106 protein-coding genes and 1 pseudogene are annotated in these 112,191 nt (G+C 66.9%); 49 read left to right on the forward strand and 58 right to left on the reverse strand.

The genetic code is table 11. The features are described from left to right. Window positions 1-199: 199 nt before the first annotated feature. The 11 genes from UYS_RS18375 to UYS_RS0204180 all read right to left on the reverse strand — a co-directional run bounded on the left by UYS_RS18375 (window position 200) and on the right by UYS_RS0204180 (window position 13,261). Window positions 200-532 (reverse strand): BCCT family transporter, encoded by a 333-nt coding sequence (locus UYS_RS18375; RefSeq protein ID WP_156821538.1) that lies wholly within the window; start codon window positions 530-532, stop codon window positions 200-202. Between the two features lie 87 nt (window positions 533-619). Continuing rightward, entirely contained in the window at window positions 620-1,729 is a 1,110-nt protein-coding gene (locus UYS_RS17895) for a mandelate racemase/muconate lactonizing enzyme family protein (protein WP_083868079.1), read from the reverse strand. Between the two features lie 74 nt (window positions 1,730-1,803). Continuing rightward, window positions 1,804-3,888, reverse strand: coding sequence for a BCCT family transporter (locus UYS_RS0204140; protein ID WP_156821539.1), 2,085 nt, complete (start codon window positions 3,886-3,888; stop codon window positions 1,804-1,806). Window positions 3,889-3,976: 88 nt separating this feature from the next. Next, complete coding sequence (locus UYS_RS0204145) at window positions 3,977-4,924, reverse strand: PDR/VanB family oxidoreductase (RefSeq protein ID WP_016854236.1); 948 nt, start codon at window positions 4,922-4,924, stop codon at window positions 3,977-3,979. 62 nt (window positions 4,925-4,986) lie between these two features. Next, window positions 4,987-5,859 (reverse strand): HpcH/HpaI aldolase/citrate lyase family protein, encoded by an 873-nt coding sequence (locus UYS_RS16865; protein ID WP_016854237.1) that lies wholly within the window; start codon window positions 5,857-5,859, stop codon window positions 4,987-4,989. 16 nt (window positions 5,860-5,875) lie between these two features. Continuing rightward, window positions 5,876-7,255: an MmgE/PrpD family protein gene (locus tag UYS_RS16870; protein WP_016854238.1), complete on the reverse strand. Its 1,380-nt coding sequence runs from the start codon at window positions 7,253-7,255 to the stop codon at window positions 5,876-5,878. 9 nt (window positions 7,256-7,264) lie between these two features. Next, the gene (locus UYS_RS0204160; RefSeq protein WP_016854239.1) at window positions 7,265-8,107 is read right to left on the reverse strand and encodes an HTD2 family dehydratase; all 843 of its coding nucleotides are present in this window, start codon (window positions 8,105-8,107) and stop codon (window positions 7,265-7,267) included. After that, window positions 8,100-9,257: a CaiB/BaiF CoA transferase family protein gene (locus UYS_RS0204165; RefSeq protein WP_026068336.1), complete on the reverse strand. Its 1,158-nt coding sequence runs from the start codon at window positions 9,255-9,257 to the stop codon at window positions 8,100-8,102. The genes UYS_RS0204160 and UYS_RS0204165 overlap by 8 nt, the downstream gene beginning before the upstream one ends. Before the next feature lie 362 nt (window positions 9,258-9,619). Next, window positions 9,620-10,510 (reverse strand): LysR substrate-binding domain-containing protein, encoded by an 891-nt coding sequence (locus UYS_RS17900; RefSeq protein WP_083868080.1) that lies wholly within the window; start codon window positions 10,508-10,510, stop codon window positions 9,620-9,622. A gap of 179 nt (window positions 10,511-10,689) precedes the next feature. Continuing rightward, window positions 10,690-12,180: an aldehyde dehydrogenase family protein gene (locus UYS_RS0204175; protein WP_016854242.1), complete on the reverse strand. Its 1,491-nt coding sequence runs from the start codon at window positions 12,178-12,180 to the stop codon at window positions 10,690-10,692. Then, a complete protein-coding gene (locus tag UYS_RS0204180) occupies window positions 12,173-13,261 on the reverse strand; it encodes an aromatic ring-hydroxylating oxygenase subunit alpha (RefSeq protein ID WP_016854243.1) in 1,089 nt (362 codons plus the stop codon). Before UYS_RS0204180 ends, UYS_RS0204175 begins: the two co-directional genes overlap by 8 nt. A gap of 479 nt (window positions 13,262-13,740) precedes the next feature. Here UYS_RS0204180 and UYS_RS0204185 point away from each other — a divergent pair, with 479 nt between their 5' ends. Further along, the gene (locus UYS_RS0204185; protein ID WP_016854244.1) at window positions 13,741-14,271 is read left to right on the forward strand and encodes a TetR/AcrR family transcriptional regulator; all 531 of its coding nucleotides are present in this window, start codon (window positions 13,741-13,743) and stop codon (window positions 14,269-14,271) included. Beyond that, on the forward strand, window positions 14,258-15,316 hold the full coding sequence (locus tag UYS_RS0204190; protein WP_016854245.1) for an alcohol dehydrogenase family protein: 1,059 nt from the start codon (window positions 14,258-14,260) through the stop codon (window positions 15,314-15,316). Before UYS_RS0204185 ends, UYS_RS0204190 begins: the two co-directional genes overlap by 14 nt. 150 nt (window positions 15,317-15,466) lie before the next feature. Here UYS_RS0204190 and UYS_RS0204195 read toward each other — a convergent pair whose 3' ends face one another. After that, entirely contained in the window at window positions 15,467-16,375 is a 909-nt protein-coding gene (locus tag UYS_RS0204195; protein WP_016854246.1) for a LysR family transcriptional regulator, read from the reverse strand. A gap of 392 nt (window positions 16,376-16,767) precedes the next feature. Between UYS_RS0204195 and UYS_RS0204200 the strand changes: the two genes are divergently transcribed. Then, window positions 16,768-17,784, forward strand: coding sequence for a zinc-binding alcohol dehydrogenase family protein (locus UYS_RS0204200; protein WP_016854247.1), 1,017 nt, complete (start codon window positions 16,768-16,770; stop codon window positions 17,782-17,784). Window positions 17,785-17,915: 131 nt separating this feature from the next. Here UYS_RS0204200 and UYS_RS0204205 read toward each other — a convergent pair whose 3' ends face one another. Then, a complete protein-coding gene (locus tag UYS_RS0204205; protein ID WP_016854248.1) occupies window positions 17,916-18,473 on the reverse strand; it encodes a carboxymuconolactone decarboxylase family protein in 558 nt (185 codons plus the stop codon). A 204-nt stretch (window positions 18,474-18,677) separates the two neighbouring features. Here UYS_RS0204205 and UYS_RS16875 point away from each other — a divergent pair, with 204 nt between their 5' ends. Continuing rightward, window positions 18,678-19,298 carry a TetR/AcrR family transcriptional regulator gene (locus UYS_RS16875; RefSeq protein WP_016854249.1) on the forward strand — a complete coding sequence of 207 codons (621 nt, stop codon included), beginning with the start codon at window positions 18,678-18,680 and terminating at the stop codon, window positions 19,296-19,298. A gap of 60 nt (window positions 19,299-19,358) precedes the next feature. Here the strand turns inward: UYS_RS16875 and UYS_RS0204215 are convergent, their stop codons facing one another. Together UYS_RS0204215 and UYS_RS0204220 are read right to left on the reverse strand one after the other, a co-directional pair. Beyond that, window positions 19,359-20,714: an MFS transporter gene (locus UYS_RS0204215; RefSeq protein ID WP_016854250.1), complete on the reverse strand. Its 1,356-nt coding sequence runs from the start codon at window positions 20,712-20,714 to the stop codon at window positions 19,359-19,361. 122 nt (window positions 20,715-20,836) lie between these two features. After that, complete coding sequence (locus tag UYS_RS0204220; RefSeq protein ID WP_026068338.1) at window positions 20,837-21,730, reverse strand: LysR family transcriptional regulator; 894 nt, start codon at window positions 21,728-21,730, stop codon at window positions 20,837-20,839. A 133-nt stretch (window positions 21,731-21,863) separates the two neighbouring features. Here UYS_RS0204220 and UYS_RS0204225 point away from each other — a divergent pair, with 133 nt between their 5' ends. Genes UYS_RS0204225 through UYS_RS0204240 form a run of 4 tightly spaced genes read left to right on the forward strand, consistent with a single transcriptional unit; the run spans window position 21,864 to window position 25,379 of the window. Then, window positions 21,864-23,045 (forward strand): MFS transporter, encoded by a 1,182-nt coding sequence (locus tag UYS_RS0204225; RefSeq protein ID WP_016854252.1) that lies wholly within the window; start codon window positions 21,864-21,866, stop codon window positions 23,043-23,045. A 58-nt stretch (window positions 23,046-23,103) separates the two neighbouring features. Further along, on the forward strand, window positions 23,104-24,066 hold the full coding sequence (locus tag UYS_RS16880; RefSeq protein ID WP_016854253.1) for a TIGR03571 family LLM class oxidoreductase: 963 nt from the start codon (window positions 23,104-23,106) through the stop codon (window positions 24,064-24,066). Next, on the forward strand, window positions 24,056-25,036 hold the full coding sequence (locus tag UYS_RS0204235) for an alcohol dehydrogenase catalytic domain-containing protein (RefSeq protein WP_016854254.1): 981 nt from the start codon (window positions 24,056-24,058) through the stop codon (window positions 25,034-25,036). The genes UYS_RS16880 and UYS_RS0204235 overlap by 11 nt, the downstream gene beginning before the upstream one ends. Before the next feature lie 28 nt (window positions 25,037-25,064). After that, the gene (locus tag UYS_RS0204240; protein WP_016854255.1) at window positions 25,065-25,379 is read left to right on the forward strand and encodes a putative quinol monooxygenase; all 315 of its coding nucleotides are present in this window, start codon (window positions 25,065-25,067) and stop codon (window positions 25,377-25,379) included. A gap of 94 nt (window positions 25,380-25,473) precedes the next feature. On the opposite strand, the gene UYS_RS0204245 is transcribed toward UYS_RS0204240, so the two are convergent. Then, window positions 25,474-25,962 (reverse strand): DUF2938 family protein, encoded by a 489-nt coding sequence (locus UYS_RS0204245; RefSeq protein ID WP_016854256.1) that lies wholly within the window; start codon window positions 25,960-25,962, stop codon window positions 25,474-25,476. A 267-nt stretch (window positions 25,963-26,229) separates the two neighbouring features. On the opposite strand from UYS_RS0204245, the gene gcvA reads away from it, so the two are divergent. From gcvA to UYS_RS0204270, 5 genes are all read left to right on the forward strand, one after another. Then, window positions 26,230-27,171 carry a transcriptional regulator GcvA gene (gcvA, locus tag UYS_RS0204250; protein WP_237738421.1) on the forward strand — a complete coding sequence of 314 codons (942 nt, stop codon included), beginning with the start codon at window positions 26,230-26,232 and terminating at the stop codon, window positions 27,169-27,171. A 153-nt stretch (window positions 27,172-27,324) separates the two neighbouring features. After that, complete coding sequence (locus tag UYS_RS0204255; RefSeq protein WP_016854258.1) at window positions 27,325-27,912, forward strand: TetR/AcrR family transcriptional regulator; 588 nt, start codon at window positions 27,325-27,327, stop codon at window positions 27,910-27,912. Beyond that, window positions 27,909-28,853 (forward strand): DMT family transporter, encoded by a 945-nt coding sequence (locus tag UYS_RS0204260; protein WP_016854259.1) that lies wholly within the window; start codon window positions 27,909-27,911, stop codon window positions 28,851-28,853. The genes UYS_RS0204255 and UYS_RS0204260 overlap by 4 nt, the downstream gene beginning before the upstream one ends. 299 nt (window positions 28,854-29,152) lie before the next feature. Next, complete coding sequence (gene dkgB / locus UYS_RS0204265; protein ID WP_016854260.1) at window positions 29,153-29,962, forward strand: 2,5-didehydrogluconate reductase DkgB; 810 nt, start codon at window positions 29,153-29,155, stop codon at window positions 29,960-29,962. Window positions 29,963-30,055: 93 nt separating this feature from the next. Then, window positions 30,056-30,322: a hypothetical protein gene (locus UYS_RS0204270; protein WP_016854261.1), complete on the forward strand. Its 267-nt coding sequence runs from the start codon at window positions 30,056-30,058 to the stop codon at window positions 30,320-30,322. A 102-nt stretch (window positions 30,323-30,424) separates the two neighbouring features. Here UYS_RS0204270 and UYS_RS0204275 read toward each other — a convergent pair whose 3' ends face one another. Beyond that, window positions 30,425-31,273 carry an alpha/beta fold hydrolase gene (locus UYS_RS0204275; protein ID WP_016854262.1) on the reverse strand — a complete coding sequence of 283 codons (849 nt, stop codon included), beginning with the start codon at window positions 31,271-31,273 and terminating at the stop codon, window positions 30,425-30,427. Window positions 31,274-31,381: 108 nt separating this feature from the next. Here UYS_RS0204275 and UYS_RS16885 point away from each other — a divergent pair, with 108 nt between their 5' ends. Then, on the forward strand, window positions 31,382-32,257 hold the full coding sequence (locus tag UYS_RS16885; protein WP_016854263.1) for a LysR family transcriptional regulator: 876 nt from the start codon (window positions 31,382-31,384) through the stop codon (window positions 32,255-32,257). Between the two features lie 39 nt (window positions 32,258-32,296). Here UYS_RS16885 and UYS_RS0204285 read toward each other — a convergent pair whose 3' ends face one another. Then, window positions 32,297-33,223, reverse strand: a complete 927-nt coding sequence (locus UYS_RS0204285) for a LysR family transcriptional regulator (RefSeq protein ID WP_016854264.1) — start codon at window positions 33,221-33,223, stop codon at window positions 32,297-32,299. A 123-nt stretch (window positions 33,224-33,346) separates the two neighbouring features. On the opposite strand from UYS_RS0204285, the gene UYS_RS0204290 reads away from it, so the two are divergent. The 3 genes from UYS_RS0204290 to UYS_RS0204300 all read left to right on the forward strand — a co-directional run bounded on the left by UYS_RS0204290 (window position 33,347) and on the right by UYS_RS0204300 (window position 36,408). Further along, on the forward strand, window positions 33,347-34,381 hold the full coding sequence (locus UYS_RS0204290) for a Gfo/Idh/MocA family protein (protein WP_016854265.1): 1,035 nt from the start codon (window positions 33,347-33,349) through the stop codon (window positions 34,379-34,381). Between the two features lie 84 nt (window positions 34,382-34,465). Beyond that, window positions 34,466-35,215, forward strand: a complete 750-nt coding sequence (locus UYS_RS0204295; protein WP_237738422.1) for a type 1 glutamine amidotransferase domain-containing protein — start codon at window positions 34,466-34,468, stop codon at window positions 35,213-35,215. Between the two features lie 110 nt (window positions 35,216-35,325). Then, window positions 35,326-36,408 carry an alkene reductase gene (locus tag UYS_RS0204300; RefSeq protein ID WP_026068341.1) on the forward strand — a complete coding sequence of 361 codons (1,083 nt, stop codon included), beginning with the start codon at window positions 35,326-35,328 and terminating at the stop codon, window positions 36,406-36,408. Window positions 36,409-36,545: 137 nt separating this feature from the next. On the opposite strand, the pseudogene UYS_RS19035 reads toward UYS_RS0204300, so the two are convergent. Beyond that, a pseudogene (locus UYS_RS19035) lies at window positions 36,546-36,731 on the reverse strand (IS5/IS1182 family transposase); the annotation flags it as partial. Between the two features lie 327 nt (window positions 36,732-37,058). After that, entirely contained in the window at window positions 37,059-38,012 is a 954-nt protein-coding gene (locus UYS_RS0204305) for a LysR family transcriptional regulator (RefSeq protein ID WP_016854268.1), read from the reverse strand. A gap of 129 nt (window positions 38,013-38,141) precedes the next feature. Between UYS_RS0204305 and UYS_RS16890 the strand changes: the two genes are divergently transcribed. The 8 genes from UYS_RS16890 (at window position 38,142) to UYS_RS0204345 (ending at window position 47,681) form a co-directional block, all read left to right on the forward strand. Then, on the forward strand, window positions 38,142-39,452 hold the full coding sequence (locus tag UYS_RS16890) for an efflux RND transporter periplasmic adaptor subunit (RefSeq protein WP_016854269.1): 1,311 nt from the start codon (window positions 38,142-38,144) through the stop codon (window positions 39,450-39,452). Then, window positions 39,449-42,622, forward strand: coding sequence for an efflux RND transporter permease subunit (locus tag UYS_RS0204315; RefSeq protein ID WP_016854270.1), 3,174 nt, complete (start codon window positions 39,449-39,451; stop codon window positions 42,620-42,622). The genes UYS_RS16890 and UYS_RS0204315 overlap by 4 nt, the downstream gene beginning before the upstream one ends. Before the next feature lie 57 nt (window positions 42,623-42,679). Further along, window positions 42,680-43,090 (forward strand): hypothetical protein, encoded by a 411-nt coding sequence (locus UYS_RS0204320; protein WP_016854271.1) that lies wholly within the window; start codon window positions 42,680-42,682, stop codon window positions 43,088-43,090. A 90-nt stretch (window positions 43,091-43,180) separates the two neighbouring features. Continuing rightward, window positions 43,181-44,587 (forward strand): TolC family outer membrane protein, encoded by a 1,407-nt coding sequence (locus UYS_RS0204325; RefSeq protein WP_016854272.1) that lies wholly within the window; start codon window positions 43,181-43,183, stop codon window positions 44,585-44,587. A 295-nt stretch (window positions 44,588-44,882) separates the two neighbouring features. Then, window positions 44,883-45,224, forward strand: a complete 342-nt coding sequence (locus UYS_RS0204330; protein WP_016854273.1) for an ArsR/SmtB family transcription factor — start codon at window positions 44,883-44,885, stop codon at window positions 45,222-45,224. Beyond that, on the forward strand, window positions 45,221-45,634 hold the full coding sequence (gene arsC / locus UYS_RS0204335) for an arsenate reductase (glutaredoxin) (RefSeq protein WP_016854274.1): 414 nt from the start codon (window positions 45,221-45,223) through the stop codon (window positions 45,632-45,634). Before UYS_RS0204330 ends, arsC begins: the two co-directional genes overlap by 4 nt. Next, entirely contained in the window at window positions 45,631-46,344 is a 714-nt protein-coding gene (gene arsH, locus UYS_RS0204340) for an arsenical resistance protein ArsH (RefSeq protein WP_016854275.1), read from the forward strand. Before arsC ends, arsH begins: the two co-directional genes overlap by 4 nt. Before the next feature lie 26 nt (window positions 46,345-46,370). After that, window positions 46,371-47,681, forward strand: a complete 1,311-nt coding sequence (locus UYS_RS0204345; RefSeq protein WP_016854276.1) for an arsenic transporter — start codon at window positions 46,371-46,373, stop codon at window positions 47,679-47,681. A gap of 131 nt (window positions 47,682-47,812) precedes the next feature. On the opposite strand, the gene UYS_RS0204350 is transcribed toward UYS_RS0204345, so the two are convergent. The 4 genes from UYS_RS0204350 to UYS_RS0204365 form a co-directional block, all read right to left on the reverse strand. Further along, the gene (locus tag UYS_RS0204350; RefSeq protein WP_016854277.1) at window positions 47,813-49,003 is read right to left on the reverse strand and encodes an MFS transporter; all 1,191 of its coding nucleotides are present in this window, start codon (window positions 49,001-49,003) and stop codon (window positions 47,813-47,815) included. Continuing rightward, on the reverse strand, window positions 49,000-49,407 hold the full coding sequence (locus UYS_RS0204355; protein WP_016854278.1) for a GlcG/HbpS family heme-binding protein: 408 nt from the start codon (window positions 49,405-49,407) through the stop codon (window positions 49,000-49,002). The genes UYS_RS0204350 and UYS_RS0204355 overlap by 4 nt, the downstream gene beginning before the upstream one ends. Window positions 49,408-49,555: 148 nt before the next feature. Further along, window positions 49,556-50,236 (reverse strand): IclR family transcriptional regulator, encoded by a 681-nt coding sequence (locus UYS_RS16895; protein ID WP_237738425.1) that lies wholly within the window; start codon window positions 50,234-50,236, stop codon window positions 49,556-49,558. Between the two features lie 96 nt (window positions 50,237-50,332). Next, window positions 50,333-50,647: a winged helix-turn-helix transcriptional regulator gene (locus UYS_RS0204365; protein WP_202802766.1), complete on the reverse strand. Its 315-nt coding sequence runs from the start codon at window positions 50,645-50,647 to the stop codon at window positions 50,333-50,335. 289 nt (window positions 50,648-50,936) lie between these two features. On the opposite strand from UYS_RS0204365, the gene UYS_RS0204370 reads away from it, so the two are divergent. The 5 genes from UYS_RS0204370 to UYS_RS0204390 all read left to right on the forward strand — a co-directional run bounded on the left by UYS_RS0204370 (window position 50,937) and on the right by UYS_RS0204390 (window position 54,703). After that, a complete protein-coding gene (locus UYS_RS0204370; RefSeq protein ID WP_016854281.1) occupies window positions 50,937-51,524 on the forward strand; it encodes an NAD(P)H-dependent oxidoreductase in 588 nt (195 codons plus the stop codon). 29 nt (window positions 51,525-51,553) lie between these two features. Continuing rightward, on the forward strand, window positions 51,554-51,901 hold the full coding sequence (locus UYS_RS16900) for a cupin domain-containing protein (RefSeq protein ID WP_016854282.1): 348 nt from the start codon (window positions 51,554-51,556) through the stop codon (window positions 51,899-51,901). 26 nt (window positions 51,902-51,927) lie between these two features. Further along, window positions 51,928-52,728: an SDR family oxidoreductase gene (locus UYS_RS0204380; protein ID WP_016854283.1), complete on the forward strand. Its 801-nt coding sequence runs from the start codon at window positions 51,928-51,930 to the stop codon at window positions 52,726-52,728. A gap of 102 nt (window positions 52,729-52,830) precedes the next feature. Then, window positions 52,831-53,547, forward strand: coding sequence for a glutathione S-transferase family protein (locus UYS_RS0204385; protein WP_016854284.1), 717 nt, complete (start codon window positions 52,831-52,833; stop codon window positions 53,545-53,547). Between the two features lie 244 nt (window positions 53,548-53,791). Next, window positions 53,792-54,703 (forward strand): LysR family transcriptional regulator, encoded by a 912-nt coding sequence (locus tag UYS_RS0204390; RefSeq protein ID WP_016854285.1) that lies wholly within the window; start codon window positions 53,792-53,794, stop codon window positions 54,701-54,703. A gap of 53 nt (window positions 54,704-54,756) precedes the next feature. Here the strand turns inward: UYS_RS0204390 and UYS_RS0204395 are convergent, their stop codons facing one another. Beyond that, window positions 54,757-55,506, reverse strand: a complete 750-nt coding sequence (locus tag UYS_RS0204395) for a 2OG-Fe(II) oxygenase family protein (protein ID WP_016854286.1) — start codon at window positions 55,504-55,506, stop codon at window positions 54,757-54,759. A gap of 97 nt (window positions 55,507-55,603) precedes the next feature. Continuing rightward, window positions 55,604-56,392, reverse strand: coding sequence for a CmcJ/NvfI family oxidoreductase (locus tag UYS_RS18380; protein WP_156821541.1), 789 nt, complete (start codon window positions 56,390-56,392; stop codon window positions 55,604-55,606). A 382-nt stretch (window positions 56,393-56,774) separates the two neighbouring features. Here UYS_RS18380 and UYS_RS0204405 point away from each other — a divergent pair, with 382 nt between their 5' ends. The 3 genes from UYS_RS0204405 to UYS_RS16910 are packed head-to-tail and all read left to right on the forward strand — an operon-like array spanning window position 56,775 to window position 59,089. After that, on the forward strand, window positions 56,775-57,422 hold the full coding sequence (locus tag UYS_RS0204405) for an RNA polymerase sigma factor (protein ID WP_016854289.1): 648 nt from the start codon (window positions 56,775-56,777) through the stop codon (window positions 57,420-57,422). After that, window positions 57,419-58,162: a DUF3307 domain-containing protein gene (locus UYS_RS0204410; protein ID WP_016854290.1), complete on the forward strand. Its 744-nt coding sequence runs from the start codon at window positions 57,419-57,421 to the stop codon at window positions 58,160-58,162. The genes UYS_RS0204405 and UYS_RS0204410 overlap by 4 nt, the downstream gene beginning before the upstream one ends. Before the next feature lie 30 nt (window positions 58,163-58,192). Continuing rightward, a complete protein-coding gene (locus UYS_RS16910) occupies window positions 58,193-59,089 on the forward strand; it encodes an N-acetylmuramoyl-L-alanine amidase (RefSeq protein ID WP_016854291.1) in 897 nt (298 codons plus the stop codon). Here UYS_RS16910 and UYS_RS0204420 read toward each other — a convergent pair. Further along, window positions 58,996-59,643, reverse strand: coding sequence for a helix-turn-helix domain-containing protein (locus tag UYS_RS0204420; protein ID WP_016854292.1), 648 nt, complete (start codon window positions 59,641-59,643; stop codon window positions 58,996-58,998). The genes UYS_RS16910 and UYS_RS0204420 overlap by 94 nt on opposite strands. A 169-nt stretch (window positions 59,644-59,812) precedes the next feature. Between UYS_RS0204420 and UYS_RS0204425 the strand changes: the two genes are divergently transcribed. From UYS_RS0204425 to UYS_RS0204435, 3 genes are all read left to right on the forward strand, one after another. Next, window positions 59,813-61,039, forward strand: a complete 1,227-nt coding sequence (locus tag UYS_RS0204425; protein WP_016854293.1) for a benzoate/H(+) symporter BenE family transporter — start codon at window positions 59,813-59,815, stop codon at window positions 61,037-61,039. A gap of 104 nt (window positions 61,040-61,143) precedes the next feature. Beyond that, window positions 61,144-61,740, forward strand: a complete 597-nt coding sequence (locus UYS_RS0204430) for a GNAT family N-acetyltransferase (RefSeq protein WP_016854294.1) — start codon at window positions 61,144-61,146, stop codon at window positions 61,738-61,740. After that, a complete protein-coding gene (locus UYS_RS0204435; protein WP_016854295.1) occupies window positions 61,737-62,648 on the forward strand; it encodes a carbon-nitrogen hydrolase family protein in 912 nt (303 codons plus the stop codon). The genes UYS_RS0204430 and UYS_RS0204435 overlap by 4 nt, the downstream gene beginning before the upstream one ends. Here UYS_RS0204435 and UYS_RS17910 read toward each other — a convergent pair. Beyond that, a complete protein-coding gene (locus UYS_RS17910; RefSeq protein WP_237738426.1) occupies window positions 62,645-63,256 on the reverse strand; it encodes a substrate binding domain-containing protein in 612 nt (203 codons plus the stop codon). The genes UYS_RS0204435 and UYS_RS17910 overlap by 4 nt on opposite strands. Before the next feature lie 94 nt (window positions 63,257-63,350). Here UYS_RS17910 and UYS_RS0204445 point away from each other — a divergent pair, with 94 nt between their 5' ends. Beyond that, window positions 63,351-65,063: a proline--tRNA ligase gene (locus UYS_RS0204445; protein WP_016854297.1), complete on the forward strand. Its 1,713-nt coding sequence runs from the start codon at window positions 63,351-63,353 to the stop codon at window positions 65,061-65,063. A 139-nt stretch (window positions 65,064-65,202) separates the two neighbouring features. Then, window positions 65,203-65,754, forward strand: coding sequence for a lytic transglycosylase domain-containing protein (locus tag UYS_RS16915; protein ID WP_016854298.1), 552 nt, complete (start codon window positions 65,203-65,205; stop codon window positions 65,752-65,754). Window positions 65,755-65,855: 101 nt separating this feature from the next. Here the strand turns inward: UYS_RS16915 and ccoM are convergent, their stop codons facing one another. The 3 genes from ccoM to rfaH form a co-directional block, all read right to left on the reverse strand. Continuing rightward, window positions 65,856-65,978, reverse strand: coding sequence for a cytochrome c oxidase subunit CcoM (gene ccoM, locus UYS_RS18965; RefSeq protein WP_016854299.1), 123 nt, complete (start codon window positions 65,976-65,978; stop codon window positions 65,856-65,858). A gap of 283 nt (window positions 65,979-66,261) precedes the next feature. Further along, a complete protein-coding gene (locus UYS_RS0204460) occupies window positions 66,262-66,768 on the reverse strand; it encodes an FKBP-type peptidyl-prolyl cis-trans isomerase (RefSeq protein ID WP_016854300.1) in 507 nt (168 codons plus the stop codon). Window positions 66,769-66,811: 43 nt separating this feature from the next. Then, entirely contained in the window at window positions 66,812-67,354 is a 543-nt protein-coding gene (gene rfaH / locus UYS_RS0204465; RefSeq protein WP_016854301.1) for a transcription/translation regulatory transformer protein RfaH, read from the reverse strand. A gap of 148 nt (window positions 67,355-67,502) precedes the next feature. Here rfaH and UYS_RS0204470 point away from each other — a divergent pair, with 148 nt between their 5' ends. Then, a complete protein-coding gene (locus UYS_RS0204470; protein ID WP_016854302.1) occupies window positions 67,503-68,864 on the forward strand; it encodes an AmpG family muropeptide MFS transporter in 1,362 nt (453 codons plus the stop codon). A 24-nt stretch (window positions 68,865-68,888) separates the two neighbouring features. Here the strand turns inward: UYS_RS0204470 and UYS_RS0204475 are convergent, their stop codons facing one another. Further along, the gene (locus UYS_RS0204475) at window positions 68,889-70,730 is read right to left on the reverse strand and encodes an SEC-C domain-containing protein (RefSeq protein WP_016854303.1); all 1,842 of its coding nucleotides are present in this window, start codon (window positions 70,728-70,730) and stop codon (window positions 68,889-68,891) included. A gap of 61 nt (window positions 70,731-70,791) precedes the next feature. Beyond that, window positions 70,792-72,036 carry an ABC1 kinase family protein gene (locus tag UYS_RS0204480; protein WP_016854304.1) on the reverse strand — a complete coding sequence of 415 codons (1,245 nt, stop codon included), beginning with the start codon at window positions 72,034-72,036 and terminating at the stop codon, window positions 70,792-70,794. Window positions 72,037-72,171: 135 nt separating this feature from the next. Here UYS_RS0204480 and UYS_RS16920 point away from each other — a divergent pair, with 135 nt between their 5' ends. The 3 genes from UYS_RS16920 to UYS_RS0204495 all read left to right on the forward strand — a co-directional run bounded on the left by UYS_RS16920 (window position 72,172) and on the right by UYS_RS0204495 (window position 75,765). Continuing rightward, the gene (locus UYS_RS16920; RefSeq protein ID WP_016854305.1) at window positions 72,172-74,178 is read left to right on the forward strand and encodes a DNA topoisomerase III; all 2,007 of its coding nucleotides are present in this window, start codon (window positions 72,172-72,174) and stop codon (window positions 74,176-74,178) included. After that, on the forward strand, window positions 74,175-75,095 hold the full coding sequence (locus tag UYS_RS0204490; protein ID WP_016854306.1) for a ketopantoate reductase family protein: 921 nt from the start codon (window positions 74,175-74,177) through the stop codon (window positions 75,093-75,095). Before UYS_RS16920 ends, UYS_RS0204490 begins: the two co-directional genes overlap by 4 nt. Before the next feature lie 85 nt (window positions 75,096-75,180). Then, window positions 75,181-75,765 carry a hypothetical protein gene (locus UYS_RS0204495; protein ID WP_016854307.1) on the forward strand — a complete coding sequence of 195 codons (585 nt, stop codon included), beginning with the start codon at window positions 75,181-75,183 and terminating at the stop codon, window positions 75,763-75,765. A gap of 115 nt (window positions 75,766-75,880) precedes the next feature. Here UYS_RS0204495 and ppc read toward each other — a convergent pair whose 3' ends face one another. Genes ppc through cysM form a run of 5 tightly spaced genes read right to left on the reverse strand, consistent with a single transcriptional unit; the run spans window position 75,881 to window position 84,003 of the window. After that, entirely contained in the window at window positions 75,881-78,529 is a 2,649-nt protein-coding gene (gene ppc / locus UYS_RS0204500; protein ID WP_016854308.1) for a phosphoenolpyruvate carboxylase, read from the reverse strand. Window positions 78,530-78,566: 37 nt separating this feature from the next. Continuing rightward, complete coding sequence (gene mazG, locus UYS_RS0204505) at window positions 78,567-79,406, reverse strand: nucleoside triphosphate pyrophosphohydrolase (RefSeq protein ID WP_016854309.1); 840 nt, start codon at window positions 79,404-79,406, stop codon at window positions 78,567-78,569. Further along, window positions 79,403-81,679 (reverse strand): GTP diphosphokinase, encoded by a 2,277-nt coding sequence (gene relA, locus UYS_RS0204510; RefSeq protein WP_026068344.1) that lies wholly within the window; start codon window positions 81,677-81,679, stop codon window positions 79,403-79,405. The genes mazG and relA overlap by 4 nt, the downstream gene beginning before the upstream one ends. Beyond that, window positions 81,672-83,105, reverse strand: a complete 1,434-nt coding sequence (locus UYS_RS0204515; RefSeq protein WP_016854311.1) for a 23S rRNA (uracil(1939)-C(5))-methyltransferase — start codon at window positions 83,103-83,105, stop codon at window positions 81,672-81,674. The genes relA and UYS_RS0204515 overlap by 8 nt, the downstream gene beginning before the upstream one ends. A gap of 1 nt (window position 83,106) precedes the next feature. Continuing rightward, entirely contained in the window at window positions 83,107-84,003 is an 897-nt protein-coding gene (gene cysM, locus UYS_RS0204520; RefSeq protein ID WP_016854312.1) for a cysteine synthase CysM, read from the reverse strand. Between the two features lie 119 nt (window positions 84,004-84,122). On the opposite strand from cysM, the gene UYS_RS0204525 reads away from it, so the two are divergent. Then, window positions 84,123-86,810, forward strand: a complete 2,688-nt coding sequence (locus tag UYS_RS0204525) for an ATP-binding protein (RefSeq protein ID WP_016854313.1) — start codon at window positions 84,123-84,125, stop codon at window positions 86,808-86,810. 35 nt (window positions 86,811-86,845) lie between these two features. Here the strand turns inward: UYS_RS0204525 and acpS are convergent, their stop codons facing one another. The 11 genes from acpS to rpoE form a co-directional block, all read right to left on the reverse strand. Next, a complete protein-coding gene (gene acpS / locus UYS_RS0204530; RefSeq protein WP_016854314.1) occupies window positions 86,846-87,223 on the reverse strand; it encodes a holo-ACP synthase in 378 nt (125 codons plus the stop codon). Beyond that, window positions 87,220-88,032, reverse strand: coding sequence for a pyridoxine 5'-phosphate synthase (pdxJ, locus tag UYS_RS0204535; protein ID WP_016854315.1), 813 nt, complete (start codon window positions 88,030-88,032; stop codon window positions 87,220-87,222). Before pdxJ ends, acpS begins: the two co-directional genes overlap by 4 nt. A gap of 114 nt (window positions 88,033-88,146) precedes the next feature. Next, on the reverse strand, window positions 88,147-88,860 hold the full coding sequence (gene recO, locus UYS_RS0204540) for a DNA repair protein RecO (protein ID WP_016854316.1): 714 nt from the start codon (window positions 88,858-88,860) through the stop codon (window positions 88,147-88,149). A gap of 196 nt (window positions 88,861-89,056) precedes the next feature. Next, window positions 89,057-89,956: a GTPase Era gene (gene era, locus UYS_RS0204545; RefSeq protein ID WP_016854317.1), complete on the reverse strand. Its 900-nt coding sequence runs from the start codon at window positions 89,954-89,956 to the stop codon at window positions 89,057-89,059. Next, window positions 89,953-90,642 carry a ribonuclease III gene (rnc, locus tag UYS_RS0204550; protein WP_016854318.1) on the reverse strand — a complete coding sequence of 230 codons (690 nt, stop codon included), beginning with the start codon at window positions 90,640-90,642 and terminating at the stop codon, window positions 89,953-89,955. The genes era and rnc overlap by 4 nt, the downstream gene beginning before the upstream one ends. A 42-nt stretch (window positions 90,643-90,684) precedes the next feature. Beyond that, entirely contained in the window at window positions 90,685-91,491 is an 807-nt protein-coding gene (lepB, locus tag UYS_RS0204555; RefSeq protein ID WP_016854319.1) for a signal peptidase I, read from the reverse strand. Between the two features lie 15 nt (window positions 91,492-91,506). Further along, on the reverse strand, window positions 91,507-93,327 hold the full coding sequence (lepA, locus tag UYS_RS0204560) for a translation elongation factor 4 (protein ID WP_016854320.1): 1,821 nt from the start codon (window positions 93,325-93,327) through the stop codon (window positions 91,507-91,509). Window positions 93,328-93,497: 170 nt separating this feature from the next. Further along, window positions 93,498-94,925 (reverse strand): DegQ family serine endoprotease, encoded by a 1,428-nt coding sequence (locus UYS_RS0204565; RefSeq protein ID WP_016854321.1) that lies wholly within the window; start codon window positions 94,923-94,925, stop codon window positions 93,498-93,500. A gap of 131 nt (window positions 94,926-95,056) precedes the next feature. Beyond that, window positions 95,057-96,082, reverse strand: a complete 1,026-nt coding sequence (locus tag UYS_RS0204570) for a MucB/RseB C-terminal domain-containing protein (RefSeq protein WP_016854322.1) — start codon at window positions 96,080-96,082, stop codon at window positions 95,057-95,059. Window positions 96,083-96,105: 23 nt separating this feature from the next. Next, complete coding sequence (locus UYS_RS0204575) at window positions 96,106-96,852, reverse strand: sigma-E factor negative regulatory protein (RefSeq protein WP_026068345.1); 747 nt, start codon at window positions 96,850-96,852, stop codon at window positions 96,106-96,108. Between the two features lie 193 nt (window positions 96,853-97,045). After that, on the reverse strand, window positions 97,046-97,651 hold the full coding sequence (gene rpoE / locus UYS_RS0204580; RefSeq protein ID WP_016854324.1) for an RNA polymerase sigma factor RpoE: 606 nt from the start codon (window positions 97,649-97,651) through the stop codon (window positions 97,046-97,048). Window positions 97,652-97,986: 335 nt separating this feature from the next. Here rpoE and UYS_RS0204585 point away from each other — a divergent pair, with 335 nt between their 5' ends. Further along, complete coding sequence (locus tag UYS_RS0204585) at window positions 97,987-99,066, forward strand: 3-deoxy-7-phosphoheptulonate synthase (protein ID WP_016854325.1); 1,080 nt, start codon at window positions 97,987-97,989, stop codon at window positions 99,064-99,066. A 73-nt stretch (window positions 99,067-99,139) separates the two neighbouring features. Here UYS_RS0204585 and UYS_RS0204590 read toward each other — a convergent pair whose 3' ends face one another. Further along, complete coding sequence (locus UYS_RS0204590; RefSeq protein WP_016854326.1) at window positions 99,140-100,006, reverse strand: Nmad3 family putative nucleotide modification protein; 867 nt, start codon at window positions 100,004-100,006, stop codon at window positions 99,140-99,142. Window positions 100,007-100,166: 160 nt separating this feature from the next. On the opposite strand from UYS_RS0204590, the gene UYS_RS0204595 reads away from it, so the two are divergent. Together UYS_RS0204595 and UYS_RS0204600 are read left to right on the forward strand one after the other, a co-directional pair. Next, window positions 100,167-101,021: a cytochrome c oxidase assembly protein gene (locus UYS_RS0204595; RefSeq protein ID WP_016854327.1), complete on the forward strand. Its 855-nt coding sequence runs from the start codon at window positions 100,167-100,169 to the stop codon at window positions 101,019-101,021. Window positions 101,022-101,039: 18 nt separating this feature from the next. Further along, window positions 101,040-101,630, forward strand: a complete 591-nt coding sequence (locus tag UYS_RS0204600; RefSeq protein ID WP_016854328.1) for an SCO family protein — start codon at window positions 101,040-101,042, stop codon at window positions 101,628-101,630. A 30-nt stretch (window positions 101,631-101,660) separates the two neighbouring features. Here the strand turns inward: UYS_RS0204600 and dinG are convergent, their stop codons facing one another. Both dinG and UYS_RS0204610 read right to left on the reverse strand, forming a co-directional pair. Continuing rightward, entirely contained in the window at window positions 101,661-103,796 is a 2,136-nt protein-coding gene (dinG, locus tag UYS_RS0204605; RefSeq protein WP_016854329.1) for an ATP-dependent DNA helicase DinG, read from the reverse strand. 218 nt (window positions 103,797-104,014) lie between these two features. Then, entirely contained in the window at window positions 104,015-105,295 is a 1,281-nt protein-coding gene (locus UYS_RS0204610; RefSeq protein WP_016854330.1) for a DEAD/DEAH box helicase, read from the reverse strand. Between the two features lie 161 nt (window positions 105,296-105,456). Between UYS_RS0204610 and UYS_RS0204615 the strand changes: the two genes are divergently transcribed. After that, window positions 105,457-105,693, forward strand: a complete 237-nt coding sequence (locus UYS_RS0204615) for a hypothetical protein (RefSeq protein WP_016854331.1) — start codon at window positions 105,457-105,459, stop codon at window positions 105,691-105,693. A gap of 3 nt (window positions 105,694-105,696) precedes the next feature. Beyond that, window positions 105,697-106,527, forward strand: coding sequence for an exodeoxyribonuclease III (xthA, locus tag UYS_RS0204620; protein ID WP_016854332.1), 831 nt, complete (start codon window positions 105,697-105,699; stop codon window positions 106,525-106,527). Window positions 106,528-106,534: 7 nt separating this feature from the next. Here xthA and UYS_RS0204625 read toward each other — a convergent pair whose 3' ends face one another. Genes UYS_RS0204625 through UYS_RS0204650 form a run of 6 tightly spaced genes read right to left on the reverse strand, consistent with a single transcriptional unit; the run spans window position 106,535 to window position 111,540 of the window. Further along, window positions 106,535-107,671, reverse strand: coding sequence for a tetratricopeptide repeat protein (locus UYS_RS0204625; protein ID WP_156821543.1), 1,137 nt, complete (start codon window positions 107,669-107,671; stop codon window positions 106,535-106,537). 5 nt (window positions 107,672-107,676) lie between these two features. Beyond that, window positions 107,677-108,435: a TonB family protein gene (locus UYS_RS0204630; RefSeq protein WP_016854334.1), complete on the reverse strand. Its 759-nt coding sequence runs from the start codon at window positions 108,433-108,435 to the stop codon at window positions 107,677-107,679. Continuing rightward, a complete protein-coding gene (locus tag UYS_RS0204635) occupies window positions 108,435-108,842 on the reverse strand; it encodes an ExbD/TolR family protein (RefSeq protein ID WP_016854335.1) in 408 nt (135 codons plus the stop codon). The genes UYS_RS0204630 and UYS_RS0204635 overlap by 1 nt, the downstream gene beginning before the upstream one ends. Then, window positions 108,835-109,371 (reverse strand): MotA/TolQ/ExbB proton channel family protein, encoded by a 537-nt coding sequence (locus UYS_RS0204640; protein ID WP_016854336.1) that lies wholly within the window; start codon window positions 109,369-109,371, stop codon window positions 108,835-108,837. Before UYS_RS0204640 ends, UYS_RS0204635 begins: the two co-directional genes overlap by 8 nt. After that, window positions 109,352-110,752 (reverse strand): MotA/TolQ/ExbB proton channel family protein, encoded by a 1,401-nt coding sequence (locus tag UYS_RS0204645; RefSeq protein WP_237738423.1) that lies wholly within the window; start codon window positions 110,750-110,752, stop codon window positions 109,352-109,354. The genes UYS_RS0204640 and UYS_RS0204645 overlap by 20 nt, the downstream gene beginning before the upstream one ends. Continuing rightward, complete coding sequence (locus UYS_RS0204650; RefSeq protein WP_016854338.1) at window positions 110,752-111,540, reverse strand: DUF3450 domain-containing protein; 789 nt, start codon at window positions 111,538-111,540, stop codon at window positions 110,752-110,754. The genes UYS_RS0204645 and UYS_RS0204650 overlap by 1 nt, the downstream gene beginning before the upstream one ends. Before the next feature lie 196 nt (window positions 111,541-111,736). On the opposite strand from UYS_RS0204650, the gene UYS_RS0204655 reads away from it, so the two are divergent. Beyond that, complete coding sequence (locus UYS_RS0204655) at window positions 111,737-112,144, forward strand: hypothetical protein (RefSeq protein WP_016854339.1); 408 nt, start codon at window positions 111,737-111,739, stop codon at window positions 112,142-112,144. The last annotated feature ends 47 nt before the right edge of the window (window positions 112,145-112,191 follow it).

Consider the following 112,191-nt stretch of genomic DNA (forward strand, 5'->3'; position numbering starts at 1 on the left):
GTTTTGGTTTTTTTTTGGCCCTGTTCCCTCAGCGGGGTGGGATGGGGCGCCCCCGGGGGGGGGGCGCTTCTCACCATGGTGATAGGCAGAGGTCAGTGTTTGCTTTTCAGATTCAGTGAGAGAGGCAACGAAGCGGCGCCTTGCCATGGGTTCATCCGTGTCAGTGATCCAAATATCTATACTACACGAAAACTTCAGATCAGGCACTTAGCCTGACTTTAGACAGCGGAGAGACCACGATAATCATACAAACCAAGAGAAAGATATTAGCGGCACCGATGAAAAAGCTATCCAGCTCATTCGTCAGCCACTTCCTCGCATTGACGAAGAGAGGCTCAACCTCGCCTTGAAAAACGATCGTGAAGAAAACAAACAACACGATCATGATGCTGGATATAACAAAAACCCGATTGTGTACATCGACATTGACGAAACCGACGCGCTTATTAACGTTATCTCGCCCTATCTTATAATCGGTTTCAATAACATTTGCCTCACCATCCGGAATCAAAAAGTCTTGTTTTTCTCTCACAGCATAGACCTCGCTTGTTTTTCGTCAACAATGTTTAAGCTGCCCACCACTAAGGCAGGCAGAACACAAATGCCTCCTATTTATTAATCAAAGGGTAAACTCTGCCAGCGGCCGACCAAGGGCTTCAGGTTCGGGGGACACACCAAGGCCAGGACGTGAACTGACTGATACTACGCCTTCCTTCACTGTATAGCTTCTTGGCTCCAAGCGGGGACTGACGTAATCTGCCAGATTGCAAACATTAAGTATATATTTCTCGTCTGTAGCCGTTGCCAGATGAAGCGCAGCGGTCGTTGCGATATCACTTCCCCAAGTATCTTCAATCACCATTTTGGTGCCCAGCGAAGCACATAGATCTCGGGCCCGACGTGCTGGGCTTAACCCACCAAACTTTGATAGTTTGATAGCGGCTGCATCCATGCAACCAAGCTGATAACCCTTTAACAAGCTATGAATGTCATGAACATTTTCATCAAGCTTCATAGTAAGTCCAGATGCCTGGCGCACAGCATCGCAGCTTTCCATGGTTTCACAGGGTTGTTCGATCATGATATCGAGGTGTGATACGGCTCGAGCTGCACGAGTGGCATCAAGCTGTGAGGCACCACAGTTCCAGTCACCATAAACCAGTGGACCTTCACCAACTGCATCACGTACAGCGATAAGACGCTCGACATCCTGACGCCAGTTATTATCTGCACCCAGCTTTACCTGGAACTGACGAATACCAGCTGAATAATATTCGCGAGCCATGTTCGCCATCGTTTCTGGAGCAGTACAGGTGATTGATAAATATAGCGGCAATTTCTCCGTTTGAAGCCCCCCAAGCAGTTGATATAACGGCATACCAGCAGATTTTGCCGTAATATCCCATAGGGCGATATCTAGTGCTGATTTAGCATAAGGATGGCCAATTAGCTGCTTATCAAGTTTGGCAAGAAGACGTTCCGGACCCACGGGATCATCACCCAGCAGTGAAGGAGCAAGTTCGGTTATGGCCGGTAGCACACCGTCGGCGTATGCCGGTAAATAATGGGGGATCGGGCATACCTCCCCCCAACCACTCAAGCCGTCATCCGTATCAATACGTATGATGATAGAGGGAACGCTATCACAAGTTTTCCCCCCAGCCATATAGTAGGGAACATGACTAGCAAGATTAACCTTCCATATAGTTATCGCTTTAATATAGCTCATACTCATCTCCTGCCCCGTATCCGAAAAAATCCTTCTCAAAAAACAAACCTTGTTATTATAAAAAGGGAAATCTGTTAACCAACCAACACATCCTTATCCGGATGATGATACCCCGTTGCCTTATTCATGCTTTTTGAATAGCCACGGGGAGCATTACTGGCATCGGTTTTTTCAGGGCCAACGAATGCCTCACCGATGTTACGAAGAAAACGGACATGCTTGTCATACTGATTCAAGATGTCGTTGATCAAACTTTCCTCTCCCAAGCCCATGACATCATAATCCTGGCCGCCTTCCATCAGATGGACCTCGTTGGAGAAATAGCTCGCCCTACCGGAATCTCCACTATTTACATTTACCGGAATCGCACGTTCAACAAGGTGGACCGAGTAAAGAAAATCATAATCGCCACCGTTCTGGATAATGAGCTCGGCATAATCCTCTTCGTGAACAACCTCTGTCCTGACAGAGTGACCTTTTAGGCTACTCTCGATCTCTTCCGCCACGGAAGAAAGAGCATCAACGACGTGTTCATTCAAATGGCAACGCGCTTCATGCTCGGTAGGAAAGTGACCGATGCTGCGTAGCCGGGTCCGCCAGTCACTCATTTGCACCAGTGGGCTGGGAGCAGGAAGCTGCTTGACCGCTTGCTTCAACTGATCCACAAAGAGCACCTTGAAAAGCCCATAAATGGCGAACATCAGAATAATACTAACCGGAAGTGCCGAAACGATCGTCATGGTCTGCAAGGCGTTAAGGCCACCGGCATAGAGCAAGACAAATGCCACCAAGCCCACTGTAAATGTCCAAAAAACACGCATCCAGGTCGGCGGATTATCGGTGCCATTGCAACTCAGGATATTCATGACCAAAGATCCAGAGTCTGCCGAGGTAACGAAGAAGACCACGATCAAGAACAAGGCAATAAAAGGTGTAATCTGACTGAACGGCAGTTGTTCAAGAAACACGAAGAGAGCGACTGGTACGTTGTTGCTGACTTGTTCACCGATTTCTGTCATTCCGCTGTTCAAGATGAGACTAATGGCATTGTTGCCAAAAATAGACATCCACAAGGCGACAAAGCCGGTCGGAATGAAAAGAACGCCAAAGACGAATTCACGTATGGTGCGTCCACGAGATATCCTGGCGATGAACATGCCGACGAAGGGGCACCAAGCGAACCACCAAGCCCAGTAGAATACGGTCCAACCACCTATCCAGTCAGTCTTCTCATAAGCATACAGATTGAAGGTCTTGGACATCAGACTGTTGAGATATTCACCAATATTCTGGACCAACATGCCCAGTACTGGAACGGTATTTCCAGCCATCAGCACGAAGAGCATCAACAACACTGCCAGGCTCATGTTGATATTGGAGAGAAGCTTGATTCCCTTATCGAGACCGGAAATGACCGACAAGGTAGCAAGCAACGTGAGCGACGCGATCAAAATCCCCTGTACCACCAATGAATCGGGGATGAACGAAAAGTTCTGATGCACGCCGGCATTGAGCTGCATGGCGCCAAACCCCATCGAGGTGGCGACACCGAACAGGGTTCCGCAGATAGCAAAAATATCGACGACATCGCCGATACGGCCGTAAATCCGGTCGCCGATGATCGGGTACAACACCGACCGTACCAGCAGCGGCAAGCCATGACGGTAGCAATAGATCGACAAGATCAGCGCGATGGCGACATAGATCGCCCAGGCATGCAGGCCCCAGTGGAAGATGGTGATATTCAGCGCTTCCTTTGCCGCCTCAGCGGTACCGCCAACCATACCTGGCGGATTGAGAAAATGCATGATCGGTTCAGCCACGCCATAGAACACCAAGGCGATGCCGAGGCCAGCAGAGAACAGCATGGAGAACCACGTCAGACGGCTATAGTCTGGTTCCGAATGATCGGGCCCCAACTTGATATCGCCGTAGCGAGAAAGCCCCAGATAGATACAGAGCAGGAAGATGAAGCCTCCCATCAGAATATAGTACCAGCTGCCATATTCGACTATAAAACTCTGTAAGCTCGTGAAGGTACTAGAGGCTTTTTCCGGAGAAAGCAGTGCAAACATAGTAATAAAGAATGCCACCACTACCGAGCCAAAAAATACATTCTTATTCATACCTTCGGAAAGCCTGTTTTGCCTTAGTCTCATCTACTTCATCCTATTGTAGTTATATTCTTATCGAAGAATTAAACCCAGCCTTCGTCAAAAATAATGAAAATGGATTAAAATAATCACATTATAGATCCAGTACTAACCGACCAGATATTGCTCGAGAAACGCAAATACACATGCAATCACCACTATCGCGTTCTTCATCATCGAGAACGCTGTCACGATGATCAATCTCTCCTTCCAACACATCGGTGATGCAGGAGCCACAGAGCCCGTTCGAGCAGCTAAAATCAACCGTATACCCTCTATCCCTGAGTGCAGAGAGAATACTTTGATCTTCCATCACACGAATAATCTCTTGTGATGAGTGAATAATCACCTCGAAGGCAGAGTTCGGGTTTGATCGCTCCTCGTTGACCGGGGAGAACCGCTCGAAGAACACGGTGCCCCGCTCATGATCCGCACTCGCCTTGCGAATTATCTCCAGCAGGGCCTCTGGTCCACAGACGTAGTAGTGCGTCTCTGCAGGATGCGCACCGATCAGATCGCCGAAATCCACGAAACCATCGGTATCATCACAATGCAGGTGGTAGCAATCACCGAGCTCAAGCTTCTTGAACATCGGATCGAAGGCGGCCATTTCATGGCTGCGGACCAGGTAATAGACCTCGAAATCACGGCCGGCCTGCTGCAGGGCACAAGCCATGGCATAGATCGGAGTAATGCCTATCCCCCCCCCTATCAGGACGATGGGCTGGCTGTCCGACACGATCGGAAAGTTGTTGCGCGGGCCCCCGAGCTTAACCTCGGCTCCCACGGCCAGTTCGTGCATGGCGATGGAGCCACCACGGCCGTCATCTTCCCGCTTCACGGCGACCGATAAGTAGTCGCCCCCCTCCCCCCATTCCCAGACCGAATAGTTCCTGATGAGCTCCGGTCCCAAGACGACATCGACATGGCTGCCCGCCTCTAGTCCGGTGAACCCACTACCGATGGATTCAAAGGTGAAGCTGCAGATGTCGCTGCTCAAGGGTTCTTTCTTGACCAGGCGACCACGAACCGTATCAATCATCACTACACACCTCGTTTGACAGGCTTATTCGGATAGACGCGACACTCAGCGTCGCATTGGGGTTAGGCGATCGGATCATGCTTGAGCTGTCGCTCGGTAATCAGCGCCTGGCGCTCAAGCATCCGCTGGGCCCGGCGAGCTACCGGTAAATCGATCATCTTGCCATCCACGGAGATGGCACCAACGGCTGCTCCCTTGGCGTCGAAGAACTCGGCTACCACGCGACGGGCATGGTCGATCTCGGCCGCGCTGGGGGAAAAGGCGCGATTCAAAACGGCTACCTGAGCCGGGTGAATGGCGAACCCGCCGGCAAACCCTAGCGGCACGGATCGCATCACATGGTTCTCGAACACGGTCAGGTCACGGAACTCGGCGATGCTGGCAACGTACCCCAGCAGATCGATACCGGCAGTCTTGCAGGCGATGTTGATCTGCATGCTGGGTACCAGCAGGCTGTCCCAGCAGGGCGTCATCTGCATCTCGAAGGCCAGGTCTTCCGATCCCAGGCTCAGAGCCCGAAGCCGCGGGTGCGCTGCCGCAATCGCGTCCACGTTGAGCAGCCCCGACGGGGTCTCGATCAGTCCGATCAGGAAGCTGCCCGTGCCTTCCAGGCGGTCGGCGACGCCTGCCACGTCGGCCCTCGACTCCACTTTCGGCAGGATGACGCAGTCGGCACAGGCCTCCTGCACTGCCGGCAGGTCCTGCGCCAGCAGTTCCTCGGGCGCATTGACCCGCACCGCGGCGAGCTTCCCGGCGGCCTGGACGGCCGCGCAATGTTCGGCCAGCACGCTACGAGCTGTTGGCTTGGTCTCCGGCGGCACTGCGTCTTCCAGGTCTAGGACGATCACATCGGCATCACCAGCGACGGCCTTGGCCACCAGCTTGGCGTTATGCCCCGGCACATATAACAGCGAACGCATCAGGGGTGTGGTCATGGCAAGCCTCCTTCGCTCAGGCCGCGTTATGCCCGGTGAACGGGGCTGTGGAGGTGAATAGCGCACAGCGGGTCAAGGCCTCGGCCGAGTCCGCTCGGAGCAGGGACTGCGCCTCATCGACGGACAGGCCACAGTCGCTGACCTTCTGCAGCAGCTGGGTTTCGGTCATCGGCAGGTCGGCGCCACCGGGTACTGCCCGCTCCTCGCGCTCTAGTACTCGACCACTGGAGAGGGTAACGATCAGGAATTCCGGGCTCGTCGGCCCGATGTCGCCACTATGCCCCGGGGGCAGCTCGTAGAGTTCCAGCTCGACCTTGGCGGCCAGAGCCTGGCGGGCCGGATCATTGAACGCCGCCGGCTCGAAATCGTCTGGAGTGACGTGACCACTCAGTAGCCCCGCTGCAAGACAGTAAGGCACCGAGAACCGAGCTTCCGCATCGTTGCCGGGAATATCGAACCGGGCCACTTGGTGGAAAGGACGCGGCATGTGGTAACGCACGCGGGTAATCTTCTCTTCATCCAGTAGCTGTGCGGCGACGGCCTCGGCACCGGCAATGGGACGCTGGGTATAGGCACAGCTCGGCCACAACTTGCGAATCACCGGGAAACGCTCGGTCCCCAGACCCAACTCGGCATCGGCGATGGCCGCGTCGAAGCCGGGCGAACTATCGGTGCCGTAGAGGGAGGCAAAGCCTGATGCAATGTCCCAGATCACCGTGTTGGCGGTCGCGCCGCGCTGCGCCATCAGCGCGGCCTGCAGCCCGGCTTGGGCGGCGAGTCCCTCATGGATTGCCTTGGCATGCGAGCCCGTCTGGCGCAGTGAGCCTGCCGCAGAGCTGGAAGCCAGCGCCATGGCGTTAGCCATCTGTGCCTGACTCAGCGATAGCGCCCGTCCTGCCGCCGCCGCGACGCCGATCGGGCCCAGCGTCAGCGTGGAATGCCAGCCCTTGTCGTAATGACCATAGCCCAGCGCGCGGCCCATCTGGACGACGGTCTCATGACCGACCAACCAGGCTTCGCAGACCTGGTGAATGGACAGCCCCCGCGCCGAGGCGAGGCTGAATAGCGCGCTGAAGATGGGTCCGCTGGCATGGCTGGAACCGGACAGCTCGTAGTCGTCGAAATCCAGCGCATGGGCACGAGCACCGTTGACCAGGGCGGCACCGGTGAGGGTGCGCCCCACACCGCCCCCCACCGGCACGGACGGCCCTGTATCGCCCGAGGCATCCAGCGCGGCCACCACGGCTCGGGGCTGGGGCATGGACGTTCCCAGGTACATGCAGGCCAGGGTGTCGATTAGGCTGGTTCGAGCGCTTTCATACGCCTGGGCGCCGACGTCAAGCACCTCGGCTGTCGCCCAGGCACTGAGCCGTTCGGAAAATGCAGACTGCGACATGTTCACTCCTCAGGCCTCGGAGAAATCGGCCTCGGCCTTCATGGCCAGGGCATCATCATGGCGGCGCGCCCATAGCTTCATGGTGGTGCCTTCACGCCGGGCTTCGAGCTTGATGTCATGGTTAGCGGTCAGCGGTGCCAGCCCCTTGAAACTGAAACGCCGAGGCTGACGTCCGAAGGTTCGAGTTGCCAGATCGACCAGCAGGGTGGCGGTCAGAGGACCATGGAACACCAGGCCTTCGTAGCCCTCGACGTCCCGGGCGTAATCGACGTCGTAGTGGATGCGGTGGCCGTTGAAGGTTAGGGCCGAATATCGAAACAGCATGACCTGGGTCGGAGACACACTTTCGACGATATCGGCGTCATTCGGGGCGACCAACGGCTGGGGCGTCGGGGCATCCGGTGATGGATCCTCGCGGTAGACGATGTCCTGCTCCTCGGTCCAGGCCAGAGTCTCACCGGCGTAGATCTCGTGCAGAACGGTGACGAAGCATAGCGGGCCGGAGCGCCCTTCCTTATGAACGATGTTGTGGATACTGGAGACCTTGCGCGCCTCTTTACCCAGCTGCAGGGGGGCGTGGAAGGTAAAGCGACCACCGGCCCACATGCGCCTCGGCAGGGCGACCGGCGGCAGGAAACCACCCTTGTGAGGATGACCATCGCGACCCAGTTCGCCGGCCGGTTTGGCTTCGAGAAAGTACAACCAGTGCCATAACGGCGGCAGGGGATCCCCGGCCCGGAGACTTTGTGGACGATCCAGCGTAGCTTGCATGAACCGAGCCGGGTTGGCCCGTAGCTGGTCCTCGAAGATCTCGCTGTGGCCCAGCCAATCGGCGACGTTCAGGTTAGACATGGCTAGCTTCCTTCTTGTGTGACGAGGCGAATTCCTGACGAACGCGTGAGGTATCGGCGCCAACGGCTGGTGCATGGCGCACCTGGCTCGGCCGTTCGTGATCCAGCCAACGGACTGGGGACTCCGGGATGCTAATGACTTCGCCGTTGTCGGTGCCGACAGTTCGACGGCGAAGCGCGGGATGGCTGGCCAGCTCGGCGACGCTATTGACGCCCCCGAAAGCGATGCCAGCCTTCGACAGGCGCGCCTTGAACTGTTCCTGCGTCAGCGGCGCGGTGACCGCTGCGATCATTGCCTCAAGGGCCTCGCGATGGCGCACTCTCTGATTATTGGAGGAAAATCGAGGATCTTCCGCGACAGTCGCGTCCTCGAGGACGTCGACGCAGAATCTGGCCCATTCACGATCGTTTTGAACTGAAATGATCGTCAGGCCACCATCCTGGGTTTGAAAAGCGCCATAGGGCGCCATACTCGGGTGCTGCAGCCCCACCCGCTTGGGGGCACCATTGCCATATTCCTCATGAATCAACGGCACGCTCATCCAGTCTGCCGCCACATCGAACAGGGACACTGCCAGGGCGGCGCCATGACCACTAACGGAGCGCTGAATCAATGCCTCGAGAACGGCTGCGTGTGCTGTCATTCCCGCCCCAATATCGCAGATAGAAACCCCGATACGGCCCATTTCGTTCACACCACCGCTGATGCCGGTCAGGCCGGATTCGGCCTGGATCAAAAAGTCATAAGCTTTGAGGTGCTTGACGGCATCGCTTTCGCCATACCCGGTAATATCCAAGGTGATCAGCTGAGGATATTTTCGACGCAAGTCTTTTGAATCGAATCCGGCTCTTGCCATGGCGCCTGGCGCAAGGTTCTGAATAAAAACATCCGCTTTTGCGATGAGGTTCTCGAGCAGTTCGGCGTCTTCTGGCTCGCGAAAGTTGAGCACAACCGAATCCTTTCCCTGGTTCGTCCAGGTAAAATACGAGCTGGCACCATCGGCCGCCTGGTCGTAACCACGAGCAAAATCTCCTTCAGCACGCTCAACCTTAATCACTCTGGCACCGGCTTCCGCCAGGCGTGAAGTACACAAAGGTGCCGCCAATGCCTGTTCAATCGACACGACCAGAATACCTTCCAAAGGTTGCATATAACCCCCTCATCATCGGCTACAAGAAATCAACAGACGCAGGACAATAACTGACTCGGTTCCTTCCGATTCTTGGGGGTGGCGACAGGAAAATAAATTGATTTTTTCTATGCAGTTTGAAAAGCAATTTTTTACAGCGAGATCGCAGACTCAAGGGACGAGCCATATGAATCGAAAACAGCTCATTATCATGCATACAGCATGGACACTCGGTGCCATAGGCTCTAGCAGGAGAGCGTCCCTTCAGCGGGCAGCCAAGTTCTACATCGCCTCATTCCTGGGTTTAGGAGGGAGTCAAGGCAAGCGAGAGGCGATCAGTCGAATCTAGGAGGGGCATTCAGATGGCAAGAAACGAAGGGCAATTAAAACAAATCGTTGACGGGGTCTCTGTCGAACCACTCGACAAAAGCCGCGACACGCGCCCAGCGCTCTTTCTGTGGAGGAATACTCAAGAAGTACTTGGGCAATGGAGGTAGATATCTTTCATCGATGGCAAACGGAACACATAACTGTCCACTTGCCAGCATACCCTCGGCGTTGATTCGATTACCCAAGGCAACCCCTAGCCCATATGCGGCGGCCTCAAAGGCATGGAGCGAGTAGCCAACGGCAAGGAAGCGTTGGTCAGGGAGCCAAGAAAAATCGGAAAGGATAGACCTCCATGAGTTCAAACGCCTCTCGGTTTCGATCAACGTCAGACCGCGCAAGGCATCCAAACTGGTCAGATCATACCGTCTCGCATAGTCAGGATTGGCTAAGGCAACGATGTCATCATCGAGTACTTGCCGGCTAATAAAGGCAGAGTCAGCATCGAAGCGATACTCAATGGCGACATCGATCTCACGCTCCTTGGCATCCAAAGTCATCCGATCAATCAGTCGTACATCATATTGCGGATAAGACTGAAAAAAATCCGATAGCCGCGGCATTAACCACTTGGCCGTCAAGGTCGGAGGCGCTGAAATGGTAAGGGTTTCCCGACTCTTCTTATGTGACGCCGTGGCCGTTGCCCGACTGATTGCTTGGAGACTGGGGCGGATCTCGGTCAAGTAGTCTCGAGCCACTTCCGTCAGCAGTAAGGATCGCCCCTTGCGTATGAACAAAGGCGAACCAAGATATTCCTCCAGTTTTGCCACTTGGTGACTCACCGCAGGTGGGGTAACGAAAAGTTCATCAGCAGCCTGACGCACGCTTCCCAAGCGTGCAACTGCCTCGAAGGCACGGATAGAAGATAGCGGGGGAAGCTTGTACATGTAGGGTGCCAGTAGGGATAGAGGGCCTCGACGAATGGTAATATATTCTACAATAATGGATAGTCCGACAGGAGCATTTCTTTCAAAGCCACGTCATCTTTCAGGCCACGGCACAAGATCGGCAGGCGTTCTCCTAAAACCCGAACACCTGCCGGCACTCGCCTACGCTGGAGATCCGGTCAACCCTTGATGGCTATGCCCACATTCTTAGTCTGCACATAGTTGAGTAGTGCTTCTCGGCCTTTTTCGCGACCATAGCCGGATTTTCCGAATCCACCGAAGGGCGTTTCCACACCACCCGCATACCACTCGTTGACAAATACCTGACCCGCTCGAATATCGCGGGAGACGCGCATGGCGCGGTTGATGTCGGCGGAATAGACTCCTCCGACCAAGCCGTAATCGGTGCCATTGGCCAGCGCAATGGCCTCATCTTCGGTGCGGAACTTGAGCACCGCCACCACCGGTCCGAACACCTCCTGCTGGGCGATTTCCATCTCCGCGGTGACATCGGCAATCACCGTCGGCGCCAGGAAATAGCCATCGCGATCGAGCCGCGTCCCGCCGGCCACCAGCCGGGCACCTTGATGTTGGGCTCCTTGGCACATGGCTTCCGCCTTGTCTCGCTGAGCTTCCGATATCATCGCGCCCATGTTCGGACCAAACTCCGGAAACTCCATGCCAGGGCCCACTTCGAGCGCCTTGGCCATCTCCGCCACACGATTGACCACCTCTTCGTAGATCGACTCGTGGACGATCAAACGCGACATCGCGGAGCAGACCTGGCCAGCATTGAAGTAGATACCCCAGCGCACGTCGCTCACCAGCGCTTCCAGGTCCGCGTCATCGAACACCACGGCAGCTGACTTGCCGCCGAGTTCAAGCACGCAGGGCACGACATTCTGTGCGGCGGCGGTGGCGATGGCGATGCCGGTCTGCACCGAGCCGGTGAAGACCAACTGATCGATGTCCGGATGCGCGGACAGCGCGGCACCGGCTTCGCTACCGTAGCCGCAGAGGATATTCAGGGCACCAGCCGGCAGCCCAACACGCTCGGCCGCACGGGCGATATACCCCGCCGCCAGCGGATCCAGTTCCGGCGTTTTCACCACACAGGTGTTGCCGGTGGCCAGCGCAGCCGACACTGACCTTGCAGTCATCTCCAGCGGATAGTTCCATGGAATAATATGGGCAGTCACGCCATAAGGCTCATGCACGGTAAAGTCGAAGTACTGCCCCCCCAGAGGGATTGAGCGCCCCTCCATGGTCTCGGCCTGATTGCCGTAGTATTCGAAATATCGTGCCGCAGTTTCGACCTCAAGGCGCGCCTCCCACAGTGGCTTGCCCGCGTCGAGGCACAGGACATTGGCGATCTCGTCGAGATGCTCGAGTAGGTGCTGCCCCATACGCTGCACCAGCCGACCACGCTCCACTGGCGCCAGATGGCGGAAATCCCCTTCCTGATGGCAACGCTGCGCCGCGCGTACCGCGCGATCTACATGGTGCGCTGAGGCGCAGGCCTGAGTGGCGATCTGTTGACCAGTACCCGGGTTGAAGACCGGCACGCTACTGCCACCGCTCTGCCAGTAACCGTCGATAAAGTTGGGCCAATGGTTATGCGGCAGCACCTGAGTGACTTCCTCCTGCGTAGTGGTGGTAAAGTCAAGCATCGACAGTCTCCCGTACCCAGTTATTAATGGCCACGATCGAGTGCTCCGACATGACGCCCTCTGCAGGGTCGACGACCAGAGGTCCTCCCTGGTAACCACGACTCTTAAGGCCTCGCTGGACCGACTCTACCAGGCGAACATCCTCCGCCACGGTGGTATCGCGGTCCTGTTCGGCCAGGCCGCGAATGACATCGGACTCTTCTCCGCCGATGGTGTACCAGCCCCGATACACCATGACCTTGTCCACCGCCATGGGCCGCCAGTGGTAGGTATTGAGCACATTGCCCGGATAGACCTGGAACGAGAAGCCAGGCCACAAGAACCAGGACTTGTACTGCGTGGCACGGGAATTCGACTCCGGATCGATCGGATAACTCATTCGATCCAGATTCTGGCACTGGGTGGTGTGCTGAAGGGTGTAGCCCACGTGACTGATCCGGTAAGTCTCAGGCTTGATGACGCCATCGACGAAGGTGTGATGGTTGGCGGAACAGTGGTAGCACTCCGAGTAGTTCTCCACAGAGATCTTCCAGTTGCAGTCTTCCTCGATGGCAACGTATTCGAGGGGTGCCAGCTCGTCGATATGCGGCACGAATTCCCGTAGCTCTTCACGCACGCCGGGGAACACCTCATCCATCGACTTGGCATCCGAGTCTAGGTTGACGAAGATGAAGCCGCAGAACTCCTCGGTCCGGACTCGAGGCAGGCAGATACTACCTTTGTCGAGGCCTTTCACCGCATCCAGGTTCGGGCCATTGCGGAGTCGTCCATCAAGGTCATAGGACCAGCTGTGATAAGGGCAGACCAGCATACGGGTATTGCCAGACTCGTGAGTCACGATTTCGTGGCCGCGATGTTGGCAGACGTTATAGAAGGTGCGGATTTCACCTTTCTTGCCGCGAGCGCAGAACAGGCTCTCTCCAGCGATCTCCAGCCGGAAGTAGTCGCCACTGTTAGGAATCTGCGAGACATGACCGGCATACTGCCATGTCGACGCCAGCAGGGTTTGCCGCTCTTTCTCGAAGTAGGCGGGATCGGTGTAGTACTTGGGCTCAAGGGCGCGAATGGGCTGGCTGCTCACTATGGATACCTCATTCCTATCTGACGTTTTAGCGTTGTAATTGGCTGTTAAACAAGGCGCTGATTATTGGCGCTCGCTCAAGGCACGTTTGGCTGTGACATACGCCACGATAGCAAGGCATAACAGTTTAGATAATTGAAATTTTCATTCCATATTGTAAAATTTTCCTAAACATCAGAGAATTCCTAAAATCGGCAGCAGCGCACGCGGCTCGCGGGACTATGGCATAATATCAAGGAGTTACGAACAGATTCTTCGTCACTCCAAGTAGATTCGCTTTATCCGGCTTACATCCTCCCTTACAGCCGACCCGGTAGATCACGAAAGATGATATTGGCCTCATTTCGATAGCCACGCGCGTGCCATTTTTCTCGTCTCTGACTCAATCGCTGGCCCTGTATACCATTCCCCCCTTGACGAATGTAGAAAGATCATTCTACCCTAGAAGTAGAAAGACCTTTCTACCGATGAGGCATGACATGGACAAGAACCGGATCGCGGCACGGCTGGAGGCGCTCTTCAGCCAGCAGGGCTTCGCCACGCCCAGCGTGCCCGAGATCAAAGAGGCCGCCGGGGTGAGCATGCGGACCCTGTATCGCCACTTTCCCTCCAAGGAGGCCATGGTGATCGGCGGCCTGGACCATCGCCATGCCCGCTATCTCGCCTTCCTGACGAGGGATATCTCGTGCCCGGGGGCCGAGGCCATCACCGAGCTGTTCCAGCGCCTGGCCCAGTGGATGGAGCACGAAGCGCCCCATGGCTGCCTGTCGATGAGCGCCTTCGCGGCCTTTCCCCACAACACGCGGGTCAATGATTCGGTGAAACGGCACAAGCACGAGATACGCCGGCTGCTGGCGACCCTGAGCGGACGCGAGGCACTGGCGGGCGAGCTCTTCCTGCTTCACGAAGGAGCCTCGGCCGCCTGGCCCACCCTAGGCGAGGAGGCCATCCGATCGGCCCAGACGGCTGCCTACCAACTGATGAGGAGAACCGACAATGACGCTGCCTGACACGATGTTCGGCATCCAGCTCACCGGCCATGGCGGCCCCGAGGTGCTGCACGCCCGTCACGATATTCCCGTGCCCAAGCCCGGGCCGGGCGAGGTGTTGATTCGCGTCGCCGCCGCCGGCGTCAACAACACCGACATCAACACCCGGCTCGCCTGGTACTCGAAAGGCGACGCCGACAGCGAGGATGCCAGCTGGTCGGGCAAGCCCCTCCAGTTCCCGCGCATTCAAGGGGCCGACGTCTGCGGCCGGATCGCCGCGGTCGGGGATGGCGTCAGCCCGGAGCGGATCGGCGAGCGGGTACTGATCGAGCCCAGCCTCCGGGAGCATCGCGGCGAGCCGCTGGACCCGCCCTGGTACTTCGGCTCCGAGTGCGACGGCGGGTTCGCACAATACACCACCGTGGCCGCACGGCACGCCTGCCGCATCGAGAGTGAGCTGAGCGACGTCGAGCTCGCCTCCTTCCCCTGCTCCTACTCCACCGCCGAGAACCTGCTGACTCGCGCCGAGGTGGGCGCGGGGGAACGCGTGCTGGTCACGGGCGCCTCCGGCGGGGTCGGCTCGGCCGCCGTCCAGCTGGCCAAGGCCCGCGGGGCGCATGTCATCGCCATCACCGGCGCCGACAAGGCCGAGATGCTGCGTGAACGGGGCGCCGACGAGATCGTGCGCCGCGAGGACGTCCTCAACGAGGTCATCGACGCCGACAGCATCGATGTGGTGGTGGACCTGGTCGCCGGCGAGCAGTGGCCGCAGTACCTGGAGGTGCTACGCCGCCACGGCCGCTACGCCGTCTCGGGCGCCATCGCCGGCCCGATCGTCGAGCTGGATGTCCGCACGCTCTACCTCAAGGACCTGCGCCTGCTGGGCTGCACGGTGCTGGAGCCCGAGGTCTTCACCAACCTGATCACCCATATCGAGCAGGGCCGCATTGCGCCCCTGGTGGCGGCGTCCCTGCCCCTCGAGAAGATCGGCGAGGCGCAGGCGCTGTTCCAGGAAAAGCGTCATGTCGGCAAGATCGTGCTCGAGGTCGACGTCGCCGACGCATAGTGCCTCCGTGGCGTGCCGAGATCACCAGGCTGGACGGGCGACGCGGCGCGCTGAACCCGGTGTGGGCAAGCGCCATGCCCCCTTCGGTCACGGCTGATCCTGCCCCACCGGGACCGACGCAGGGATCCGGCGAGCCCCGACCCGCCAGGTTCAGCCCTGGCGGGGCAAGGCCTGGCGCAGGGCAAAGGTCTCGATCAGATGATCGGCCAGCGCCGTGACCCGGTGCGGCCGGGTGCGCGACGGGGGGAACAGCAGCTGCACCGGGGCGGGGGCCGCCGCGTAGTCGGGCAGCAACTCGATCAGCCGGCCGCGGCGAATGTCGTCCGCCGCGTCCAGCTCCGACTTGAGCACGATCCCCCGGCCCTCCAGCCCCCATTGCCGAACCATCGCCCCGTCATTGGCGACGCGATCGCCCTGCACCGTCACGATCTGAGGCCCCGCCGGGGTCTCGAAGCGCCACTGGTTGTCGAGGTTCTGTCCGAAGCGCATCACCAGGCAGTTGCGCGACCGGAGATCGGCGGGCTCACGAGGCGCCCCGTGGGCCGCGACATAGGCCGGTGACGCACACACCAGCCGCCGGGCATCGCCCAGGGCGCGCACCCTCAGGCTACTGTCCATGATGGCCCCGAGACGCAGGGCCAGATCGACGCCCTCCCCCACGATGTCGACATAGCCGTCCGACAGCAGCAGCTCGATCCGGATGCCCGGATGCCGGTCCTGAAAGGTGCTCAGGGCATGGGAGAGCAGATGACGCCCCGTGTCGCTCGGCGCACTCAAGCGGATCGGCCCCGTCAGGGTCTCGGCACCGTGGCGAATGCGGGTATCCAGGTCGGCGACGCCGTTCAACAGCTCCCGGGCACCGTCGACCAGGGTGCGTCCCTCCTCGGTGAGGCTGAGGGCGCGGGTGGTCCGGTTGAGCAACACCACCCCGTAGTGCGCCTCCAGGGCGGCCAGACGCTCCGAGACGGAGGTTGGCGACAGGCCGACCTCGCGCCCCGCCGCCGTCAGGCTGCCCTTCTCCACGATAGTCAGGAACAGCGCAATGTTGTCGAGCAGCATTCTACGGGGTCACCGGAAGATGTTGGCGATCACAGGCCGTTTTCCGCCTGTGCGAGATGACGAGGATACCGCAAATGGCAGGAGGTCGCGGCATGGACGGGCCTCGTCCGCTCCCTGGGCACGACGCCATGTCAACGAAGCGTCCGGCGGACAGCCTGACATCCTGACGCTGGCGCCCTGATCCCGATGCCCTGGAGAGGCGGTGGAGTGCCGCCTCGTGATTATCCGGCCCAGCCGGATTATGTCTTCGCTTTCGGCCGGTTTTTACGGCATCTCGCCGACACTATGATGCCCCCACTCAAGGCGACGGGCCACGCGACGAGACGTGGAGGCCTTCTCCCGTCGCCCCTCATCCCACCATCACTGATCCCCCGATCACGGAGCGTGAAACCATGAAAGCCATTGGCTATTACGAGACAGGTTCCATCGACCGCGATGACGCCCTGGTCGATCTCGAACTCGCCACCCCGACCGCCGTCGGCCACGACCTGCTGGTCAAGGTCGAGGCCGTCTCGGTCAATCCGGTGGACTTCAAGATTCGCCAGAACCGAGCCCCGGCCGAGGGCCAGGCCGCCGTGCTGGGCTGGGACGCGGTCGGGGAAGTCGTCGCCGTGGGCGACAGCGCCTCACACTTCTCACCGGGCGACAAGGTCTGGTACGCCGGCGACATCAGCCGGGCCGGCACCAACAGCGAATACCACCTGGTCGATGAGCGCATCGTCGGTCACGCGCCGAAGTCCGTGCCGGCCGCCCAGGCCGCCGCCCTGCCGCTGACCACCCTGACCGCCTTCGAGATGCTGTTCGACCGCCTGCGGGTCACCGAGCCGGTGCCCGGCGCGGCACCGGCGGTGCTGATCATCGGCGGTGCCGGCGGCGTGGGCTCGATCGCCATCCAGCTGCTGCGCGCCCTGACCGACCTGACCGTGATTGCCACGGCGTCACGCCCGGAAACCCGGGCATGGGTCGAGGCGCTGGGCGCCCATCACGTCGTCGATCACCGCCGGCCGCTGCCGGCACAGATCGAGGCGCTGGGCATCGGCCAGCCCGGCTTCGTGTTCTCGACCACCCACTCCGGGCAGTACGCCGAGCAGGTGGCGGAGCTGCTGGCCCCCCAGGGGCGCTTCGGCCTGATCGATGATCCCGAGACGCTGAACGTGCTGCCGTTCAAGACCAAGGCGGCCTCCATCCACTGGGAGCTGATGTTCACCCGCGCCCTCTTCACCACCGCCGACCTCGACCGGCAGGGCAAGATACTGGACAGGGTGGCCGGCCTGCTGGAAACCGCCATGATCCAGTCCACCGCCACCGAGGCCTTCGGCACCATCAATGCGGCGAATCTCAAGCGCGCCCATGCGCTGCTGGAGAGCGGCAAGGCCAGGGGCAAGATCGTGCTCGAAGGATTCGCCTGACGCCTGGCGCGCCTGCCCGACACGCCACGAGGCGGCCGATCCCTCGGCCGCCTCGTGGCGATTAGGCGATACTGGCGAGCGGACCTCGTGGCGGCCCGCTCGGGCGGCGGGGCCGTGGCCTCGCTCCCCCGTTACCCCTTGGACTTTTCCCAGGCGAAGGGCTGGAAGGGCTCGTCGACCGGCGTCTCGGCCAGATGGTTGGTGTAGTTGCTCATCACCTTCTGAGAAATCCCCAGGACGATCTCCAGCACCTGCTGGCGGGTGAAGCCGGCGTCGAGGAAACGCTGCACGGTGGCCTTGTCCACCTCGCCGCGCTCCCGAACCATCGCCAGGGTAAAGGTCCGCAGCGCCTCGAGACGATCGCTGGGCAGCGGGGTCTCGTTGCGCAGGGCCTCGGTGATCGCGTCATCGACCTTCATCGACTTGGCGATGGCGGTATGGGCCGGCACGCAGTAATGGCAGGCATGCTCGACGTTGATCGTCTGCCACACCACCGTGATCTCGTCGGCATCGAAGCTGGTGCGCTGGAAGAGATCGTGGAGAACCTGATAACCCTCCAGCAGCGTCGGCGCCTCGGCCATCACGGCGTGCAGCCCGGGAATCATGCCGAAGCTCTTCTGGGAATTGTCCAGAAGCGGTTGGCTCTCGGCCGGGGCCGTCTCCGGGGTATGCAGGGTAAAGTCGCCCATGTCGTGCTCCTTCGGGAAGAGTGTTAGCAGGGAGAAGCCCTGCCCCCACCCCTTTTTGAGCGATCGCTCAAAAAGGGGTACAGGAAGGGATATCCCCATCACGATTCAAGAGGCTAGCTGTTTTTGAGTGATCACTCAAGCTACAATTTGAGCGATCACTCAATATTCATGCGCGAGCCACCCACTCGCGAATCGGAGAGCGCCATGTCTCGCCCCAGCCATTACGACCGTCACACCGCGCTGGACCAGGCCATGCAGCTGTTCTGGCGCCAGGGGTTCCATGCCACCTCGCTCAAGGACATCGAACGCGCCCTCGACATGCGCCCGGGCAGCATCTATAGCCACTTCGGCAGCAAGGAGAAGCTGTTTCGCGAATCGCTGGAACGCTATACGCGGTTGGGGCTTGCCGAGCTGGAGCGGGCCTTGGACGAGGGCCCCACGCCGCTGCGAGCCCTGGCCGACTACCTGCGTGGCCTCGGCACGCTTTACGACCAGGCCTTGCCCAGCCGCGCCTGCATGCTGGTGAAGAGCCTGCTGGAACTCGACGAGCGCGAGGCGGCGGCGCGCGAGCACGTCAATACCCTGCTGGCCGGCATGGAGGCGCGCTTCCACCAGGCCCTGGAAACGTCCCGCCGGCGCGGCGAGTTGCCCGATGACCTCGATACCCGACGCCTCGCCCGCCGCCTGCAGGCCGACGTGATGGGGCTGCGGGCCTTCGCCCAGCGCGATATCGACAGGCAGGCCGTCGAAGAGCTCGCCGAGGACATGGCCCGCACCCTCGAGTCCCTCGGCACCTCTGGCCATCGCGACGGCGTCCGGCACTGAACGGGAGAAGCCCCTACCGGGGAAGCCGGCTTGGGGCTCGGAGGATTGCGCCTGCAGCGGCTATTGCCGATCCCCGACATCCTCTCGCTCGCCAGTTGCTTCAGGGTGAGCCTCGGACGCCGGCTCCTGGTCTGACTCACCGTCCTGGGTGGCATAAACGTCCTCGATGGCCGCCACTACCACCGACGACGTCTGGGATGGAACGACGACATAGTGGGAGGGTTCCGCCGAAGCACGCTTGGCGAAATACCTTATGCAGCCCAGGCCGAAGAGGCCAAAGATCACCTGCACGGCGGCCAACCACCAGAAGAATCCGGCGGCGCCGACCTGGCTCATCACGGCGCCCACGGCCAGCGGGCCGATCACCGAGCCCACGCCGAGCAACAGCACCAGGGAGCTGCTGGCGCCGAGCATCTCCGAGGGTTCCAGGCAGTCGTTGGTATGCGCCAGGTTCAAGGAGTGCAGCGCAAAGGAGAGACCGCCGAAGAGTCCCACACTCGCCAGCATCCCCGGCGTTGCCCAGCCGGTGGCCCGGTACGCCAGCATCGAGGCGCCGGCCGCCGCAAAGGTCACTCCGAGAATGACCCAGCGCCGATCCATGCAGTCGGAAAGTCGTCCCAGTGGCCACTGCAGCAGGGCACCGCCACAGATCAAGACCCCCATGAACAGGGCGATGCGGGCGACGGACAGGCCGGCATCGTGGGCGTAGACAGCGCCCATCCCCATGATCGTACCGTTGATCAATCCCGCCACGAAGACGCCTCCGGCACCGAACGGCGAGATACGACACAGCCGGCTCACGGACATGCGCGACGTAAGGGTGACGTCCGGGGCAGGCGTGGCGCTGAGCAGTAGCGGTACCACCGCGACGGAAATCAGGATCGACGACAGGATGAAGAGGTCGGCCGTCGAGGGATCGGCCACGTTCAGCAGCAGCTGCCCACCGCCCTGCCCCAGGTACATGACGACCATGTAGACCGCCAGCAGGCGCCCGCGCGTGAGGTTGGTCGCCCGATTATTCAGCCAGCTCTCCGAGACGACATAGATGCCGGCGAAGCACAGGCCGGTGACGAAACGCATCAGCCCCCAGGCCACGGGCACCACGAACAGCTCCTGAACGAGAATGGCCACCGATGCCATGGCCGCCAGGGCAGCAAACACGCGAATATAGCCCACCCGTCGCAGGGCACGGGCGGACCATACCGAGCCGAGCAGAAAGCCCGCGAAGAAGGCCGCCATGATCAGGCCGATCACGCCGCTGCCGAACGCTTCCTGGGAGGCCCGCACCCCCAGCAGGCTGCCCTGCAGTCCATTGCCCAGCATCAGCAGGGCCAGGCCAACGAACAGGGGGGCGGACGCCATCACCGACGTGGAGAAGGATTCGGGGACGGTCGCACGGTCCGGGGTCGCGCTCATGGCAGTGCCTCCTGGCGGGTAACGGCGGGACGAACAATTCCATCGGCTACACCATCAGAGGTCAAGCCGGCAGCGAAATGCGCCAATCCCTCGCCGCCCCTGGCCCATCACGGCCGATGCCATCACAGCCTCAGGCGTGGCGCGATAAAATCGAGGAAGGCGCCGATGCGCCCCGACAGGGCCGTGTTGCGATAGTAGACGGCCTGGACCGATTCCCGGGGATTGGGGCTGATCATGCGATCCGCCATCAAGGTCACCAACCGCCCCTGCACGAGATCCTCCTGAATCATGAAGCGCGACAGGCAGGCGATCCCCTCGCCGGCCAGGCACAGCTGGCGCATGACCTCCCCGCTGGTGGTGCTCAGCTGCGAGCGGATGTTGGGGGCCTCTTGCGCCAGCCCCTCGACGGGCCAGCGATTGAGATTGTCGGCATTCAGGAATCCCAGCAACTGGTGGTCACGCAACGCCCCGGGGCTGACCGGCACGCCATGGCGCTCCAGGTACTGCGGGCTGGCGACCAGCTGCAGCGGCGAGCGCCCCAGCGGACGGGCATGCAGGGTGGAATCCGCGAGGCCGCCGATGCGAATCGCGACGTCCGTTCGCTGCTCGAGCAGGTTGATGATGTCATCCGAAGCGGAAAGCTCGAGCTCGATCCCCGGATAATGTTCGCGGAATGGCCCGATCAGGGGCACCAGCTGATGCAGCACGAAGGGCGTGGCGGCATCCACACGAAGACGCCCCCCGGGGCGCTCGCGACTCAGCCGCATCGCCTCCTCGGCCTCTTCCAGGGTGTTCAGCCCCTCCCTGACCCGGTCGATGAAGAGGCGGCCCTCGCTGGTCAGGGTCACGCTGCGCGTGGTGCGATTGAGCAGGGGCGTATCGAGCTGCTGTTCCAGGCGCTGCACGGCGCGCGATACCCGTGCCACCGGCACCTCCATCAGCCTCGCCGCCGCGCTGAAGCCGCCGCTGTCGACCACGGCTACCAAGAGCTGAAGATCCTCGGTCCGACTCTGCATACTCCCCCCATGGCCTCAGAACTGTTATCAAAAACGTAAAGGTGTTTTGATTTTACCCCGGTTTATCGCATAAGACAGCCGACGCAGACTCCGCAGCGTGAAACGTTCCCTCGCTTTCCCAAGGAGATCTGCCATGCCCATTGCATTGTTTGCACTGACGCTCAGTGCCTTTGCCATCGGCACCACCGAATTCGTGATTGTCGGCTTGGTGCCCACCATCGCCCAGGATCTGGGCGTATCGCTACCCTCGGCCGGCCTGCTGGTCAGCCTCTATGCCGCCGGCGTCGCCGTCGGCGCCCCCGTGCTGACCGCCCTGACCGGGCGCCTGAACCGCAAGCTGGTGCTGCTGGGGCTGATGGCCCTGTTCATCATCGGCAACCTGCTGGCCTGGCAGGCACCCGGCTACGGCTCATTGATCACGGCGCGTATCCTGACCGGCCTGGCCCACGGCGTGTTCTTCTCCATCGGCTCGACCATCGCCACCAGCCTGGTGAGCAAGGACAAGGAAGCCAGTGCCATCGCCATCATGTTCACCGGCCTGACCGTGGCCCTGGTCACCGGCGTGCCCCTGGGCACCTGGATCGGTCAGACCTTCGGCTGGCGCGCCACCTTCCTGGTGGTCTCGGGCCTTGGCGGCCTGGCGCTGATCGGCAGCGCCCTGCTGGTGCCCAGCAACCTGAAGCAGGCCGCCCCGGCCTCGATCGGCCAGCAGGTCAAGGTACTCACCCATCCGCGCCTGCTGCTGGTCTATCTGATCACCATCCTGGGCTACGGCGGCACCTTCACCGCCTTTACCTACCTGGCGCCGATCCTTCAGGACGTCAGCGGCTTCGGCAACAACGCCGTCAGCCTGATCATACTGGTCTACGGGGCCTCGGTGGCCGTCGGCAACATCTACGGCGGCAAGATGGCCGACCGCATGGGCCCCATCCGTGCCCTGACCCTGATCTTCACGGGCCTGATCGCCATCCTGCTGGTGCTGACGGTCTCCGCCACCCATCCCGTGGCCGCGGTGCTGACCGTGCTGATCTGGGGCGCCTTCGCCTTCGGTAACGTGCCGGGCCTGCAGGTCTACGTGGTGCAGCAGGCCGAGCGCTTCGTCCCCGAGGCCGTCGACGTGGCCTCCGGCCTCAACATCGCCGCCTTCAATATCGGCATCGCCCTGGGCTCGGTGGTCGGCGGCTACATCGTCGACGGCATGGCCCTGACCGATACCGCCTGGATCGGCGCCGGCATCGTGGTGCTGGCCCTGGTCCTGACCCGGCTCTCCGGCAGCCTCGACCGTCGTGGCCAGGCCGAGACCGTCGCGGCCTGATGTCCCTTCCTCTGCCCGGCCTTTGCGCCGGGCAGCTGCTTGCCGACAGGAGATCGACATGTCATTGACCCGCCTGACCCAAGGCCCGCTGACCCTCGGGGTCGAGCTGCCACTCGATAACGACTGGAGCCAGAGCGGCGAACGTGCCCGTCGCGACGAGGCCCGCCCCTTCGGCGTACCCGACATGGCGGCCCATGCCGAGCGCATCGCCCAGGTCGACCGCCTCGGTTTTCGCGCCGCCTGGCTGCGCGATGTGCCGCTCTACGACCCCAGCTTCGGCGATGCCGGCCAGGTCTTCGAGCTGTTCACCTATCTCGGCTACCTGGCCCGACACACCGACCACCTGCTGCTGGGCACCGCTGCCGCCGTGCTTCCCCTGCGCCAGCCCTGGCTGGTGCGCAAGGCGGCCGCCACCGTTCAGGCGCTGAGTGACAACCGCCTGCTGCTGGGGGTCGCCAGCGGCGACCGCCCTGCCGAGTACCCCCTGTTCGGAGAAGACTTTACCCAGCGGGGCGCCCGGTTCCGCGATGCGGTCGAGATTCTCAAGGAACAGGCGGATACCCGACTGTCATCGGGGCAGGCCGTGTTGCCCCATGCCCCTCAACCACCGCTGCTGGTGGCCGGCCTGGCCCAGCAGACACCGTCCTGGGTGGGCGAGCAGATGGACGGCTGGCTGGCCTATCCCGGCACGCCACAGGATCACATCCAGCGCGTCGGCCTCTGGCGCCAGGTGGCCGGTGACAAGCCCTATGTCAGCTTCATCCACCTGGACCTGCTCGAGCGGCCCGACGCCCCCACGACCCGGCACCGCTTCGGCATCAGCGCCGGCCGCGAGGGGCTGATCCGCGAGCTCGAGGCGATGCAGGCGGCCGGGGTCAACCATATCGGCCTGCACTTCCGCCGCAACCAGCGGCCCCTGGAGGAGACCCTCGACGAGATCGGCCGAGAGGTACTGCCGCGCTTCCAGGGCCAGGCGCCCGTCATCGACCCCCATGCCAAGGAGACCGCCCATGTCAACTAACCACACGCCCCTCCCCACGACCTTCGAGGCCTGGACCTGGACCGGTCCGGGTGAACCGGAGGCCCTGAAACGGGAGCGGCTCGTGCTGGAGGCCCCCGGTGATCAGGAGGTGATCGTCGCCACCCGCGCCATCGGGCTCAATCCGGTGGACTGGAAGTTCATCGCCATGGACAGCAGCCTGTGGCAAGCGGGCCAGATTCCCGGGGTCGATGCCGCCGGCGAGGTGCTGGCCTGCGGGGCGGGCGTCACTCACGTCGCCCCCGGCGATCGCATCGCCGTGCATACCACCCTGGCCGGCCCGGGCAGCTTCGCCACCCACCTGCGCCTGCCCACCCGCGCCGTCATCCCGCTGCCGGAAACGATCGACTGGGCAACCGCGGCGGCCTTTCCCTGTCCGGCCCTGACCGCCTGGCAGGCCATCGAGAAGCTGCCGGCCAAGACCGGCAAGCGGCTGATGATCACCGGCGCATCCGGCAGCGTCGGGCGCTGGCTGGTACAGCTGGCCGCGGAGCGTGGTTTCCAGGTCATCGCCATGGCATCAACCAAGCGGCATGAGGCGCTCAGGGCCCTGGGCGCGCGGGAGGTACTCGAGACGCCAGAAGCCCTGTCGGCGCCAGTCTTTGCCGTCATCGATACCGTCAATGGCGAGCACGCGCGCCGGATGACGGATCACTTGGGCGCCAACGGCCATATCGTCTGCATCCAGGATCGCCTCGAGGCGGCCGCGGCACCGGCGTTCGACCGCGCCCTGTCCCAGCACGAGGTCGCCCTCGGCGCCCTGCATCAGGCCGGCAGCGACGCAGACTGGGCCGAGCTGCGCCAGGCGGGACGCACCCTGCTCGAACGCGTGGCCGACGGCGAGTTGACGCTGCCAACGCCCGAGATCGATGACTTCGCGCACCTCCCGCAGCGCCTGAGTGAGCTCAAACACGCCAGGGTACGCCCGCTCAAGACCGTCATCACCCTGTAACGCCCTACCTTCGAGACAGGAGACTGCCATGCTGTGGGTCATCGCCACGATCACCACCGCCCCGGGACGCGACAAGGACGTGCTGAATGCCTTGCGGGACGTCGCGCCGACCGTGCGCCAGGAGGCGGGTTGTCATCTGTACCAGCCGAGCCTGGATCATCCCGAGGGACTGACGGCCGACGCCCCACCTAGGCGCGACACCGTCACCGTCATCGAGGCCTGGGACTCCCGGCAGGCGCTGGACGACCACATGGCCACCCCCCACATGACGCGCTTCAGTGAGGCCACCTCGGAATGGGTGACCCATGCCGAGATTCGCCTGATCGATCCCGTCGGCGCCTGATCCCTGGCGCAGCACCGATCGCCGCAGGAAAGCAGCAGGGAGACGTTCCCCTGCTGCTTCCTGAACTGCCAGCCCTTCATGCACCGGCCCTATGTCACCCAGGGGCTAGCAGAAGCGCCACGGCGTACATCGACACACCAAAGACCCCGTGCCCGGCCACGCTTTTCCACCGGGCGACCCAGGGCCTGGCACTCTTCGCGGCGGCGACGCCCTGCCCCATTCCCGGCATCATGACGAGAAAGGGCAACACCAGCAGCATGAGCGCGAACACCAGCGGCTCGACCAGGGTGGGCGAGGACAGCCAGTCGCTGCCCGTCATGGCGACCAGGCCCACGCCGTAACCCGCCCCGATCACATAATGCACGCCCCAGCCGATGGCGGCCTCGCCCGCCACTGGCGCGGCTTCGGCAAGCCGAGGCTGAACGAACTGGCCGTGCCGCATGAGCCCGACCCAACGTCCGACCAACGCCCAACGGGTCATCGGCACCCGCAACCCGTTGGCCATCCCCCAGGCGTAGACATCAAGCAACAGCGTGCCCCCTACGCCGATCACGGCTCCCGCTACCAGACTTTCCCAGACCATACCGTCCCTCTTTCTCGCTCTGCTTCGGGCCACCATCGCAATGGGCAGCTCCCCGTTTATCCGTGGCGTCCGGCCATCACTCCGCCATCGACATCCCAGAGGGCGCCCATGACGATGCCGGCCTCTCATGTCATGGAAGATTGAAAATAAAAACTTTTCTTCAAGCGTCTCGATCATCGATGCTGAAGGCGGCCAGACACATCACACCTCCGGCCTATCGGGGTGAATTTTTCAATGCTTCTGCGTTCGCGACAAACGAGATAATGCGTGCAAAAACTAAAGAAAAACTTTATCGACATGGCCACTCCCGCACACCTCAACGCGTTACGCGCCTTCGAGGCCAGCGCACGACATGCCAGCTTTTCAGCCGCCGCCAGGGAACTGAACGTCACACCCGCTGCGGTAGGCCAGCTGGTCAAGACGCTAGAAGACTGGCTGGGTACCCCGCTGTTCCATCGGGCCAGCAGCGGCAAGGCACGGCTGATCCTTACCGCGAGGGCGGAACGTGCCCTGCCCGACATTCGCGCGGGTCTCGACAGCCTGGCGACGGGGGTGCAAATACTGCGAGAAACGGACGAGAGGCAGGTGCTGACCGTCACCGTCAGCCCCGCCTTTGCCGCCAAGTGGCTGCTGCCGAGGATCGAGCGCTTTCATCACGCCTGGCCCGAGCTGGATCTACGACTGGACACCCAACACCGGCCGCTGGATCTGGCCGCACATGGCATTGACGCAGGGATTCGCTATGGCGCGGGTCACTGGCCCGGGCTGCTGGCGACAAGACTCATGGAGGAAGAGGTCTATCCGGTGTGTGCGCCCGCCTTGCTGGAGAACGGCGGCCCCTTGAACCATCCGAACGACCTCGCCGGGAAGGTCTTCATCCACGACCTTTCCATGCAGGGTCATCGCGACTTCCCCACCTGGCAGGCATGGCTGACCAAGGCGGGTGTTCCCCAGGTGAACAACGGCCGCGGCATGCAGATCAACAACTCGGCCGCCATCCTCCAGGCGGCGATCGACGGGCATGGCATCGCCCTTGCCCGCAGCGTGATGGTTCACGACGACATCAAGGCGGGTCGGCTGGTGCGTTTGTTCCCGAGCCTCCGCTATGCCTCGCCGCTGGCCTACCACGTTGTCTGCCGGCCGGAATGCGCCGAGCTGCCACGCTTTACCGCCTTCAGGGACTGGCTGCTGGAGGAGGTGTCGTCATAAGGCGCGGCAGGCGTCACGCCTGCCTTCAGGGCGCCGCCAGGAGGTCGGCGCCCTGAGATGAACACCACTTGTCACCTAAGCCCGCGTCGGGAGTCGTTGCTCTCATGGCGAAAGCAGGTAGACTGGTCTACCTACTTTCGCCATGAGGTTCCCATGTCTCGCCTATCGCCCAACGCGCCCGCCAGCGCCCAGCAGCGCCTCATCGAGGCGGCCGCCGAGCTCTTCTACAACGATGGCATCACCGCCACCGGCATCGACACCATCGTCAAGCACGCCGGGGTCGCCAAGAAGAGCCTCTATAACAACTTCGCCTCGAAGGCCGCGCTGGTGGCGACCTACCTCGAGGTACGCCATGCCGAATGGCTGGACCTCTACGCCACGCGGCTGGCACAGGCTCACACCCCACAGGACAGGGTGATGGCCGTCTTCCTCGCCTACGAGGATCACGCCGAGCACGCCTATTCGCGCGGCTTTCGGGGCTGCGGACTGCTGAATGCGGCGGCCGAACTGCCGGCGGGCGCGGCCGGCAGGGCCGTGGTGCGACGGCACAAGGAACAGGTCGAGGCCTTGCTGGCGGAACACCTCGAGGCGCTGTTCCAGGACCGGGCACGAGCCCAGCAGATGGCACAGCACCTGGCCTTCCTGCTCGAGGGGGCCATGGCCCGGGCGGGCCTGGAGGGCGAGAGCGACTGCCTGCGGCAGGCGCGCACCATGGCAGCGGCCATGCTGGAGGTCGCATGACAAGGCAGGGCAACGAACGGTTACTGGGCATCCTGACCGTGCTGGTGGCGGCGGTGCTGTGGGGCACGACCGGCACGGCCGCCACCTTCGCCCCGGATGTCGGAGCGGTCGCCATCGGGGCCGTCGCCATGGGCGGCGGGGGATTGATGCAGGCGATGCTCTCGGCAGGCAGGATTCGCCACCACCGGTCTCAGCTCAGGACCCACTGGCGCTGGCTCGTGATCGGGGCGGTCGCCGTGGCCATCTACCCGCTCGCCTTCTATGCCTCCATGCGGCTGGCCGGCGTGACCATCGGCACGGTGGTCTCCATCGGCTCGGCTCCCCTGCTCTCGGCGCTGATCGAGTCGCGGCTGGACGGGCTGCGCCTCGGGGCACGCTGGATGCTCGGCGCCGGACTCGGGCTGTCCGGCATGCTGCTGCTGTGCGTGGCCGAGGGGGCGGGACATGTCCCGGCGGGCACGACGACCGACGTGCTCCCGGGCACCCTGCTCGGCCTGCTCGCCGGCCTCAGCTATGCGCTGTATTCCTGGACGGCACACCGCCTGATGCAGCAGGGCATCCCCTCGCGCGCCGCCATGGGCGCCACCTTTGGCATCGGCGGCCTGCTGCTGGTGCCGGTCCTGCTGCTGACCGGCGCCCCGCTGCTGGCTTCCTGGAACAACGCCGCCGTCGGTCTCTACATGGCCCTCGTGCCGATGCTGCTGGGCTATCTCTGCTTCGGGCATGGCCTGGCGAGGGTCCCGGCCAGCACGGCCACCACCATCACCCTGTTCGAACCGGTCGTGGCCGCCGGCCTGGCGGTGATCATCGTCGGCGAGCGCCTGCCAGCCACCGGCTGGCTGGGCATCGTGCTGATCCTGGCCTGCCTGGTCTGCATCAGCGCACCGGTGGGACGCACTCGGCCACGCGGCGAAGCGCCACGGCAACAGACCGCTCGCTGACCCACTCGTTCGCCTGCCTGGGCACACCGACCACGGGAATCACCGCCGAACGGATCGACCCTCGGGCCTCGGCACGGCACCGTCGTCCGACACGGTGCCGCGCTCCTTGTCGATCTCTCGGGCCGTCGGACCTTTTCAATTAGCAAAATAATCTTTTTCGCCGAGCGGCATTGTCTCATCGCCCCTTCGCCCCCAGTGTCAATGTCACGTCTTCTACTTCTTGGGAGGGAGGGGGCCATCAGCATGCCGAGAAGCCCCCGATGACATTCAGGGACACTTCACCACGATCAGGAGTCTTCATGACCGCGACAACACTACCCAACCCGGGCTTTGGCACCTTCCGCCTCGAGGGCGACACCCTGCGAGACAGCCTGACCACGGCCCTGGAGGCGGGCTATCGCCATGTCGATACCGCCCAGTTCTACGGGAACGAAGCCGAGGTCGGTGACGTCCTGGCCGACAGCGGCATCGCCCGGGACGAGATCTTCCTCACCACCAAGGTGTGGCATGACCGCCTGGTACCGGGCGACCTGGAAAAGAGCGTGGACGAGAGCCTCGAGCGCCTGAAGACCGACTACGTGGACCTGCTGCTCATCCACTGGCCGTCACCGAACGACGAGGTCGCCATGGAGGACTACCTGCCGGCGCTCCAGAAGGTCAAGGCGGCCGGCAAGGCGCGCCACATCGGCGTCTCCAACTTCACCTGCGCGCAGCTGGACCGTGCCGTGTCGATTCTCGGGCGCGGCGAGATCCTGACCAACCAGATCGAGGTCCACCCCTTCCTGCAGAACCGCCAGGTGATCGAGAAGTGCCGGGAGCACGGCATCGAGGTGACCGCCTTCATGCCGCTGGCGGTGGGCAAGGTCATGGAGGATGCGACCCTCAAGCAGATCGCCGAGCGCCATGACGCCAGCCCGGCGCAGGTGGCGCTGGCCTGGCTCAAGGCGCAGGACATCGTGACCTTCCCCTCCTCCACCAAGGCGAAGAACATCCGCAGCAACCTGGCGGCCTTCGACCTGACGCTCAGCGATGAGGAGATGCAGGCCATCGCCGAGCTGGATCGCGGCGAGCGCATCGCCGATCCGGACTTCGCGCCGGACTGGGATTGAGCCCCGGAGCCCCGACAAGGGCGTGATCGGGAAGCAGGAGCGTGACGGGCGCGGTGTCGAAGGGAGATCGAGCCAGCCCGCCACCGCGACAGAATGGCCAGGGAAGGCCATTCACGCGCCCCCGATGGCCCGAGACGCAGCCGCTGCGACAAGGGAAAATACGCCAAAAGAGTCATCTCGCTGTTTTTCCTGCTGAGCTACCTGCCTTTCAGTCTCCCGGTCATCCTGGCCGGCATCGGCGCCCAGTACGCGGGACTCGTCCCCACGACCATTGGCTTCGCCTCGCTGCTCGTCCTGATCTCCGCCTGGGTCCTGGGGAAGAGCCGATCGCTGGCGTCTGATACCCCGACCGGCGCGTGATGGGGTTTCGCGGCGAGCTGGGCGGAAGCGCGTCAGCGCCTGCCAACCCCGCGCTCCCGCTCGTCTCCGATCGGCGACCGGGAGCGGCGACTCAAACGGCGGCTACCGATTAGCCCCGAGAAACGCCACCAACAAGTCGGCAATCTTCTCGGGCTGATCCTCCGGAGAGAAGTGCCCGCAGTCATCGATAATGCTCAGCTCTGATCCCGGGATCACCGCATGCAGCTTGTGCGCCCAGTCCACGACCTGCCAGGTGTCGTTCGCGCCCCAGATCAGCTTGACCGGCAGTTGCCCCAGCTCGGGCAGGCGATCGGCCAGCTCGCTGGTGTGTTTCGGGTCATAGTGGCGCACCTGATGCTGGAACAGGCTCGCCTGGCCTAGCGGTCCCGAGATGAAATCGAGATAGGTCTCGAGAGCGCCCGCCGAGAACGATGCCTTGTCCTGCACCGTGGAGAGGAGCCACTCGCGGAAATGCGCCCGATGGTCGGCATCGGGCACCTTGAGCAGTCGCTCCAGTCCCGCCGCCATCTGCTCCCTGGTACGACGAGACGGATAACTGTCGTAGCTCACCACGTCGATCATCGTCAGCGAGTGCAGCCGTTCGGGGTGGAAGATGCCGAACCGCTGCGCGATCCCCCCACCGATGTCGTGTGCCACCAGATGAGCGGTCGCGAGCCCCCAGTGGGCCATCAGCCCCTCCAGGATCGGCACCTGTGCCGATATCGAGGTATCGACGTTCGGATCCCAGGGCCGCTCGGACAGGCCATAGCCCAGCAGGTCGTAGACATGCACCCGGTAGCCGGCACCCACCAGTCGCGGCACTACGTTGCGCCAAATGAGTGAGGACGAGGGGGTGCCATGCAAGAGAATGACCGGCACTCCCTCCCCGTGAACCCCGTAGGCCAGGCGCTTGCCGTCGATCAGGACGTGGTCGGTGACGATATGCTTCATGCGAATCTCCATGGCGTCTATGTGGTCGTCATAGGATGGCGCATCGCCTGGCATGAAAAAAATGTATTAAAATGATGATTCAATCCACATTTTTCATGTCGATCCGAGATGAATCCGAAACTCGATATCGGGGCACTAGCGGCGCTCTGCGCGATCCGGGACCAAGGCGGCGTGACCCGGGCCGCCGATCACCTGGCCCTCTCGCAATCTGCCGTTTCCCACAAGATCAAGCGGCTCGAGGAAGGGTTGGGATGTACGCTGTTGAGCCGCCGGCCTGGCGCCCCACGCTTCACTCCCGAGGGAGAGCGCCTGCTGAGCTATGCCCGCCGCATCCTCGGGCTTCATGATGAAGCGGTGATGAGCCTCGGCACCGAGCCGTTATCCGGTCGATTGCGGCTGGGGATCACCGAGGACACGACCGGCGGCCGGCTATCGCACATCCTTGGCCGCTTCACCCGCCTGTATCCGCGGGTCGCGGTTCAGGCCAGCGTGGGCCAGAGCCTCGCCATCGCGGCCCAGCTCGACCGCGGCGAGCTCGATGTCGCGGTGATGCAGGTGTTCGCACAGGAGCGGCGCCCCACGGATATCGTCTTGTCGGAAGACAGCCTGCACTGGATCAAGTCCCCCGACCTGCGCCTCGACTGGGGACGCACCATTCCGTTCCTCGCCTTTGACAACGACTGTTTCTATCGCCGTTGGGCGATGAACGCCGAGCCGCTACCGACACATGGCTTCACCACCGTGCTGGAGTGCGCGAGCCTGGCCGGCATTCTGTCGGCGGTCCAGTCAGGCCTCGGCGTCACGCTGCTGAATGCGCGCCATCTGACGCCGGCCATCGAGGTAATGTCTGAGGGCTTCCCGGCAGCGCCGCATATCGCCTATGTCATTCGGGTCGGCGATAAGGCCCGGTCACCGGCCGTGCGAACCCTGGTCGAGGAAATCGCCGGCATCGCGGATTCGGGGCATCCTGACCGCGTCATCTGACAGCCGCCCAGGCACGGCATCCCGCTCGGGAGAGCTCTCCTACCCCTCCACTGCCGGGGACGACTCCAGGGCGGCCTGGATCTGTCCACGCAGCCAACCCCGCAGGCGATCCTCGTGCGTCCGCTGATGCCAGGTCTGGATCACCTCGATGCCGCCCAGGAACAGCGGGCAGGGGTGGATCACGAGTCCCGGAACATGGGCCTGGGCATGTGTCGCGACGCTCTCCAGGCAGGTCAGCAACAGGTCACTGCCGACCACCAGCAGGGGGGGCGCCATGAAGCTCGACAGCCCAGCCACCACCCGCCGCGAGCGTCCGATCTCGGTCAGCTTCTGATCGACGCGACCGTGCAGGTCGCCGGTCAGGCTGGTGACCAGGTGCTCGCAGGCCAGGTAGCTCTCCAGATCCAGCGTCTCGCCAATCCGCGGATTGTCCCGGGCCGCCAGTACCACGAACCCCTCGGTGTGAATGCGCTGCTGGTAGTAGCTGTCGGGAAGCCCCGCATAGAAGCCGGCGATCGCGATGTCGCACTCACCGTTCTCCAGCTCGGCACGAGGCAAGCGGCCGCGGGTGTTGTGGGTCACCAGCTGCAAACGGGGCGCCTCCCGACGAATCACCGGCAGCAGGCGCGGCAGCAGCAGCTGTTCCATGTAGTCGGTGGTGTAGAGGTGCACCCGGTCGTCCCGGGCCAGGTAGTCGCTCCCCTCACAGAAGTCGAAGAAGCCCTCGATCCCGGCCACCAGGTGCTGTACCCGAGGCGCCAGCTCGTGGGCCCGCGGGGTGGGGGCCAGCCCGCGCGGGGCACGCACGAAGAGCGGGTCGGCGAAATCGTGACGCAGCTTGGCGAGCTTGTGACTGAGGGCCGGCTGGCTGAGGGCCAGCCGCTCCGCCGCCGCCGACACGCTCTTTTCCTGGTAGAGCACGTGAAAGATCAGCAGGAGATTCAGGTCCTTCCCCGCAATATTCATTTCTTGAATACCTGTTATCGAAAAACACAAGTTAACGAATACTGCACCCGTATCTAGCATGGGCACAACTCATGCCGAGGCCAGTTCTGGCGAGCATGCCCCCGACGTCACGAGAGATCCGTCATGTCATCGTCCTCCCCCTCCTTCACCTTCGCCATCATCGGTAGCGGCATGATCGCCGGGGTCATGGCCCGTGCCATCCAGGACGCGCCGCAGGCCGACCTGGTCGCGGTGGCCAGCCGTCGCGCCGAGAGCGCCCGCGATTTCGCCCGCGAGCACGGCATCGGCCGCGTCTTCGAGACCTGGCAGGAGCTCTTGGCCGCCGACGGCATCGATGCCGTCTATGTCGCCACGCCCACTGCCGTGCGCGAGGAGATCGCCCTGGCGGTACTCGACAGCGGGCGCCACCTGATCAGCGAGAAGCCCTTCCTCGATGCGGCCTCCGCCGAGCGGCTGGCCGAGCGCGCCATGGCGAAGGGGCTGGCCTTCATGGACGCCACTCACTTCACCCATCACCCGCGCACCCAGGAGGTGATCGAGACCCAGCGGACGCGGCTCGGCCATCCCGGCAGCGTCAACACCTCCTTCTTCTTCCCGTTCATGGACCGGGACAATATCCGCTTCGATCCCGCCCGGGAGCCCACCGGCGCCATCGGGGACATGGGCTGGTACAACATGCGGGCCATCGTCGAGTTCCTGCGCCCGCACGGCGCGCCGGTCCGGGTCGCCGGGCAGGTTCGCCGCGACAAGGACAGCGGCGCGGTCATCCGAGGAGCCGGCCTGATGGTCTTCGCCGACGGCCAGACCTCGACCTTCGATTTCGGCTACGACGCCGGGGTCTGCCAGATGGACCTGACGATCCTCGGCGAGCATGGTCTGATCCGGCTCGACGACTACGTGCTCGACTGGAAGGACGGCTTCGCCTTCGATCATCCCGAGCACCCTACCGGCTTCGTGGTGCGCCAGGAGATGGCCGCTCCCCACGAATTCGAGCGCCACACAAGCGCTCAGGGCCCGCGCCAGGCGGTGCAGCTCGTCGAGCACTTCGTAGCCATGGCCCAGGCACCCGACAGTCCCGAGCGTGAACAGGCTCGCCAGCGGGCCGTGGCGACCCAGCGCCTGGTGGACGCCTTCGTCGCCAGCGTCGACCACGCCTGACCCAGCCCGTCACGCCAACCCGTCCAGGCCCCGCACTCCCCCACCGTCGTGAGGGGCCATCACTACGGTCATGGAGTCACCGAAATGAAAAAGCTTACGTCTCTTCTTGCAGCACTCATGCTGGTACCGCTGTCGGCCATGGCAGATGCCGATCCGAGAGCCTTGATTGTGGTGACCAGCCACAGCGTCATGGGCGACACGGACAAGCCGACCGGCCTGTGGTTATCGGAGATGACCCACCCGCACCATGAATTGACCACTGCCGGCATCGAGGTCGAACTCGCCAGCATCGATGGCGGCGCCGCTCCCATCGATCCCTGGAGCCTGGAAGGCGATGACCCGATCAATGCCGCCTTCCTGGCCTCTCCGGAAACGCGCCGACTGCTGGACAACACGGCCAAGCTGGCCGATGTCGACCCTGCCGACTATGACGCCATTCTCTTCGCCGGAGGGCACGGCACGGTCTGGGATTTCCCGGACAGCCCGGCCGTCGAGAAGATCGGCTCGGCCATCTACGCCCAGGGCGGCTATGTGGCGGCCGTCTGTCATGGACCGACGGCCCTTTTGAACCTGCGTGACGAGCAAGGGAACCTGCTGATCGACGGCAAGCGGGTGGCAGGTTTCAGCAACGCCGAGGAAGCCGAGGTGGGCTTGACGGAAGTGGTGCCCTACCTGCTGCAGGATGCGCTGAGTGCAGGTGGCGCCCTCTATCAGGAGGGCGAGATGTTCCAGCCCTTCGTGGTCCAGGATGACCGCCTGATCACCGGCCAGAACCCCCAGTCCGCTACCGAGCTCGGCAAGACCCTGGCCGCCGCCCTGGCTGACAAACGCTGAACGGCCTGTCGCATCAGCCGGGATGATGATCGATATATCTCGTCCGAATGAGTCCGCCCGGCCCACGGGCGGATACTCGAGGGTTCTCCACAACATTTTACGAGGATGCTATGACCACACTTTTTTCTCCCCTGAAAATGGGCGCCAGTGAATTGGCCAACCGGGTCTTCATGGCCCCCCTCACCCGCGTCCGTGCCGACGCCGATCACGTTCCCACGGACATGATGGTTGAGTATTACGCCCAGCGTGCCTCTGCGGGCCTGATCATCGCCGAAGCGACCATGGCCATCGAAGGCAATTCGGCCTTCTGGCGCGAACCTGGCATCTATTCCGAGGCGCAAGTTGAAGGCTGGAAGAAAGTCACTGATGCGGTACATGCCAAGGGTGGCAAGATTTATCTGCAGATCTGGCACGGCGGCCGCGCCTGTCACCCGGTGTTAAACGACGGCAAGGATCCGGTAGCGCCCAGCGCCATTGCCATCACCAGCGATGAAGCGCACACACCGGAAGGCAAGAAGTCCTACACGGTTCCCCGCGCACTGGCCGACGACGAAATCCCGGCCATCATCGACGGCTTCCGCACCGCCGCCGAGAATGCCAAGCGCGCCGGCTTTGACGGTGTTGAGGTGCATGGTGCCAACGGCTACCTGCTGGACCAGTTCCTGCGTGATGGTTCCAACCATCGAGAAGGCCCCTACGGTGGCCCGATCGAAAATCGCGCTCGCCTGTTGCTGGAGGTGATTGAGGCGGTATCCGGAGTGTTTGGCTCCGAGAACGTCGGTGTTCGACTGAGCCCCCTGAACAGTTTCCAGAGCATGAAGGACAGTGATCCGGTCGGCCTGGTGACCTGGCTCGCCAAGCGCCTGAACGACTACGGCCTGGCCTTCGTTCATTTGATGCGCAGCGACTTTTTCGGGGAGCAGCAAGCGGACGTGATCACTCCGGTCCGCGAGCACTTCAAGGGCAAGTTGATCCTCAACATGAGCTACACCGGTGAAGAAGCAGAACAAGCCATCGAATCCGGACTGGCCGACGCGGTCGCCTTTGGCGTGCCCTTCATTGCCAACCCGGACCTTCCGGAGCGCCTGAAGCTTGGCGCCGAGCTCAACGAAGCAGATTCCTCGACGTTTTACACCCAGGAGACGGAGGGGTATACCGATTACCCTTACCTCGAAGAATTAGCCGAAGCATAGTACTGAAGGGGGCTATTAGCCCCCTTTTTTCGTTGCGGAGAAAACATGACCTTTATCGGAGCTTGATATATAGGTTCAGCTCCAGCTCACGATAAATGCGATACCTGTATGGTCCCGGGCAGTAGTGCACAGGGGCTTCATGGAAGCGCTTGGGGCCATCCTGCCAGCGCCCTGAAGCTGCTGGCCAACATGTCGTCGCGGGTACAGATGCGGCGGAGTTCCTTGATCCACCCAAAACAGCGCTCGATGATGTTTCGCTCTCGACAACGCGGCTTGTCGAAGCCCCGGGAAGCGCCGGGTCGAGGCTTTCGCTGCATCTTGCGCCGGGCAGTGAGATCGCCGTCCTAGCCCTCGTCCGCCACGATTTAGCGACAACGTTTACCTGGTCTTCCCCGGCTGCCAGTCAGATGAACGTGTTCCATAGTAGGCGACGAGCAACATTGCCTCCCTCTTCTGCATGGCCCGATAGATGGCTAGCACACATCCATCATGAATAGCCGTGCAGTCTCTCGGTTTAGTGGCACATCCCAAATAATCCACGAATATTCATCAACCGGAACAACGGGCAGCATTGTCTCTCGGCAAAGAATGACGCGAATCAAGAACCCCTCACCGAGTCATGGCAGAAACCTTCGCCGCCCCCTCTTTGATCATGGCAGACCAGCTTTGCCATACATGGTGGCAAACCCCGGAATACGCGCCTCCCAGACGGGCGGGTCCCCCACCAGCTCCTTGACGATCTGCATGAACAGCCGGGTGCGCAACGGCACGTCGCGATGCGGGTAGAGCAGATTGATCGTGCCATATCGCTCGAGCGGCAGGTCGGTCATCACCGGGACGATCAGCCCCTCGAGCACCTCGTCGTCGATACCGCAGGCCGGCAGGATGCCGATGCCCATGCCAGCCACGATGCCCTGTTTGATGACCTCGATCTCGTTGGTACGTAGCTGACTGTTCAGAGTCAGCTGCTGCCGCCCGCCCTGGGGATCGAGATAACGCAGGTAGTCCACCTTGGCGTGATGAGAGGACCAGGTCAGGGCCGGCAGCCTGGGCAGGCTCGATAGGCAAATCGGCTCTTCCTGGCGACGCAGGAAGTCGGGGCTGGCACCGATCAACAGCTGATTGGGCGCCAGCGGGCTGGCCACCAGGTTAGAGTCCTCCAGCTCGCCGATGCGCAGGGCCACATCGAAGCCCTCGCCGATGAGATCGACCGGGCGATCCTCCAGCATCATTTCCACCTCGACCTCGGGATAGGCCGAACGAAAGCGTCGGACCGCCTCGAAGCCGATTCGTGTGCCCAGCAGACCGGGCGCATTGATTCTCAGGCTGCCCTGCGGACTCCCCTGGAGATTCTCGGCCAGGGTCTGGGTATTGCTCATCCACTCGCGCAGCGAGCGCCCCTGCTCCAGCATGGCCTGACCGGCATGAGTCAGCGACAGCGAACGTGTCGAGCGATTGACCAGCCGCACGCCCAGCTCTTCCTCGAGCCTGGCGACATGCTTGGAGATCACGGAGCGGTCCAGCTTGCGCCGCTTGGCGGCCTCGGTGAAGCTGCCGAGTTCCGCCACTTCCACCAGCAGCAGCAACCGGCTCGGCATATCCATTGGTGCCTCCAGGCAGGCCAAAAACAGTCATAGAGTGCATTTTCGGCAACAATCTTGTGCGACCGACCGCACTAATTCAAGGCGACATGAATCGTTAGACTCCCGTCCATTGCCACATGGATTCGACTTATGTCTAACAACATTCCCCCCGTCGGGGCCAACCGGCCTCCTTCATGGCCCCGTCGCACGGCGCGCCAGGGCCTGTATCTGGTGGCGCTGACCGCCTTCGGCGCCCTGCTGGCAGGCTGTCAGCCGAGCCAGGGCGATGCTTCACAGACGAGCGAGGCCAGCCAGCCGCCTTCCGTGGAGGTCGTGGAGGCGGTCAAGCAGCCGATCGCCCAATGGTACCGTTATACCACGCGGCTCGAGGCCCCCGAGCGGGTGACCCTGCGCCCGCGTGTCACCGGTCAGGTGGACGAGGTGCTGTTCGAGGAAGGCAGCCTCGTCGAGCAGGGCCAGCCGCTGGTACGCCTCGACCTCGCCCCCTTCGAGGCCCGTGTGCGCGAGCTCGAGGCCCAGCTGGCCCGCGGGCGAGCCGAGCAGGCCAGGGTGGACGGCGAGGCCAATCGCGCCGCGCAGCTTGTTCAGCGCAATCTGATGGCTCGCGAAGAGGCCGACGCGCGTCGCGCCAACGCCCGGGCGCAACATGCCCAGGTGGCCACCCTCCAGGCCCAGCTCGACAGGGCTCGCCTGGACCTCGAGCATGCCGTGGTGACGGCACCCATCAGCGGTCGCGTCTCCCGGGCCGACCTGACCGAGGGCAACGTGGTCACCGCCGGCCAGAGCGTGCTGACCACCCTCGTCAGCACCGATCAGGTCGATGCCTACTTCGATATCGACGAACGCACCTGGAATCGCGCCTTCGCCAGCCTCGACGCCGATCAGGACTGGCCGGTGAGCCTGCAGCTGGCCGGACAGGATGACTTCGCCTTCGAGGGCCGGCTCGACTTCATCGACAACCGGGTCGACCCGGCGACCGGCACCCTGCGGGTGCGGGCGCGCCTCGATGCCGACCATGCCTCGCTTCGTCCCGGTGCCTTTGCTCGCGTCAGGCTCACCGCCGCCTCACAGCATGAGGGGGTGCTGATCCCCGATCGCGCCATCGGCACGGATCTGGACGCCCGCTTCGTGCTGGTGGCCGAGGAAGACGGTGCCCTCGCCTACCGCCAGGTCACCACCGGCAGCCGCTTCGGCGCCTGGCGCGAGATCACCTCCGGTCTCCAGGGGGGCGAACCCGTGGTCGCCGCCGGCCCTGCCAAGGTCGGGCCCGGCATGGCGGTCACCGCAGAGATCGTCGACGGACCGGATCGCACGCCGCTCGAACGGCTGCGCGAACGCACCACGCAGCTGGCCCGACAGCTGGAGGGCCCGCAGGCGGTCGACGAGGCACCCCCGCTCGTCGTGACCGAGCAGGACCGTCAGGATCAGGAGCGGTCATGAACGTCTCGAGCTTCTTCATTCGACGTCCGATCTTCGCCGCGGTGCTGTCGATCCTGATCGTGGTGGCCGGCAGCCTGGCGCTGTTCAAGCTGCCGGTCTCGGAGTATCCCCAGGTGGTACCGCCGACCGTGGTGGTCAAGGCCAACTACCCCGGGGCCAATCCGGAAGTCATCGCCAAGACCGTCGCCACGCCCCTGGAGCAGGAGATCACCGGGGTCGAAGGCATGCTGTACATGGACTCCCAGTCCACCGCCGACGGCAACCTGACCCTGACGGTGACCTTTGCCCTGGGCACCGATCTCGACCAGGCCCAGGTCAACGTCCAGAACCGGGTGGCCCGGGCCACGCCGCGCCTCCCGCAGGAGGTGCAGGCCCTGGGCGTGACGACGGAGAAGTCGTCGCCCAACCTGACCATGGTGGTCCACCTGACCTCGCCGGATGGCCGCTATGACCAGCTGTGGCTGTCCAACTACGCGCGCCTCAACCTGCAGGACGACATCGCCCGCCTGGACGGCGTCGGCGACGTTCAGCTGTTCGGTGCCGGCGAATATGCCATGCGGGTCTGGCTCGATCCGGATGCCGTCGCCTCCCGCAACCTCAGTGCCGGCGACGTGGTCGCGGCCCTGCGCGAACAGAACCAGCAGGTGGCGGCCGGCAGCCTGGGTGCCCAGCCGGCTCCCAGCGAAAGCCAGTTCCAGCGCCTGCTCAACGTCAAGGGCCGCCTGTCATCGCCCGAGGAGTTCCGCGACATCGTGATTGCGGTCGACGATGATGGCCGCATCACGCGCCTCGCCGACGTGGCTCGGGTCGAGCTCGGCGCCGATCAGTACGCGCTGCGTTCGCAGCTGGATGGCAAGGACGCCGTGGCCATGCCGGTCTTCCAGCGCCCCGGCTCCAACGCCATCGCCCTGTCCGATGCGGTGCGCGGCTACATGGCCGAGGCCGAACAGGCCTTCCCGGACGGCGTGGAATACGACATCGCCTACGATCCGACGGTCTTCGTGCGCGGTTCCATCGAGGCGGTGGTGCACACCCTGCTGGAGGCGGTGCTGCTGGTGGTGGTCGTCGTGGTGCTGTTCCTGCAGACCTGGCGCGCCTCGCTGATCCCGCTCATCGCCGTTCCCGTCTCCCTGATCGGCACCTTCGCCGTCATGCAGATGATCGGCGTCTCGATCAACACGCTGTCGCTGTTCGGCCTGGTGCTCGCCATCGGCATCGTGGTCGATGATGCCATCGTGGTGGTGGAGAACGTCGAGCGGAACATCGAGCTCGGCCACTCGCCGTTCGAGGCGACCCAGATCGCCATGCGCGAGGTCACCGGCCCGATCATCGCCATCGCCCTGGTGTTGACCGCGGTCTTCGTGCCCACGGCCTTCATCAGCGGCCTGACCGGCCAGTTCTACCAGCAGTTCGCCCTGACCATCACCATCTCGACCCTGATCTCGGCCTTCAATTCGCTGACCCTGTCGCCGGCCCTGTCGGCCCTGCTGCTCAAGCCCCATGGCAGCAAGCCGGACTGGCTGACCCGAGGCATCGACATGCTGTTCGGCCGCTGGCTGTTCACGCCCTTCAACCGGGCCTTCACCGCCATGTCACGGGGCTACACCGGCCTGATCCGTCGCCTGCTGCGCTTCGGCCTGATCGTCGGCGTCGGCTACGTGGCGCTGCTCGGCCTGACCGGCAAGGTCTTCCAGGAGGTGCCCGGCGGCTTCATCCCCGCCCAGGACAAGCAGTACCTGGTCGCCATGGCGCAACTGCCGGATGCGGCCAGCCTGGACCGCACCAGCGAGGTGATCAGCGAGATGCAGGAAATCGCGCTGAATACCCCGGGCGTCGCCCACACCGTGGCCTTCCCCGGCCTCTCGGTGAACGGCTTCGTCAACGCCTCGAACTCCGGGATCGTCTTCACCACCCTGGAGGGCTTCGAGGACCGCCAATCGCCGGAGCTCTCCGCCAGCGCCATCGCCGCCAAGCTCAACGCCCAGTTCGCCCAGATCGACGAGGCCTACGTGGCGGTCTTCCCGCCGCCGCCGATCCTCGGCCTGGGCTCCACCGGCGGCTTCAAGCTGCAGCTGCAGGATCGCGGCAACGTCGGCTTCAACGGGCTGTTCGATGCCACCCAGGCCGTGGTCGATGCCGCCAATCAGGACCCGCGCCTGACCGGTGTCTACTCGAGCTATCGCATTCAGGTGCCGCAGTTCGATGTCGACGTGGATCGCGAGCAGGCCCTGGTGATGAACGTCTCCCTGGACGCGGTCTTCGACACCCTGCAGGTCTACCTGGGCTCGCTGTACGTCAACGACATCAACCAGTTCGGACGCACCTACCAGGTGCGTGCCCAGGCCGACGCCGAGTACCGCCTCGACGCCGAGGCGATTCGACGGCTCAAGGTGCGCAGCAACGACGGGCGCATGATCCCGCTGGGCAGCTTCGTCGAGGTCACCCCGACCACCGGTCCCGATCGGGTCATGCACTACAACACCTTCGTCAGTGCCGACATCAACGGCTCGCCGGCGCCCGGCTACTCGAGCGACGAGGCCAAGCAGGCGATCGAGGACGTGCTGGCGAACACCCTGCCGGCGGGCGTGGACTACGAATGGACCGAGGTGACCTACCAGCAGGTGCTGGCCGGCAACACCATGATCTATGTCTTCCCGCTGGTGGTGCTGCTGGTGTTCCTGGTGCTGGCGGCCCAGTACGAGAGCTGGTCGCTGCCCTTCTCGATCATCCTCATCGTGCCGATGACGCTGCTGTCCGCCATGGCCGGCGTCTGGCTGACCGGCGGCGACAACAACATCTTCACCCGCGTCGGGCTGATCGTGCTGGTGGCACTGGCCTGCAAGAACGCCATCCTGCTGGTCGAGTTCGCCCGCGAGCAGCAACTCTCGGGACAGTCGCGGGTCGAGGCCGTGCTGACCGCCTGCCGCCTGCGCCTGCGCCCGATCCTGATGACCTCGGTGGCCTTCACCGCCGGCGTCATCCCGCTGATGCTCGCCGGCGGCGCCGGCAGCGAGATGCGCCAGGCCATGGGCGTCGCCGTCTTCTACGGCATGATCGGCGTGACCCTGTTCGGGCTGTTGCTGACCCCGCTGTTCTACGTGGGCATGCGTCGCCTGGTGGAACGGCGCCAGCCCGCCACGCCCCCGCCACTCGCCGACGCCACCGAGTGAGGTTCAGGGGCCGGCCAAACGGCCGGCCCCGTTTTCCCTGCCACCCCTGGAGGCAAGATGCAGACCGACTTTCATGATGACATGGCCCTCGAGGCCGAGATCGAATGCTTCGCCCATCGCTGGTTCTCGCTCAGGAACCGCAATGCCCCGGCCGCGACCCTGGCGGAGCTGATCGCTCCCGACGCCACGATCCGCCTGCTCGGCGAGAGTCGAACGGTTGCCGAGTGCCTGGACGCCTGGGCCTCGAGAGACGGCGAGATCCTGCTGAGCAGCCATGTTCCGCTCAGGGTTCGCAGCCGTCGCAAGGGCGACTACCGGGTGCGTGTCGCGTTGCGCGTGCTGGAACGCACGGCCCTGCGCAATGGCGATGTCCGGCAGGTGGTGCAGGAGCAGCGCTGGGAACTGGATATCGCCAGCGGCGACTTCCTGATGACCGCCCTCTCCGTCGACGATATTCGCGACGCCTGAAGGCCGGGATGTGCCCGCGGCGCCCTGCCGCACGAGACCCCTTTGCCCCTCCGGCCGCAGGCCTCGAGGAACCTGGACAGGACCTGAAAGATGAAACACACCGCCTTGTTGACCCGATACCGACGCCACCGCTGGCCCTACCGTGCGGGCGTGCTCACCGTCGTGAGCCTGCTGGCGGGGCCCGCGTCCGCCGCTGACCTGCTCACCATCAGCCACGATGCCCTCGAGCACAACAGCACCCTGGCCTCGGCGCGCGCCCAGTCCGGTGGCGTGCAGGCGGGCATCGACCTGGCCCGCGCGGACCTGCGCCCGCAGCTCGAGGCCTCGGGCGAGATCACCCACGACCGCCAGTACGAGAGCCCAGGCTCCTCCCTCGCCGGCACCGGCGGGAGGCAGGACGAGGACTACAACGGCGCGGCGCTGACCCTGGCCGCGACGCAGGCGCTGTATGACGCTCGCAACGGCGCCGAGCTCGAACGGGCCGAGCGCCAGCTCGACCAGCAGACCTATCGCCTGGCCGCCACCGAGCAGCAGGTGCTGGTCGATGTCGGCTCGGCCTACTTCGACATCCTGCGCGCCCACGCCATCCTCGAGGCGCGCCGCGCCCAGGAGCGGGCCATCGGTCGCCAGCTCGAGCAGGCCCAGGAGCAGTTCGACGTCGGCCTGATTGCCATCACCGAGGTGGAAGAGGCCCGGGCAAGCTTCGACCAGTCCCGCGCCGACCGCATCGCCGCCGAGAACGACCTGCAGGTCAGCTTCGAGACCCTGGAGCGGCTCACCGGCCAGCGCTACGACAGCATCGACGCCTTGCAGGACGCGATGCCGGTGAACCCGCCGGCGCCCACGCGCCGCGACGCCTGGGTCGACCTGGCGATGGACAACAGCCCGCTGGTGCTGGCCAGCCAGGCCGGCGTCGAGGTTTCCGAGGACGCCGTGGACATCGCCCGGGCCCAGCGTCTGCCGGTGGTCGAGGCCTTCGCCAGCTACCAGTTCAGCGACGACGATCGTGAGGAGCTGGACGGCCATACCTCCGCCAGCCAGGTCGGCGCTCGGGTGAGCCTGCCGCTATACACCGGCGGGCGCACCAGCGCCGGCATTCGCCAGTCCACCTACGCGCTGGAGGCCAGCCAGTACGACCTCGAGGACCGGCGTCGAGAGACCATCCGCCGGGTACGCTCGCTGTTCACCCAGGTGCACAACGACGTGGCCACGGTGGAGGCGCGGGCCCAGGCCATCGTCTCCAACCAGAGCGCCCTGGAGGCTACCCGAGCCGGCTACGAGGTGGGCACCCGCAACATCGTCGATGTCTTGAACGCCGAGCAGAACCTCTACGATGCGGTGGCCGCCCACGCCGAGGCGCGCTTGGATCATGTCATCAATCGGCTGAACCTTCACCAACAGGCGGGCAGCCTGGACATCGACTTTCTCGCCACGCTCAATGGCTGGCTCACGGCCGAAGCCACGGTCTCCGTGAGCCCCTCGGCGCCGGATGCCTGAGCCCGATAGTGGGTTCCAGAGGCGCGCTCGGGTCAGTGGCCTCGAACGTCCTTGCGTATCGAGGCCCGTGAACGCCTCTCCGCCTTGGGCGGGATGACGTGCCGGTGATGGTCGCCCGATATTCCCCGTCGCAGCCCGGCACGCCCGGGCGATGAAGTGACACGCCGCTCCGTTCTTGACGGGCTGGCCCGGCATTTCTGTCCTCGATTCACGGCACGCTGGTGACAAGGGTTCCCCGCACGCCCTTGTGGTCACCCAATATTTCTGTAATTCTAGACATATGGACACCAAAAAAATGCTCGAGGCCTTCACGGCCCTCTCCCAGGCGACCCGGCTGGAGACCTTTCGCCTGCTGGTACGCCACGAACCGGAAGGCCTGCCAGCCGGCGAGATCGCCAGACTGATGGAAGTGCCGCACAACACCATGTCGACCCACCTGGGCGTGCTGTCCCGAGCGGGGCTGGTGGTCTCGCGCCGCCATAGCCGTTCGGTGATCTACCGCGCCAGCCTCGACCACATGCGCGAGACGCTCAGCTTCCTGGTGCGCGATTGCTGTGCCGGCAGCCCCGAGCTCTGCGAACCGTTGCTCGAGGAACTCCAGCCTTGCTGCCGCCCTTCAAAGGACACTGCGAAATGATCAGCGTGATCTATCACAACCCGGCGTGCGGGACCTCCCGCAACACCCTGGCCATGCTCCGCGCCTCCGGCGAGGAGCCCCACGTCATCGACTACCTGACGACGCCGCCCAGGCGCGAAAAGCTGCGGGAGCTGCTGGCCGACATGGCCATCACGCCTCGTGAACTGCTGCGCCGCAAGGGCACGCCCTTTGATGACCTGGGGCTGGACGACCCGGCGCTGAGCGACGAGCAGTTGATCGATGCCATGCTGGCCCACCCCATCCTGATCAATCGTCCCATCGTGGTGACAGAACGGGGCACCCGCCTGTGCCGGCCGTCGGAGACGGTACTGGGACTGCTGCCGAACCCCGTCGCCGAGTTCACCAAGGAGGACGGCGAATTCATCCGTTTCGAGGCACCTGCGTCATGACGTCCGACCTCCCCAACATCGACCCCGAGCTCTTGCGCCCCATCGATACCGACGCGCTGGTGGGTCCCGACGAGCCGCATCACGCCCCACGTCTTCTGGTGCTGTACGGCTCGCTGCGCGAGCGCTCCTATTCGCGCCTGCTTGCCGAGGAAGCGGCACGCCTGCTGCGCTGGTACGGCTGCGAGGTGCGCACCTTCGACCCCTCCGGCCTGCCGCTGCCGGACGACGCCGACAGCGACCACCCCAAGGTGCGGGAATTGCGCGAGCTGGCCGAGTGGAGCGAAGGCATGCTGTGGGTCAGCCCCGAACGCCACGGCGCCATGACCGGCATCATGAAGGCCCAGATCGACTGGATCCCCCTGGCCCTGGGCGGCGTTCGGCCGACCCAGGGCAAGACGCTGGCGGTGATGGAGGTCTCCGGCGGCAGCCAGAGCTTCAATGCCGTCAATCAGCTGCGCATCCTCGGCCGCTGGATGCGCATGCTGACCATCCCCAACCAGTCCTCGGTGCCGAGGGCCTTCAACGAGTTCGACGAGGCCGGGCGCATGCGCCTGTCGCCGCTCTACCTGCGGGTGGTCGACGTCTGCGAGGAGCTGGTGAAGTTCACCTGGCTGACCCGGGGGCGAGCCGCCTACCTGACCGACCGCTATTCGGAGCGGGTCGAGAGCGCCGAGGCGGTATCCCGCCGCGTCAACCAGTCGACGCACTGAGTCCACATCCCGGAAAGGAGTCCTGCATGCTGGCATTCGCCATCTTCGTGGTCACCCTGGTGCTGGTCATCTGGCAGCCCAGGGGGCTCGGTATCGGCTGGAGCGCCCTGGGGGGCGCCGCGGTGGCGCTGGCCACCGGGGTCGTCGACTGGGGCGACCTAGGCACGGTCTGGCACATCGTCTGGGATGCCACCTTCACCTTCGTGGCACTGATCATCATCTCGCTGATCCTCGACGAGGCCGGCTTCTTCGCCTGGGCCGCCCTGCACATCGCCCGCTGGGGCAACGGCCGAGGGCGGCTGCTGTTTCCGCTGATCGTGATCCTCGGAGCCATGATCGCCGCGGTGTTCGCCAACGACGGCGCCGCCCTGCTGCTGACGCCGATCGTCGTCGCCATCCTGACGCGTCTCGACTTCCGCCCCGGGGCCGCCCTGGCCTTCATCATCGCCACCGGCTTCGTCGCCGACTCGACCAGCCTGCCGCTGGTCATCTCCAACCTGGTGAACATCGTCAGCGCCAACTACTTCGATATCGGCTTCTCGCGCTATGCCCAGGTGATGGTGCCGGTCGATCTGGTGTCGCTTCTGGCCACGCTGGCGGTGCTTGGCTGGTACTTCCGCCACGACGTGCCGGGCCGCTACGACGTCGAGCGGCTCGAGGCGCCGGCCACGGCGATCCGCGACCGCCAGGTCTTCCGCGCCGCCTTCCCGCTGCTCGCCGGGCTGCTGATCGCGCTGTTCCTGACCACCCGCTGGCAGGTCCCGTTCGCCGCCATCATGGGGGTGGCGGCCCTGGTGCTGATGGCCATCGCCGGACGCTGGTTCACCTCGAGCCACCTGTACGTCATCTCGCTCAGGAAGGTCATCGGCGATGCCCCCTGGCAGATCGTGCTGTTCTCGCTGGGCATGTACCTGGTGGTCTATGGCCTGGGCAATGCCTGGCTGACCGCCGAGGCCGCCTCGGTGCTGGAATGGCTCGGCGGCCAGGGCGCCTTCGTGGCCACCGTGGGGACCGGGTTCGCCTCGGCGCTCCTCGCCTCGCTGATGAACAACATGCCCTCGACCCTGGTGGGGGCGCTGGCCATCGACCAGGCCCAGGTCTCGGCGACGACCCAGCAGCTGATGGTCTATGCCAACATCATCGGCAACGACCTGGGGCCCAAGTTCACGCCCATCGGCAGCCTCGCCACCCTGCTCTGGCTGCACGTGCTGGCCGGCAAGGGCTACCGCATCGGCTGGGGGCAGTACATGAAGGTCGGGCTGATCATCACCCCGCCGGTGCTGCTGGCCGCCCTGGTGGCCCTGGCCCTCTGGCTGCCCATGCTGCCGTCGAGCTGACGATAAGAGGAATCCGCCTCTCGGCCCCGACGGCCGAGAGGACCCGCCGATCCCCTTTCATGACGGTAGCCCCCGCCCGCTACCAGGCCCCCTACGCCAAGGGGCCGTGGCCTTGTCGAACGACGGCTCCATCACGCCATCGCCTCGGCGACTCGGGAGCGGTTCACCCGCCCCTGGAGCCACAGCGCCCCCAGCGCCAGCATCGCCAGGCCACTGCCGGCCAGCGGCGTCATCTCCAGCGCCTGCTGTGCGACCAGCGCACTCCCCACGGCGGAACCGGCCGAGATGCCGATGTTGAACGAGGAGATGTTGAGCGCCGAGGCGAAGGCCACCGCCCGCGGCCGATGCTGCCCGGCCGCGGCCAGCATGCCGGACTGAAAGGCCGGCGACAGCCCGAAGGCCAAGGCGCCCCACACCGCCAGCCAAACCGGCATCAGCCACCTCGCCTCGCCCCAGGCGTGGATGATCGCCAGGATCGCCGCCAGACCGACCAGCAACCAGGCGGCCGTGCGCCGCCAGCCGATGGCGCCGACCAGCCGCCCGCCCATCAGGTTGCCGACGAGAGTCGCGCCACCGAAGACCACCAGCAGGCCACTGGCGGCCGCCGTGGAGAAGCCCGTCTGCTCGGTCAGCCAGGCGCTGATGTAGGTAAACAGCGGGAAGGTCGCCCCGAAGCCCAGCGCCGTCAGCGTCATGGTCAACACGATGACCGGATGCCCGAGGGCCGACAGCTGCTCCCCCCAGCTCCCCGTCGGCTGAGCCGCCAGCGAGGCCGGGACCCAACGCCACAGCGCGATGAGCGCGATGGCCGCCAGGGCCAGAATCGCCACGAAGGGCATCCGCCACCCCATGCCGTTCCCCAGCAGGCTGCCGATTGGCACGCCCACGACCATGGCCAGCGTCAGCCCCGAGAACATCAGCGCGATGGCACTGCCGGATCGCCCCTCCGGCGCCAGCCGACTGGCCACGGTGGCCCCCAAGGCGAACAGGGCACCATGCGCCACGGCGGTGATGATGCGACCGAGCATCAGGCTGGTGAAGTCCTGGGCGACGACCGCCAGCAGGTTGCCGATCACGAAGAGCGCCATCAGCCCCGTCAGCACCCGACGCGGCGCAAAGCGGGACAGCGTCAACATGAGCAGCGGCGTGCCGATCGCCAGGGCCAGGGCGTAGCCACTCACCAGCGCGCCGGCACGATCCTGAGTGACGCCGAGATCGGAGGCGATCGCGGGCAGCACCCCGACCACGATGAACTCCGCCATGCCGATGGCAAAGGCGGCCACCGCCAATGCCAGGACGGCAGGATGCTGGCCGCGCATCATGCCGCCTCCCGGGCCATCAGGCGCGGCCCCAGCTGGGCAAGGGTCTCGTCCAGCTCGACGGTCGCGCCGGCCACGCCGACCGCCCCGACCACGCGCCGTTGTGCATCGCGCAGCACCACGCCGCCCCCGAAGCTGATCAGGCCCCCGTTGGTGTTCTCCAGGGTATAGACGGCCTCCCCCGGGGCGGCGATCTGGCCCAGCTGGGCACTGTCGGTCTGGAACAGCGACGCCGTGCGCGCCTTCTTGATCGCGACATCGATACTGCCGGGGACCGCGCCATCCATGCGTTCGAAGGCGACCTGGAGGCCGCTGGCGTCCACGATGGCCAGCGAGACGGCGAATCCCTCATCGGCGGCGGCCTGGCGGATACCGGCGATGATGTGGTGGGCATCGTCAAGGGGCATGTCATTCTCCTCAAGAATCTGGTCAAGATCAGCGCCGTCGGCGACGACGCGGTGAGGAGCATGCCGATGCCGCGCAGGCAGGCACAGGGGGGAGCGGCGGATGCCGACCAGGATTCGACAATGTCGAACGGCGAGACGGACAGCAGGATCAGCGCGCCAGCAGCTGCTTCGCCAACCGATTCAGCCGCGACGGCGACCAGCGCGAGGCCGGGCCCGCCATGCCCAGTGCCGCCACGCAGTCGCCCCGCTGCCGCAAGGGGATCGCCAGGCAGCAAAGGCCCGCCTCGACGTCCTCGAGGTCCAGCGCGAAGCCGCGGGCGCTGACCTCCCGAAGCCGGGCCTCCTGCGCATCGCTCAGGGGGCCATCGCGCCTGACCTGGCGCAGCAGGTCGTCATCGTTGGCCAGGAAGACATGGCCGATCGCCGAATGACGCAACGATTCCCGGCGCCCTCGAGGACTCTGGACGCGACGCGGCTGCCGACCCTCCACGGCCTCGAGATACAGGTACTCCTGGCTGCCGCAGGGGGTGGCCAGATAGACGGTCTCGTCACTCAGCGCCGCGGCCTCGTCCAGCAGCGCGCGGTAGTGCTGGCGGAGCTGCTCGCGCTCCTGCGCCAGGGGCTCGGCCAGCTCATCGAGTCGCAGGCCGAGCCAGTATCCCTCGGACAGACGACGCACGTAGCCCAGCGCCACCAGGGTATCCAGCAGCCCATGGACGGTGGTCTTGCTCAGGCCCGCCTCGGCACTGAGGCTCGCCAGTGTCTGCGGCCTATCTGCGTGACGTAGCGCCTCCAGCAGCAGGAAGCTGCGTGATACCGACTGGATCATCCTGGTCACGGGCATGCCTCGTCGTGCCGCTGGGGCCGCGTCATGAGGCCTCCTGGAGGTCGCGGTGATCGCCCCGAGATCCTGTACATGGTGCCGTCACTCCGCCACGACATCGGCCGGCAAGGACTCGCTCCATTCGCGCAACTCATCGAGCACCTTGATGGCCGTCTCCCCCAGCGGCGTGATCGCATATTCCACGATCACCGGGGACGTCTCGCGCACGTGGCGGGAGATCAATCCCTTCGCCTCGAGGAAGCGCAGTCGCTCGGTGATCATCTTCTTGCTGGCACCGCCCACCATCCGGGCCAGGTCGTTGAACCTTACCGGCCCGTCCTTGATGTGCCACAGCAAGGACCCCGTCCACTTGCCACCGAGCACGCGCATGCCCTTCTCGATGGCGCAGGGTTCCATGCAGGGCGCCGCGACCCGGCGCCGGCCTTTCGGATCTTCCGTCACAAACGCATCCAATCGCACACCTCCTGTCGTGTCTGCCCAGCGCCAATCGGGTTCTGGGCCTGAAACCGCTCATCGATTCCCGAGGGCTCCCCGGAAGGGGCCATCCCGGGGCGGGCCCGGTCGGTCCTCCGAAGAGCAAGGTTACCAAAAGTATACTAGTTGTTTTTGGTTACCCCTCGCGTCATCTTAACGCCTGCAGAGCTTGTTGATCCACTACTCGTTGCCCGTCGTGGCGGAGGATTTCATGCGTAAGATCTTGATCATCAACGGACACCAGCCCTATCCGTTTGCCAAGGGCACGCTCAACGACAGCCTCGTCGAGCGCGCGCGCTCCTGGCTTGACGACCAGGGGCACGAGGTGCGCGTCAGCCGCATCGCCGAAGGGTATGACGTCGAGGAGGCGATCACCGCCCACCAGTGGGCCGACGTCGTGATCATGCAGTTCCCGATCAACTGGATGATGGTGCCCTGGTCCTTCAAGAAGTACATGGATGAGGTCTATACCGCCGGCATGGACGGCCGCTTCTGCGAGGGCGACGGGCGCACCGCCGAGAAGCCGAAGGAGAACTACGGGCTGGGCGGCACTCTCACCGGCACACAGTACATGCTCAGCGTCACGCTCAACGCCCCGGCCGAGGCCTTCAACGATCCCGACGAACCCTTCTTCGCCGGCAAGTCGCTGGATGACCTGGTCGCCCCCGTGCATCTGAACGCACGCTTCTTCGACATGAGCGCCCTGCCGACCTTCGGCGCCTACGACGTGATGAAGAACCCCGATATCGACAGCGACCTCGCCCGCTTCGACGCCCACCTCGAGCGCGTCTTCGGCTGATGCATCCGTCACACTCAGGAGAATCCCCCATGACAACGCCTCAATGGCCCGACGCTGGGCGCCCGGTACCGCTGGCCGACCAGGCCTCCCCGGAGTTCTATCGCGAGCTCATCAACACCGGCGAGACACGCCTGGTACACATGACCATGGCCCCCGGGGCCGCCGATGCGCCTCACCGCCATCCGGAGGAGATCGTCTACTTCCTCTCCGCCGGCCGCCTGCGCATCGCACTGGAAAGCGGCGATGTCGTGGAGCGGGACGTGGTGGCAGGCGACGTCATGCACAACGAGGCCTGGGCGCACCAGGTGACCAACGTCGGCGCGACGCCCGTCGAGGCCATCATTTTCGAGCGCCTGGATCGCGACGACCTGGCGTAATCCCACTTATCTCGAGGAGAGAGACGATGAAAACCATTCTGATGAGCGGGGCCGGCAGCGGCCTGGCGGAAGGGGCGGCACTGGCACTGGCGCAACAAGGGCACCGGGTGATTGCCACGGTGGAGATCTGGCCCCAGGTGTCGGCCCTGAAGGAAAAGGCGCAGCAGCAGGGCGTTGACCTGGAGGTCGAGAAACTCGACATCACCGATGCCCAGGATCGCGACAGCGTCTTTGCGCGCTACGGCGCCGAGGTGGATGTCGTGGTGGCTAACGCGGCGATCGGCGAGACCGGCCCCATCGCCGAGATTCCCGTGGCCCGCGTGCGCAAGGTCTTCGAGACGAACGTCTTCTCGACGCTGGAGTTCGTGCAGCCTTACGCCAAGGCCTTCGCCGACCGCGGCCAGGGCAAGATCGTGCTGGTATCGTCCATCGCCGGGTTCACCACCTTCCCGTACCTGGCGCCCTATGTGGCGTCCAAGCATGCCCTGGAAGGCATTGCCCAGCTGCTCCACGAAGAGCTGGCACCGCTGGGCGTGAAGGTCGCCACCATCAACCCGGGCCCCTTCCGCACCGGCTTCAACGACCGCATGTACGACACCCTCGACCAGTGGTACGACCCGAAGACGCACTTCACCCCCGAGGCGCCGATCCGCGAGACCCAGCAGCTGTTCGCCGGGGACGATCTGCAGCTCGACCCCTACTCCATGATCGATGAGATGGTTCGCCTCATCCCGCTGGACGAGCATGCCTTCCGCAACGTGCATCCCGCACGATTCGAGGAAGACGTGAAGCGCTACCAGGAGAGCCTGTGGGACCGTCAGATGTGACCGTCCACAGGCAACCGGCCATGCGCGTCGGGCCCGATGCAATAGGGTAGCGGGCCCGACGCGCACCGCCCTTCATCGCGTCACCCCATGAGGACACTCCCCATGTCACAGCCGGATATTCACCTGTACACCGCCGCCACCATGAACGGCTACAAGCCGGTCATCTTTCTCGAGGAAGCGGAGGTGCCTTACGAATTGACCTTCATCGACTTCGGCAAGAAGGAGCAGAAGGCGCCCGACTATCTCAAGCTCAATCCCAACGGGCGCATTCCTACCATCGTCGACCGGGGCAACGACGACTTCGCCGTGTTCGAGAGCGGTGCCATCCTCTGGTACCTGGCCGAGAAGTACGACCGCTTCCTGCCCAGAGAGGCCAAGGCCCGCAGCGAAACGCTGCAGTGGCTGATGTTCCAGATGGGCGGCATCGGCCCGATGATGGGCCAGGCCATGTACTTCCAGCGCATCGCCGCCCCCAACGGCCAGCAGGAGCCCTTCTCCATCACGCGTTACGTGGAGGAATCCCGTCGCCTGCTGGAGGTCCTGAACACCCGCCTGGAAGGCCGCGAGTGGCTGGCGGGGGATCAGTACACCATCGCCGACATGGCGACCTACCCCTGGGCCCGCGCCTACGTCTGGGCCAAGGTGTCGATCGAGGGTCTCGACCACCTGAAGGCCTGGTTCGAGCGGCTCGATGCGCGCCCCCAGATCCAGAAGGCCTTGACCATCCCGAAGGCACAGCCCGCCTTCTGGGGTGACGCCGACGAAAGCCAGTTCCTCAGGGAGAATGCCGCTCGCTTCGCCACCGATGTCAGGAAGTGAGAGCCCATCACGCAACCTGGGGCTCAGCCTTGCACGTCAGGATCATCGCAAGGACAGACAGTCCAAAGGGCAGCTGGGGCAGTGTCCGGGGCAGTTGAATACGAAACGCCCTCGTGGGCAGGATATCGGCTGAACCAGCCCTGTCTCAGGATGCAGCCCCCGTCCGACACGGGGGCAACGCGGACACCGAGACCGACGTTATCACGCGGGCTGGACCATTGACGTCGGATAGCGATGGATGGCCATGAAAGAACTGACCCAGCAACTGCGGACCTTGCTCAAGGTCGCCGAACATCAGAGCTTCGCTGCGGCCGCGCGGGAGCTGGATATCGCGTCCTCGACGGCCACACGACATGTCAACCAACTGGAGCGTCACCTGGGCGAGCCCCTGCTGGTTCGTACGACCCGGCATGTGCGTCTATCGCCAGCCGGAGAACATGCCTTGGTGCGCTTTCGCGCCATCCTCGCCGAAGTGGAGCACCTGACCCGCGACCTGGACACCCTGGGAGAGCGCGTCGCCGGGCCGCTCAGAGTGTCCGTGCCCTGGCGCTACTCTCGCCTCTACCTCGCTCCAATGGTGAGCGAGTTCATGCAGCTGTATCCCGAGGTGGCCCTGGAGATCATCAGCAGCGATGACATGGTCGACCTCGTGAAGAACGACTTCGATGTCGCCATTCGCATCGGTCATCTCGACGACTCCAGCCTGATTGCGCGCCGCATTACCGATCAGCGTTTCATGCTGGCGGCAGCCCCCTCCTACCTCGAAGCCAGGCCCCCGATCAGCGAGCCGAACGATCTGGATCAACATCGTTTACTGACGTTCAGCTACAGCGCCAGCAACCATTACTGGCGGCTGACGCAGGGGGGGATATTACACCGCATCTCGGCGCGATCCGGCGCTCTGCGGACCAATAATGCCGACATCCTCACCCAGGCCGCGCTGGATGGAGCCGGCGTGGTGGTCCAGCCACTCTGGGCTATCCGTCACGAATTGGCCATGGGTCATCTGGTGCCGGTGCTGGAGGACTATCATGTGACATCGACCGATTTCGATACCGGCATTCATGTCGTCTTCGCCCGAGAGAATCAGAGTAACCCTCGTGTACGCGCCTGGGTCGATTTCTTGATGGCGCGGCGCGAGCGCCTCTCCTGTTGAATGCCTCTCGAGATGCAAGAGGAGGCGCCGCACCAAGGGGCCCTCGGCAAGGATTAGAAAAGAATATCGCTGCGGATGATGTACTTGGCCCCCTCCGTGATCGGTTCGCTGGCATGCACGCAGTGCTGCGGATGAGAGCCATGCGGGAAGCACAGCACCGCGCCCTTGGGGGTCGAGACCGAGACGGTCTGGATGTCCTCGCGTGACCGGGCCGGCTTGCCGGGATCGGTGCGGCTGACCAGGAACTCGGTGCGACCGCCGGTGTAGCCATCGCTCAGGAAGATCAGGAAGGTGTAATGGCTCATCAGGCCCGGGTAGGCATCCGTGACGACTTGACCGTCGATGACGCGGCTGCCGGGCCAGGCCCCATCGGTATGGGGCTTGAAGAAGTCGCCCGCCTCATAGCGATAGACGCGAAAGCGCGCATTGATACCCTTGGCCTGCTCTCCGTCGATACGCTCGTTGACCAGAGAGGCCACACGCGACCAGATCACCCTGTCGATCGCCTCACTGACGATCCAGTTGACGTTATGGTTATGACGGACCGAGCGCGGCAGGGAAACGGGAGCGTCCTCCTCGAAGCCCATCTCCTCGACGGCCTGCACGAAGTGGTCGGCTTCCCGCGGGGTCAGTACGTCGAGTAGCTGGAAGGCGCCCGGAACGCCCTCTACTTCCTGGCGGGTGGCGGCAGCCACGTCATCGGTGTCGAAGAGGTCGCCCACCTCGCCGTTGTCACTCCAGATAGGGAGGGGCTTGGGATTGAAGCCGCGTTCGTGACTCACGGCATGGAAAGACAGGCTCATGACAAAAGCTCCTGACTGACGAGAAACATGTGATGGATGACAGGCACGCGGCTGAGGTCGCCCGACGCCAGCCGAGGCAGGCGACAGGGCGCGAGTCTCAGTCGGCGTAGCGCACCAGCACCCGCGTCTCGAGACTGGTGCGTGTCGGCGCCTCGGGCGCGGTATTCAGCAATTCGGCGGCGGTATGCGCGACGGGTGGCTTGCCGGCGCTATCGAAGGCATTGAAGAGGATGGCCTCATTCGGCCGCATGCGGGAAGCGAAGTACCAGCGGTGAGCGGGATTGTGAACCAGCCCCTGAATCTGACCGCGGCGATCCGGATAGAGAATATCGATGTCGACCCAGTCATCGGGCTGAACGGTAGACACATCCACAAACGCCAGTGGGTCGCGCTCCACGCTATGTTCCACGGGCTGCCACACATTGACGATGCCATAGTGGCCGCGCAGCCATTGCTCGGCCTGTAGCGGTGGCAGAACGTCACGCAGACGCTGAGAGCCGGCATCTGACGAATAGTCGACGTGAACATGCTGGGCCGGCACACGTTCCCCCTCGAAGCCACGCAGGGTGTGATCGAAGACATGCACGTCGCTTGCCCCCAGCTGTTGCTTGAGCAGTGTCTCTATCGCCGGCGTGTGCAGGCGGTCTCGTGTTTCGGGGTCCCGCACATCCACGGCAAGGGACGGCGTCTCCAGCAAGACCAGCCCCTGCGTGACGAAATCGGTCGGCACCACGCGAAGATCATGCAGTCTGACCCCACGACGATCGTGCTCCGGCTCGATACGTCGTCCGGTCTCCCCGTTAGGGTCCACCTGAATCTGCAAGCCTTCGGGGCGATCGACCTGATAATTGACGTAGGCAAGGCGTGTCGATGTGGCTGTTGACATGAGAATGGAAGCGCTCTCCCTCACGATGAACGATCCGTCGGCAAGTCATTGAAGCAGCACGCTCTTCTTCTCCTTGCCAGTAACGGCCTCACCTCCCGAGGCTAGGGCAGGGCCCAGGCGGGAAAAAGGCGACAAGATGCAATTGGCTATTGCCGATTCGGCAATAGTGTCATCACGCCAGCCAGCCGAAGTCGCATGGCGGATCGTCGATCGCCGAGACGCTCGCGCCGGGCGTCGACGTCGCCGCCCGCGGGCAGGGCGAGAAGCTCCGCGACGCGGGCTCCAACGAGGCGCGGCCCGATATAGCCAAATAAGGCTATTACATTGAAAAATAGCCCTGAGAATCTATCCTGAGGCATGACCGTCGCCCTCGGGAGTCTCCATGGCCACACGTCTCGCCGTCATCACCGGCGACATCATCGATTCGCGCCGCCTCGAGGAGGGCCAGCGCCTCCACCGGGTGCTCGAGACGACCCTGGAGGGCCTCGCCGAGCGCCACGAGGGAGACTATCAGCGCTATCGCGGCGACGGTTTCCAGCTCGCCATCGCCCGGGTCGAGGCGGCACTGGAGGCGGCCGTGGCGCTGCGCGCCGCCCTGATCGCGCACTCCGAGGCCGGACACCGCTGGGACGCCCGGCTCGCCATCGCGGTGGGGCGTGACGACTGGCGGCCCGGCGAGGCGCTGGCCTCCGCCGACGGCCCGGTCTTCGTCGCCTCCGGCCGCACCCTGGATGCGCTGGACGCATCGGACGCGCACCTCGCCCTGCGGCACACCGACGTCGATGAGGCCCCCTGCGAAGCCTTGCTGATCCGCCACCTCGACGCCCTGCTGGCCGACTGGTCGCCCCGCGCCGCCGAGGCGGTCGGCCTGCGTCTGGCCGACGATCTCACCCAACAGGCGCTGGCCGAGCGGCTGGGCATTCGTCAGCCCAGCGTCCACAAGCGCCTGCGCGCCGCCCGCTGGCCCCTGCTGGCCGACACCCTGACGCATTTCCGCACATCGCTCGCCGACAAGGAGGCGACGCCATGACCGCCACGGCCCTGACGACGCTGTTCGCCCTGATCCTCGTCCACCTGGTGGGCGACTTCCTGCTCCAGCCGCGGCGCTGGGTCGAGGCACGCCAGCGCGACAAGGCCCGCGCCGGCGTGCTCTACCTGCATGCCGGGATCCATGGGCTGCTGGCCCTGGCGGTGCTGGTGGTCGCCGGCATCGATTCGCTCGCCGCCGTGGCCTGGTCGGTGACCATCGCCGCCAGCCACGCGCTGATCGACCTGGGCAAGGCGCATCTGGACCCGCGGCGGCTGTGCTGGTTCGTGCTCGATCAGGCCCTGCACCTGATCGTGCTGCTGGGCGTCTGGCTGGCCTCGCTGGGCAGCCTGGCGCCTCTGAGCGCGGCGCTCGACTGGCTGAGCCGTCCCGAGGTGATGGCTCACGCTATCGCCTATCTGCTGGTCACCCGCCCCATGGCCATCGCCATCGCGCTGGCCATGCGCCCCTGGAGCGAGGAGGTCACCGACCCCGGCACCCTGGTCGCCGCCGGGGCTCGCATCGGCATGCTCGAACGGCTGCTGGTGCTGACCCTGGTGGTGCTCGACGAGTTGACCGCGGTGGGCTTTCTGCTCACCGCCAAGTCGGTGCTGCGCTTCGGCGATCTGCGTGCCCGCCGCGACCGCAAGCTCACCGAGTACGTGCTGCTGGGCACCCTGCTCAGCGTCACCGCCACCCTGGCGCTGGGGCTGGCGGTGCGCCAACTGTCCTGGACGGCCTGAGCCATGCGATTCCGGACACTGCCCTGCCTAATGCTCGTCCTGATGCTGGGCGGCTGCGCCGGCGGCGAACGCCCCGTCGGGCCCGGCGGCGTGGTGATCGACGACAGCCATTCGTCCAGCGCCCACTCCAGCCGGGTGCGCTTTCTGGTGCTGCACTACACCGACGAGGACGAGGCGACCTCGCTGGAGATTCTCAGCGGGCCCCGCGTCAGCGCCCACTACCTGGTGCCGCGCCGGCCCGGCCGGGAGCGCGGCGCGCCGCGGGTCTATCGCCTGGTCGACGAGTCGCGTCGCGCCTGGCACGCCGGCGCCAGCGCCTGGGCGGGCCGCACCCATCTCAACGACAGCTCGCTGGGCATCGAGCTGGTCAACGCCGGGCCGGATCGCCCGTCCATCGAGGCCGCCCCCACGGTGGCCTGGGCGCCCTTCCCCGACGAGCAGATCACGGCGCTGATCGCCCTGCTCAGGGACCTGATCGCGCGCCACGACATCGCCCCCACCGATCTGCTCGGCCACGCCGAGATCGCGCCCACGCGCAAGATCGACCCGGGACCGGCCTTCCCCTGGCGGCACCTGTATGCGGCCGGCATCGGCACCTGGCCGCTCGAAGCCGACCTGGCCCGCTACCGTCGCCTGTTTGCCGCGGGCCCACCGCCGCTCGCCGTACTGCAGCGGGCGCTGGCGGCCTGGGGCTACGCGGTCACGCCGAGCGGCGAACTCGATAGTGCGACCCGAGGCGCGCTGCGCGCCTTCCAGATGCGCTATCGGCCCGCCGACCATCGCGGCCGGCCGGACGCCGACACCGCCGCTCGGCTGTGGGCGCTGCTCGCCCGCTACCGGCCCGAGGCGCTGGTCGATCCGGCGCTCGCCTCGCCGCTCTCGCCGTCCGCGGCGACGCCCGGGAAACCACCCGCGCCGCAGGGATAGTGGATGACGTCGTGGAAGCGCGCCGGCCCCTCGCCCGGGTTGCGATAGGCATGGGGCCGGTCGGCGGCGAAGCGCAGTCCCTCGCCCGCCGCCAGACGCCGCCAGACGCCGTCCACCCGCACCTCCAGCTCGCCCTCGACCACCACAAGATGTTCGACCACGCCCGGTGCATGGGGCGCCGACTCGCTGACCGCGCCCGCGGCCAGGGTGCCCACCAAGAGCTCGAAGCCGAGCACGGGGTCGAAGGGAAACAGCGGCACGGCCGCCATCCCGGCGGCATCGCCCTCGGAGGCCGGCGCAGCCTGAGGCGCGGCACCGGCCAGTCCCGCATCCGGAACAACGGCCTCGGGTTCGAACAGGCTCGAGAACGGCACGCGAAAGCCGCTGGCGATCTTCCACAGCGTCGCCACCGTGGGGCTCGATTCGCCGCGCTCGATCTGGCCCAGCATGGCCTTGCTGACCCCGGTCTCCCGGGCGGTGCGATCGAGGCTCCAGGCCTCGACGCGGCGCAGCGCCCTGAGCCGTTCGGCAATATGCTGCGAGATCTCCTGCATCGGCCTCTCCCGGTCGCGTTCAGACAGTTCCGATAGATCGTTCGGATAGATGGAAAGGCGCCATTGTAGCGCGGCCGCCGAGGCCTGCCTGTCCATTTGTGCGTTATAGCGCACGGTGCTAGGGTGGCGCCATCGTGCGCTATAACGCACAGCCACCCGGAGACCTCCCATGCCCACGCCCAGCCGGCCAACGCCGAGCCCCGCCAGCGCCGAGCGTCCCTCGCTGTGGCACGACGGCAGCCTGTCGACCCTCACCGCCGGCTTCATCGCCGTGCTGATCGGCTATTCCAGCTCGGCGGCGATCATCGTTCGGGCCGCCGAGACGGCCGGCGCCAGCCAGGCCGAGATCGGCTCCTGGCTGTGGGCGCTGGGCATCGGCTCCGGCGTCACCACGCTGATCTTCTCGCTGCGCTACCGCATGCCGCTGCTCACCGCCTGGTCGACCCCGGGCGCGGCGCTGCTCGCCACCAGCCTGCCGGGGCTGCCCATGAGCGAGGCGATCGGCGCCTTCCTGTTCTCGTCGCTGCTGATCACCCTGTGCGGCGTGACCGGGGTGTTCGAGCGCCTGATGCACCGCCTGCCGCGGGCGCTGGCCTCGGCCATGCTGGCCGGCGTGCTGCTGCGCTTCGGACTCGACCTGGTGATGACCGTGGAACACCGACTGGTGCTGCCGCTGGCGATGGGGCTGACCTATCTGGTGGCCAAGCGGCTGTGGCCGCGCTATGCCATCCCGCTGGTGCTGGCCGTGGGGGGCCTGGTGGCCCAGGCCCAGGGCCTGCTGGATCTCGGCGCCATTACCCCGGCGCTGGCGGTGCCGGCCTATACGGCACCGAGCTTCGAGCTCGGCACGCTGATCGGCGTCGGCATCCCGCTGTTCGTGGTCACCATGGCCTCCCAGAACCTGCCCGGCGTGGCCGCCCTGCGCGCCGCCGGCTACCGGCCGCCGATCTCGCCGCTGGTCGGCGGCACCGGGCTGACTGGCCTCGTGCTCGCGCCCTTCGGCGGCTTCGCCCTCAATCTGGCGGCGATCAGCGCCGCGGTCTGCCAGGGCCCGGAGGCCCATCACGACCCACAGAGACGCTACGCCGCCGGGGTCGCGGCGGGCGGTTTCTACCTGCTGCTGGGGCTGTTCGGCGCTACCGTGAGCTCGCTGTTCGCCGCCCTGCCCGGCGAACTGGTGGTCGCCATCGCCGGTCTGGCACTGCTGCCGACCCTCGGTGCCTCGCTGGCCGACGCCCTGGGCGATGCCCGCCAGCGCGACGCCGCCCTGCTCACCTTCCTGGTCACCGCCTCGGGCATCGCGCCGGGCGGCATCGGGGCGGCCTTCTGGGGGCTCGTGGCCGGGCTGGTGGCACTGGCCATCGGCCGCTGGCGCGCCACCGGAAAAGACGACTGAGCCATGTCGCCCTGGGCACTGCTGGCGTCGCCTCGGTGCCGCACCATGGCGATGGGGGCTGCTAGGCTGCCGCGATCCAATAACAACTTCCCTGGAGCATGCCCATGGCGATCCCGACTCTCTCCATCTGCCGGGGGCGCGACATCACCCCGCACCTGCCGGCCCTGGCCCAGCTGCGCATCCGGGTCTTCCGTGACTACCCCTATCTCTACGACGGCAACGAGGCCTACGAGGCCAGCTACCTCGAGCGCTACGCCGCCAATCCGGAAAGCTTCTTCGTGCTGGCCTTCGACGGCGACACCCTGGTCGGCGCGGCCACCGGCCAGCCGCTGGACGACGAGGTCGACGACTTCCGTGCCCCCTTCGAGGCCGCCGGCTACCGCCCCGAAGGCGTCTTCTACTATGGAGAATCGGTGCTGCTGCCCGAATACCGCGGCCGCGGCATCGGCAAGGCCTTCATGGAGGCCCGCGAGAGCCACGCCGAAAGCGAGGGCTTCGGCCATGCGGCCTTCTGCGCCGTAGAACGCCCGGTCGACCATCCGCTCAAGCCCGACGACTACCGGCCACTGCACGACTTCTGGAACGCCTGGGGCTATCGCCGCACGCCGTCGCTCTCGACCACCTTCGCCTGGAAGGACATCGATGCCGACGAGGAGACCGCCAAGCCGATGATCTTCTGGCTCAAGGCCCTGGACTCATGAGCGAGAAACACCCGCCGACGGTGACCGTGGCGACCGCCCAGTACCCCATCGAGGCGTTCGCCGACTTCGCCGACTTCCAGGCCAAGGCGGCGCGCTGGGTGCATGACGCCGCCCGCTGCGGCGCCGAGCTGCTGGTGTTTCCCGAGTACGGCGCCATGGAGCTGGCCTCGCTGCTGCCCGAGGCCGAGCAGGGCGACCTGGCGGCCCAGCTGCACGGCCTGCAGCCCTGGCGCGATGCCTTCGTCGAGACCTGGCGCGGGCTTGCCCGCGAGCATGGCGTGACCCTGCTCGCTCCCTCCCTGCCCTGGCGGCTCGACGACGGACGCTTCGTCAATCGCGCCTGGCTGTGCGGCCCGGACGGTGATCCGGGCCATCAGGACAAACAGGTGATGACGCGCTTCGAGAACGACGAATGGGGCGTCGAGGCCGGCCACGGCCTCAGGGTCTTCGACACCCCGGCCGGGCGGCTGGGCGTGCTGATCTGCTACGACAGCGAGTTCCCGCTGCTGGCCCGGGCGCTGGTGGATGCCGGCGCCGAGCTGCTGCTGGTACCGAGCTGCACCGACACCGAGGCCGGCTTCCAGCGCGTGCGGCTCAGCGCCCAGGCCCGCGCCATCGAGCAGCAGGTGGCGATCGTGCACTCGCCCACAGTGGGCGAGGCGCTGTGGTCGCCGGCGGTGGACATCAACATCGGCCGGGCCGGCGTCTACACGCCCTGCGACCACGGCTTCCCGCCCGACGGCGTGCTGACCCAGGCCCGGGACGCCACGCCGGGCTGGCAGCTGGCCCGCCTCGATCTGGCCGCGATCCGCGCCCTGCGCGACCACGGCCAGGTCAACAACCACGCCGACTGGTCCCACCAAAACGCCTGCCTGGCCGTGGGCGTCGCCCGGGTGTCTTGCACCTAGCGTCTCACCCGCCCGCCTCCAGGCGCGGCGACAGCCGCTCGCGCCGCGCCATCAGGTCGTCGACGAAGGCGGCGACCTTGGAGGAGCGCAGCCGGTGCTCCGGAAAGATCAGGTGGATGGCATCGAGCCGCGGCCGATTGGCGACCTGCCAGTCGCGCGTCCCACGCCTCCCGACCGCGGGTTCCCTTGAAGATCAGACAGTTGTGGTGGAGCAGATCGTCCGGATGCTCGGGCCGCCCGTGGCGCGCCAGATAGCCCGGCGAGGCGGCGATGGTGAAATGCTGCGGGGCCAGCTCCCGGGCCACCAGGCTGGAGTCCTCCAGCGCGCCGATCCGCACCACCAGATCGGCGCCCACCGGATCGACCAGGGCATCGGTCAACGTCTGCGCCACCTCGAGCTCGGGATAGCGGGACTGGAAGCTTTCCAGCCAGGGGGCGATGTGCCGACGCCCTGCGGCTGATCTACCCGAGCAACCCCCGCCGGGAGCGCCGTCAGGCGTTGAACGAGGAGGCGGCGTCGGGCTGACGCCGCCCGGATACGAGGACCGTCCGCCCGCCTTCGCCCGAAGGCATAGCCACGCCGACGCCGCGTGCCCTTTTGCCGCCACTCGCGCTTGGTCGTACAATGCCGTTCAATTCGGGCCGCTCATATCCGGTCGGCCCACCCCCTCTTTACGACGCTTTCGAGGATATCCGCGACCCATGCGCGCCAGCCAACTGTTGATCTCCACCCTCAAGGAAACGCCCGCCGACGCCGAAGTGGTCAGCCATCAGCTGATGCTGCGCGCGGGGATGATCCGCCGCCTGACCTCGGGGCTCTATACCTGGCTGCCGCTAGGCCTTCGCACCCTGCGCAAGGTCGAGCGCATCGTCCGCGAGGAGATGGATCGCGCTGGCGGCCAGGAAGTGCTGATGCCGGCCGTGCAGCCCGCCGAACTGTGGCAGGAGTCCGGCCGCTGGGACCAGTACGGCCCCGAGCTTTTGCGCCTCAAGGACCGCCACGAGCGTGACTACTGCGTCGGGCCGACCCACGAGGAAGTCATCACCGACCTGGTGCGCCGCGAGATCTCCAGCTACAAGCAGCTGCCGTCGAACTTCTATCAGATCCAGACCAAGTTCCGCGACGAGATCCGCCCGCGCTTCGGCGTGATGCGCTCCCGCGAGTTCGTGATGAAGGATGCCTACTCCTTCCACATCGACGAAGCCTCGCTGATGGACACCTATCAGGTGATGTACGACACCTACGTGCGCATCTTCACCCGCCTGGGGCTCGACTTCCGCCCGGTGATCGCCGACAACGGCTCCATCGGCGGCACCGGCTCCCACGAGTTCCACGTGCTGGCCGACTCCGGCGAGGACGACATCGTGTTCTCCACCGAGTCCGACTACGCCGCCAACATGGAGAAGGCCGAGGCGATGGCGCCCCAGGGCGAGCGCGACGCCCCGCGCGAGGAGCTGCGCCTGGTCGACACGCCGGATGCCAAGACCATCGCCGCGCTGGTCGAGCAGCACGGCCTGCCGATCGAGAAGACCATCAAGACGCTGATGGTGCACGCCACCGAGGGCGGCCTGATCGCGCTGCTGGTGCGCGGCGATCACGAGCTCAACGAGGTCAAGGCCGAGAACCTGCCCGAGGTGGCGAGCCCGCTGACCATGGGCACCGAGGAAGAGATCCGCGCGGCGGCCGGCGCCGGCCCCGGTTCGCTGGGTCCGGTGAACCTCGACATGCCGATCGTCATCGACCGCAGCGTGGCGATGATGAGCGACTTCGGCGCCGGCGCCAACGTCGACGGCAAGCACTACTTCGGCATCAACTGGGAGCGCGACCTGCCGCTGCCCAAGGTCGCCGACCTGCGCAACGTGGTCGAGGGCGATCCCTCCCCGGACGGCCGGGGCACCCTGTCGATCAAGCGCGGCATCGAGGTCGGCCACGTCTTCCAGCTGGGCCAGAAGTACAGCGAAGCGATGAATGCCACCGTGCTGGACGCCAACGGCAAGGCCGCACATCCCTGGATGGGCTGCTATGGTATCGGGGTGACCCGGGTCGTGGCCGCCGCCATCGAACAGAACCATGACGACGGCGGCATCATCTGGCCGGACGCCATCGCGCCCTTCCACGTCACCGTGGTGCCGATGAACGCCCACAAGTCGCAGCGCGTGCGCGAGGAAAGCGAGCGTCTCTATCAGGAGCTCAGCGCCGCCGGCTTCGACGTGCTGCTCGACGATCGCGACCTGCGCCCCGGCGTGCGTTTCGCCGACCAGGAACTGATGGGCATTCCCCATCGCCTGGTGGTCGGCGACCGCGGGCTGGACAAGGAAGAACTGGAGTACAAGGGACGCCGTGACAGCGACGCCACCATGGTCCCCGCCGGGGACATCCTCGCCTTCCTGCACGAGAAGATCGACGCCCGCTAAGCGGCGACTGACGGCCGCCCTGGCGGCGGCCGCCTCCCTGCTGCTGGCGACGCCGCTCGTCGCCCAACCGCTCGACGGCCAGGCGGGCAGCGACTTCCTCGATGCCCTCTCCGCGCACCCGGTCCCGGACCGGGCGCCGGTGGTTCGGGCCCTGCCGCCGCTCCCCGCCACGCTGCGCCCGACCCTGGACGGCGCCCGGCGGACGCCGCGCTCGCCCGCCGAGGTGTGGGCGGCCCGTCAGTGGATCAACGACATGGCACCGCGCCTGGCGCGCTACGTGCCCGATGCCGATCGTCGCCAGACGCTGCTGACCCGCATCCATCAGGAGGCGAGCCTGGCCGGCCTCCCGCCGGCGCTGGTGCTGTCCGTCATTGAAGTGGAGAGCGCCTTCCACGCCGAGGCGGTGTCATCGGCCGGCGCCGTGGGGCTGATGCAGATCATGCCGTTCTGGATCCGCGAGCTCGGCCTGCCCGCCGACGACCTCAAGGATCCCATCCGCAACCTGCGCTATGGCTGCACGATACTGGCCCACTACCTGGCGGTGGAAGACGGCGACCTGACCCGCGCCCTGGCCCGCTACAACGGCAGCCTGGGAAAGACCTGGTACCCCGAGCGGGTGATGCGCGCCCTGGCCCGTCGCTGGACGCCCGCGGCCCTCGGCCTGCCCGAGCGCCTGACCGCCGACCGCTGAGCGACCCCCTCTGCCGAACGACGGCACAAAAAAAGGCCGGCCCCGAAGGGTCGGCCTAGTGGGGGGTAGCCCCCCTCCCCTGACGACTGTGGAACGGCAGATCAGCGCTTCTTGTTTTCGCGACGATGGTGGTCGCGGATGACGAAGGCCACCCAGCCGCCCATGAAGGCGATCATCATGCCGACGGTGGCAAGCCCGAAGATCACGGCATCGTCCCAGTACATGGTGCTTGCCTCCCGTCGCGATGTGATGGCCCTACTCTAGCGGCCCGTCCCGGGCGATACGCTGATCTGGGTCAAGTGCGCCACCCGGTGTGAACAGGCCGGCCGTACGGGCTTGATCCAGGTCAGTTTCACGCTCGCGACGCTGCCGCTGGGAGCTCCTCGGCCCCGGAAACGATGCCGCATCGCGCCGCAGGGAAGGAGGGGGGGCAAGGAGGAGGGAGAGAAACGCGGGAAACGCGGCCGCGCCGAAGGGCGACGCGGCCGGCGCTCCCGAGCCGAGGGCTCAGACCATCTTCTTGTCTTCGACCTGATCCGGCGTGGTGCCCGGCGGCAGCGGGTGGCCCTTGGCGAGCTCGGCGCGGGTGGCCTCGCGCACCTCCAGCACCTCCAGACGATAGTGCAGGTGGCGACCGGCCAGCGGATGATTGGTGTCGATCCGCACGCCGTCGTCGCGCACCTCGAGCACGGTGACGATCTCCGGGCCGTCATCGCCCGGCGTCTGGAAGCGCATGCCCGGCGCGAGATCGGGCACCGGGAAGGCCTCGCGGCCGACCTCGCGCACCAGCGCCTCGTCGCGCAGGCCATAGGCCTCGGCGGGGGCCAGGGTCACCTCGAGCTCGGCGCCGGCCTCGCTCCCGGCCAGGGCCTGCTCCAGCCCGGCCATCAGGTTGCCGTGGCCGTGAAGGTATTCGAGTGGCTTCTGGCGCGCGCGGGAGTCGTCGAGGACCTGGCCGTCCTCGTCGCTCAGCACGTAGTGCAGGGTCACGACCCGCTGGGGGGCGATGGTCATGGGGCCTCCGGTACTGGGGAATGAAAGATAAGGTTAAAGGGCATCAGTCGCGACGGCGCAGTCGGGAGACGGGCATCTCCAGTCGCTGCTGCTGATGCAGCATGTTGAGCAGCACGATGGCGCGCTCCTCGCCCTTGTGGCTGGCGAAGACCGCCTGCAGGTCCTTGAACGGCCCCTCGGTGATCTCCACCGCCTCGCCGGCGCGGAAGTAGACGTGGGCGACGTCGTCATCATCCTGGCTGGCCTGACGGCGCAGGGCCTCGATCAGCCCGTCGCCGACCGGCACCGGCATGTCGCCGCCGAAGGTCACGAGCTTGAGCACGCCGCGCGTCGAGCGGATCGGCCGCCAGTTGCTGATCAGCCGGTCGAGGCGGATGAACAGATAGTAGGGAAACAGCGGCTCGCTCACCCACTCCAGCTTGCCGCGGCGCTTCTTCTGAACCTCGAGCACCGGGTGGAAGACCTCGTAGCCCTGGTTGCCCAGGTGCTCGGCGGCACGGAAGGACTCGCCTCCCTTGCACTGGATGGCATACCAGCGGGGCACCGCATCCTCGGTGGCCTCGAGAGAAAGGTCGTCATCACGCATGTCGTCGATCGTCTCTGGCTGGTGTCGGCGCCGGGGCTCTGCAACAATCGGCGGCGCGTGCCGCCGGTGTCGTCGGCCCCGGTCGAGACCGAGATTTTAACATCGATGGCCCGGCACGTGCCCTGACCCATCGCAAGGAGAGCCCCTCATGCCGACCCCCACCGCGCATCGCAGCTGGCGCAGCGCCCTGTCGGTCTACCTGCGTGCCCCGGTGCTGACCATGCTGTTCCTGGGCTTCTCGGCGGGCCTGCCCTTCCTGCTGGTGTTCTCGACACTGTCGGCCTGGCTGCGCAGCGACGGCGTCGAGGTGGCCGCGATCGGCTTCTTCGCCTGGATCGGCATCCTCTACTCGATCAAGTTCTTCTGGGCCCCGGTGGTCGACCGGCTGGCGCTCCCCGGCCTGACCCGCCGGCTCGGCCAGCGCCGCGGCTGGATGCTGCTGGCGCAGGCGATGATCGCCGCCGGCCTGGCGGGGCTGTCGAGTCTCGATCCACCGAACCAGCTGCCGCTGGTGGCGTTGTTCGCGCTGCTGGTGGCCTTCGGCTCGGCGACCCAGGACATCTCCATCGACGCCTTTCGTATCGAGTCGGCGCCGGAGGACCTGCAGGCGGCCATGGCCTCGACCTATATCATCGGCTATCGCGGCGGGCTGATCGCCGCCGGGGCGGGAGCGCTCTACCTGGCCTCGCTGGTGTCCTGGCACGTCGCCTACCTGGCGATGGCGGCGCTGATGGCGGTGGGCATGGTGACGGTGCTGGTGCGCCCGGAACCCGAACGCCAGGCGCTGGGCGTCCAGCTGATCCACGAGCCGCGGGTGCGGGCCTTCCTGCGCGCCAGCCGCGGCCGGCCGGCCTGGCTGCGCCGCCTGGGCGCCTGGGTGATCGGCGCGGTGGTCTGCCCGTTCACCGACTTCTTCGGTCGGCACGGGCTCAAGGCGCTGTGGCTGCTGGCCTTCGTGGCCGTGTTCCGTATCAGCGACCTGGCCATGGCCTCCATGGCCAACCCGCTCTACATCGATCTGGGCTTCAGCCTCGAGGCCATCGCCAACGTGACCAACGTGTTCGGCATCGCCATGAGCATCGGCGGCGGGCTGATGGGCGGCCTGCTGGTGGCGCGCTACGGAGTGGGGCCGATCCTGATCCTCGGCGCCTGCGCCACCGCCCTGACCAACCTGCTGTTCGTGGCCCTATCGCTTGCCGGCGACAGCCTGCCGATGCTGGTGGTCACCATCGTCGGCGACAACCTCTCCAACGGCCTCGCCAGCGCGGTGTTCATCGCCTTCCTCTCGGGGCTGACCTCGCGGGCCTACACCGCCACCCAGTACGCGCTGTTCTCGTCGCTTATGACGCTGCCCGGCAAGTTCCTGAGCGGCTTCGGCGGCCTGGTCGTGGCCTCGCACGGCTACGCAGACTTCTTCCTGGCGGCCTCGGTGCTGGGCCTGCCGGCCATCGCGCTGGCGATCTGGGTCAGCCGCGACCGCCATCTGGCACCGGCGCCGACCACGGCCTGAGGCCGCCCCTCTCGGCCCCGCCGCTCAGTCCAGCCGACCGGCGAGCCATTCCAGCGCGCCCGGGGTGGCGCGCCACTGGTCACGCATCAGGGTGCGGTACTGCCAGGCCTCGGCCCGCGAACCGGGCGCCGCCGTACCGTCGCCCGACGGGCTGGCCGGACGCGGATTCTCGGCGCACAGCAGCGACAGGGCGTGACCGTTGTGGCGCCGGGACTCGCTCAGCGCCTCGACGGCCTCGTCGAGGCGCTCCAGGCGGTAGAGCGCCAGCGCCCGGCCCATCAGCAGCCCCAGCACCGCCTCGTCCTCGGACGGCTTGGCCAGCGCCGACTCGCTGAGCGCCAGCGCCTCGGTGTCGCGGCCCTCGCGCAGCAGCTGGTCGAGCACCAGCTCGCGCAGCCCCAGGCTGTCACGATCATCCAGCTCGAGCAGCCGCTCGGCCAGATGCCGGGAACGCTGCCGCGCGCCGCGTTCCATGCCCACCACCAGCGCCAGGCCGGTGCGCAGCAGCATGGCGTTATCGGCGGCGTCCCAGTCCAGTGAGGCGTCGCCCGGCGACGCCTCGCCGGACGCCGCCTCGCGTGCCTGATCCAGCCAACGTTCCAGGCGCTCGGCCAGCGGCTCGAACAGGCTCGGCGCCATCCACGGCAGGCTGCCGAAGCGGCTGGTCAGCGCCAGCGCCAGCGACTGCACCACCGCCGGCGAATCGAGCCACTCCGGCTGGGCACACAGCGCCGGCAGCCAGTCGCCGGCCGCCTGCCAGGGATCGTCATCGAAGCCCAGCGGGGCCTCGTTCTCGACCTCGGCGGGGAACACCGCGCGGAAACCGGCATAGAGCGTGTCTTCCCGGGCGCTGCGGTGATAGGCCAGCTGGTCCTCCTCGACGCGCAGGTCCAGCGTCGGTGCACCGTCCAGCGACTCGAGCAGCGCCTGCAGCGCGACCAGCGGCTCGGCCAGGTCCTCCTCGGCGTTGAGCAGCTGTTCGGCCAGGGTCGCGCCGGGGTTATCGGCCAGGTCGGAGAGGAACTGCAGCTGGTCGGGATCGAGCTCGCCTTGACGGGACAGGCGGCGGAACCAGAAGCTCGAGCGCTCGCGGGCCTCTTCCTCGTGCCCTTCATGCAGCAGCAGCATGGCCTCGATGTAGGCCAGGGTCGGCGAGTCCGGCAGCGCTTGCTGGGCGCGCACGAAGGCGGCCCGGGCGCTGTCCAGGTCATCGTTGTCCAGGTGCATCAGGCACAGCCGCTCCAGCGCCACGCCGCGCAGGAACAGCGGGCCGCGATCGAGCACCGCGTCGAGCAGCGCCTCGCGCTTGCGATGGAATCCGCGCTCCTGATAGAGATCGACCAGGATCTCGAAGGCCGGCTCGGCCTGCTCCGGCAGGCGCGACCAGTCGGCGGTCTCGAACAGCGACTCGAGGATCTGCTGGGCGCGACCGCGCTGGCCGGATTCGGCGGCGATCAGCCCGGCCTCGAGCAGCGCCTGGGCGGGCGCCTTGCCGCTGGCCAGCGCGGCCTTGAGGGTATCGCCCTTCCACTCGCGCAGCGACAGCATCCACATCAGGTGATCGGGCACATCGCCCGGCAGGCTGACGGCGCCGCAGCAGCGCTTGGTCTTGCGCCCGGAGTCGCACCAGCAGGGCTCGTTGCGCCCCGGGCGGGCCAGCGCCTCGCATTCGAAGTCCAGCCGCGCCAGCGGGGTCTGCGACCACAGCTCCGGAGCCAGCGCCTGGGCCATGGCCGGATCCCCGGTCAGCTTGGGACCCTCCTCGCGGGCCCAGGCCATCAGCGTCGGATAACGCTCGTCTTCGCGAATCGCCTTGAGGGCGCCCGAGGCGAACCCCAGCAGCTGTTCTACCCATACCGCCAGCATGGCCGTCTCCCCTGCCGAAAAACCGCACAGTCTACCAGCCGCGCGCCGGGCTGGCAGCCGCTCAGCGTGATACCTTCGCGAACAGCGGCCTCACCCGGGCATCCATGTCCAGCCGCGCGCCGAGGCGCACCAGATTCCAGTAGTGGCCGTTCAGGGTCCGCGACAGCAGCAGGGTGTCCGCCGGCGGCTGCAGGCGATCCATGGCCGCCCACACCCGCGGGCTCAGCTCGCGCAGCCGGCGATGCACGCGCACGTCGCCGAAGTCCTGGATGCCGGGGGCGAACAGCGGGCCTACCGCCTCGGCGGCCTCGCGATAGAGCGCCAGGGGCGCGCCCTCGCCCTGGCGGCCGCCCAGCTCGAGCATCGCCGCATCCATGGCCATGGGGTCCGCGGCCAGGGTGGCCTCGAGCAGGCGCATCATCGCCGCCAGCCGCTTGCGCGGCACCGGGATGACGGCGCCGAAGTCGTAGATCACCAGCCGACCCTGCTCATCGGCGGCGAAGTTGCCGGCATGGGGGTCGGCGTGCAGCTCGCCGAAGGTGAACAGCTCCTCGATCAGCCAGTCGGCCAGCGTCGTGGCCACCCGCTGGCGCACGGCGTCGTCGGCATCCTCCAGCTCGCGCAGCGGCGTACCCGCCACGTGGCGCATGGCCAGCACATGGGGCCCGCAGAGATCGGGCAGCGGCTCGGGGATCACCAGCGAATCGAGATGCGCGTAGCGCGCCCGGTAGCGCGCCAGATGCTCGGCCTCGGCGCGATAGTCGAGCTCGTCGCGCAGGCCGGCGGCGAGCTCCTCGAACAGCGCGTCGAGGCGCGCCTGGGGCACCTTGAACCAGCGCCCCAGACGCATCAGGCGGCGCAGCTGGGCGAGATCGCCCTCCAGCACCTCGGCGAGGCCGGGATACTGCACCTTGAGCACCACCGTCTCGCCGTCTCGCGTCACCGCCCGGTGCACCTGGCCCATGGAGGCGCTGGCGAAGGGCGCGGTCTCGACCTCGGCGAAGACCGCCTCGAGGTCGCCGTACTGCGCCTCGAGGGTCCCCCGGATGGCCTCCCAGGGCATCGGCGTGGCCTGACGCTGCAGCCGGGCCAGCTCATCGGCCAGGTCCGGCGGCAGCAGGTCATCCCACTGCGACATCACCTGAGCCAGCTTCATGGCCGGCCCCTTGAGCTCGGAAAGCCCCTCGAACAGCGCCTCGCCGAGGGCACGCCAGTCGGCCTGCCCGCCGAGCCGGGTGCGCAGCAGGGCACCGCCGGTGCGAGTGCCGAGGCCCAGCAGGCGCCGTGTGCGACCGCGTTCGCGCATCTATCACGCCCTCCGATAAAGTGAGACAAGCATTGTACAACGGATCACCATCTTACCCCTGGCGACCCGCGACAAATACTGTAAGAATCCCCATGACTTTCATCCTATCGACGTTTACCCCGCCGACGAGACGCCATGCGCCTGATCATCGCCGAGAAGCCGAGCCTGGCCCGGGCCATCGCCGAGGCCCTGCCCGCCGCCGTTCGCCGAGAGGACGGCGCCCTGGTGGCCGGTGACACCACCGTCACCTGGTGCCTCGGCCACCTGCTGGAACAGGCCCCGCCCGAGGCCTACGACCCCGCCCTCAAGAGCTGGCGGCTCGATACCCTGCCGATCCTGCCCGAGCAGTGGAAACTCGCCCCGCGACCCAAGGCCAAGGGTCAGATCGCGGTGATCCGCCGGCTGCTCAAGCAGGCCGGCGAGGTCGTGCATGCCGGCGACCCCGACCGCGAGGGCCAGCTGCTGGTACAGGAAGTGATCGAGCACCTGGGCTGGAAGGGGCCGGTGTCGCGACTGCTGGTCAGCGACCTCAACGCTCCGGCCGTCAAGCGCGCGCTCTCGCGGCTGGAGGACAACGCCCGCTATGCGCCGCTCTACCGCGCCGCCCAGGCCCGCTCCCGGGCCGACTGGCTGTACGGCATCAACCTGACCCGCGCCTGGACGCTGATCGGCCGACAGGCGGGGAACGACGGCGTGCTCTCGGTGGGCCGGGTACAGACGCCGGTGCTGGGCCTGGTGGTGCGTCGCGACGCAGAGATCCGCGACTTCGAGCCGCGGCCCTTCTATGTGCTGTGGGCCGATCTGGCCGTTTCCCGCGGCCGCCTGCGGGCCTGGTGGGCGCCCGGCGAGACGCACCCGCTGGACGATCAGGGGCGGCTGATCGAGCGTGCCCCGGCGGCCGCGCTGGCCGAACGCCTGCCCGGCGCCGAGGGCCAGCTGTCCAAGCTCGAGCGCCACGACAAGCGCCAGGCCGCGCCCCTGCCCTACTCGCTGTCGGCGCTGCAGGTCGACGCCGCCCGCCGCCACGGGCTCTCGGCCAAGGCGGTGCTGGACATCTGTCAGCGCCTCTACGAGCGCCACCAGCTGATCACCTATCCGCGCTCGGACTGCCGCTATCTGCCCGAGGAGCACTTCGCCGGCGCCCGCCGCACCCTCGAGGGCGCCTGCGCCGGCGACGACACCCTGCGCGGCTGGCTCGCCGGCGCCGACTTCTCGAAGCGCTCCAAGGCCTGGAACGACAAGCGGGTCGGCGCCCACCACGCCCTCGCGCCCACCGGCAAGACCGCCGATCCGGCGACGCTCTCACGCCAGGAGGCCGACGTCTTCCGGCTGATCGCGCGCAACGTGCTGGCCCAGTTCTATCCTGCGCTCTCGACCCGCGAGGTGAAGGCCGAGTTCACCATCATCGGTGAACGGTTCCGCGCCCGCGGCCAGGAGATCCTCGATCCGGGCTGGAAGCCGCTGTTCACCACCCGCGACGAGGCCCCGCCGCTGCCGCCGCTCGACGAGGGCGAGGCGTGCCGCGTCGAGGACGCCGGCGTGGAGGACCGCGAGACCCGCCCGCCGGAACCCTTCACCGACGCCAGCCTGATCAAGGCGATGATGAACATCGCCCGCTACGTGGACGACCCGGAGGTGCGCCGCACCCTGCGCGACACCGACGGCCTGGGCACCGAGGCCACCCGCGCCGGCATCCTCGAGACCCTGGAGACCCGTGGCTACCTGGTGCGCGAGGGCAAGGCCCTGCGCGCCACCCGCCTCGGCGACGCCCTGATCGCCTCGCTGCCCGAGGCCGTGAGCCGCCCCGAGCGCACCGCCCTGTGGGAACAGCGGCTCTCCGCCATCGCCGAGGACGGCGACGCCCCGGCGCCCTTCCTCGACGCCCTCGTCACCGATCTGCGTACGCTGCTGGGCCGCGCCGACGCCGGCCGCATGCGCCAGTCTCTGGCCGATGCCCGGGGCGCCGAGCCGGCGGCCCGCTCGGGCAAGTCGGGCGGCAAGGGGAAACGCGGCGCAAAAAGCCGGAGCGCCGGCAAAGGCGGCAGCAAGAGCAGCGGCCGGCGCGGCGCCGCCGGCAAGGCCACGAGAGGCACCAAGGCCGGCACCGGCACCGCCCGACGCAAGCGGAGCACGTCCTCATGAACACGCTGATCCTCGGGCCGGGCGCCGTCGGGCGCCTGCTGGCGCTGCACCTGGCCGCCACGATGCCCGTCACCCTGATCGGCCGCCGCGAGCCGCCGCGTCGTCAGACCCTGACCACCCCGACCGGTGAGACGCACTCGCACGAGATCGACAGCGTCACCCCCGCGACGCTGGCCGACGGACTCGCCGCACGCGCCGATATCCTTCACCTGACCACCAAGGCCTACGCCGCCGAGGCCGCCTTCGAGGCGATCGCGCCCCGGCTGGCGCCGGACACGCCGCTGGTGCTGTGGCAGAACGGCTACGGCGTGCAGCCGCGCCTGAGCGAACGCTGGGACGGCCCGGTGCTGTGCGCCAGCACCACCGAAGGCGCGTACCTCGACGGTGACGCCGGCGTGGTGCATGCCGGGCGCGGGCAGACGGTGATCGGCGATCTCGCCGGCCGTCACGCCGAACTGGCGGAAACGGTCGCCGCCAGGCTCTCGACGGCGGGCCTCGCCGCCCGCGCCGTCGACGATATCCGCGTACGGCTGTGGCACAAGCTCGCCGTCAACGCCGCCATCAATCCGCTGGTGGCCCGCTTCCGGATCCGCAACGGCCAGCTGCGCGACCGCCCCTTCCGGCCCATGGTCGAGGCCGTGATCGAGGAAGTCTCGGCGGTGATGGCCGCCGAGGCCATTCCGGCCCCGGCGGAGGGCTGGTCGGCGCGGGTGTGGTCGGTGGTGTCGGCCACCGCCAACAATCGCGCCTCGATGCTGCAGGACGTGCTGGCCGGCCGGCCCACCGAGCACGACGCCATTCTCGGCCCGCTGCTCGCCGCCGGGCGCCGCCACGGCCTGGCCACGCCCGTGCTGGCGGGGCTCCATGCCCGCCTGACCGCGGCCGACACCGTGTCCGCCTCCAGCGCCGCCGGATGATGCCGCGCCTGGCCGTTTCGGGTGTCGCCTGCTAGCCTCATCTTGTTGATGACACCCGACGGGCTCCCCTTCCCAGGCCTGAGCGATGAAGATCCCGGACTCCTGGCGGTCGACGCTGATCGCCCTGCTGCTGTTCCCCGCCATCGGCGTCACGCCCGCGCTGGCGGGTTCCGACGAGCCCGCCTTTGCCGGCGACGCCACCGATCTTGCTCACTTCGATAACGGCATGCGGCTGCTGGGCGGTAACGTCGAAAGCCCCGACGGCGTGACCTCGGGCTTCCGGCTGACCACCGGCATCTCGCCCCGGGGGCTGCCGAGCTTCGACTTCGGCGCCGAGGTCCGCTATCGGGAAAGCAACGACGTGCCCGTGTCCGGCGCCACCCGCAGCACCCTGCTCGACACCACCAGCCTCGGCGGCAGCCTGATGGCCGGCGTGCGCTTCGGTGCGCTCGGCCTCTACGCCAAGTCGGGACTCGCCGGCTGGCAGGGCAAGGCCGCCAGCGGCCATGCGCCCGAGCTCTCCGAAGGCGGCATGACCCGCGTCAACGGCATCGGTGCCCGATTCGGCTTCGCCAACGACTGGGTCAGCCGGCTGGAAATGGAGCGCGTCGACGATCCGGCACTCGAACATCTCAATATGGTCACCGCCTCGGTGCACATGCCCTTCTAGCCGCCCCCCTCAGACACCCGCGCCTACGACCCAACGCGCACCACCGCACACCCACAACGAAAAACCCCGAGGGCCGAGGCCCTCGGGGTGTTCTGTCGCAGGTGCTGGCCAGCGATCAGCCGGTGTTGCGCAGCCCGGCGGCGATGCCGGCCATGGTCACCATCAGCGCCCGGGAAAGATCCCCGCTGATCGCGCCGTCGGCATCGCGGTTACGCTGCAGGAGCTCGGCCTGAAGGCCGTGCAGCGGGTCGATGTAGGGATTGCGCACCTCCACCGCCTGACGGATCAGCGGCGTGCTCTCGAGCAGCTCGTCCTGATCCAGGATCTGCAGCACCGCGCCGTTGAGACGACCGAAGCGCTCGCGCAACCGCTCGCCGAGGGCCTGCAGGGCCGGCTCGTCGACCAGGCGCTGCTCGTAGTAGGCCGCGATGCTGACATCGGCCTTGGCCAGCAGCATCTCGAGCATGTCGAGATAGGTGCCGAAGAACGGCCAGCGGTCGCGCATCTCGCGCAGCACCTCGAGCCCGCCCGGCTCCTGGAGGCGCTTGGCGAAGGCCTCGCCGCTGCCCAGCCAGGCCGGCAGCATCAGGCGCGTCTGGGTCCAGGCGAAGATCCAGGGAATGGCCCGCAGGGTCTCGACGCCGCCCTCCTGGCGACGCTTGGCCGGGCGCGAGCCCAGCGGCAGGCGGCCCAGCGCCGTCTCCGGCGTCACCGAGCGGAAATAGGGCACGAAGTCGGGGTCCTCGCGCACCACGCCCACGTAGGCCTGGTGGGCCACGCCGGCGAGGCGATCCATCTCCTCGCGCCAGGCCGGCTCGGGCGTCGGCGGCGGCAGCAGCGAGGCCTCGAGCACCGCACAGGCGTAGATCTCCATGGAGCGCAGCGCGATGTCGGGCTGGCCGAACTTGAAGCGGATCATCTCGCCCTGTTCGGTCACCCTGAGGCTGCCGTTCACCGAGCCCGGCGGCTGGGACAGGATCGCCGCGTGGGCCGGGCCGCCGCCGCGACCGACGGTGCCGCCGCGGCCGTGGAACAGCGTCAGGTCGACGTCGTGACGCCGGCATACCTCGACCAGGGTCTCCTGGGCACGATACTGGGCCCAGGCCGCGGCCAGCTGGCCGGCGTCCTTGGCGGAGTCCGAGTAGCCGATCATCACTTCCTGACGATCACCGGCCAGTCGACGATAGCCCGGCAGCGCCAGCAGTCGGTCGATGACGTCGCCGGCTCGGTTGAGGTCGTCCAGGGTTTCGAACAGCGGCGCGATCGGCAGCGTGGCCTCGCCGCCCACTTCCTTCATCAACAGCGCCACGGCCAGCACGTCGGAGGGCTGGCCGGCCATGGAGATGATGTAGGTGCCCAGCGCCTCGACGTGCTCGGAGCCGATCACGCGGAAGGTGTCGATCACCTCGCGGGTCTCGGCGGAGCACTCCCAGCGACGCGGAATCAGCGGCCGGCGGGAAGACAGCTCGTTGAGCAGGAATTCCTGGCGCTGCTCCTCGCTCCAGTCGCGGTAGTGGCCGAGCCCCAGGCTATCGGTGAGCTCCTCGAACACCTGCTCGTGGCGAGTGGATTCCTGGCGCAGGTCGAGCTTGGTGAGGGTGACGCCGAATACCGAGACCCGGCGCAGGGTGTCGAGCAGCACGCCGTTGGCGATGGTGTCGAGGCCGACGTCGCACAGCGAGCGATAGCAGGCCAGCAGCGGCGCGTAGAGCTGATCGCGGGTCTCGATGATCGGCCCGCCGTCGTGGTTGACGCCGTCGAGCTGGGCCTGGGCCCAGTCGCGGGTGGCCTCGACCCTGCTCAGCAGGCGCTTGATCAGCTCGCGATAGGGCTCGGCGACGTCGCCCACCTCGGCCTTGAGCGCGCTGTTGGCCTTCCACATGGAGAGCTCGGCCTTGAGCTGTTCGAGGTCGCGCGAGTAGAGGTCGGCGGCCATCCAGCGGCCCAGCAGCAGCACCTCGCGGGTGACCTTGGCGGTGACGTTGGGGTTGCCGTCGCGGTCGCCGCCCATCCAGGAAGCGAAGCGGATCGGCGCGGCGTCCAGCGGCAGTCGCTCGCCGGCGGTATCGAGCAGCAGGTTGTCCAGGTCGCGGTGGAAGTCCGGCACCGCCTGCCACAGCGAGTTCTCGATCACCGCGAAGCCCCAGCGGGCCTCGTCGACCGGCGTCGGGCGCTCGTGACGGATCTCGTCGGTATGCCAGGCCTGGCTGATCAGCTCCTCGAGGCGGCCGTGGGCGCGGGCGGCGCGCTCGGGATAGTCGGCCGAAGACTCGATGATGGTCAGGCACTCATCGATGGCGTCGTACTTCTGGATCAGGGTGCGGCGGATGACCTCGGTGGGATGCGCGGTCAGCACCAGCTCGACGCGCATGTTGGCCAGCGCCTCGACCAGCTTGCGCGGCGTGTGGCCCTCGTCGCGGGCGCGTTCGAGCAGTTCGCCGAGCACCGGCTGGGCGCCGGGCTTGTAGTCCTCGACCCGGCGAAAGCGGGCGCGGTAGTGCTGTTCGGCCATGTTGGCCAGGTTGAGGAACTGGTTGAAGGCCCGGGTCACCGGCAGCAGGTCGCTGTCCGGCAGGCCCCGCAGGTAGTCGATCAGCTGACGGTTGCTATCGGCCTCGCGCTGGCGACCCTGCTTGGCAAGACCGCGGATGGTCTCGATGCGATCGACGAAGTCCTTGCCGAGATCATCGGCAATGGTACGTCCCAGACTGTCGCCCAGGATGCGGACGTTGTCCCGCAGCGATTCGTGCAGGTCGTGGCTCATGTCCAGGCTTCTCCTTTCCTCGTGGGTGGGGATATCGTTATGTTTTTTCTTGTCGCTTCGCCGCCTGCCAGTGTCGTTCCATGCGCTCGAGCCCCGCTTCCGCCAGCGGCACGCCCTCGTCATCCAGGGCGGCCTCCACCTGACGGAAGCGGCGCTCGAACTTGCCGTTGGTGACCCGCAGGCAACGTTCGGGGTCGGCATCCAGCGTGCGCGCCAGGTTGACGGCGGCGAACAGCAGATCGCCGACCTCTTCCCTGGCATGGTCATGATCGTCCTCGGCCAGCGCCTCCTCGACCTCGGCCAGCTCCTCGCGCAGCTTGGCGATCACCCCGCGGGGGTCCGGCCAGTCGAAGCCGACCCGGGCGGCCCGCTTGGAGAGCTTGGCCGCACGGGACAGCGCCGGCAGATTGCGCGGCACATCGTCCAGCACCGAGGTCACGGCCGCGTCCTCGGCCCGCGCGTCGCGTTCCTCGGCCTTGAGCGACTCCCAGCGCGAATGCACCTGCTGCGTTTCCACCTCGGCGGCGCTCACGCCCTCGCGCCGCGAGGTCAGGGTGCCGTCGGGGAAGACGTGGGGATGACGGTGCAGCATCTTGGCGGTGAGGACATGGACCACCTCATGGAAATCGAAGCGGCCCTCCTCGGCGGCGAACTGACTGTAGTAGACCACCTGGAACAGCAGATCCCCCAGCTCGCCCGGCAGTTCGTCCCAGGCATGCCGCTCGATGGCGTCGGCGACCTCGTAGGCCTCCTCCAGGGTGTGGGGCACGATGCTGTCCCAGTGCTGCTTCACGTCCCAGGGGCAGCCCTGCTCGGGGTCGCGCAGCACCGCCATCAGCGTCAGCAGGTCGTCGAGATCGAAGCGGCGCTCGCTCATGGCTTCTTGCCCTTCTTCTTGTGGCTCTTGCCGCCGCTGCGCAGGCGACGCACCTCGATGACGTTCGACAGCTGCTGGATGCGCGAGAACAGCCGCCCGAGCGTCTCCAGGCCGTCCACCTCCAGGGTGATCTGCATCCGCGCGATGCCGTCATCGGTATCGGTCAGGGTGTTCACCGACAGTACGTTGACCTTCTCGTTGCTGAGCACCGCGGTGACGTCGCGCAAGAGCCCCGAGCGGTCCCAGGCCTGGATCTCGATGTCCACCGGATACTGGGTGCGGGCCCGCTCGCCCCACTCCACCTCGATCACCCGCTGGGGCTCGTCGAGGCGCAGCTGAAGGATGTTCGGGCAGTCCTCGCGGTGCACGGTGACGCCGCGGCCCTGGGTGATGAAGCCGACGATCGACTCGCCGGGCACCGGGTGGCAGCAGTTGGCCATGCTGGTCTTGAGGTTGCCGACCCCGAGCACCGTGATGCCGTTGCCATCGGGCTTGTCGGCGGCCTTGCGCGGCTTGGCCAGCAGCTTGTCGAGCTGCTCCTGATCATCGCTCTCGCCGAACAGCTGCTGGGCCTGGTGCAGCACCTGGCCGATGCGCAGGTCGCCGGCGCCGAGCGCGGCGTACATGTCCTCGGGACCGGTGTAGTTGACCTGGTTGGCCAGCCGGGTGAGGTCCATGTCGCCGACGTCGAGACGCTTCATCTCGCGCTCGAAGAGGATCCGTCCCTCCTCGAGGTTGCGGTCGCGGGCCTGATGCTTGAACCAGGACTGGATCTTGGCCCGTGCCCGGGAGGTGCACACATAGCCGAGGTTGGGATTGAGCCAGTCGCGGCTCGGGCCGCCCTTGCTGGCGGTGAGGATCTCGACCTGCTGACCGGTGCTGAGCCGGTAGGTCAGCGGCACGATGCGCCCGTTGACCTTGGCCCCGCGACAGCGGTGGCCGACCTCCGTGTGCACCCGATAGGCGAAGTCGATCGGCGTGGCCTCTCGCGGTAGATCGATGACGTGGCCGTCGGGGGTGAAGACGTAGATGCGGTCCGGCGCCACGTCGCTGGACAGGCCCTCGCGGAGGTCGCCGAAGTCGCCGACCTCCTCCTGCCACTCGAGCACCTGGCGCAGCCAGGCGATCTTGTCCTCGTAGCTGGCGCTGCGGGCGTTGGTGTCATGGCCCTTGTAGCGCCAGTGGGCACAGACCCCGAGCTCGGCCTCCTCGTGCATCGAGAAGGTGCGGATCTGGATCTCCAGCACCTTGCCCTCGGGGCCGAACACCGCGGTGTGCAGCGACTGGTAGCCGTTCTTCTTGGGGTTGGCGATGTAGTCGTCGAACTCCGTGGGCACGTGATGCCAGCGCGAGTGGACGATGCCGAGCACGGTGTAGCAGTCGGTGATCTCGGGGACCAGGATGCGCACCGCGCGGATGTCGTGGACCTGGGAGAAGTCGATGTGCTTGCGCTTCATCTTCCGCCAGATCGAATAGATATGCTTGGCGCGCCCGTCCACCTGGTACTGATGGATGCCCTGGGCCTCCATCAGCCCCTCGAGGGTGGACACCACGTCCTCGATGTAGCGGTTGCGGTCGAGGCGCTTCTCGGCCAGCTGGCGGGCGATGGTCTTGTAGTCCTCCTCGTGCAGGTAGCGGAAGGACAGGTCCTCCAGCTCCCACTTGAGATGGCCGATGCCGAGCCGGTGGGCCAGCGGTGCGTAGATATCGAACACCTCGCGGGCCACCTGCAGGCGCTTCTCGCGCGGCGCATCGCGCACCTGGCGCAGCGCGCAGGTGCGCTCGGCGATCTTGATCAGCGCCACACGCACGTCGTCGATCATGTTGACCAGCATCTTGCGCAGGTTGTCCTGCTGGTCGTGCTGGCTCAGCCCCTGGCTCGGCATCTGGGAGGTGCTGATGGCGGCCATCTGCAGCACGCCGTCGATCAGCCCGGCGACCTCATGGCCGAAGCGCTTGGTGACCTCGGCCAAATCGATCAGCCCCTCGCGCACCGCGCGATACAGCACCGCGGCCTCGAGGGCCGGCTGGTCGAGGCGCAGCTCGCCGAGGATATCGGCCATTTCCAGGCCCATGCGGAAGCTCGAGCCGTCCTTGAGCCAGGTCTTGTGAGGCCGGTCGGACTCCTGCTCGAGTCGCTGGGCCAGCTCGCAGGCCACGCGCATCTCGTCGCCGTCGCGCAGCTTGACGTCGTCCTGGAGACGCTCGACCCAGCGGGGGATATCGACCGTCCCCCACTCGGTCAGGGGCTGATCTTCCCGCACTTTAACCATCGCTTGACGCTCCTTCGTCCCGCTGCCCGGCGTCCGGGTGCTCGAGCAGCAGCATGGATTCCAGATGGGCGGTGTGGGCGAACATGTCGGCCACCGCCCACCGCCGGATGACGTAGCCCGCCTGCACCAGATGCGCGGCATCCCGCGCCAGGGTGGCCGGATCGCAGGACACGTAGAGCACCCGCGGCACCGGTCGTTCGGCCAGCGCCCGGCACACGGCCTCGGCGCCGTCGCGGGGCGGGTCGAGCAGCACGTGGCGCAGCCCGGGCGCGTCGAACAGGGCGCCCACGGCCTCGCTGCGGTTGAGGTCGGCCTGACGGGCCGTCACCTCGAGCGCGTTGCAGCGGGCATTGTCGGCCAGCCGTTCGACCATCGCCGGGCTGCCCTCCACCGCCGTCACCTCGGCGCCCAGGGCCGCCAGCGGTAGGCTAAAGTTGCCGACCCCGGCGAACAGGTCGAGCACCCGCTCGCCGGGCGCCAGCGGCGAGAGCCATGCCAGCGCCTCGGTCACCATGCGCTGGTTGACCGCCTCGTTGGCCTGCAGGAAATCGCCGGGGGCGAAACCCAGCCGCAGCGAACGTTCGTCGACCGCCAGGTGAGCGTGCAGGTCCGGTGCCGGCGTCAGCCATTCGAAGGTCGGCGATTCGCGCCCCACCCAGCGCGCCAGATGCAAGCCGCGGGCCAGGGCGAACTCGCGCCAGCGGCGGGTATCGGCGTCGTGCTCGCGCAGCTGGCGGACCACCAGGGTCACACCGGCGTCGCTCGAGGACAGCTCCAGATGGCCGACCTGCCGCGGCGCCTCCAGTTCGGCCAGATGCCGGTGCAGCGGCGCCAGCAAGTCGGCCAGCGCCGGCACCAGAATGGGGCAGTCGTCGAGATCCACCAGCCGGTGGCTGTGCCGGGCGCGGAAGCCCAGGTGCACTCCGCCCTCGGCGTCGACCTTGACGCCGAGGCGCGCCCGGCGCCGATAGCCCTCACCGGCCTCCGCCAGCAGCTCGGGCTCGCCGTCCGGGGCGATGCCCTGGCGGGCCAGCAGCTCGCGCAGCACCGCCTGCTTGTGACGACGCTGCCCGTCCAGGCTCAGGTGCTGCAGGTCGCAGCCGCCGCAGGTGCCGTAGTGGACGCAGGGCGGCGTGACGCGCTCGGGCGAGGCCTCGACCACCTCGCGCACGTGGGCCTCGTCGAAGCGCTGGCGGGTCCGATGCACGGCGATCTCGACGCGCTCGCCCGGCAGGGCTCCGTCGACGAACACCGTCTTGCCGTCGGCCAGACGCCCCACGCCGCGACCGTCATGGGCCAGGCCATCGATCGTCAGGATGGCGCCCTGATCGCCGCCGCCACGGGCGGCCTTCTTGCCGCGTTTCGCCGTCTGCAGCCCCGAGACGCCGGAGCTCGCCCGCGCGGGGCGTCGTTGTCCCAGCCCCACCTCAGGACTCCGGGGCGAACAGGCCGGTGGACAGATAGCGGTCGCCACGGTCGCAGACGATGAACACGATCACCGCGTTCTCGACCTCCTCGGCAACGCGCAGCGCCCCGGCGAGCGCCCCGCCGGACGACACGCCGGCCAGGATGCCCTCTTCCCGGGCCAGGCGACGCATATGATCCTCGGCCTCGGCCTGGCCGATGTCCAGCACCCGGTCGACGCGGGCGGGCTCGAAGATGCCCGGCAGATAGGCCTCGGGCCAGCGGCGGATACCGGCGATGCTGGCGCCATCTTCCGGCTGCAGGCCGACCACCTGCACCTCGGGGCTCTGCTCCTTGAGGTAGCGCGAGACGCCCATGATGGTGCCGGTGGTGCCCATGGAGCTGATGAAATGGGTGATGGTGCCACCGGTCTGCTCCCACAGCTCGGGGCCGGTGCCCTGGTAGTGTGCCAGCGGATTGTCGGGGTTGGCGAACTGATCGAGCGGCTTGCCCTCGCCGCGGGCGATCATCGTCTCGGCCAGGTCGCGGGCCGCCTCCATGCCCCCCTCGCGGCTGACCTCGATCAGCTCGGCACCGTAGGCGGCCATGGCCTGCTTGCGCTCGCTGGAGGCGTTCTCCGGCATGATCAGGATCAGTCGATAGCCCTTGATCGCCGCGGCCATGGCCAGGGCGATGCCGGTATTGCCCGAGGTCGCCTCGACGAGGGTGTCGCCCGGAGTGATGGTTCCGCGCGCCTCGGCCTGCTCGAGCATGGACAGCGCCGGACGGTCCTTGACCGACCCGGCCGGATTGTTGCCCTCGAGCTTGGCGAGCAGGGTGTTGTTGCGCCCTGCCGTGATGCGCTTCAGGCGGACCAGCGGCGTGTGGCCGATGGTCTCCTCCAGGGTGGGGAAATGCATGCAACCGTCCTTCTGGAAACGTCTTTTCGGCATTATATCCTCGGGCACCGACACTGGACAGGCATCCTGTTCGGCTGTGGCATACTGGGCCACGACACTCCAGCCGACGAGCCCTCCCGATGTCCTTGAAGACCCGCCTGATGCTGGCCATCCTCGCCCTGCCCCTGGTGCTGTTCGCACTGCTGGTGGTAGCGGTCACGGAACTGGAAGATCGCCACCATCGCCAGCAGCTGCGCGAGCGCCTGACCGAGGCCACCGACCTGCTGACGCCGAGCCTGGGCCGGGCGCTGGCGGACGGTGCCACACGCGAGCTGGAGGGTCTCGCCGATCGCCTGCTCGACCTGGAAGACGTGCGCGCCCTGAGCATTCGCGACGCCGATGGCCAGCGCCGGCTGGAACTGGGTCGACTGCGACAGGCCGCGGATCTCTCGCCGCAAGAGGGCCCGGCGTTGATCGAGGACGGTCGTCACTGGCGGCTGCAGGCGGCGCTGCCCGGGGCGCCCGGCGCCCTGCTGATGCTGGACATCGACGCCTCGACGCTGCCACTGACCTACTATCGCCACCTGGCCGGCGGCGGGCTGCTGCTGATGATCGTGGGTCTGCTGCTGTTCCTGGTGGGCTACGGCCTGAGCCGGCGGCTGACCCAGCCGCTGGAAGACGTCACCCGCTCGCTGGAGTGGCTGACCGCCGGCGGTGCCCCTCAGCCCCTATCGGTGCCGAAGGAAACCGAGCTGGCCCGCCTCGCCCAGGGACTCAACGCCCTGGGTGAGCACCTGGCCTCGGCCCGCGACGACCTGCAGGCCCAGATCGAACAGGCCACCGGCGAGCTGCAGGAATCGATGGAAACCATCGAGGTGCAGAACATCAAGCTGGACCTGGCACACCGCCGCGCCCTGGAGGCCAACCGTGCCAAGTCGGAGTTCCTGGCCAACATGAGCCACGAGATCCGCACCCCGCTCAACGGCATCATCGGCTTCTGTCGCCTGCTGCAACGCACCGAGATGGCCCCTCGCCAGCGCGAATGGCTCGACCACGTGCAGCGTGCCTGCGACAACCTGCTGATGCTGGTCAACGACGTGCTCGACTTCTCCAAGATCGAGGCCGGTCGCCTGGAGCTCGAGCACGCCGAGCTCGACATGGTGGCACTGGTCGACGAGGTACTGGGCCTGCAGGCGCCCCAGGCCCAGCCCAAGGGCATCCAGGTGCTCGGCCTGGTCTATGACGACGTGCCCGAAACGCTGAGCGGCGACCCGCTGCGCATCCGCCAGGTGCTGACCAACCTGGTCGGCAACGCGGTGAAATTCACCGAGCACGGCGACGTCATCGTCCGCGTAATGGTCGAACAGCGCAGCGGCGGACACGTGGTGCTACGCGTGGCGGTCAGCGATACCGGCATCGGCATGAGCGACGACGCCCAGCGCCGGCTTTTCCAGGCCTTTCGCCAGGCCGATGCCAGCCACCAGCGCGAGTTCGGCGGCACCGGCCTGGGCCTGGCCATCAGCCGTCAGCTGGTGGAGCAGATGGGCGGCAAGATCTGCGTCGAGAGCGCCCCGAACGAGGGCTCGACCTTTTCCTTCACCCTGCCGCTCGCCTGCCCGCCGGATGCCGCGGAAGAACGCGAGCCCGAAATCAGGCTGGACGGCCAGCGAGTGGTGCTGCAGGAACCCCACGGGCCGACCCGCTCCGCCCTGCGGCATCTGCTGGGCCGCTGGGAAGGCCGCGTGATCGGCGAGGAGCTAGCGCCTGGCCACGACGCCTCACTGGCGGTGTTGGGTCTGACCGATGCCGACCTCACCCCATCGGGCCAGGCGGCCCTGCAGCGGCGACTGGAGTGCCTGGGATGTCCGGCGATGCTGCTGGTCAACGCCAGCCCGCCAGACCTCCCGGCACTGCCGCTGCCTCACGGCGGCGAGGTCCTGAGCAAGCCGCTATCCAGGCGAACGCTGGTGGAGTCGGTCAGCCGCGCCCTGACGCGGGCCCGTCGCGACCCGCAGCCGGATCGCCAGACGCAGGCGCCCAACGGGCCGCTGAGCCTGCTGGTGGTGGATGACACCGAATCCAATCGCCTGCTGCTGCAGGAGCTGATCAGCGGCCCGCAGCTGGAGGTGGGGCTTGCCGCCAGCGGCGAGGAGGCGCTGGCCATGGCCGAGGAAAGATGCTTCGACGTGGTGTTGATGGATATCCGCATGCGCGGCATGGACGGGGTGGAAACGACGCGCGCCCTGCGCGCGCTGGGCGGACACTGGCGTCACGTGCCGATCATCGCCGTCACCGCCCATGTGCAGAACGAGCAGCGTCGCCAGCTGCTGCAGAACGGGCTGGACGGCGTGCTCGAGAAGCCGCTGGACACGGCCCAGCTGTCGAGCCTGCTGCGCCATCATCTGGGCGTGGGCCTGGCGCTGGACGAAGACGACGAGGCGCCGAGGGCCGACCCGGCCACCGATAACGAGCTGGCCTCGGTGGATCTGGCCCTCGGCACCCAGCTGGCCGGCGGCCGCGAGGCCCTGGCCCGCAAGCTGCTGGGCCAGCTGATCGATTCGCTGGACGAGAGCGAGGCCCAGGTTCGCCAGGCCATGAAGGACGGCGACGCCGAGGCGCTGCTCGACGCCATTCACGCCCTCAACGGCGCCTGCCGCTACTGCGGCGTGCCGCGCCTGGGGCTGCTGGCCGAGACCCTGGAGACCCGGCTGCGCTCCCGCGGGCTGGACGCGGTCACGCCACTGCTGCCGGACCTCTACGCGGCCATGGCCGCGCTGCGCGACTGGCAGGCGGCTAAGCCCGCCTCGACGTCGCCGTCCGCCGCCTGATCGGGCGAGGGGCCGGATCGCTCCGGCACCCCGCCTCAGGCCTCGAGCACCACGAAGGCCACGGCGAAGGCCGCCTCGTCGGACAGCGACAGGTGAAGGTTCCTGACGCCTTCGGCCTCGGCGAGCTCCCGGGCTCGCCCGGACAGCACCAGCGCCGGGCGCCCCAGGGCATCGTTGACGACCTGGATCTCGGTCCAGCGCATGCCGTGACGCAGCCCGGTGCCCAGCGCCTTGACGAAGGCCTCCTTGGCGGCGAAACGCTTGGCCAGGAAGGCGGCCGTCTGACCGCGCTCCCGGTAGCGCGCCAGCTCGTCGTCGCCCAGCACCCGCCGGGCGAAGCGCTCGCCGTGACGCGCCTGGGCGGCCTCGAAGCGCGCCACCCGGGCGATATCGGTGCCGACCCCGAGGATCATCCGCAGCAGCCGCCGTCGGCCTGATGGTCGTGATCATGCTCGTGGTCGTGCTCGTCGAGCGCCGCCACGAATCCCGCCTCCTGGCCGGCGATCGCCAGGCGCTTCATCTCCGCCACCGCCTCCTTGAGGCCGACGAACAGCGAGCGCGCGATGATGGCGTGGCCGATGTTGAGCTCGCAAAGCCCCGGGATGGCGGCGATGGCCTCGACGTTGTGATAGTGCAGGCCGTGGCCGGCGTTGACGGTCAACCCCAGCTCGCCGGCCATCTCCGCGGCGGCCACCAGGCGGGCGTGCTCGGCGGCCGCCTCCGCGCCGGTGGCCTCGGCATAGGCCCCGGTGTGCAGCTCGATCACCGGCGCCCCGGCCCTGGCCGCCGCCTCGATCTGCGCCGGCTCCGGGTCGATGAACAGCGACACCTCCGAGCCCGCCGCGGCGAGACGGCGGCAGGCCGCCTCGATCGCCTCGAAGCCGCCAACCACATCCAGGCCGCCCTCGGTGGTCAGCTCCTCGCGCTTCTCCGGCACCAGACACACGTGGGCCGGGCGAATCTCCTCGGCCAGCGCCAGCATCGCCTCGGTGACCGCCATCTCCAGATTCATGCGCGTGTTGAGCACCTCCGCCAGCAGCCGCACGTCACGCTCCTGGATGTGCCGGCGGTCCTCGCGCAGGTGAACGGTGATGCCGTCGGCCCCGGCCTCCTCGGCCAGCAGCGCCGCCTGGACGGGATCGGGATAGCGGGTGCCGCGCGCCTGACGCAGGGTGGCGATATGGTCGATGTTGACGCCGAGCAGGATGCGGGGAGGATGCATGGGGAACTCTCCAGGTCCGGAATACGAGGAAAACAGGGTCACAAGGATAAGGGTAAGCGGACGGTCGCCCAAGCGCCCTGGCCTGCCGTTCGGCACAGGCCGTTGACCGTGCCCTCAGCCGCGGGCGGCGTCCTCGCCGGCCCGGCGGCGCGCCACCAGCTGCTGCATCCACTCGCGGGAGCGCAGTGGCCGGCTGCCCAGCAGCGGCGCCAGCGCCGCCCGGGTCACCGCCTTGGCCGGGCCGGCGAGACCCGGCTCGCGCCAGTCGCCGCCGGACAGCAGCTTGAGCGTACGGCCGTCGATGCCGCGCTCGGCGGCCACGAAGGCGCGGGAATCGACGTCGAGGCGATAGCGGGTCTGGGGATCGAGGGCCTCACCGCCCGGCGTGCAGAAGCGCGGCTCGGCATCCAGCGCCTCGAGCAGCGACAGTTCCAGGCGACGCAAGGCACCGGCCCGGCCGTCCGGGCGCGGCAGCGCCTCCAGGGCGGCGGCGTAGAAGGCGAAGACATCGCCCACCGGCAGCTCCACCGGCAACAGCCGGGTGAGCAGCTCATTGGCGTAGAGACCGCACAGCAGCCCCTCCCCCACCAGCATCGCCGCCGGCGCTCGACTCTCCATCAGCGACAGGCGCTTGAGCTCGCCCTGACCGCTCCAGGTGATGTGCAGCGGCGCGAAGGGCTGCAGGGTCGCCCGGGCACGACTCCCAGGGCGCTGCACGCCTCGCGCCACGGCCCGCACGCGCCCGTGATCGAGCGTCAGAAGCTCGACCAGGGCGCTGGTCTCGCGGTAGGGGCGCTTGTGCAGCAGATAGGCTGGCTGGGGTTGCATGATCGGTCCTTCGGCCAGGCGGCCAAGCGGCCAAGCGGCCAAGCGGCCAAGCGGCCAAGCGGCCAAGCGGCCAAGCGGCCAAGCGGCCAAGCGGCCAAGCGGCCAAGCGAAGGATAACGGCCAGGTCGCAAGGGGCCAGGCGTTCACCGCTCCTGGCGACCGCTATCCTGGCTGATCGGCGCTTGGCGCTTAACGGTCAGTCCAGGTCGTAGCCCAGGCTCTTCAGGGCCCGCTCGTCGTCGGACCAGCCGCTCTTGACCTTGACCCAGAGGTTGAGCATGACCTTGGCGTCCAGCGCCCGCTCCATGTCGAGGCGTGCCTCGCGGCCGATCTTCTTGATCCGCTCGCCGCGCTCGCCGATCAGGATCTTCTTCTGACCGTGGCGCTCGACCATGATCAGGGCGCTGATATGCACCACCCGGCCCTCGTCGCGGAACTCCTCGATCTCGACGGTCATCTGGTAGGGCAGCTCGTCGCCAAGCTGGCGCATGACCTTCTCGCGAACCAGTTCGGCGGCCAGGAAGCGCTGGCTCTTGTCGGTGACCTGGTCCTCGGGGAAGTAGTGGATGCTCTCGGGCAGGTGCTTGGCGACCTCGGCCTCCAGCGCCTCCACATGGGTGCCGTGCTTGGCGGCGATCGGCACGATGGCGGCGAAGTCCCGCCGCGCGCCGACCGATTCCAGCCAGGGCAGCAGCTCCTTCTTGTCCTTGAGACGGTCGACCTTGTTGACCGCCAGGATCACCGGCACCTCGACCTTGGCCAGGCGGTCGAGCACCACCTGGTCTTCCTGGGTCCAGCGCGTGCGATCGATGATGAAGACCACCGCATCCACGTCACGCAGGGCCTGGGTGGCGGCCTGGTTCATGAAGCGGTTGATGGCCTTGTCACGATCCTTCTCGAGGATGTGGATGCCCGGGGTGTCGACGTAGATGAACTGATCGTCGTCCTCGGTCTTGATGCCCATGACCTGATGGCGCGTGGTCTGAGGGCGCCGCGAGGTGATGGAGATCTTCTGGCCGAGGATGCGGTTCATCAGCGTCGATTTACCGACGTTGGGGCGGCCGACGATGGCCACGAAACCACAGCGTTGCGTCATGAGCGACCTCCATGGCCTTCGAGGTGGGACAGGGCCATCTCGGCGGCCTGCTGTTCGGCGTGGCGGCGGCTGGAACCGATCCCCAGGGTATGCTCCTCGAGCATCTCGACGTGACATTCGACGGTGAAGGTCTGGGCATGGGCCTCGCCCTCCACCGAGATCACCTCGTAGCGCGGCAGCGCCGACTGACGCGACTGCAGGAACTCCTGCAGCCGGGTCTTGGGATCCTTCTGGGTATCCTGCAGGTTGATGTCCTCCAGGCGCTCGGCGTACCAGGCCAGCACGCGGGCACGAGCGGTTTCCATGCCGGCGTCCAGATAGATGGCGCCGATCACCGCCTCGACCGCATCGGCGAGGATCGAGTCGCGGCGATGGCCGCCGCTCTTCATCTCGCCGGAGCCCAGCAGCAGGTGGCCGCCGAACTCCATCTCACGAGCCAGCTCGGCCAGGGTCTGGCCCTTGACCAGCCGCGCGCGCAGGCGCGACAGCTGCCCTTCCCGCGCCTGCGGGAAGCGCTGGAAGAGGTCCTCGGCGATGACGAAGTTGACGATGGAGTCGCCGAGAAACTCCAGGCGTTCGTTGTTGCGGCCGCCGTAGCTGCGATGAGTCAGGGCCAGCTCGAGCAGGTCGGGCTGCGCGAAGTCATGGCCGATGCGACGGCTGAATTGGGTCAGGGAATTGCTCACGAAGCTCCTGCTATGTCATGCAAGGAATGCCGCTCCCGGCATTCATTGGATACGGCGTACACTGGTGAAACTCGGCAGCCCGCCATCCCAGTGCATCCAGACGGCGAAGGCCTTGCCCACGATGTTCTCCTCCGGCACGAAGCCCCAGTAGCGGCTGTCGTTGGAGTGATCGCGATTGTCTCCCATCATGAAGTAGTGACCGGGAGGTACCGTGATCTCGCGCATCTGCGGGCCGGGATCGCGTGGATTATTGTAGATAGGGTGCAGCGCCTCGCCCAGCCGCTCTTCCAGCAGCCGCTCGCCGGGCGCCGACTCGGGGCCGCTCTCGAGCAGTGACTTGGGCACCGGTTCGCCGTTGACGAACAGCTGCTTGCCCTCGTAGCGAATGCGATCACCCGGCAGGCCGATCACCCGCTTGATGAAGTCGACCGACGGATCGTTGGGGAAACGGAACACCATGACGTCGCCGCGCTCGGGCTCACCGAGATCGGCGATCTTGGTATCCAGCACCGGCAGGCGCAGGCCATAGGAGAACTTGTTGACCAGGATGAAATCACCCACCTCGAGGGTCGGGCGCATCGAACCCGACGGGATCTGGAAGGGTTCCACCACGAAACTGCGCAGCACCAGCACCACCAGCAGCACCGGGAAGAAGGAGCGCGCATAGTCCACCGGCCAGGGCTCTCTGAGCGCCCTCTCGCGGGTGGCGGGATCGGCGCCCTCGGTGGTGCCGGCCTCGACGCTGGCCGTCAGACGCGACCGGCGCGCCGGCCGCCACCACACCAGGTCGAGCAGCCAGATCGCGCCGGTGGCCAGCACGGCCACCGTCAGCAGGAGAGTGAAGTCCATCGGTCGTTGCCTTCCCTAGTCGTCGTTGACCTTGAGCACGGCGAGGAAGGCATCCTGGGGAATTTCCACCCGGCCGACCTGCTTCATGCGTTTCTTGCCCGCCTTCTGCTTCTCGAGCAGCTTCTTCTTGCGCGAGGCATCGCCGCCGTAGCACTTGGCGGTCACGTTCTTGCGCATCGCCTTGACGGTGGAGCGCGCCACCACCTGGCCGCCGATGGCCGCCTGGATGGCCACGTCGAACATCTGACGCGGAATCAGCTCCTTCATCTTCTCGACCAGCGCCCGGCCACGGGCATGGGCATGGTCGCGGTGGATGATGATGGCCAGGGCATCGACCCGGTCGCCGTTGATCAGCACGTCGAGACGCACCAGCTGGGCGGCCTCGAAACGCTCGAAGTTGTACTCGAGCGAAGCGTAGCCCCTGGAGATCGACTTGAGGCGGTCGAAGAAGTCCATCACCACCTCGGCCATGGGCAGCTCGTAGGTGAGCTGGATCTGGCTGCCGAGGAACAGCATGTCGAGCTGGGTGCCGCGGCGCTGTTCGCACTCGGCGATGACGTTGCCGACGAACTCTTGGGGCACCAGGATACTGGCCCGCACCACCGGCTCGCGCATCTCCTCGACGTCGGCCATGTCGGGCAGCTTGGACGGGTTGGAGACGTAGCGAACCTCGCCATCCTTCATCAACAGCTCATAGATGACCGTCGGCGCGGTGGTCAGCAGGTCGAGGTTGTACTCGCGCTCCAGCCGCTCCTGGATGATCTCCATGTGCAGGGTGCCGAGGAAGCCTACCCGGAAGCCGAAGCCCAGGGCGTCGGAGTTTTCCGGCTCGTAGTCCAGCGAGGCATCGTTGAGCGCCAGCTTCTCCAGGGCGTCGCGGAACTCCTCGTAGTCGTCGGAGGAGACCGGGAACATGCCGGCATAGACCTGCGGCTTGACCTTCTGGAAGCCCGGCAGACGCTTGACGTCGGGCGTCTTGGCGTGGGTGATGGTGTCGCCCACCGGTGCGCCGTGGATGTCCTTGATGCCGGCAACCACGAAGCCGACCTCGCCGGCGCGCAGGACGCCGGTCTCGCGGCGCAGCGGGGTGAAGATGCCGACCTCGTTGGCCTGCCAGTCGCGGCCGGTGGAGGTCATGCGGATCTTGTCGCCCTTCTTCAGCGTGCCGTCGAAGATCCGCACCAGCGACACCACGCCCAGGTAGTTGTCGAACCAGGAGTCGATGATCAGCGCCTGCAGCGGCGCCTCGGCATCGCCCTTGGGCGGCGGAATGTCGCGCACCAGGCGCTCGAGCAGCGCATCGATGCCGAGCCCGCTCTTGGCCGAGACCTGGCAGGCGTCGGTGGCATCCAGGCCGATGATCTCCTCGATCTCGGTGGAGACCTTGTCCGGGTCGGCCTGGGGCAGATCCATCTTGTTGAGCACCGGCAGCACCTCGAGGCCCTGCTCGATGGCGGTGTAGCAGTTGGCCACCGACTGGGCCTCGACGCCCTGGCCGGCATCGACCACCAGCAGGGCGCCCTCGCAGGCGTACAGCGAGCGCGACACCTCGTAGGAGAAGTCCACGTGCCCCGGGGTGTCGATGAAGTTCAGCTGATAGGTATTGCCGTCCGCGGCCTGATAATCCAGCGTCACCGACTGGGCCTTGATGGTGATGCCGCGCTCACGCTCCAGGTCCATGGAATCGAGGACCTGCTCCTTGAGCTCGCGTTCGGTGAGCCCGCCACAGGTCTGAATCAGGCGGTCGGCCAGGGTCGACTTGCCATGATCGATGTGGGCGATAATGGAGAAGTTCCGTATCCCATTGATTACTTTGCGGTTATCGCTTTCTGACATTCGAAAAGATCCGGTTCGTGTACACAACCCTATACTAACTACAGGCTTGCCGCCCTCTTCGGGTGCGTCGAGTGAGATGGCGGCATTGTAGCGGGATGCGCCTTCCAGATACAGCGACCCGACGGCGCGGGCCGTCGGGTCGCGGATCACGACGTGAGCGGGTCAGGCGCTCAGTCGTCGGCCAGACGCAGGGCCACGTAGTAGGAGCGGCCGTCGCGATAGAGGCGCACCGGCACCGCGCTGCCGGCCGGAAGCTCGGCGACCAGCTCGGCCAGCTGCGCCGGGCTCTCCACCGCCTGGCGGGCGATGCTGACCAGCACGTCCCCGGGACGGATGCCGGCCGCCGCGGCGATGCCGTCCGGGTCGACCTGGGTCACCTGTACGCCGTTCTCGAGCTCCAGCTTGCGGCGCTGGGCCTCGTCCAGCGCCTGGACCACCACACCGAGGCGGGCGGGCGAGGCATCGCCGTCGCTGCCGCCACCGCCGGGCTTCTGGCTGTCCGGCCACTCGCCGACCTCGACGTCCAGGGTCTGGCGATCGCCGTCACGCAGCACGGTGATCGCCACGTCGCCGCCCGGCGAGACTCGGCCGATCAGCCGCGGCAGGGTGCTGGAACGATCGACCGTCTGGCCGTTGACCGAGAGGATGACGTCGCCGGCCTGGAGACCGCCCTCGGCCGCCGGCCCCTCGGGATCGAGATCGGCGATCAGGGCCCCCTCCGGATTGTCCATGCCGAAGGACTCGGCCAGCTCGCGGGACACCGGCTGGATCATCACGCCGAGCCAGCCGCGCTCGACGGAGCCGCTGGACTTGAGCTGATCGGCCACGTCCATCGCCACGTTGATGGGGATGGCGAAGGACAGCCCCATGAAGCCGCCGCTGCGAGTGAAGATCTGGGAATTGATGCCGACCACTTCGCCGTCGAGATTGAACAGCGGGCCGCCGGAATTGCCGGGATTGATCGCCACGTCGGTCTGGATGAAGGGCACGTAGGCGTCACGCGGCAGGGTGCGGTTGATGGCACTGACGATGCCGGAGGTCACCGAGTGGTCGAAGCCGAACGGCGAGCCGATGGCCGCCACCCATTCGCCCACCTCGAGCTGGTCGGAGTCGCCGAGATCCAGGGTCGGCAGGTCGCTGGCTTCGACCTTGAGCACCGCCACGTCGGTCTTCTCGTCGGCGCCCACCAGCTCAGCCTCGAGCTCGCGGCGATCGTTGAGTCGCACCAGGATCTGATCGGCGCCGTCGACCACGTGAGCGTTGGTCATGATGTAACCGTCTTCACTGATGATGAACCCGGACCCCAGCGACTGACGCTCCTCGCTGTGGCTGCGGCCATTGCCGTCGCCGCGGGGCATCGGCAGCTGGTCGCCGAAGAAGTGGCGGAAGATCTCCGGGATCTCCTGATTGCCGAAGCCGCGCAAGGGCGAGTCGCGACGCTCGACCATGCGCGAGGTGGAGATGTTGACGACCCCCGGCGCCGCCTCCTTCACCAGCTCGGTGAAGTCCGGCAGCTCGCGGGCCAAGGCGGACTGTGCGGAGAACAGCCCCACGACCAGCAGCACCCAGAGGGATAGCGTGCGCGTCATGCGTGTCATGAATGACTCCTGTGACAAGGTGCGATGAATGGCAAGGACAACTGCCCCACTTCTTTACCCCGACGAGGGCAAAAGGTTCAGCACGGCGGCCGAGCCGGCGCACCCGGCGTCGCCCAGGGGGCCGGCGGCACTCAGCGCGCGCCATCGTCGCTCGGCGCCGCCGCGGCAGCGCTCGACGCCCCGGGCGTGAGCTGCATCGGCTGTCCGCCCGCGTCCCAGGCGATGGACTCGACCACTCGCCGCAGCACGCCCGGCGGCAGCTCGCCCATGGCCACGATCTGGCGCGGGTGACCACCCAGCTCGCGGTGCATCACCGCCGCATGGGACACCCCCAGCCGATGCAGGCCGGGAATCAGGAGGTCGCGATCCTCGAGGGGTTCGACGAACAGGCTCAGGGTCGAGAGGCCGTCGCCATAGACCCGATGGCTGACCCCGGGACGCCGCTCGCCACGGGTCGCCACCGGCTGGGCCACGAAGCCCTCCGGCAGCCATCCCGGTCGCCAGCCCGCCTCGGGAGGCGACACGGACGAGGCCAGCTCGATGCCGCCGCGATAGAGCTCCGGGGCACGCAGCTCGGTGATCTGGAAGGTCTCGAGCACCCTGCCCCGCTCGTCGAGCAGCATCTTCTTGAGCGGCAGGGCGGTATCGGCGTCGAGCCACAGGCGATGGCCGTAGCGATGGTCGTCGAGGGGCTCGATGTCCAGCCGCACGCTCGAACGGCCCGCGATGCGATCCATGCCGGACAGCTGGAGACGATAGAGGCCGTCGAGATGCGCGACGATGGCCCCGGGCGGGGCCGCTTGAGAGGCATCCTGGGTGAGCCCGCCAGGGCCGGCGATGCGGCTCTGACGCTCGAATGCAACGGCGGGCCCGTCGAGGAAGCGGGCGCGTTCGCGTTCGACGCCGTCGTGAATCTCGTGAGAGAGGGCCAGGGTGCGAACACCATCGCTGCCGATGCGCACGGCCCTGGCCCGGAAGTCGTAGCAGTGACTGGCCCACAGGCTCCGCTCGTACCAGCCCGAGGCCGAGTCGGGCTCGTCCTCCTCGGCCAGCGGGGCACAGTCGAAGTCGGTGGAGACCGGAGACGCCTGAGCGACGGGCATCAGCGCGGCGGTCATGAGGGCCGCGCCGGCCAGCCGCCACGCCCGGGGGCGCACCGGCCGTCTCCACCGGGCCAGCATCAGCGCTGCCCCAGCGACTCGCTTCCCGAGGCCCTGAGCAAGGGCATCCAGGGATCACCCCCGGTGGCGGCCGCGCCCTCGGCGTGACGATCCAGATAGGACTGCAGCAGCAGCGCCTGCTGGCGATCCATGCGCAGCGACTGACGCTGCGCGGGGGACAGCACCATCGGCGCACCGGCGCCGACGGTCATCACGCCCTGCTCGCTGCCACCGCCGCCCTGGAAGATCGGCATGTCCACCAGCGACGCGCCCTGGCCGAAGGAGGAGCCGCCCAGCGATTCCAGTCCGGACGTCGCATGGGTGGCGGCGCTGGTGGCGCTGGCGGTCGTGACGCCGGCATTGGACGCGCCAGCATTGGAGCCCCCGGCGTTGGTCGCGACCGGTGAGTCGCCACCGCCCAGCGGGGAAGCGCCGTTGTAGAACTGCACGCCGGTGATCACCATCAGCGACACCGCCGCGGCGATGCCGGCACTGCGACCCAGCGGCAGGGAACGGCGCGACGCCGTCTCGGGTTCCGCCATCGGCGCCGGCTCGTCTTCCAGCGCGGCCATGACGCCCACGGAGAGGTCGGCCGACATGTCGGCCTCGTTCTCGCGTCGCATCAGGCTGCGCATCAGATGGTAGCGGCGCCAGGCATCCGCCGCATCGGGTTCGTCATCCAGCGACTTGAGAACGCGCCGCAGCTCGAGCTCGTCCCCTTCGTTGTCCATTAGCGCAGAAAGCGATTCCCGTGCGTTCTGACTCATGTCTCTACACCCTCACAATCGTCAAGGCGACACTGCCTTGCAGCCTGTTGGAAGCCCGGATTCCCGACCATGCAGGCCGTCATGCCGGCCATGTCGAGAGGCCCCTGCCTCATCGTGTATGAATCGGTCACCGCATATGACGTCACTGTCGCTCGACAGTTCAGCCAATCGGCAAAAACGATGGAAATTCGGCTCATTCGGTGACCGCTTCCTGGTTGCGCGACGTGGCGACCAGCGGCCGAATATGCTGATCCACGGCCTCCCGGGCGCGGAAGATGCGCGAGCGCACCGTGCCGACCGGGCAATCCATGATGTTGGCGATGTCCTCATAGGACAGCCCGTCGAGCTCGCGCAGGGTGATCGCCGTACGCAGATCATCGGGCAGCGCCTCGATGGCCTCGAACACGGCACTCTGCAGCTCGTCACGCGCCATCGCCGCCTCGGGCGTCTCGATGTCGGCCAGCCGGCCGCTGTGATCGACCACCTCGGCATCGACGATGTCCATGTCGCTGCCCGGCGGGCGACGCCCCTTGGAGACGAGATGATTCTTGGCGGTGTTGATGGCGATGCGATACATCCAGGTATAGAAGGCACTCTCGGCGCGAAACTTGCCCAGCGCCCGATAGGCCTTGATGAACGCCTCCTGCGCCACGTCCTGGACCTCGGCGTGGTCATGCACGTAGCGGCCGATCAGGCCGATGATCTTGTGCTGGTACTTCTTCACCAGCAGGTCGAAGGCGCGGGTATCTCCCTTGCGCGCGCGCTCGACGAGTTGCTGGTCGGTTTCCCGGTTGCTCATTCAACGCCTCCCCGTGGCGGGAGCTTGCCGCGACGTCCGCTGACGTCGCGATGAGACGGGTGTCGCTTCCATATGTATCAACCTAGACCCTGGGGTGAGCGTGCGCCGTTCTCGGCGGGAGACCAAGTGTTCCTGTTTCGCCGGTCGGCATCAAGCCTGGACACCGCCACGAGGCCCGAGCGGACGCGGCTAACCATGGGGCGCCGCCGACGCGAGCGCTCAGACAGCCGAGACGGCCCGGGAGTTCCGTCTTCGATTGAATTTGCCTGTCACGCGGGCGATAGTAGGCGCTTGACGCCGCAACAGCGCTGACACGATACAGGTAGCAGAATTCCATGTCCGAGCAACAGGTCAACAACCTCAACGTCCTGGCCGAAGACGTCCTCCTCCCCCCGGCCGACCTCAAGCGGGAAATCCCGCTCTCCGAGGAGGCCGAGCGCACGGTGATCGAGGGCCGCCAGGTCATCCAGAACATCCTCGACGGCAGCGATCCCCGCCTGCTGATGGTGGTCGGCCCCTGCTCGATCCACGACGTCGATGCCGCCCTCGACTATGCCCGCCGCCTGCGCCGCCTGGCCGATCAGGTCAAGGACAGCCTCTTTATCGTGATGCGCGTCTATTTCGAGAAGCCGCGCACCACCGTCGGCTGGAAGGGCCTGATCAACGACCCGCATCTCAACGGCTCCTTCGAGATCGAGGAAGGCCTGCACATCGCCCGCCGCCTGCTGGTCGAGCTGGCCGAGATGGGCCTGCCGCTGGCCACCGAGGCGCTGGACCCGATCTCGCCCCAGTATCTGCAGGACTGCATCAGCTGGTCGGCGATCGGCGCGCGCACCACCGAATCCCAGACCCACCGCGAGATGGCCTCCGGCCTGTCCGGCCCGGTGGGCTTCAAGAACGGCACCGACGGCAGCCTCGACGTGGCCGTCAACGCCCTGCAGTCGGTCGCCCACCCGCACAATTTCCTGGGCATCGACCAGGCCGGCAAGGTGGCGATCATCCGCACCCGCGGCAACCGCTACGGCCACGTGGTGCTGCGCGGCGGCAACGGCAAGCCCAACTACGACAGCGTCAGCGTGGCGCTGGCCGAGCAGGAGCTGCAGAAGGCCGGCGTGACGCCCAACATCATGATCGACTGCTCCCACGCCAACTCCAACAAGGATCCGAGCCTGCAGCCGCTGGTGCTGGAGAACGTCACCAACCAGATCCTCGAGGGCAACCGCTCGATCATCGGCCTGATGGTCGAGTCCAACATCGGCTGGGGCAATCAGAAGGTCCCCGAGGACCTGAGCCAGCTGACCTACGGCGTCTCCATCACCGATGCCTGCATCGACTGGGACGCCACCGAACAGGCCTTCCAGACCATGAACGACAAGCTGGCCCCGGCACTGGCCAAGCGTCGCGCCAAGGACTGATCGCCTCCGCCTGACGCGACGAGGGCCCGCCATTCGGCGGGCCCTCTGCGTTGCAAGCCATTGAATGGACGCCCTACTCCACCGCGCCCTGCCCGTGGATCAACGCCCGTGCCCAGGGCATCGCCTCGGGGTACTGCTCGGCGTCCAACACGAACTCCTGCCCCCGGGCCACGGCCTGCAGCGCGACCTCGTCGCCGCGCCGCGCCCAGCGCCCGGGATCGGCATGATAGGAAAGCGGCGCCCGACGCTCGTCGGGATGCCACCAGCCCGGCAGTCGCCACTGCGATACCGTCTCGGCGTCCGGCGCGGTCAGCCGCTGCCGGGGCGTCTCCCGAGGGAAGATCCCCGCCCCCGGCAGCCCACCGCCTTCGCCACCGGGCAGCGACAGTTCGTGACGCGCGATATAGAGTCCATTGCGCGCCTCGCCGAGCCGCTGGCAGTGTGGGTGCTCGGCGGCCCACTCGAGACCCGCCGGCAGTCGATCGCCCAGCATCAGCGCCTCGCCCACCTGCAGCCAGCCCCACAGCACATGTCGCGGCCGCGCCTCGGGCACGAAGCGCCAGCCACCATCGACGCGCTCGATGTCGCGAAACAGCCCGAAGAACAGGAACAGGTCGCCAGGCCCCACGCCCTGGTTGCGCAGATGGCTCTGGGCCGCGCCCCGCTGTCCGAACAGCGGCGTCCAGCCCGCCGCGCGCGGATGCTGGTCGGCCCGCAGGTCGGGATCCAGATGCGCCCCGTGACTCGGCGAGACACGCCCCCGGGTCAGGTCCTGTACCAGCGGCCCGAGCGGTTCGCCCTGCTGCGTGATCGCCTCGTAGGGCATCACCGACTGAGGATCGGGAATCGGCAGCGCCAGCAGCCGGCCGTCGGGCAGGATCGGGTTGGGCACCCCGCCGGCAGAGGTATCGAAGCCCTTGCGGCTCAGGATCAGCTTCATCGGGTCTCCGGTCGGTAGGCGCGATCGACGCGCGCGGCATGGTGGCCAACGGCGGCGCGGGGTTCAAGCGTCAGCGGCCAGCGTGGAGCGGGCCGTTTGCCGGTCCGGCACGCCTCGGCTAGCTTGAGGCATAAGGCGCCGCCCGCCACGAGGAGCCCGGATGCCCGAGTCGACGGAACCTTCGATCCTCGCGACCGCGCTGCACTGGCTCGCGCCCTGGGAATTCGAGCCGCTGTGGGGGCTGGCCTGCCTGGCGGCGCTCGGCATCTACTGGCGCGGCGTGCGCCACCTGCGTACGCTCGACCCGGGCGCCCCGCCAACGGGATGGCCGAGGCACGCGACCCTCCTGCTCGGCCTGACGCTGATCTACGTCGTGAGCCAGACCCGCTACGACTACCTCGCCCAGTACATGTTCTTTCCCCACCGGGCGCAGCATCTGGTGCTGCACCACGCGGCGCCCTTCCTGCTGGTGCTGGCCACGCCGCCCCGGGTGCTGGCCGCCGGGCTGCCGGCTTGGGCCTCCTCGACGCACCGCCTCGCCCGCCCGCTGCTCGACCTGCTGCAGCATCCGCTCGTCGCGCCGCTGCTGTTCGTCGGCCTGATCGCTTTCTGGCTGATCCCGTCGGTGCACTTCGACGCCATGCTGAGCCGCCGCCTCTACCAGCTGATGAACTGGAGCATGCTGCTCGACGGCCTGCTGTTCTGGTGGCTGGTGCTGACGCCTCACGGCCGACTCGGCCCGGGGCGACGCATCCTGCTGCTGCTGGCGGTGATTCCGCCGCAGATCCTGATCGGCGCCTACCTGACCTTCAGCCCCACGGTGCTGTTCGATGTCTACGAGGTGTGCGGGCGCGCCTGGCCGCTGGCGCCGCTGGTCGACCAGCAGATCGGCGGGCTGATCACCTGGATTCCGGCCACCATGATGAGCGTGCTCGGTACCCTGATCGTGCTGCGCCAGCTGCGCCTCGGCGACAGCCAAGGACGCCGGCATCCGTCATCGCCGGCCCACCCCTAGCTCCACGAAGGAGACGCCATGCGCCGCGCCCCGCTGACCTCGCTTGCCCTGTGCGCCCTGCTGACCCTGGTCGGCTGCGGCGACAAGGCGTGGCAGACCAAGGACATCGCCCCACTGATGCCGCCGCTGGCCTTCACGCTGATCGACGAACGCGGCGAGACGGTCGAGGCCGGCCACTATCGCGGCGACGTGACCCTGCTGGTCTTCGGCTATACCCACTGCCCCGACGTCTGCCCCACCACCCTGGCTCGACTCGCCGGCCAGCTGCGGTCGCTGCCGGCCGAGCGCCGGGATGACGTGCGCGTGCTGTTCGTCTCGGTCGATCCGGACCGCGACGACCCCGAACGGCTCGCGGCCTACACCGACGCCTTCGGACCGGCCATCGTCGGCCTGACCGGCCGCCCGGTGCAGCTCGACGCCCTCACCAAGCGCTATCGGGTGACCTACGGCTATGGCGACAAGGACGCCGCCGGCGGCTATGCCGTCTCGCATCCGAGCGGCGTGTTCGCCTTCGACCGAGTGGGCGACGCCCGGCTGCTGATCCGCGACGGCGACGGCCCCGAGGCCGTGCGACACGACCTCGAGCGGCTGCTCGCCGAGGAAGGGTGATCTCACCCGGGGGTAAGCCATAACGCGCCGTTACTGGCCGTCGATCTCCCGGATGAAGGGCGGCAGCGCATCCAGCAGCGCGCGGCCGTAGCGGCGGGTCAGCACCCGGCGATCGAGCAGCGTGATGCGGCCGCGATCGGCCTCCTTGCGGATCAGCCGGCCGCAGGCCTGGACCAGCTTGATGGAGGCGTCGGGCACGCTGATGCGCATGAACGGATTGCCGCCCTGGCGCTCGATCCACTCGGCCAGCGTCGCGCCCACCGGATCGTCGGGCACCGCGAACGGCAGCCGGGTGATGATCACATGGGTCAGGTAGTCACCGGGCAGATCGATGCCCTCGGCGAAGCTCGCCAGGCCGAACAGGATGCTGCCCTCGCCCTTGTCGATCTTCGCCCGGTGGCGCTCCACCAGCTCGCGCTTGGGCAGCCGGCCCTGGGCCAGCACCCGCTCCCGCGTGCCATCAGAGAGCGCGCGCTCCACGGCCCGCAGCTGGGCGCGGGAGGAGAACAGCGCCAGCACCGCCTCGTCGTTTCCGAGGGCCTCGACGAAGTCGACGATGGCGCGCTCGTGGCCCTCGCGGTCGGACGGATCGGCCGCCTCGCGGGGCACGCTGAGCACCGCCCGGGAGTAGTCGAAGGGGCTCGGCAGGCTCTGGTAGCGATAGCGGTTGGCGAGCCCGGCGCGCTCCTGCAGCCGCTCGAAGCGGCCCAGGGCGGTGAGGGTCGCCGAGGTCACCACGGCGCCGAAGCAGCGCCCCCACAGCGACTTGGCCAGGGTATGGGCGGCGGACACCGGGCTCGCCGAGAAGGTCAGCTCCGGGTCGCCGCCGAAGCGCTCCAGCGTCAGCCAGCGGGCCCGCGGCGGCTCGCCTGCCGGATCGGTCTCGGCGAAGGCCTGCCACAGGGCATGCGCCTCCAGTGCGCGGCCGTGGAGCAGCGCCACCAGCGGCAACCAGGGCTCGGCCTGCTCCTTGGGCAGCCCGGTGGACTTCTCCGGGTCCAGGCTCTCGCGCAGGATGTCGGCCATCGACTCCAGGGTCCGCGACAGCTCGGCGAACATCGTCACCAGTCCATCGGCCTGTTCGCGCAACGCGTCGGGGATTCGGCCCATCTCGAAGCGATGCTGGGCGCTGTCCTCGCCGTCGCCCAGGCCCTCGGGGCGCCCGGCCAGCTGATGACCCAGCGAGAAGGCGTCGCCGAGGCGCGGCTCGAGCCCCTCGAACAGCGGCGGCAGGCTCGACAGCAGGCGCGCCAGCGTCGGCTGCACGGCCAGCGCCTGATTGAGCTCGGTGAGCGACTTCTTCAGCGTGCTCAGCCAGCGCAGGCCATGGCCCACGGCGAAGCGATGGGTGAAGTGGTTGAGCGCCTTGTCCGGCAGGTGGTGGCCCTCGTCGAAGACGTAGATGCAGTCGCCGGGGTCCGGCAGCACCACGCCGCCGCCCAGGGCCAGGTCGGCCAGCACCAGGTCGTGGTTGGCGACGATCACCTCGGCGCTGTCCAGCTCGCGCCGTGCGCGGAAGAAGGCACAGGCGCCGTAGTGTCCGCAGCGGCGATTGGTGCACTGGCGATGATCGACGGTCAGCTTGCGCCAGTGGGCGTCGTCGATGCCCTCCGGCCAGCTGTCGCGATCGCCGGCCCAGCGGCCGTTGCCGTAGGCCTCGCCGAGGGACTGGACGAGCTCTTGAAAATCGTCGCCGCCGCTGTCCAGGGCCTGCTCGAACAGCGACAGGGTGGGATTGTCGTCCTCGCCCCCGTCCATGGCCTGATCGAGGCGCGCCACGCAGACGTAGCGACCTCGGCCCTTGGCCAGGGAGAAGTTGAAGGAGAGCCCGCTGTGGGCCTTGAGCGCCGGCAGGTCCTGGTGCAGCACCTGCTCCTGCAGGGCCACCGTGGCGGTGGCCACCACCAGGCGCTTGCCATGGGCCTTGGCCACCGGCAGCGCGGCGAGCAGATAGGCCAGGGTCTTGCCGGTGCCGGTGCCGGCCTCGAGCACGCAGACGTGCTCGTGGCTGGTGCGCTGGCCGGCGTCGTCGGCCTCGATGCCGCCCAGGGTGCGGGCGATCTCGGCGATCATCAGCCGCTGGCCGTAGCGTGGGGTGAGGTCGAGGCCGTCGAGCACCTTGCGATAGGCGCCCTGGATCTCGCCCTTCAGGGCCTCGTCAAGCATGATGCGTCCATAGAGAAACGCGGCTGTTCCGGCGGCGGGGCGTCGCGAGGACGCGGTACATCCTTCCCTGGACGCTCCTGTTGCCATCCATGGCAAAAGAGCCTCGCTTCACCCTGCCCCCGGCGCCGCTCGCCAGGGGAAAGCCGACCGTTGTGTCGTCTCGTCAAGTGGCGAAGCCGCGCCTGCGCTTCCAGGCGCGCAGCGCCGCTCCTCAAGCTTTACAGCAGCCCTTCCGGCGGATGCTCGCAGGGCAGCTTGTCGTTGATGAAGCGCTCGATCTCCGGCAGCGAGAAGGCGTCTTCCTCGCCCACGAAGCTGATCGAGACCCCCTTGGCGCCGGCGCGACCGGTGCGGCCGATCCGGTGGACGTAGTCCTCCGGATCCTCGGGCAGGGTGTAGTTGATGACGTGGCTGACGTCCTCGATGTGGATGCCGCGGCCGGCCACATCGGTGGCCACCAGCACCTGGATCTCGCCCTCGCGGAACTGCTCCAGGGTACTGATGCGCTGGTTCTGGGGCACGTCGCCGGAGATCATGGCGGCGTTGATGCCGGCATCCTTGAGCAGGCCGTCGAGCTTGCGGACCAGATCGCGGCGGTTGCCGAACACCATCACCCGATCGAAGCTCTCCTGCTGCAGCAGCTTGACCAGCAGCTTCGCCTTTTCCTCGTCGCCGACCAGGTAGACGCGCTGATCGATGTTGGCCGCGTTATCGACGGTGACCTCGATATCCACGTGGGTCGCATCGAGGGTCCACTGGCTGGCCAGATTGAGGATGTCCTCGGTGAAGGTCGCCGAGAACAGGAAGGTCTGGCGCTCCTCGGTCTTCGGCGTGTGACGGATGATGCGCTTGACGTCGGGGATGAAGCCCATGGAGAGCATCCGATCCGCCTCGTCCAGCACCAGTACCTCGACCTGGGAGAGATCGACGTCACGCTTCTGGTGGAAGTCCAGCAGCCGGCCCGGGGTGGCCACCAGGATGTCGAGCTGCTGGCCGAGGCCCTCGAGCTGCTTCTGGTAGTCCATGCCGCCGACCACGCTGGCCACGTTGAGCTTGGTGAAACGCGCCAGCGCCTTGGCGTCCTTCTCGATCTGCAGTGCCAGCTCGCGGGTCGGGGCCACGATCAGCGCCCGCGGCGCGCCCGGCTTCTGGCCGTCCGGCGCCTCTTCCTCGAGGAAGTAGGCGAGGATCGAGATCAGGAAGGCGGCGGTCTTGCCGGTGCCGGTCTGGGCCTTGCCGACCACGTCGCCGCCGAGCAGGGTGTGAGTCAGCGCCTCGGCCTGGATCGGCGTGCAGTATTCGAATCCCTGAGCATGGATGGCACGCATCAGCGGCAGCGGCAGGTCGAAATCGTGGAAGCGCCACTTGCCCGCCACGGCGGGGACCTGGAACTGGCGCAGATCCCAGTTCGACTGGCGACGACGCGGCTTGCGGCGGCGACGCTTGGGCTTGCGGTTCTCGGTCTGGGCCGGTGCTGTGGTCTGTTCCGACTCGCTCATAGGCTGTGCTGTCTCGTCCATGTTCGTGGATGGAGGTGCATCGATGAGAGATGCGTGACGCAAACGCGCATTGTACCAGTCTCAGGCGCCGAGGGCGCGTCTGCTGTCGAAGGGAAGCGTCCGGCTGCTAGAATGGCGCCCATTGAAAGAGGAGCCGTGTCATGACACGCAGGAAGAAGACCCGTTCCATCGCCGACAAGGTGACCATCCGCACCGGTCGGCGCAAGGACTACAAGAAGTGGCGCCACGAGAATCCCGACGAGGTGACCTCGTCGCGGCGCTACACCGAGAAGAAGCGCCAGCAGCGCAAGCAGCAGGCGGAGCGCAAGCTGGCTCGCCAGGAAAGCGGCCAGAAGATCGACATCCATCCCGACAAGCCCGAGCAGAAGGACGACTGACCGATGCGCCTGGTGTCATTCAACATCAACGGCATTCGCGCCCGCCTGCATCAGCTGGAGGCCCTGGTCGCTGCGCATCGCCCGGCGGTGATCGGCCTGCAGGAGACCAAGGTCCAGGACAGCGAATTCCCGATCGAGGCCGTCGAGGCGCTGGGCTACAGCGTCCACTTCCACGGCCAGAAGGGCCACTACGGCGTGGCGCTGATGATCTGCAACGAGCAGTGCCCGGACGGCCCGGAGGCGATCCACCGCGGCTTCCCGGACGACGGCGAGGACGCCCAGCGCCGGCTGATCGGCGCGCGGCTGCGCATCGCCGGCGGCGAGCCGCTGACGGTGTGGAACGGCTACTTCCCCCAGGGCGAGAGCGTCGACCATCCGGTGAAGTTCCCGCACAAGCGCGAGTTCTACGCCCAGCTGTCGCGCCTGCTCGACGAGCATCACGCCCCGGACGAGCGCCTGGCGATCATGGGCGACTTCAACATCTCGCCCGAGGATATCGACATCGGCATCGGCGAGCCCAACCGCAAGCGTTGGCTGCGCGAGGGCAAGACCAGCTTCCAGCCGGTGGAACGCGAGTGGCTCGCGGGCATCAAGGCCTGGGGCCTCGCCGACAGCTACCGGCTCTGCCATCCGGACGTGGACGACCGCTTCAGCTGGTTCGACTACCGCTCCAAGGGCTTCGATCGCGACCCGAAGCGCGGCCTGCGCATCGACTACATCCTGGTGACGGAGCCGCTGGCCGGCCGGGTGCGCGACGCCGGCATCGACTACGAGCTGCGCGGCATGGAGAAGCCGTCCGACCACGCCCCCGTGTGGACCGAATTCGAGGCGTAATCACGCCTCAGGCCTCGTCGGCGGGACCACTTTCCTCGGTCCCGCCTGTTGCCTCACCGCCTTCCTGCGCCGGCAGGCTCGACAGCCAGTCTTCCGCCTCGGGCTCGCCCAGATCGCGCGCCTTCGCCAGCGCCTCGCCGGCGATGCCCCACTCGCCCCAGCCGTAGGCCAGCTCGCCCAGCCGCAGCCAGTCGTCGCCGGCTCCGCTGCGCTCGGCGACGTCGCGCCAGGCGTCCAGGGACCTGTCGTGATCGCGCGCGGCCTGCCAGGCGCGCGCCAGCAGGCGGCGATGCTCGAGATCGTCCGGCAGCGCCTGCTCTTCGAGGGCGGTGGTCAGAAGTTCGGCGGCCCGCGCCGGCGTGCCGCCGGCCAGGTGAAGACGAATGCGCTGGCGCAGGTCCTCGGCGCCGGACAGCACGCCACGGCGCCAGCCGGCCTCCCAGATCGCCGCGGCCCGGCCCGGATCGCCCAGGCGCTGGGCCAGGCTCGCCGCTCGACGCCAGGTCTCGGCATCGCCGTCGGCGCCCTGGAGACGCCGCTCGATCAGCGCCAGCGCGCCGCCATCATCGCCGGCACGCTGCAATACGGTAGCGGCCAGCGACGCACGCGCCTCGCTCGGCTCGCCGCCGCCACTCAGGGCGCGATTCACCCAGCGCGCCGCGGCGTCCCAGTCGGCCTCGGCGGCCAGCAGCTGGGCCATCAGCCAGTGATCCTCGCGGGTGCCGCCGTGACGCTGGAACCAGTTGTCCAGCAGCGCCCTCGCCCGCTCGGGCTGATCGCCCCGCAGGCGCAGCCCCGCCTCCTGGCGTAGCCAGCGATCCGCCTGGGCGCGCTCCACGCCGCGGATGCCGCGCGCCTCGGCCAGATGACCGGCGGCGGCGAGGGGATCATCGAGGCGCGCCTCGGCGCTGGCGGCGAGCTGCAGGTAGAGGGCGCGGGCCCAGCGATCCGAGGCATTGCCACCCGCCAGGCGCTCGGCCTGGCTCAGGGCGCGGTCGCGCACGGCGGAAGACTCGGACCGCCCCAGGCGCTGCTCGAGGCCCCGAAGATCGTCGATGCGCGCCCCGGACAGGGTCGGCGCCGCCAGGGCGGGCGATGCCAGCAGCAGCCAGGCGAGCAGGCACAGCGGGCGTGTCGGCGTCATGATCGTCATCTCAGCTGGAACTCCAGGCGCTGGCGGGCCCGACGGCGCTGATCGGCGGAGGCGAACTGCCAGCCGGCGATGGCGCGGCGAGCGACGCGGTCGAAGACGCGGCGCGGGCTGGCCTCCACCACCTGGATGCTGTCGCGCTCGACGCTGCCGTCGCGGCGAATGACGAACTGCACCACCACGTGGCCCTCGAGGCCGCGACGGCGGGCCCGCGAGGGATACTCGGGCGGCACGCGACGCGTGGCCTGGGCGGAGGACCCGACGTCCACCGGCTCGTTGGAGGCCGCCTGACTCGCGGCCGGGGCCGACGACGATGCGCTGGCCGTGGCCTGGCTCGGGGCAGGATCCGGTGCCGGCGTCGGCTCGGGCTCGGGCTCAGGCTCGGGTTCCGGTTCGGGCCGGGGCTCTGGCTTCGGTTCGGGCGGCGTCTCGGTGAGCTCCGGCAGGGCCTCGTCCACCGGCGTCTCCGGCGTTTCCATGGGCGGAAGCTCCGGCTCCGGCAGGGAAATGGCGCTGTCGACCTGGGGCACCGGCGCCGGCTGAGGCGGCGGCGTCGGGGCACTGGGCGGCGGCGGTGGCGCCGCGCTGGCCGCCGTGGCCGGCTCGGGCGCCATCTCGGCCGGCGCCTCGGCCAGCGTCATCATGATCTCCTGCTGCGGCTCGGGCTCGGCCTCGGGCGGCGCCACCAGCAGGGCCAGCAGCGCGAACAGCGCCAGGGTCAGGGCCGCCCCGGCCAGCAGCGAAACCGGTAGCCGCATCAGTCACCGCTCCGCTGGGCGGCCACCGCCACGTTGTCGACGTCGGCCTCGCGCAGGCGATCCATGACCTCGATCAGCACGCCGGTGGTGGCATCGCGATCGGCCTGGATCACCACCGAGCCGTCGTCGCTGACCAGGCCGGCCACGCGCGGACCGACCCGGTGCAGGTCCACGGGCTCGCCGTCGACCCATACCGCGCCCTCGGGGGTGATCGCCACCAGCACCTGAACGTCCGGCCGCGGCGACGCCGCGCTGGACTCGGGCCGCTCGATCTCCACCCCGCTCTCCTTGATGAAGCTGGTGGTCACGATGAAGAAGATCAGCATGATGAAGACCACGTCCAGCATCGGGGTCAGGTTGACCTCGCTGCTCTCCTCACCGGCCGCCGCCAGTCGACGTCTACGCATGTGCGTCCTCCGCGGCGCGTGCCAGGCGGTCGTGCAGCCGCTGATCCTCGCGCCGGATGATGTGTTCGAGACGAGCGATGAACAACAGCCCCACCACCGAGACCGCCATGCCGCTCAGGGTCGGCAGGGTGGCGCGGGCCACGCCGTCGGCCATGGCGCGGGCCTGATTGACCTCGCTCACCGACAGGCTGTCGAAGACGGTGATCATGCCGGTCACCGTGCCGAGCAGGCCGAACAGCGGGCATATCACCACCAAGAGCTTGAGCCAGGGCAGCGGCGCGCGCAGACGGGTGATCAGCTCACGGGCCCAGATATCGCGCAGGGTCAGGGCACTCCAGCTGGCGTGATCCTCGCGGGCCACCCAGCGCGCCACCAGGGCGTGGCGCGCCGGACGATAGTGGAAGCGGAAGAACCACCAGCGCTCCAGGCCCAGCGAGAACAGCAGCACCGCCACGCCGATGATGACCACCAGCACCGGGCCGCCGGCCTCGACCAGCCAGGCCAGGGGATCAAGCCAGCGCATCGGCATGGCGCGGCGTCACGCTCGGGGAAGCGGCGTCGCGGCCGGCTTCCAGGGTGTCGGCGAGCACGGCACTGGCGCGCCCTTCGAGGGTGCCGATCAGCGAACGGCTGCGGCTGGAGAGCGCCGTCTGGGCGAACAGCAGCGGCACCGCGGTGATCAGGCCCAGCACCGTGGTCACCAGCGCCTGACTGATGCCGCCGGCCATCAGCTGCGGGTCGCCGGTGCCGAACACGGTGATCGACTGGAAGGTCACGATCATCCCGGTGACGGTGCCGAGCAGACCCATCAGCGGCGCCACGGCGGCGAGCATCTTGACCAGCCCCTGGCCGCGCTCGAGCTTCGGCTGCTCGGCGAGCAGCGCCTCGTCGAGGCGGGCCTCCAGCGCTTCGGGCGCATGGCCCGGGCCGAGGGCATGGAAACGCTTGAGCACGCGCCCCAGCGGATTGTCGTCGCGCAGCCGGTCGAGATCGCCGAGCTGACGACGCAGCCGAACGGTCACCCGCGCCAGATAGAGATACTGCACCAGCGCCACCAGCAGGCCGACGACGCCCAGCGCCACGACCACGTAGCCCACGGCGCCGCCCTGCTGGAAGCGCTCCCACAGGCTCGGCGTCTGCGCCATGGCCGCGACGACCTGACCGTCGGCCGGATCGAAGGCCAGGGTATCGCCCTCGCCGCTCTGGAAGGCCACCAGGGGGTCGGCGATCGCCCCGGGCGTCGTCGGCAGCACCGCCAGACGCCCATCCTCACCGGAACGCTCGAGCAGCCGACCGTCGTCGGTCGCCGCCAGCAGATCGCCGACCCGCAGCACCGAGCGCTCGGACACCTCGCCATCGGCACCGGCCACCGGGGCCTCGAGCTCCGCCACCCGGGCGGTCTCGCGCGTCAGCGCCATCAGGCTGTCGGCGAGGCCGGCCACCTGATCGGCGCCGAGGATACCGTCGGCCTCGAGGCGCGGCGGCAGCTCGGCCTGGCCGCCCAGGGTCAGCCAGCTGGCGGCGAGATCGTCCCGCAGCTCGCCGCTGACGCCGGCCACCTCATCGAACAGTCCCTGCAGATCGCCCCCCTGTTCCTGGCGCCGGGCGTCGAGCTCCTCGAGCGCCTCGCGCTGGGACTGCTCCCGGGCATCGAGGGATTCGCGCCGCTCGCGGGCCTCGGCCAGGGCGCCCTGCGCCTCGGCCAGCGCCTCATCCAGCGCCGCTTCGTCATCGACCAGCTCGGCCAGGCGAGCGTTGTCGCGGGCCTCGGCGGCCTCGCGCTCGGCGCGCAGGGTGGACAGCGTGGCCTCGTCGTCCGGCGCGGTCGTCTGCTGGGCCTGGGCCAGCAAGGGAGAGCCGGCCAGCCACAGGCCCACCAGCGCGGCGCGCATTGCCGTCGTTAGGTGCATCAGGCGTCCTCCCCGGCGGGTGCCTCTGACGCAGACACGGGTTGAGAAACGGGCAGTTCGAGCAGCGCGGGGGCGCGTCGCTCGCGGGCGATGGCCAGCCCCTTGCGGACCTCGGCCAGGGCCGCGCCCTCCAGCGGCTGCCAGTCGCCCTGCTCAGCCTTCCACACGCCGCCGCGATGGCCGTCGGGCGTCAGGTAATACCAGCCGATCCGGCCCAGGCGCAGGAAATCCACCTCGCGGGGGGAATCGCCGGCCAGCTCGCCGCGCCAGGCGTCGATCTCCCGGCCATAATCGAGCTCGGCGCGCCAGGCGGCCAGCATCCGCGACAGCTTCTCGTCGCGGCTCGTCTCGGGGTCGGCCAGCAGACGCTCGAGGCTCTCGACCCGAGCCAGGCGCTCGTCCTGCAGGAAGGGCATGTCGTGCTCCACCCAGGCACGCAGACGTTCGACCATGTCGCGCATCAGGCCCGGCAGGGCCTCGCGGGTCGCGGACAGGGTGGAAAGCGCCTCGTCACGGCGGGCCAGGGTCTCGGCCTGACGCTCGACCAGCGGCGCCAGCTCGGCGTTGTAGTCGCTCAGGCGCCGCGTTTCCTCGCGCGCCTGGCGCAGTGCCTGGAGCTTGTCGCGCACGGCCTCGTCGGCGTTGTCGATGCGCGCCTGGAGCTCGGCCTGGGTACGCTGGGCATCGAGCGCCTCGTCGCGCACCGTCGACTGGGCGGCCGCGGTGCCGGCCACGAGCAGGGCGAGCCCTGCCACGGCAAGGCGAAGCCGGGGATGGTGGTAGGACACGCTAGTCTCCGAAAGGTCCAACAGATCCTCGAAACCCTACTCGGAACAAGAATAATTATCAATGCTTGACGCGCCATGGCGCGCCCGCGAGCGACTCTCATCGCCGAAGCGTTCTCCCGACCAGGGCCGGCGCCGGTTGACAGGGTATGGCCCTCGATAAAAGAATGAGAATTAATACCAACAAGGAGAGCGTGTCATGTCGGCGGCGCATCCCCAGCTGCACTACACCTGCATCTTCCTCTCGGTCTCCTTCCGGGCGCTTCGCGACGATCTGGGCAAGACCGCGCCATCCGCCGCGAGCCCCTGCTGGCCGAATGCCCGGCTGATCGAGATGCTCACCGGCGAACTGACGCGCTGCCGGGATGCGGCCGCCCGCCATCCGGCGGCCTGGCAGTCGCTCGACGCCGCCCTCGCCCATGCCAGCCTGCTGCTCGCCCAGTGCCCCGGCGGCATGGATCGCGAGCGCTGCGAGACCCAGATCGACGCCATCATCACGCCGCTGCAGGAGGCCGCCGCCTGGCTGAGCGGCAGACGCCCCTCCCGGGCACAGGAAAGTCACTGGCAGGCCGCGACCCGGCGACTGGTCGGCTGGCTGGGCCGATGAGCCGCCCTCGCCGCCTCTCCGACACGTGCCCCGGCATCGACGACGCC

The organism is Halomonas smyrnensis AAD6 (assembly GCF_000265245.1).
In the GTDB taxonomy this organism is placed as follows: domain Bacteria; phylum Pseudomonadota; class Gammaproteobacteria; order Pseudomonadales; family Halomonadaceae; genus Halomonas; species Halomonas smyrnensis.

Bases quoted from the DNA above. Each gene is read 5' to 3' on its own strand.
- UYS_RS17895 (WP_083868079.1), bottom strand. From the start codon at position 1,729: ATGAGCTATATTAAAGCGATAACTATATGGAAGGTTAATCTTGCTAGT.
- UYS_RS0204140 (WP_156821539.1), bottom strand. From the start codon at position 3,888: ATGAGACTAAGGCAAAACAGGCTTTCCGAAGGTATGAATAAGAATGTA.
- UYS_RS0204145 (WP_016854236.1), bottom strand. From the start codon at position 4,924: ATGATTGATACGGTTCGTGGTCGCCTGGTCAAGAAAGAACCCTTGAGC.
- UYS_RS16865 (WP_016854237.1), bottom strand. From the start codon at position 5,859: ATGACCACACCCCTGATGCGTTCGCTGTTATATGTGCCGGGGCATAAC.
- UYS_RS16870 (WP_016854238.1), bottom strand. From the start codon at position 7,255: ATGTCGCAGTCTGCATTTTCCGAACGGCTCAGTGCCTGGGCGACAGCC.
- UYS_RS0204160 (WP_016854239.1), bottom strand. From the start codon at position 8,107: ATGTCTAACCTGAACGTCGCCGATTGGCTGGGCCACAGCGAGATCTTC.
- UYS_RS0204165 (WP_026068336.1), bottom strand. From the start codon at position 9,257: ATGCAACCTTTGGAAGGTATTCTGGTCGTGTCGATTGAACAGGCATTG.
- UYS_RS17900 (WP_083868080.1), bottom strand. From the start codon at position 10,510: ATGTACAAGCTTCCCCCGCTATCTTCTATCCGTGCCTTCGAGGCAGTT.
- UYS_RS0204175 (WP_016854242.1), bottom strand. From the start codon at position 12,180: ATGCTTGACTTTACCACCACTACGCAGGAGGAAGTCACTCAGGTGCTG.
- UYS_RS0204185 (WP_016854244.1), top strand. From the start codon at position 13,741: ATGGACAAGAACCGGATCGCGGCACGGCTGGAGGCGCTCTTCAGCCAG.
- UYS_RS0204190 (WP_016854245.1), top strand. From the start codon at position 14,258: ATGACGCTGCCTGACACGATGTTCGGCATCCAGCTCACCGGCCATGGC.
- UYS_RS0204195 (WP_016854246.1), bottom strand. From the start codon at position 16,375: ATGCTGCTCGACAACATTGCGCTGTTCCTGACTATCGTGGAGAAGGGC.
- UYS_RS0204200 (WP_016854247.1), top strand. From the start codon at position 16,768: ATGAAAGCCATTGGCTATTACGAGACAGGTTCCATCGACCGCGATGAC.
- UYS_RS0204205 (WP_016854248.1), bottom strand. From the start codon at position 18,473: ATGGGCGACTTTACCCTGCATACCCCGGAGACGGCCCCGGCCGAGAGC.
- UYS_RS16875 (WP_016854249.1), top strand. From the start codon at position 18,678: ATGTCTCGCCCCAGCCATTACGACCGTCACACCGCGCTGGACCAGGCC.
- UYS_RS0204215 (WP_016854250.1), bottom strand. From the start codon at position 20,714: ATGAGCGCGACCCCGGACCGTGCGACCGTCCCCGAATCCTTCTCCACG.
- UYS_RS0204220 (WP_026068338.1), bottom strand. From the start codon at position 21,730: ATGCAGAGTCGGACCGAGGATCTTCAGCTCTTGGTAGCCGTGGTCGAC.
- UYS_RS0204225 (WP_016854252.1), top strand. From the start codon at position 21,864: ATGCCCATTGCATTGTTTGCACTGACGCTCAGTGCCTTTGCCATCGGC.
- UYS_RS16880 (WP_016854253.1), top strand. From the start codon at position 23,104: ATGTCATTGACCCGCCTGACCCAAGGCCCGCTGACCCTCGGGGTCGAG.
- UYS_RS0204235 (WP_016854254.1), top strand. From the start codon at position 24,056: ATGTCAACTAACCACACGCCCCTCCCCACGACCTTCGAGGCCTGGACC.
- UYS_RS0204240 (WP_016854255.1), top strand. From the start codon at position 25,065: ATGCTGTGGGTCATCGCCACGATCACCACCGCCCCGGGACGCGACAAG.
- UYS_RS0204245 (WP_016854256.1), bottom strand. From the start codon at position 25,962: ATGGTCTGGGAAAGTCTGGTAGCGGGAGCCGTGATCGGCGTAGGGGGC.
- UYS_RS0204255 (WP_016854258.1), top strand. From the start codon at position 27,325: ATGTCTCGCCTATCGCCCAACGCGCCCGCCAGCGCCCAGCAGCGCCTC.
- UYS_RS0204260 (WP_016854259.1), top strand. From the start codon at position 27,909: ATGACAAGGCAGGGCAACGAACGGTTACTGGGCATCCTGACCGTGCTG.
- dkgB (WP_016854260.1), top strand. From the start codon at position 29,153: ATGACCGCGACAACACTACCCAACCCGGGCTTTGGCACCTTCCGCCTC.
- UYS_RS0204270 (WP_016854261.1), top strand. From the start codon at position 30,056: ATGGCCAGGGAAGGCCATTCACGCGCCCCCGATGGCCCGAGACGCAGC.
- UYS_RS0204275 (WP_016854262.1), bottom strand. From the start codon at position 31,273: ATGAAGCATATCGTCACCGACCACGTCCTGATCGACGGCAAGCGCCTG.
- UYS_RS16885 (WP_016854263.1), top strand. From the start codon at position 31,382: ATGAATCCGAAACTCGATATCGGGGCACTAGCGGCGCTCTGCGCGATC.
- UYS_RS0204285 (WP_016854264.1), bottom strand. From the start codon at position 33,223: ATGAATATTGCGGGGAAGGACCTGAATCTCCTGCTGATCTTTCACGTG.
- UYS_RS0204290 (WP_016854265.1), top strand. From the start codon at position 33,347: ATGTCATCGTCCTCCCCCTCCTTCACCTTCGCCATCATCGGTAGCGGC.
- UYS_RS0204295 (WP_237738422.1), top strand. From the start codon at position 34,466: ATGAAAAAGCTTACGTCTCTTCTTGCAGCACTCATGCTGGTACCGCTG.
- UYS_RS0204300 (WP_026068341.1), top strand. From the start codon at position 35,326: ATGACCACACTTTTTTCTCCCCTGAAAATGGGCGCCAGTGAATTGGCC.
- UYS_RS0204305 (WP_016854268.1), bottom strand. From the start codon at position 38,012: ATGGATATGCCGAGCCGGTTGCTGCTGCTGGTGGAAGTGGCGGAACTC.
- UYS_RS16890 (WP_016854269.1), top strand. From the start codon at position 38,142: ATGTCTAACAACATTCCCCCCGTCGGGGCCAACCGGCCTCCTTCATGG.
- UYS_RS0204315 (WP_016854270.1), top strand. From the start codon at position 39,449: ATGAACGTCTCGAGCTTCTTCATTCGACGTCCGATCTTCGCCGCGGTG.
- UYS_RS0204320 (WP_016854271.1), top strand. From the start codon at position 42,680: ATGCAGACCGACTTTCATGATGACATGGCCCTCGAGGCCGAGATCGAA.
- UYS_RS0204325 (WP_016854272.1), top strand. From the start codon at position 43,181: ATGAAACACACCGCCTTGTTGACCCGATACCGACGCCACCGCTGGCCC.
- UYS_RS0204330 (WP_016854273.1), top strand. From the start codon at position 44,883: ATGCTCGAGGCCTTCACGGCCCTCTCCCAGGCGACCCGGCTGGAGACC.
- arsC (WP_016854274.1), top strand. From the start codon at position 45,221: ATGATCAGCGTGATCTATCACAACCCGGCGTGCGGGACCTCCCGCAAC.
- arsH (WP_016854275.1), top strand. From the start codon at position 45,631: ATGACGTCCGACCTCCCCAACATCGACCCCGAGCTCTTGCGCCCCATC.
- UYS_RS0204345 (WP_016854276.1), top strand. From the start codon at position 46,371: ATGCTGGCATTCGCCATCTTCGTGGTCACCCTGGTGCTGGTCATCTGG.
- UYS_RS0204350 (WP_016854277.1), bottom strand. From the start codon at position 49,003: ATGATGCGCGGCCAGCATCCTGCCGTCCTGGCATTGGCGGTGGCCGCC.
- UYS_RS0204355 (WP_016854278.1), bottom strand. From the start codon at position 49,407: ATGCCCCTTGACGATGCCCACCACATCATCGCCGGTATCCGCCAGGCC.
- UYS_RS16895 (WP_237738425.1), bottom strand. From the start codon at position 50,236: ATGATCCAGTCGGTATCACGCAGCTTCCTGCTGCTGGAGGCGCTACGT.
- UYS_RS0204365 (WP_202802766.1), bottom strand. From the start codon at position 50,647: ATGGAACCCTGCGCCATCGAGAAGGGCATGCGCGTGCTCGGTGGCAAG.
- UYS_RS0204370 (WP_016854281.1), top strand. From the start codon at position 50,937: ATGCGTAAGATCTTGATCATCAACGGACACCAGCCCTATCCGTTTGCC.
- UYS_RS16900 (WP_016854282.1), top strand. From the start codon at position 51,554: ATGACAACGCCTCAATGGCCCGACGCTGGGCGCCCGGTACCGCTGGCC.
- UYS_RS0204380 (WP_016854283.1), top strand. From the start codon at position 51,928: ATGAAAACCATTCTGATGAGCGGGGCCGGCAGCGGCCTGGCGGAAGGG.
- UYS_RS0204385 (WP_016854284.1), top strand. From the start codon at position 52,831: ATGTCACAGCCGGATATTCACCTGTACACCGCCGCCACCATGAACGGC.
- UYS_RS0204390 (WP_016854285.1), top strand. From the start codon at position 53,792: ATGAAAGAACTGACCCAGCAACTGCGGACCTTGCTCAAGGTCGCCGAA.
- UYS_RS0204395 (WP_016854286.1), bottom strand. From the start codon at position 55,506: ATGAGCCTGTCTTTCCATGCCGTGAGTCACGAACGCGGCTTCAATCCC.
- UYS_RS18380 (WP_156821541.1), bottom strand. From the start codon at position 56,392: ATGTCAACAGCCACATCGACACGCCTTGCCTACGTCAATTATCAGGTC.
- UYS_RS0204405 (WP_016854289.1), top strand. From the start codon at position 56,775: ATGGCCACACGTCTCGCCGTCATCACCGGCGACATCATCGATTCGCGC.
- UYS_RS0204410 (WP_016854290.1), top strand. From the start codon at position 57,419: ATGACCGCCACGGCCCTGACGACGCTGTTCGCCCTGATCCTCGTCCAC.
- UYS_RS16910 (WP_016854291.1), top strand. From the start codon at position 58,193: ATGCTCGTCCTGATGCTGGGCGGCTGCGCCGGCGGCGAACGCCCCGTC.
- UYS_RS0204420 (WP_016854292.1), bottom strand. From the start codon at position 59,643: ATGCAGGAGATCTCGCAGCATATTGCCGAACGGCTCAGGGCGCTGCGC.
- UYS_RS0204425 (WP_016854293.1), top strand. From the start codon at position 59,813: ATGCCCACGCCCAGCCGGCCAACGCCGAGCCCCGCCAGCGCCGAGCGT.
- UYS_RS0204430 (WP_016854294.1), top strand. From the start codon at position 61,144: ATGGCGATCCCGACTCTCTCCATCTGCCGGGGGCGCGACATCACCCCG.
- UYS_RS0204435 (WP_016854295.1), top strand. From the start codon at position 61,737: ATGAGCGAGAAACACCCGCCGACGGTGACCGTGGCGACCGCCCAGTAC.
- UYS_RS0204445 (WP_016854297.1), top strand. From the start codon at position 63,351: ATGCGCGCCAGCCAACTGTTGATCTCCACCCTCAAGGAAACGCCCGCC.
- ccoM (WP_016854299.1), bottom strand. From the start codon at position 65,978: ATGTACTGGGACGATGCCGTGATCTTCGGGCTTGCCACCGTCGGCATG.
- UYS_RS0204460 (WP_016854300.1), bottom strand. From the start codon at position 66,768: ATGACCATCGCCCCCCAGCGGGTCGTGACCCTGCACTACGTGCTGAGC.
- rfaH (WP_016854301.1), bottom strand. From the start codon at position 67,354: ATGCGTGATGACGACCTTTCTCTCGAGGCCACCGAGGATGCGGTGCCC.
- UYS_RS0204470 (WP_016854302.1), top strand. From the start codon at position 67,503: ATGCCGACCCCCACCGCGCATCGCAGCTGGCGCAGCGCCCTGTCGGTC.
- UYS_RS0204475 (WP_016854303.1), bottom strand. From the start codon at position 70,730: ATGCTGGCGGTATGGGTAGAACAGCTGCTGGGGTTCGCCTCGGGCGCC.
- UYS_RS0204480 (WP_016854304.1), bottom strand. From the start codon at position 72,036: ATGCGCGAACGCGGTCGCACACGGCGCCTGCTGGGCCTCGGCACTCGC.
- UYS_RS16920 (WP_016854305.1), top strand. From the start codon at position 72,172: ATGCGCCTGATCATCGCCGAGAAGCCGAGCCTGGCCCGGGCCATCGCC.
- UYS_RS0204490 (WP_016854306.1), top strand. From the start codon at position 74,175: ATGAACACGCTGATCCTCGGGCCGGGCGCCGTCGGGCGCCTGCTGGCG.
- UYS_RS0204495 (WP_016854307.1), top strand. From the start codon at position 75,181: ATGAAGATCCCGGACTCCTGGCGGTCGACGCTGATCGCCCTGCTGCTG.
- ppc (WP_016854308.1), bottom strand. From the start codon at position 78,529: ATGAGCCACGACCTGCACGAATCGCTGCGGGACAACGTCCGCATCCTG.
- mazG (WP_016854309.1), bottom strand. From the start codon at position 79,406: ATGAGCGAGCGCCGCTTCGATCTCGACGACCTGCTGACGCTGATGGCG.
- relA (WP_026068344.1), bottom strand. From the start codon at position 81,679: ATGGTTAAAGTGCGGGAAGATCAGCCCCTGACCGAGTGGGGGACGGTC.
- cysM (WP_016854312.1), bottom strand. From the start codon at position 84,003: ATGCATTTCCCCACCCTGGAGGAGACCATCGGCCACACGCCGCTGGTC.
- UYS_RS0204525 (WP_016854313.1), top strand. From the start codon at position 84,123: ATGTCCTTGAAGACCCGCCTGATGCTGGCCATCCTCGCCCTGCCCCTG.
- acpS (WP_016854314.1), bottom strand. From the start codon at position 87,223: ATGATCCTCGGGGTCGGCACCGATATCGCCCGGGTGGCGCGCTTCGAG.
- pdxJ (WP_016854315.1), bottom strand. From the start codon at position 88,032: ATGCATCCTCCCCGCATCCTGCTCGGCGTCAACATCGACCATATCGCC.
- recO (WP_016854316.1), bottom strand. From the start codon at position 88,860: ATGCAACCCCAGCCAGCCTATCTGCTGCACAAGCGCCCCTACCGCGAG.
- era (WP_016854317.1), bottom strand. From the start codon at position 89,956: ATGACGCAACGCTGTGGTTTCGTGGCCATCGTCGGCCGCCCCAACGTC.
- lepB (WP_016854319.1), bottom strand. From the start codon at position 91,491: ATGGACTTCACTCTCCTGCTGACGGTGGCCGTGCTGGCCACCGGCGCG.
- lepA (WP_016854320.1), bottom strand. From the start codon at position 93,327: ATGTCAGAAAGCGATAACCGCAAAGTAATCAATGGGATACGGAACTTC.
- UYS_RS0204565 (WP_016854321.1), bottom strand. From the start codon at position 94,925: ATGACACGCATGACGCGCACGCTATCCCTCTGGGTGCTGCTGGTCGTG.
- UYS_RS0204575 (WP_026068345.1), bottom strand. From the start codon at position 96,852: ATGAGTCAGAACGCACGGGAATCGCTTTCTGCGCTAATGGACAACGAA.
- rpoE (WP_016854324.1), bottom strand. From the start codon at position 97,651: ATGAGCAACCGGGAAACCGACCAGCAACTCGTCGAGCGCGCGCGCAAG.
- UYS_RS0204585 (WP_016854325.1), top strand. From the start codon at position 97,987: ATGTCCGAGCAACAGGTCAACAACCTCAACGTCCTGGCCGAAGACGTC.
- UYS_RS0204590 (WP_016854326.1), bottom strand. From the start codon at position 100,006: ATGAAGCTGATCCTGAGCCGCAAGGGCTTCGATACCTCTGCCGGCGGG.
- UYS_RS0204595 (WP_016854327.1), top strand. From the start codon at position 100,167: ATGCCCGAGTCGACGGAACCTTCGATCCTCGCGACCGCGCTGCACTGG.
- UYS_RS0204600 (WP_016854328.1), top strand. From the start codon at position 101,040: ATGCGCCGCGCCCCGCTGACCTCGCTTGCCCTGTGCGCCCTGCTGACC.
- dinG (WP_016854329.1), bottom strand. From the start codon at position 103,796: ATGCTTGACGAGGCCCTGAAGGGCGAGATCCAGGGCGCCTATCGCAAG.
- UYS_RS0204610 (WP_016854330.1), bottom strand. From the start codon at position 105,295: ATGAGCGAGTCGGAACAGACCACAGCACCGGCCCAGACCGAGAACCGC.
- UYS_RS0204615 (WP_016854331.1), top strand. From the start codon at position 105,457: ATGACACGCAGGAAGAAGACCCGTTCCATCGCCGACAAGGTGACCATC.
- xthA (WP_016854332.1), top strand. From the start codon at position 105,697: ATGCGCCTGGTGTCATTCAACATCAACGGCATTCGCGCCCGCCTGCAT.
- UYS_RS0204625 (WP_156821543.1), bottom strand. From the start codon at position 107,671: ATGACGCCGACACGCCCGCTGTGCCTGCTCGCCTGGCTGCTGCTGGCA.
- UYS_RS0204630 (WP_016854334.1), bottom strand. From the start codon at position 108,435: ATGCGGCTACCGGTTTCGCTGCTGGCCGGGGCGGCCCTGACCCTGGCG.
- UYS_RS0204635 (WP_016854335.1), bottom strand. From the start codon at position 108,842: ATGCGTAGACGTCGACTGGCGGCGGCCGGTGAGGAGAGCAGCGAGGTC.
- UYS_RS0204640 (WP_016854336.1), bottom strand. From the start codon at position 109,371: ATGCCGATGCGCTGGCTTGATCCCCTGGCCTGGCTGGTCGAGGCCGGC.
- UYS_RS0204645 (WP_237738423.1), bottom strand. From the start codon at position 110,752: ATGCACCTAACGACGGCAATGCGCGCCGCGCTGGTGGGCCTGTGGCTG.
- UYS_RS0204655 (WP_016854339.1), top strand. From the start codon at position 111,737: ATGTCGGCGGCGCATCCCCAGCTGCACTACACCTGCATCTTCCTCTCG.